Origin of the sequence: Rhizobium sp. NLR10b, from assembly GCF_019685435.1 — a bacterium.
Classification (GTDB): Bacteria; Pseudomonadota; Alphaproteobacteria; order Rhizobiales; family Rhizobiaceae; genus Rhizobium.
Genome location: NZ_JABDWV010000005.1, coordinates 228,526 through 340,182, shown reverse-complemented (window position 1 = coordinate 340,182; position 111,657 = coordinate 228,526). Strand labels below are relative to the sequence as shown.

The window sequence follows — 111,657 nt, the reverse complement described above, 5'->3', positions numbered from 1 at the left end:
GTTGGCAAGGATTTCCAGAATCTCCCGGGCGAACATAGGCCCGCGCCTCGCTATAAGAGCTTCAATCTGCTTGACCGCGATCGTTTGGCGCGCGCCCGTGCCAGTGTAGGCGTTCGGGCTTTTCATAACCCTAACATTGGCCCTGGCGCACACCAGTTCGAGTGTCTGCGCGTCTTCGTCCGCCGCCGCGAGTGCCGCTTGATGGAGTTGAAGCGTGGTAACTGCCAAACGATCCGTATTTTGCCCGATAAACGCCTTGGCTTGATCCGTGGTATCACTTGCCTCGACGATCATCACGGGGATCTGGTCGACATAGGGGTTTGAGGCCGCCGCGATGGCCGTGTGCTGGCCATCCAAGACCTTCAAGATGGTCATGCCTTCGCTTTCAGCATACGCGCAGATTGGCGGCTTAAAGCTGGCCCAGTCGAAGCGTTCGATGATGCGCCTGATCTGACGCATGCCCTTCTCGCTGATGTTCCGTTGATATGCAGGATCTACATAGAGGTCAGTTGGTGTAACCAGTTCAAAGATGGGCATCCCCGTTGGCGGAGCTTGGGGCTCCAAGCCAGAGATGCCGATGGGAGCTATTGGACGGATGTTTTCCTGCATTTCTGTTCCTCGCTTTGCCGCTGGGAGGGTTAAAGAGGAACACCGAGAAGAGAACAGGTTGCTGCGCCACATCGTTTCGCCGGAGCTAACATCCACAGTTGGGTGTACGACAATGGGCCAAACCGTGGAAAACTTCTCAGCAGTCAGCCTGATGCATCCCAAAGGTGCGTTAACGATATGTTAAAATGCAATTTGACGTGGAGCGGCTTTCTGCCATGTTAGCAGCGGGCAACTGAGGGGTTATCCGTGAAAATATATTTGCTAGCTCGACGCTTCGGCGCCGTGGCGATTTCGTTCGCGTTGGCGGCCTGCACAACAACGCCGGCTGAGTTCAACAAGAAGCCGTCTGCAGTCAGCAAAGCTGCGCTCTGCAAGACCGTGTTCGAAACGCAAGATCCGCAGTTCCAGCTCCAGCTCGTTGCGGAGTTGAACCGACGCGGGATGAGCATCCCGGAATGTCAGCAGATGGTCGTCCAGCAAAGGCAAGCGGCTGCGGTGATGGTAGGGCTCGCGCTGGTCGGGACGGCGGCAGCGATATGCGCAAATGGCAACTGCGGCGGCGGCTACTACACTCCACCGAGGCGTTATCCCGGCAACTGCCAGTATGATTGGCAATACGACGCGGCCGGAAACAGGTGCGGACACCGGAGCGCCTACTCGCGGCCTGGTGGCTGGTAGAAGGAAGTCGATGGAGCGCGCTGCGTTCAGGGGATATAAATGGATTGCCGCAGGCGCCGCGGCAATCTCATTTTTGCTGCTGCCATCTCACGCGTGGGCAAGCGACCTTGAAGATTTGGCGATGGAAGGATATGCCGTCGCGTTGAAAACCCAGGTTGATGGTGATTACGAAGGCTGCGACTACGGCAAGCAGATCGCCCTGATGAACGGATTGACTTTCGTTTGTTCGACCTACCACTACCATTACTCTTACATGCCGCGGGTGCTAATTCTGCAGCAGTTACGAACCGGCAGCATCAAGGTAATAATCGACGATGATGAGACCTCTGGAAACCTTTATCGTCGTTGAAACTGGAAGGTGGCCGCGATGACCACATCCGACACCGCCGCACAACTCGAAGAGGCCGCCGACCGCATCGCCGATATCTCACGAGCGGACCTACAAATCATGCTTCGCCGCGCCGCCCTGCTCTTGAGAAACTCCGGATCAATCGCTTTCGACGCCGATATTGAAGAAGCGCTCCGGGATCTGTCTGGCGAGTTCGGTAAGACGCGCAATGATACCGTCAGGTTCATCGTCCGGGAGTGGATGGAGAAGAACACCTATCTGCCGGTGCACGAGCTGGACGAGGATGGAGACGTCGACGGCACCGCATGACGCGCGTCAGGGAGGCAACAATGACGATCCGCATAGACCTTATCGATAAGGCCAACCTTCTGCGGGACCAACTCCGCCTGCTAGAAATGGCGGCGCATGCGGTGGATGACCGCGACCAAAGAAGCGCGCTTATAGGCGGCTGTGAGCAGGCCAGGGAATTTATGGAAGAATTGCTCGAGATAATGCGAAGCATGCCAAAGAGCGAGCCAGTCGTGGCAACGAGCGAATGATTGCCGGATTGATCCTGTGCGCATCGCTCACCGTCGTCGACGGCGACACCGTGAAATGCGACGGGCAGAATATGCGACTGCTGGGGGAAGGTGTTCCGTTCGTCAGCGGCATCGATACGCCGGAGATCGGGTCGCACGCGAAGTGCATGAAGGAACGGAAGCTGGCGCTGATCGCTAAAGGAAGGCTGAAAGAGCTATTGGCTGAAAATGGATTGCGGGTGATGTTCAGCGGCTCGGTGGACAAGACGCCGTCGCACCGGCCGCTCATCAACATCTATCGAAAGAACGGGGAAGAGATCGGGAGGAAGCTGCTCGAGGAAGGGTTCGCGCGGACTTGGAGCCCGAAGCAGCGAAATAATTGGTGCGACTGACGTCGGCTGCTGATTTGACGCCCGCCAAAAGGATGAGCCTCGGGAACCTTCATCGCGGCCCTACGTTAGACCTAAGCGTGCGCTAGGCGCCCTCAACTGCCTTGCCATGCACGCTCACTGGCCCCGCGAGCCGCGCGGGGCTCTTTTAAAGGCGGGGTTCATCAGTTGATCTTCAGCCAATGCCGCAGCCAGGCTACAGCCCCGTCGCTCATCCACAAAAGACAAATCCGGATCTGTATCGCCGTCAGTTAGATCATGGAACCGCCACCTCGCCGGAGCGTTTCTTGCTCACATCGGACCCTGCCAGATCCCGCTGGCACTCCCGAACTGGAGGTATTCATGAAAACGCTGATCGTCTCCATGGGCCTGTTGGCTGCAACCGTCTTTTCGGCCTTTGCAGCGGAACCGGCCAAAATGGTCGACACGAAGATGGGTAAGATCCTGGCAACCGCCAAGGGTATGACACTCTATACGTTCGACAAAGACGCCATGGGCAAATCAAACTGCGACGAGGCCTGCTTGAAGAAATGGCCGGCCTTCCATGCCGCCGCCAAGGCCAAGGCCGAAGGCGAATGGTCACTCGTCAAGGCGGCCGACGGCAAGGAGATGTGGGCTTACCAAGGAAAGCCGCTTTACACCTTCGCCGGAGACAAGAAGCCTGGCGATATGACCGGCGATGGCGTCGGCGGAGTTTGGCATGTCGCCAAGTAGTCCGGCGCACTGGAGCCTTTCAGGCCGCTCAGCCCAAGCAGGTCCAGATAAGCCTTTTGGATAGATATTCGCCGTGCTCTAGCGCGGCTACAATCCTCGCGCGAAATGACGGGGATGGGGCATGCGTCAGGGGTATCGCGTTCCGCAGAAGAAATCGGTGCTGCTCAGAGCGCCGGGTTTGGTCATCGGCGCGGTCGCGTTTGGTGCAGCTGGCGGCTGGACGGCGAGCGACATGCTGGCCTCCTGGAGCGCTTCTGGTGGCTCCGGACTGTCATGCAGGATCAAGGGCAACATCTCCATCGACACGGGCGAGCGCATCTTCCACGTGCCGGGGCAGAAATACTACGCACAGACTAGGATCAGCCCCCAATATGGCGAACGGTGGTTCTGCTCCGAATTTGAAGCTTGGGCCGCCGGCTGGCGGAAATCGAAATCGTAAGTCGGAGATGGCCTTACAGCTGCTCGGTAAGTCTAAATGATAACATTGTTGTGCAGCGCCTAAGTGCGCAATGCCTACAAAATAACCCCATGGTGCTCACCCCGCGAGAATGCGGGGATTTTTTGTCTGGCATCTACTCGAACCGCACTACAAACAACAGCGCCCGACAGCCCGACTTTAGTCCGTCTTTTTCTCGGTAATATTCAAGCTAGATTTTCTTCATCCTTGTTGAGAGGACGCCAGGGAGGTTTTAGCAATGTTGCTGTGTATCCAGTCAGAACCTCCCTGGCGAAGCAAATAACACTTGCCAAGCTGAGTTAAACTATCTCCAACGTCGCAGTGGAACCTAGTCAGTCCCTCTTTCGTTGAAGTAACAGGAAAGCACGGGTGTTCCTCCTGTGCGATCCAGTGTTGTCAACTGCCCCGCTTCGGCGGGGCCTTTTTGTCCAAAGAATCTCTCAACCAATCGGTAACCAGTTTGGCCCTCAGAAATAGTCTGTCAAGTTGAAATCAGGTACACATCTCTCTCGTAACTTGTATCAACGGAGCTTGCCAAAATGATGTTGATGGATTCAACCGCTCCGATCACAGTTCACAACTGGCTCCCCGGCTCTGCGAACAAAGAATTTATCTCTCTGCGAGCAGCCATCGAGTACGCGGGGGAGCACATCGACCACCTGATGGCTATCGAGATCCTTATTCGCACTGGCAGCCATCGTTATGTAATCATCGCGGGCAACCAACTTTTCGCCTTGGTTGTGCGGGTCTCATTGAGCGAGCGCCGCAAGGCCGCCAACTTCAACGGCCAGTCACCCACGCCATTGCCGCCGTGCCGAACTTTGTGAGGATGAAGGTAAGCGCCGACGCCCCTACTCCGACGATCCCCAGCGCGCCCAGTCCCATCAGCTTCCATCTGCGTACGTCGTCGGTCACCGGCCGCATTTCGGAAATGTCCTCCTGAACTGCGGCGACATTGCCTTCAACCTTGCCGACGCGATCGACGAGGAGGTCAAGCCGGGTATGCATCTGCGACCGGCTCGTGTCGGATTTAATTTCCGATTGCCGGAAGGCATCCCTGAGATTGCGGACCTCTGCGAGGAGTTCACCCATCTGCTGATGCAGGCGGGGGTCGAAGTCGGATGGGTTCATGGTTATGCCTTTGGATCTCAGGGATAGAATTTCAGCTTCTCGGATTGCGGGATCCGGCTCACGGTCCTGAGGACATGATAGAGCGCGGGGTGGATGAAGTCCGCCGCCGTGTAGGCGTGCCCCATCAGCAACGCATTATCCTGAACGTTAGTAGCAAGGACTTCGGCGACCCTGAAATCAGCCGTGCCGTCGCCGTAGTCGGTCTTTTTCTCGACCAGCGTCCGGCTTGTAAATAATCCGGGCTGATATTCAAACATGACGCGCGCGCCCTGCGGTATGCTTGAGGGAACCCGCATGGTATCCCAGGTCGTTACGCCGTCTTGGTTGCCTGGATGCCCTGTTATATTACCCAAAGGGAAGGTCTCAGCGGCGGGCGGTTTGGTCGGATCAACGTCCGACATAAACGCCGGGAACACGTCTATGGTCTTGTTGTAAGCCGCACTCGCCAGCACAAGCGCATTCGCCGCTGCCAACACAGTGCTCCACTGTGCTGTCACGGTATATGCCGCGACGGTTCTCCCGGAGTCACCCGAGCCAACGGTAGGCCACATGGTCACGCCGACGATATGCGTGCCGGCGCCATATCGTCCGCGCACGCGCGTTCCGGGAAGCGCTGTCTTGGCGGCCGCCCAGGTCGACGCTACCGTGGCGTTGGTGTCGTTCCGACCTGACCAATCAAGGACAAATGTCCAAATCGATTTGCCACCGTTGAACGTTGTGGCGATTGCGTCGATCATGTCCCAACGCTTGAGCGCATTGGTTGCCAGTTCTTGCGCCGACTTCGAGCCAGGCACGCCCATTACCAGCGGCATAATGCTACCCTGCGCGGGGTCGCGTTGATCTAGCCAGCGCCGGCCGATACCCAAATTGCGGCGAGCGTCCGCAGATGCGGCAATCTCCTGCCGCTCAATCAAACTGTCGGCCAGGACCAGAGGAACCGGCCGGCCGTCCCATCCCTTGGCGAGGACCATGCAGGGGCCGTAGGCCATCTGTTGAGAGTTGGTGGCATTGCCGACCGTATTGTAAAGCGCATCACTGTCCAGCGCCGCCGTAGAGGGGCCATTTGCCGCCGCCAAGGCGCGAATAGACGTCAGGTCGGCCGCACCCCAATATTTCTCTCCCCGGTGGCGCTGGCAGCGATAGGCGGCGGCAAAGGTATTCCCGACCGTGCCGTGATAGACGGTGCGAACGCCGAAGATCGACCAGGCCGGCAGAGCCGAGGGCAGCGTGACTTGACCATAAACAATGCCGGTCGCCGCAGTGACGGTCGCGGCAGTAACACCGCTGAACAAGACCGGGTATTCCGTGCCATCTGGATGGATAAAGAACACTTCATCAATCAGCATATCGGCGTTGGGCGACTGCGTTTCTTGCGGCGCGTTCCCACCTTCAGTCAGCGCAAAGCCGACAAATGGGATAAGAAAATCGTTCGTTGGATAGTCCGGCGAACCAAAGAACAGCTTTGAGCACTGGTAGTTGAGCCCCGTCTGATAGGTCCAAGGCGTCGTTGTGCTGCCAGTGGGCCAGCGTGTCCCGGTCGCCGCCGGCATGTAGCGATTAGGATCAGCGACCCATGTCGGATGTCCGGCTCCACTTGGAAGCGTGTTCATGCTCGACCAGTTGGCAGCACCAGCTGATGCGGCATATGCGGCCATAGCGCCGTTCAGCTCGGTGTAGCTTGTCCCCAGCGCATAGTTGATCCACGCGAGAAGGCGCCCATTGAAGCCGCCGACATTCGGGATTCCCACCATATCAAAGAGCGCCGACCAGTCGCCTTCGTAGCTGAGTGATGTGCCGGTGGAGCTGCGAACTGCAGCCTGCCGGTCGCCCTGTGCGCTCGTCATCGTGTCTTGCCTCTTATTTCTTGCTTACTTGCGGCAGGCTGCATCCTGACGGCATTGCATATTGTTTGCAGCGATGGCCGGCCCGGCGGTCGGATCTTGCGAGGCCAGGAAAGCCGCTTTGGGATTGGAGAAGCGCGTAAACTGGTAGCCGCTACCGTTGACCGCATTCGTCTGCTGGCAGCCCGCTATCGCGCATGAACACGCGGCAACGCTCGAAAGCAGGAAGATTCCTGAAATTCGCATTGTTCTTCTCCAGAGTATTGATGCGGTCGAGCGCTTCCTTGGCCGCCTTGATTTGCTGGGATTGCCGCTCCTCGCGTGCGCCGATCCATTTGACGGGGTAGAAAGCTGAGGCGATGCCGAGGACCAGCCCGAGCGTCAGGACGGCGGGGAGTTTGAGGCTGTCGGGGATAAGCCTGGTGATGAAGTCCATCAGTTCTTCACCCGATCCCAGACATACAGGCCGATACCGGCGATACAGGCGAGGACGAGGACGGCGGCAAGGGCATAGGCGAGCGGGCCATCATGTGGGACGAACTGCAGCGCTCCGGTGGACGAAACCGCGGTGATTGTGCTCACGACCTTGCCATTGATTAGGGGAGCGCGCTGCGGGAGCGCTGGCGTGCCGCTGGACTGGATATAGCCGCCCTTGGCCCAGAGGCCCGCCTCTGCTGCCCTGCGGTTCACCAGGCCGTTGCTGACAACCTTCTTGCCGTCGATCGTTGTCTTGTTCCACTTGGCCAGCTCGCCCGGTACCGCGGCGTAGTTGCCGGCGTTCAGTTTCTTCAGCAGCGTTGACGACTTGAAGGCGCCGATACCGGTATTGAAGGCAAACATGACGAGGGCGCCGAACTGGTTGTCGGTCAGATCGACCTTCACCGAGGATGCGACGGCGCGCTCGCACGGATCGAGGTCCTTCCGCAGCCACGCGAGCGCCTGGTCTTCGGTGATGTCGGGGGCACCCGGAAAAACGTCCGGTCCGGTATGGCCATAGCCTTGTGTCGCCGTGCCACGGATCTTCATCCCCGGCCGCAGCCGCGTCTTCTTTAAGCCGGGCTTCGGATCGGCATCGTCATAGACGAATGGAATGAAGAACTCCCACTGCTTGAGCGCAGTTTCGGTGGTGGCGTTAACTTGTCGCGCCATCTGGTAGTCTCCGAGTTGTGATATTGAATGGAGGCGTTGCCGAAACCCGAGGAAGGCCTACTTCCTCAGTTTTTCGGGGAGAGTGAAATTGCTACAGGAAGAAACACGCAAAGCGCTTCTGCTCGCCTTCGGTATTGGCGGCGCCTTTTTGATCATCATTCGCTACGGCATACACGCCGGCTATCTGATCCCCTGATAGCTCAGAGAGAGGCAGCAGCCGCAAAGAACTGATCGATCTGCTGCGCAGTGAAACCCATTGCCGCGAAGCCCGCCAACATCATCGGGCTGTCTTTGACGAAGGTGCCGCTGTACTCAAAGGCATCTTGCGTTTCGCCATCCTGCTGCGCCACCCATGCTTTGACCTGGTCGAGCAGGCCGGAGCGCCGCAGCATCAGCCGGAACTGGCGCGCAGATACCGAGGTCACTTTGGGCGACGCGTTCACATGGGCGACGAGTGCAGGATCGTCGGCGGACAGAAATTCCTCGGCCGTGCCCTCCTGCAGCTGCTCAAACACGCCATTGATGACGCCGTCGCTCGATCGAGAAACAAAAGGCATTATGCAGTCCTCCCGCATGGGAACGTGAACCCATCATTAAAAACCCACAGAGCGCCGGCGGCACCAGCAACATGACGAACCTGCCTTGATGTGTTCGTCCAGATATCTCCGTTACCAACCGAAAAGCCGCTTGCGACTTGCGGCGTGCCGGCAACACCACCTTGATCTCCGCCACCAGCGACCAGCGCCCCTTTGGCAGGATCATGGACAAGCACAGAGTTCGTGGTTGATGGAGAATTGAACATGAAGCGTAGTTTGGCTTTGGCCTTCACACCGTTGGGAACGGTCAACGCTAGAAGAGCGCCGGCAAGCCCTGTTGCAATATTCGCAGCTTCTATGATCGGCGTGACAAATTGGTATTCGTCATTGGGGAACATGAGGAACGCGCGAATATTGGAACTGGCGTTGGTGAGCACCACACCGATGCATTTGACGATGGTATAGCCAGTCAGCAGCGTCGTAGTGACGCCGGCAATCGTCGCCGAAGTCGAGAGAACCACATCGAACGACAGGTCGGAATCCTTTCGCAGCGCATAGGCGAAATAGGTAGCGTTCGCCGCCACGGCGCCGGCATCGAGGCCACCCGATCCCGTCCCTGCCGCGAATGTTCCGGTTACTCGTTTTGTGAATGAAGATGCGCTCGAAACGAAGCTCGATCCTGATCTTGCCGAGCCCGCAGCAAAATCAACGTGGGTATTCGGGTTGGCGCCGTTGTTCGACAGAGTGAGGCCCACGACGAAGTCACCCACAGCGGTACCGTCGGCTTTGCTCTGGATCCTGGCCATCAGCTTGTCGGTGAAGAATGCTACGCCGGAGCAGACGATCAATGCGCTGTAGCCGCTCTTGACCACCAGCGTCGCCGCGCCGTCGATCGTCTCCGCTCCATTCGGATCGACCGTAACGTCTCCGCCGTCGGCGATAACCAAATAGTGCCAGTTGGCGCCGAGCGTCGCCGCTGCTGTCAGGGTGAGCGTAGCGGCGGCCGTGAAGCGATGAACCGCGTTATCATCAGACGCGAGCGCTGTGTAATCGCCCGATTTGGCCGCATAGACCAGATCATTGTCGAACGCAACGTCGACGCCGTTCTGCGTGAAGCCGAGAAGCCCGCCCCCCTTCAGATAGATGCCGGTTTGCGGATTTGAGGCGAATCCCAGTCCAGGTCCCGTCGAGGTGCCGGCGGCGGCTTTCAACGGCGCGACCATAGGCGCCGAGCCGTCACGCGGCAGCGAGTTAGTGATCTCGTTGCCGAGGTCGGACGTCAACTGGTTCCACGGCGCCGGGTCGATGATCTGACCGACTGACGGCGTCGTGCCGGCCGGCTTGGAATAGACGCCGGTTGAGGGGTTTCTGGGCATTCACCATCTCCAAAAGAAACGGCCCCGCGAATTGCGAGGCCTCGACGGTTGTAGTATTGGTTGCGCCATGATCCGACTTCTGCAAATCGGCTGTATCATCGCGACGACTGCACTGATGTATGCAGTCGTGTCTGGTGTTTTCGCGCTTAGACATGTCATTGGTGACGACTTTGAGGGCGGCCTCATCGTCGGCGTCCTATTCATGATCGCCTTCTATTTGCTCGTTTGCTGGATCGATCCGTCATCGCGTCCTCGGGGCTCCGGCGTTCAGAAGCAGGGCTTTGACAACAGGATCGACTAGAGCCGGCGTCGTTCCCATCCCCTGCGCTCTCACCAGCCCTTCAACCAGCTTTTCACGCTGCTCACCGATAAGTGCTCGCGCGAGGCTCTCGCGGGTGACGTTACCGGTGTTGCTCGATATCAGCGCCCTCACGATGTCATCGGCTTTATCGATAGCGGCCGACCGAGCGGCACCAAGGAAGCCACCGGCCTTGAATGCTTCCTTCACACCGAAATTCCCGGCTCCCCCGCCCAACTCATTTTGAGCTGCAATTCGCGCCGCGGTCTCGCTATTGCGCGTGACGGTGTTGGCCGTGTCGGCATAGATGCGCTCGTTTTCGAGTACCTTAAACAACTGGTCGGCCTTCTCCGGTCCGAAGAGAGTAGAGAGACGCGCGCGGTTCCAATCGCCCTCGCCCTTGATCAGCTTGTTCATGGCGGCGATATCGTTGGAGTTGGTGCCTACTATGCGGTCGATCTCGGCGCGGGCTCCTTGTGACAGCCGCAGCGGGACCGCAGACGGTCCAATCTGCATCCCCTGCGGCTGAACTCCCTGCTCGACCTCTGCCGCCAACTCTGAGGGGCGCGGCGCTGTCCGTCCACTGTCGAGGACTTGCTGACCACGTGTCAGAGCTTCGTCCTGGCGGGCGAGTTCCGAAAAGCCTGCGTCGAGCTCCTTGATGCGAGGAACGGCACGGGTAAGCCCGTCGTCGAGCATCTGCCGCGCTTCTATCAGGGTGGCAATCGCCTTCGGATCAACTTCCGTCTTCAGAAGTCCGTCGATCGCCTGACGTGTCTGAAACATGACGCCCGGATCTGTGGAAAGAACGTTCGAATTCGCAACGTTCAGCATGTCGCGAACCTGCCGCAACCGAGCCTGAGCTGGGCCGCGAAGGCGGCTGATGTCAGCTTCCATTGCTTCGGCTATCGGAGCCATGTCGTAAGGGCCGACGCCCCTGAAGACTTCGCGATACCGGGGTCCGAAGGATTGCTGATTGGCTTCAATTCCGGCTCTGACCTCCGAGGGAACAACGTTCGGCCCCATCGTCTCATCGATGGTTTGACCGATGCGAGTGTTTGCGCCGGCCTGGCGATCGGTGAGCGCGTTCCGAATTGTCGCCTGTGCCTCGCCGGGAGTTGCCGCGAGCGCTCCCGCCTGCTTCTGAAGGTTCGGGCCCAGGTCCGCCGGAATAGCCTCGGGACCCATTTCCGTCAGCCTGCGCGGTAACGTCGAGGCGTCAAGACCGTCATCGGTGACCGCACGCCGGAAGTATCCGAACGCCTGCGGGTCCATGCCGGCTACTTTGGCAGCCGCTCGCGCGCGGAGTGCGTCGACCAGCGACCGTGCGCCGGCACCAACGACCTTGCCGGCTGCGGGACCAATTAATCCAAAGAAGCCGCCCGACAGTGCCCCATCCCTGATATCTTCGGGATCTCCGCCATGCCGAACAGCCGCGTCAGCGCCCCCAATGATGGTGCCGGTGCCCGCAGAGATCCCCGAACGCAGGGCCAAGCTACCACCGCCCGCGCCGAAAGCGACGGGGGCGGCCATGATTGCCGGTATAGTCCCGGCGACGGCTCCAGTTATCTGGGCACCCTTATCGATGTACGGGTTCGCTTCTTTTTCCGCCCGGTTCGCTTCACGGATGCGGTCCATGACCTGATCGTATGTCTCATCCGAGAACGCCGCGAGCGTCGCCGCTGCGGCCCGCTCGGTACCACCGCGGATCAACGGCCCAACTATTGGAGTACCTTCGATGAGACCGCCGACACCTGTCCTGGCGACTGAAAGAGCATCGTCGGCCGGCAGTCCATACCGATCAACCGCTGGCTGCCCTTGGGGCCGCTTGGCTTCGCGCTTGGCGGCAAGATCAGCATAGATGCGGGCTCGCAGCTCCTCGCCCGTTTGAGGAGGCGCAGCAGTAGCCGGCGCAGGATCTGCCATGATGAATCCCGGCGGAGGCAGTGGCACGTTAGAACCCGCGCCACCATCAATGACAAAGCCAGGAGGCAACGGTGGAACGCTGCCCTGCATGATAAGGTCTTTGAGCGTTTTATCGGCCATTTATTTCACCGGAACCCATTGCTTGCCGTCGAACTCGATAACCTCGCCCGTCTGCGGGTTTGTGGCGCGGGGTCGAGGCGTCCCTTGCTGCAGTGGTGACGGCGCCTGAACTGGGGCTTGAGCCGGTGGCAGCACGGGTGGCGCCGCTCCTGTAGCCGGTGGGGGCTGGACCAGATCCGGGACCGCCGCAATATCCCCCAGAGTCGGCAGGATATCCGCCTCGTTCATACCGCGCCGGCCGATGATGCCCCGATATTGCGAGATGTCGTTATCGAGCGCCCCGCGATAAGCCATCATGCGGCTGCGTGCTTCGCCCAGGATCGCCTTCCTCGTATCGGGCTCAAGTCGAGAGCCGCCAGTAACGCTGTCGTATGCACCCTTAAGCCAGTCCGGCCATGACGAGGTGTTCTGCACCATCGTCATTTCGCCTTCGCGAACGACAGAGTTCGGGTCCATGATCTTGCCGAGGCCATAGATCAGGTTCAGGTCGGATGCCTTCGAGTCCGTCTTCGCAGTGTCGATCATCGACGAGTAAGAAGGAAGCGCCTGCTGATAGCTCTTATAGGTCGGCAGGTTCTGGATTTCCTTCCGGAGGTTCGACACGTCTTCTGGCTTATATCCGGTACCCTGATGAAGGACTTCGCCCGTCTGCGGATTGATGACGGTCTCGCCTGGCTGGATTGCCATCCCCTTCGGCTTGCCCTGATAGATCACTTTCCCCGACCGCTGGTCGACGAGAGTTCCATCCACATCGGAAACATTCGGATTGCTGTAGTCTGCGATCTGCTGTCCGGTGACAGGGTCGACCAATCGGCCATTGACGTCCATCGGCTTATGGCTCTGATAGACGGGCTCTCCTGTGGTGTTATCGATCACGGTGCCATCGACGGTGCTCACCTGCCGGTTGCTATAGTCGGCGATGACCTTTCCAGAGACCGGGTCCACGAGCCGACCATTCACTTCAACCGGCTTCGGCGTGGCCTGATAGATCGGTGCGACCGTGCCGGTGCGCGGATCGGATCGCAGAACGGTCCCATCCGGCAACGTCTCGAACCCGTATTCCGGCGGTCTGGCGAGGATCTGCAGCTGCTGCGCCGCCAGAGCCTTCACCTGCGGCGACGCGTTCGGGTTCATGATCGCTTGCACCAGCGCCTGAGCGCGCGGGTTAGCCATCGGATTCGGCTGCTGCGGAGCGTTGTCGAGTGCCTGGGCGAGCCGAACTGGCGCGGGCTGCTGTGGTTGCGGCTGACCAGCGGGCACTCCAGCGGCGGGAGGAGTTGGGCCGACGTCCTTGCTGGGCAGCGGTGGCAACGCGGCCTGCGCCCCGGACTGTGGAGCGACCACTTGCGCAGGATCGGAGGCGCGCATCTGGCCTGCAGCCCCAGGCATGGGAATGCCGATCGCGGGATCAAGGCTTGCCACTTCGCCAGCAGCCGCGGGCAGCGGATTCATAGGCCCCGGCTGCATCGGTGATCTGGGAGGCACAGCCGCGGAAGGTGCGGCGCTCGCGGCCTGCTGCGGAGGCGTAGCGCCGATACCCATCATACCGGTGATGCCCTCGGCCTTAGCACCCATCCACGGCCCCCAGCCGTGTTTGCGCGCCCAATCGAGTGCGAAGTCCACCTGATGCTTCCACGTCGACGGGTCCCTGGCATGGAGACCGGTTGCCTTTGTGAACTCGTCGCCGAGGCCTGCGTTCGGCATCGATTTCGACATACCGGCATAGTGAAGCTGGAAGGGACCAAATGAAGAGCCCTCGTCCCCGCCGCGATCAGGCTGCGAAGGATCGAAGACGTTCAATCCCTCATGACCGGCGACCCGAAGAGAATAGTTCGGATCAATGCCCCTGGCGATCGATGCTTGGCGAATGTATTCCGCCACTTCAGGGTTGCCGCCAGCCTTGAAGGGTGCCGCGGGGATGTTACCCGCCGCGTCCACTTTCGGCATCGAGGAGCCAGTAGCACCTGGATTGGATGGCTTGTCACCACCACCAAACAGCGACGAAAGAAAGCTCTTGGGCTGCTCAGGAGGCGTGTACGGCTGACCGGTGATGGCTGCGATCACCTGGGCATCGGCCGCCTGCTGCTGGTTCGCCTGGTTGCGGACGGCGAGGCCACCCATAAGCGCCTGCGCCATGCGAGCTGCGCCTTCCCATGGCGATTGGATCGGACTCGTGTCCGTGCCCTGCTGCAGCATAGCCGCAGCCAGCCGCTTGCGAGCGTCTGCGACGTCCGCCTGCGTCTGGCCCGTATCGCCGCCGAAGATGAAGCCCATCACAGAACCCTCGCGTAGTTGACCATCTTGAAGCCGCCAGGGCCCACGGCGACGGCGCCGGGAGTGACTGCTTCGACCTCATCGGCCATGAAGCCCACCTGCCGGCCGCCGCCCCAGAGATATTCGTATTCGTAAACCGGCAGTCCGGACGCTGTTTGGCCGATCTGATGAATGTCGCGCTTCAGCCGGCGATCGGACATCGCCCAGCCGCCGAGCAGCGCCGAGCCGAGACCGAACAAACCGCCCATGGCAGCATTCGAGCGGGCGGCTTGCTGATTATAGGCACCCATCTGCTGATTATAGTTTTCGTTGATCAGTCCGGCTTGGTCGACGGTCGGAAGCTGTGTCGTCGGCGTATTGACGTAATTCGGCTGATTGACCTGCGAGCCGGACATCAATGCCGAAATCTCGTTCAGCGGCTGGTTGCGCTCGGTCAGGATGGAATTCTGCGCATTGGAATACATGTCGCCGAGGTACTGATCGGACGCCGCCTGCTTGCGGGTGGAGAAATCGCGCATAGCATTATCATAGGCGGCCGATCCCATCGTCACGCCCTTGTCGGCAAGGCTCTGTTCCAAGCTCGCCTGATCTCGATCCCACTGATTGTTGAAGCCGGATTGCCAATGGTCGTTGACGTATTTGTCGACGTTCCCAGAGCTGAGATCGACGTTCGTGTCGAGGATGCCGGAGATTTTGCCAGTCTGCGAGTTCGCGAGCTTCGCCAGGCCGAGCTGCGTCTGCTGCGTCTGGTCGTAGATTGCCTGGTTCTGCGGCGAATAGGTCTGGTAGGCCGAATAGGTCGGGAGCTGATAGGTCTTCCCGTTCTGGTCGGTCATCGTCGTATGGCCGGTGACCTTGTATTCCAGGGAGCCGTCGGGCGTGTACTGATTGGTGTGGCTGAGACCGGCGTTCGCAATCGCGGTGTCCACGTTCGTCGCCGTCTGCGCTGCCGCGGTCTGCGTGGGATCGGGCGCTTTCGGCGCCTTAGGCGTTGAGACCATAGGGGAAGTCCTCTTTCAAGATTCCATAGAGCAGCGCGTCGCAGTCACCGAAATATTCGCGCTGGCGCCCTTCCAGACGCGCCCCGAGCCTGTCGAGGGCCTTCTGAGCCTGCACGTTGTCGGCACGCGTCCTGAACGTCGCACGGCGGCAGCCGAGTTGATCGACGACATAGCGGAAGGCCGCGCGCATCAGCGTGACGGACAGCCGGTCGGCGGCAAGCGACACCTCGACGTCATGTTCCGTCCAGACATTGAAGACATACGCCGCGATGATCCGGCCGCGATCGACATGCGCCAATGCTGTATAGGGCGGTTCGAAGGACACCCCGATCTTGGTTCCGACCCAGCCGGCGATATCGGCCCGAGGCTCCGAGACAATCAAAGAGGCGCGCCTTTTTCATAAAGCACCTCGCCACCGACAACGGCCGCCTCGGAGATCGAGGCTGAGGAGCCGGAGATCAGAGCGCGCACGGTTGGCGCAAGTGCCGCACCAAACGCGCCGGCAGAGGCGAATTTCCGCGCAAGGATCGTGCCGGGGAACTTGGACACACCCCAGACCGCGGTTCCCCATCTTGCCGCAGCACTGTTCTCAACGGACGAGAGAAGCGCGGTCGGGATCTTCGTCTGATAGTCGACCGAAATCCCGGCATACATCAGCGTCGAAACCCCGATCTGAGCCGTCACGCCGATCAGCTTGGAAAACTTGGTTGCCAATCCATCCCCGAAGCGGTTCCAGGCTCCGACCATGAGGGCGTCGATCGCCGTGCCGTTGTCGCTGGCGCCGGCCTCGGCTTCATAGACGGTGCCATCGCTCGAACCGAAGAACAGTCGGTCCTGCCACGTCGCCCAACATGACGACGAGATACCGACGAAGCGGCACCAGGCGCCCGTCTCGGTGTTCATGACGTACTGATAAGGCCCAAAGGACGAAGGCAAGTTGACGATTGCCATCTGACGTTTCGGGAAGCTCGACAGTTGCCATTCATCCGATGTCGTGCCGACCGCGCCCACCGTCTCGCGCCACGTAGGCCCGATCTTCGCGGTGATGGCGCCGAGGCTCGTTGCGCCGCGGTCAAGCTGGACGGCCTTGGTAATCGGAACGATGCCATCCGTGGTCATGATCGCAAGATCGGCACCAACGGGCAGCATGCACCTGTCCGTGCCAAGCGGCCGGCCAAGTTTGAAGGTGCCAAGCAGCCCCCAGTTCGTTGAGCTGGATGGATCCGATCCCTGGTAGACGATCACCTCGCCCTCCGATGACATCAGGACAAGGCATTGCTGCAGACCGGTGGAAACTGGAATGGTCCAGACGTTGATTGCGACCAGCGTCCCGCCGTACTTCATGTTGCCACCGACCGGCAGAACTGTGGCCGTGCCGCTGACGGCGTCGGTGGCGAGATACCAGACGTTCGTCGAGTTTTTCTCGATGAACCACAGGCGAGACCGGTAAGTCGTCACCGCGATCAGCAATGACGGGTCCGATATGCCGGTTATCATCGTCGATGAAACATATGGGGTCGCGACGGAGCCGGTCTCAAGCTGGGCATTCGTGACGGTGCCCGCCACTGTGAGCGTCAGCGTGCCGGCCGCGGGCGTGAAAGTAAGCGTGACCCGATTGCCGATGCCGGTGCCGTTCAGGACGCCGGCATAAGCTCCAGAGAGCGTGATCGAGCCCGTGCCAAAGAAGCTCAGGGTATAGGGCACGTTCTTGACCGCTACGTTTTGCGTTACCGGCGCTGCGCTCCCGACGATGTAATTGTTCGTCCACGACGTGCCGTTGAAGAGCAGAGGCGTGTCGAGACCGTTCACCAGCCGCAGATATTCCTGGCCCGCCGGGTTCGTGTATTGCTGCGCCGACCAGTGCGCGCTGGACTGGCCAGACACGACAGCCGCACCGACTGCGCCGCCGGCCGTCACATCGAAGATTTTATCTCCTGCCGCGGCGAAGAGCCGATTGCTTACTCCGGTATAGGGGATGACGGTCTTGACATCGGCGCCCAGGCCCGTGGCAAAGGCGAGATATCCATAGCGGGCACGGACTCGGTTGGCCTCCGGAAAGAAGTTGTCGAGCAGGAACGCAGCATCCTTCGGCATGTCCGCCATTTCGACGTCAGTGCGCCATCCGCCGATCGGCGCAATCCAGTCCTTGCTGGGAGAGACGCGGGTTTTGCCGGCACTCGCTGGAACGGGCTGCCTTGTCATGGGTTCGGCACCGTGATGATGCCGGGCCAATAGTTCTCGGGCACCTGCCCTCTATTCGGCAGCGAGATATCCATCGGCGCAGCGGCGCGGTCGGAGCCGATCGCCGACTCCTTCGCCCTTTCGAAATTTGCCATCTCTTCCCCATAGTCGAGGCCCTTGGCGCGCTTCCATCGCCAGATGGTCGAAAGCTCGAGCAGTTCTTCAGGGAACCGCGCCGTGTCAGTGTCGTTGGCCCAGGTGGCGGCATAAGTCGTGCCGCCGTTGACGGCGACCCACGAGTTCGACACGTATTCATATCGGACGGTTTCGCCGACATCGTTGGGATAGATCGCCAGCTTGCCGCCCAGCATGCGCCAGATCTGCGGCACCGGATTGGAATTGATGATCGTGTTGCGTTCCCAGGTCTGCGGCTCGACCGGGCCATTCAGCTGCCAAAGGCGCGATGTGTTCCAGATCTTCGAATTATCGAGGAACCGATCCCAATCCGCGGGCGGTTCGGCCGGCTCCGGAATGACACCGGTAGCAGTGAAGTTCCTGACGACGACAAGCGCCGACCAATCATGGCCTCTCATCAGCTCGCGGCCGGCGCGAAACGACAGGATGCGAAGCTGTGCAATCTGAGGGTCCGCCGACGACATGACTGCGGTCGGCGGATCGATGCTGATTTCCGCACAGACGTTCTGGATTATGGTCAAGAGCGACATGCGCGGATCTCCAATCAGGCTGCTTCGCGGCCGCGGCCTTTGCCGCCGCCCTGGCGCTCGTTTTCGAGCGCTTCGAAGCGAGAAGCCATCTGCTTCATCTGGTCGTTGAGGCGCTCGACTTCGCCCTTCAGCCGTTCGTTCTCTGCGGCGAAAGCCGAAGCCGCACTGGAGTTTTCGGCGGTCGCCAGGTAGCCGCGGGCGGCAGCTACGAGCTCGTTTGCACCCATGCCAAGCTTCTGCTTCGCAGTATCCGACAGGGCGGCCATCTGCTCGACGGTGTAGATGTTGATCGCTTCAAGCTCTTTGATCTGGCTGGGTTTCAGGTATGGCCACTGCGAAAGCGGCGTGCCGACCAGCTGTTCGCGGGCAGCGGCGCCATCCTTGAAGCGCCTGTACGCGTCGGAGAAGCGGAGCTTATCGTTCTCGGTCACCTCGCGGTAAACCTCGGTGTGCTTGTCGCCGGCAATGAAAATTCGCACGAATTCCTTATCGGCGAAAATCGGTCGGCCTTCCTTTTCTGTCAGAAAGGTCTGCTCGACCGGTTCAAGGCTGAAGGAGGCATAAATTCCGGTGTTGGTATCGGCCATGGTGATGGTCTCGCGGTTGATGGCGGGGAAAGTAACGGGCGCCGAAGCGCCCGCCAGTGATCAGAGGTTAGTTCACCTTCGAGATGTACGGGCGCATCAGCGTTGACTCGAGCACGCCCGTCGCCGTGACGGTGATGGCGGTGCCGTTGGCTGTGGCGTTGGCGGACATGGTGATGCTCTGCACTACACCCGAGGGGGTGTAAGTGATCCCGGTGATGGTGGTGGAACCGGGTATGCCGGTACCGGAGATGGCGGCACCGATGAACGGGCCACCTTCCGGGCTGACGCTGCCCAGAGCCGAGAGGACCGGCGAACCGTTGACGGTCGTAGCGGTGAAGGTCTGGTTGGCCGCCTGGAAGTTGACGCCCTGGATCGCCTTGGACGACACTGTTGCCGATGCAGGTGCATTGGCAAGACCGGCCGTTGCCGTGGTTTCAGCGACGACGAGAGCCGCCGTTGCCGTCGACACCAAGGCCGGAGCCTCACCGTTGCGCTGCAGCCAGATGTAATAGGTGCCAGCTGCGAGGCTGATGGCCTGAGCAGGACCACCGGACTGTGTCGGAGCCCGGCTCGCACCGGCGAAAACACCGCAGCGATAGCCGACAACGGCGGCGGCCGTGGTCAACAGGGTTGCGGTATAGTCGCGGTCCCATTGGAACCACTGGCCAGGCTGGAGCGTCGTGGTCGATGCAAGGACGAGCTTGCAATAGACCCACTCCGCTTCCTTGGAACCCCATGCGATGGAGCCGAGGGCGAAGTTCGGCCCCGGAATCCCGGAGCCGGCAACGATGGGGCCTTCGACGACGAACGGATTCGCGCCAAGACGATCGGTCTGGGAAGTTGCGATGGTCATGGATGTTGATCCTTTCGTTCGATCAGGCGAACAGCACGCCCTGCAGGAAGGCGTTGTTCATGGTGAGGTTGCCGGCGAAGCCCATCAGCTGCACGAAGGCATCCTGGTTGGTGTTCATGCGCTCATCACCGATCGGCGCCATGTCGCGGTCGCGGTGCGGGCGGTAGAACAGGTATTTGGTGTTGAGGAAGAACATCTGATTCAGCGGCGCGCCGCCGCCGAAGCCACCGTCGAAGATCACGTCGGCGCCCATGTATTGCAGCGACTGGAAGCCGGCCATGCCCTTATCGGCCGAGGTGATGCGCTGGATCGCCTGCAGCGATTCCCAGTAGAGGCGGAAGAAGTTGTTGTCGGCGACGACGAGATCGGGCGCGTCGGAGCCGCGTACGCAGGACATATAGAGCCGGTTCATGTAGCTCTGGATGTTCGTGCTGGATGCTGCGGCGCCCCCATCGGCCGAGGCGGAGAATTTCTGGTTGCGCCAGAAGTCCCAGGTGGCGCGCGAGATGCCGCCAACAGTGCCGGAGGTGGGAGAAGTCGAGATCAGCAGCTGCAGGCCGCCGATCTGACGCCCGCCATCGGCTGTTCCGTCGGAATAGCAGTCGAGGGCGATGTTGTTCTTCAGCGTGATTTCCGCATTCTCGATGCGCTGCTCGAGCAGGTCGAGGATCGCGTCTTCACCGGAATTCTGCAGCTGTTCGAGGCCGGACATGGAGACAGCGACCGCCGCCTGCTTGAGGTCGTATTCGGCTGCGGTAATCACATCGGACGGCTGCACGTTCAGGATGTCGTATCCGGAATATCTGCGAAAGGTCGAATTTTCGGCATATTGCAGCTCCTGGACGATGGTGCGGCCGCCGGAGACGGGCTTCTTGCGGCCGCGGCTGTTAAGACGAGTGAGAAGACCGTTGTTCTTCGTAACGTCGTCGGCAACGGTACCGCTGCGGTTACGCAGGGTAGTCGTCACGATTTCAGAGAGGTTGGGCGACATAGGCATTGATCATGGTTCCTTTGATCAAACGCGACCGTTCGCAGCGTGCAACGCTGTGCGAAGGGATTCACGGATTGAGGTTGGCTGACCGGCGCCGGCGCCCGGGGTTGGCCCAGGTGCGGAAGAGCCGGAAATCGATCGTGAGGCGCGGCGGGCCTGATCTGCCGCTGCGGCCCTCTGGGTATTCTGATCTTGAACCGTGTTCGCCGGTGCAGTCTGGCTGATCAGCTGCTGACGAATATCGGGGCGCATCCAGCATGCGGCGTCGTAGGCGTCCTTGAGTGACGATGCGCGCCCCGCGCTGATAAGGGCGACCATGTCATCAAGCACGGCTTCGGCGTGCACATTTGCCGGATCGGAAAGGAACGCTTCGACTTGAGTTTGCGTGTCCCTTTTCCGGAGTACCTGTTCAACCGTTGCCTCTACGTTGACGGGCTGAGGCGTGGGCTGTTGCTGTTCCTGCTGCGGCCTGCGCTGCAGGATCTGATCGGACTGACCGTTGACGAGAGCGTGCAGATTGACGCCTGCCATTTTCGCCACGGCAACGACAGTGTTGACGGGATCGCGGATGAGCGCGTTCTCCCAGTCGATCGCTTTGCGCATGACATCGGCGTGTGTGGTGCCGGCCTGCCTGACGATCGGCGTGAATTCTTCGAGACCTTTGTAATCCTGAAGCACGCGGAAGCCACGATCGACCTCCTCTTCGCGCTTGCTGACGGCGGCCTGCACTTCGGGCGGCAGGCTCGCGAACTGCGCCTTTGCCTCCTGTGACCAGCCAGGCGGGACACGATGCGACGAAGCCGTCGGCGGCTGCTCAAGTGATACGGCTGACGTCTGCTGAGCGGCAGGAGCTGCGCTTGTTGCGTCCGCCTGCGCCGCTTTTGGCGCCGCCGCGGGCTGCGGCGACGGTTGGCCGGTCTTGTCCTGATCCTTCGGGGCAAAACGGCCGTGCTCGTCACGCTGGCGATCGGAGCCGTTGGCCGGCGTTGTTTCCGTGCTGTCGATCGCGGCCTTCAGGCTATCGCGGATGCTCAACGGCTTGTCGGTGGACGTGCCGAGGTCTTCGCTGCCGTTGCCGGCCTCGTTAATCAGGTCTTCCATATCGCATTGTTCCTATTTCGGGGATTGATGCCCGTTCAGGCGTTGTATTCGGCGTAAACCCGCCGCAGTTCGTTCCGGATCGCCTTCCGATCCGTCTTGGGCTTCTCAATCGGCTGAGGCTTCTCATTTCCGATCTCGATCACGCCGGCCGCGCGGTAAGCGGAACGCAGCTTTGCCTTCGATGTGTAGTGCTTGCCGTCATGCATCGACTGGATTTCGATGCTGTCGCTGACGAAATGCGGCGCAGGCAGATCCGACTGCGCGAGGTTCTTCACCGGCATGCAGTTATGCGGCCAAGCGTCGAGCTGGTGCCAGCCGCCGCAAACGCGGCAATAGCGTTCTCTCATCGTCAAACCTCTTACTGGTAGGCAGGCTGTTGCGGCGCTGCTGGCTGCTGAGCGGCCTGGAACTGCTGCATGGCCTGCATCGCCATATCGCCGCGTGCCTGCTCGACGGTGGTGCGGTGTTCGATCTCGGCCTGGGCGACACCGAGCTGGGCTTTCCGCTCCTCGGCGCCGGCCTTCACCTGTGCAGTTTTCAGATCGATCATCTGCTCCGGGGTTGGTTCCGGCGGCTGCTTTGGTGCTGTTGCTGCCTGCGAGAGTTGCGCGCCCACCTGCTCCAGCGTGTTTTCCAACTGGCGGCCGGCACGGAAGCCCCGAGCGGCGAACAACAGCGTTTCGACCATCACGGGGACAAGCATCGGCGTCTGTTGCGCAATGGCGCCGGCCTGCTGCATGAAGCTGCCAACCATCTGCACGAACTCCATGCGGCGCTGCTTCTCTGCATCCTCGTCCGGTTCAATTGTCGAGTCCGTCTCGATGTCGATACGAAAGCCGCGCACACTGTCATTGCGAAGAAGCTGAACAACCTCGTCGATCGACGGCTGCTGCATCATCTGCGCCATCTCAGGCGGGATCGGCGGTTGCGGTGGTTGCGCTGGCGACGGCTGACCCATCTGCTGCGCGCGCATCGCCGCCTGCTGGGCGGCCATCTGAGCCTGCTGCATCTGCATTTGGATCTGCTGCTTCTGCGCCGTCGTCAGCAACTGGATACCCGAGACGAGCATCAGAGTTTCGGGCTGGAACTGATCGCAAATGATCTCGCCGGCAATTGCCACAACGTCACGGGCGAAGCGGGCAAGCTCAGCCTGGCGGTCGCGAATGCGGATCGAGCCCCACTGGCTCTTGATGCGTTGCGCTGTCGCCGTCTCCGAGGCCTGGGTGTCGCCGCGCACGATGTCGCTGATACCCGTGATCTGATAGACGTCTTCGATTAGCTGCTTGCGCGCCTCGATGCAGGCAACGATGACTTTCTGCACATCGTCGATCGGAAGCGTGACGATGGCCTTTGAGCCGCCCTTGTCCGTAAACGCCGCCCATTCTGGGATCGGGACCATCACAGTGTCGTTCTCGGGCCGCATCGCCTTTTCGATTGCCGGCGATACTGAGCCATCGCCTGAGGGATAGAAAATCTTCAGGCGCAGCTGATCCGTCAGCTTGTTGATGCGCTTGGTGAGGATGTCGATCTCGTCGCACGGGCCTTGGTAGTAAACGTAATCGGGCACCGGAATGAGCGAGCCGGTAGAGAGCGTGCCGAACGCCGGACGAGGGCATGGCCAGAATCCCTTTAACCTCAGTGGTGGTTCGGATACCTCGAGCGCGGCGGGGCAGCCATCGGCGATCCAGACCGTGTAGTTCTCGCTCTTGCACCAGATCTCCCAAACATAAATCTTGCCCTCGTTCTGGGCCCGTTCCGTCTGGTTCGTGCCGTGGTTGGAGCCGGCGCCGTCCTTGGCAAGCGAACCTCGTCCATCGGGAAAGCGCTTGTCGAACTCCTCATCGGTCATCGAGACACGACGAGCCACCCATGTCACATCCTTCCAGCGCCGAGCTGGCGAATGCAGGAAGTCCGACCAGTGCACGTAGTCGATGCACACCCGCTCGTCGGTGATCTGCTCCATGGGAGAGACATCGTCCGGCATCCCAGGCGCATCAGACGGCTCTACACCCATGTCCAGCGGTTCGAAGTCCGCCTCATAGCGCAGCCAGACCGTGCCACGGGCGCACAGCAGGAAGTCATCCCGCACCGACCGCATGACCGAATCCAGATCGGCGTCGTCAGCCGTAAAGGCAAGGTTGCGCTCGACTAGTTCAGAGCCCATGCGCGCCACCGGCTGCGAGTCCTTGAAGCGACGTTCGACAACGGGCTGCGGCACCCTGGCATAGACGGCCGGCTGCAATACCGAGATGTTCGCCCAAAGCATCGGGAACCGGCGCTTGGCGCTCGTCTGCTCCGCCTGCTGCAGATAGATCTTCTCGATCTTGACGCAGCGGTCCACCCAGGATTTGAAATAGCGCTCGGCTCTCTCAATCTCCTGCTGCCAGTGGGCGCCGACCTTTGCCAGATCCCACTGTTCGCCGACCGGCATTGTCGTGACTTCGTCTTGCATCAAACGCTCTCGCTATAGGATGGGGTGGAGTTGACGAAGTCGTTGAACGTCATGGTCTGGAACGTCGGCAGCTGCTTCGGTTCAGGTTTGAGCGGTTCCGCTGCGAGGCCGGTGAAGATGATCGCCAGGCCGCCGAACGCGTCGGCGCCGTGCGATGCCCAGTTATGCAGCGGTTCATCGCGGAACACGCCAAGATCCTCGTCCCACTCTTTCCGGTAGTTTCGCAGGCACTTGACGCCCTGGGCGCATCCTGCCTGATCAAACTCGACCTTCGACAAGATGCGCCGCGTACCGTTGATGCGGTCATGGACATAGGCCCGCTCGACCTTCCGGACAGTGCCAAGGTTTCGAGCCTTGACCTCCTGCAGCATGATCTCGATGCGGGTCATGCCGCCGCGCGTCCATTCCCTCACGCGGATATCGTGCGGCATGTTGTGGACGCCGTAGACGTAACCGTTCTCTTTGGCGCGACGCTCCAGCTCGTCGAGCATTCCATCCATGCCCGTGCCGGTGTGCTCGAAATAGCCGATCATCCGAACTCGGCTCGGCAGCACCTGAAAGAGCCATACGCTGTTAGTATCATCCATGCCGATGTCGGAAATGGTGTGCACCGGATAACCAGGCACATGCGGGAACACGCCTAGACGCTCCTCAGCATCCACCATCGCCATCTGGTCGGCGTAGTAGGCGCCTTCGACACTGGCCTCGAATGCTTCGGCCGGCGTCGACGGGTATTCCCGTTTCATGTCCCCGAGCTGCGTCTCAGCCTTCTTGACGTACCAAGCTTTCTGACCGTCCGTCAGTTCGATGCCCTGATCAGCGAGGCCGCGGAAATACTTGGCGAAAGCGTCGGTGACGATGACGCCGGCAGACGCGATCGAATATTGCGGTTCCTTCCACCAAGGGAAAAAGTGGAACTTGAAATCCAGTGGAGTCAGCGCCGCAGCCTGCCGATGCTTGATCTGGGCGTCTTCGCAGAGATTGTAGAAATGCCCCTCTTGCCCCTCGGCAGTGCTTTCGATGAAGACCAGTTGCCCAGCCTGCACGGTGTTGAGTGCACCTGTCCTGACTTCCCTCGCCTTCTCCGGATACTTCGCGCAGAGCTTTCCGTATTCCGAGATATGCAGGTACTGCAGCGTGCCGGATCTCAGCGACGTGCCGACGCGGATGCTCGAGTTATTTGCCAGCAGCAGTTCCGTCTGGTTGTCCCGCTGGATCGGCACCGCGTCCCGAATGCCCTCCGGCAAATTGTCGTATGGATATTTCACCTTATCCCGGAAGATGGTCTGCGCATCGCCCAGCGTGTGAGCGATGGTGCCTGCGCGGATATCCTTGTTGAAGACACAGGCATCGAGCATGAAGATCTGGATGAACGTGGTCAGGCCGAGCTGGCGCGCCTTGAGCAGAACATTCAGGTAATGCATCTGCTCGAAGAACGTCATCTGAGCCCAGTTCATTTCGAACCGGACGCGCTTCCCGCCCTTATCCGTGATCCAGTAGAGGTTGTTCAGCCGCCAGCGCCAGTCCGAGAACTGATCAACTGCCGTTTGGAAGTCCGCGGGTCTTGCCATTGATCGCTTCCAGCAACTCAGCCACGCCACTCGTCACGCCGTGCTCCAGCTCGACCTTGGCGCCGTACTTCTTCGGCTTCAGCTTCTCGGCAATCCATTGACGCGTGCCGATGCGAAGCTGTGAGCGGCGGATTGCCTCGCCATTCTCCTGCCAGCCGATCGTTTCACCATCGGCGCTCTTCTTTTCCATCCAGTCGTTCGTGCCGTCGTCGGCAATCTCGACCATCTCATCGACGAAACCATCAGCCTGAATCTCGCGCGCCTGCGCATACTTGGTCCGAAAAGCAGACTTCTCGTCATCAGCCAGCCACGAAAGGACGGTTGATTTCGCCGGCATTGCTTCATCGCGGCAGATCGACCGCAGGCTTTCGCCGTCAGCTATACGCTCGCAGATGGTGTCAGCCAGGGACTGTGTGAACTTTGTGGGTCTTCCTATCATGGTCCTGCCTTCTGATCGGCGGGGAAGGGCTGCAATCAGTATCAACGAATGATTGCAGCAAAAGCACTGAAAACGGACGAAGAGCTGGGCGGTAGGCGATACGAATGCCTTCCGTCCCCTTGTCTTCGAAACGACTTTGGTGCGAATCACCCGGTCGAGTGCTGCCGCGCTGCATCAACAGCTGTCGCCGATAGTCATTCCGAAGCACAGTAACGAGCGGCCAGTCTCAATGACTAGCGAGAGCCAAAGCCACAAATGCACAAGATATAGTATGCCATTCCCAGAATGTTCTGAGAACGGCACGACATGTTGCGACGCAGAATGACTCGTCAAGAGAAATCTGATACATGCGCAAAATGAGGGAGCTGGCGGTGATGACGCCAGCCCCTCGACGTCCGCGACCCCTACGGTGAGCCGTCGCGAACGAGATCCTCCCAAGCAACTGGGTTTGCGGCTCGACCCATCATTATAGGCAAACCAATGGCAATTAATTTTGCAACTTCCGATCCTAAAGGCCTCTTGGCCGCCTTCAAGAAGGCCATCGATGAGGGGCATGTGGTCACCTGGTCATATGACAAGGACGGCGACTTCACTCATACCCCCGAACAATGGAAGAACCAGGCGTGGCTACGCCCTTCCATTTCCGACGGCTACCTGATCATGAACTTTATTGCAAATACCAAAGTCAAAACAACGAAAGCGCTCTACGGCGTCTATCATGGGCGATTCATCGAATCCATGTTGACGCACTGCGATCAGCTTTTCACCAGCGGTGCCGCGACTGCAATGCCGACCAACAGCGACATTATCCAGTCAGCGGCCTAGCGGTCGCCTTGGCAGGTTGGCGGGACGTGTTTCCGCCAGCTTGCCGTTTTCAAAAAAGTCAGCTCTCTCGCCAGGAGATAGCACATCCACGTTGACGCACTGTACCACTTCCCCGTCAACAACTTTTTCGAGCAAAGCTCTGTGCTTTTGGAAACTTCGCGGGCGACAGAACGGGACAATTTCTGCCATGATCGTTTCTCCTTCCGAAGCTTTGGGAAGTTAGCACCTTAAATCTGGCGGTTTAAAGATTTGTTACTTCATTGACCGATGACGGAAAACCGCCGAGTGGACTGCGCTCTGCGCGCTGCACATATTCCCGCCTTCTGATTGGCTGGTCGTCGCGTTGCTTACATTACGAGGAGCGCACTTGCCTTTCGGCTGATCCGCGCAAATTCATTTGAGGGGAGCCAAGCAACCACAGGAGGATGGAATGGCCGACAACAAGAAAGCACTGAAGCAAGACCGCAAAAGAGTCTCGGCGGAGCAACCGTATGAACTCAGCTATTTCCGGCGGAAGCATGGCCTAACGGTTGACCAGGCCAAGGACATCATCAAGAAGGCGGGGAACAACAGAGACAAGGCAAACGAACTCGCGCAGCAGCATAAGAAATAGCCGGGAGAGCCTGATGAATTCCAAGTACCCTTCGACACGCCCCTTAACTGACGAGGAAGAGGCCGAAGTCCAGAGGCTGATCGCTTCGGACTCGGATAATCCAGAGGCGACCGATGAACAGATCGCCAGCGCCAGGCCTTTCAGGGAAGTCTTCCCCGATCTCGCCGACAGCATCGACCGAGAGCTTGCGCGAACTCAAAAAGGAAGCTAGCTCCTCAAGGAACTTGAGGGACAGTTCATGACCTATCCGGGGTTCAACAAACTCAATCATTCCCACGTAGATCGCTATTTGAGCGGCAGAAAGATTATCGATCCTTCTGTAACCTTGAAATCGTACACGGGCAGTAAAGAGAGACGTGGTATCATCGTCTTTGGTTGCAACCTGGGCAGCAAGGCTAAGATGGAGCCCGTCAGCCTGACGGTCTCGTCGCTAGACTTTGACGATCTTGCAAAGAAGATGTTTGAAGCTGATCGAGAAGCAGCCTTGAGGGCTTTTGGCCAAGCGATCATATCCTCATAATTCGAAGGACTTTGCCGCAGGCGCACTTCTTCCATGGCGCGGATTGCTGCTTATCCGCGTGGACCGGCGGCCTGCGCACTGGACATCCACAAATCAGTGCGCAGAAGATAACCGATAGGTTATGCCTATTCAACCCCGCCGCCTAAATTTCCTAGCGTTTTCATCGTTTCAGTTATGAATACTCGTGACGAAGAGCTTTGCAGGCTTGAAGCGAGACCGCCAGGCAACTCTGTGAACTGAGCCCTTCTGATCCTTCGACTGGATGACTTGCCACGGAGCCCGGGCTGCTCCCGATCGAGTTCTTCTTCGCGCTGCCGGCAGGCGCGGCCTAACAGGAAGTTCTGCTCCTGCTCCCACTCGATGTAGCGGAGGCGGTCGATCGTCTCCTGAGGGAACGCGAATGGCATGGGCCGCTGTTCGAATGTCGTGGTGAAGCGCAGGATCTTGCTCACGCCGTTCACCTCTTCGACCTTGCGGAAATCGTCAGGTCCGATGTTGATGAAAACGTACCCGACGAAGGTCGGGAAGCGGCGCTCGATCCAGTGGCCCTGTCGATGATGGCGGACTTCAATCCGATAGCTTGGCATGAACGCTTCGAAGCCCTCGTTGCGAAGGTTCCGCTCGATGATGCTTTCGCCCTTCCGGTCGTGCCCTTCCCGCATTGACGGGCAACGTTGCGCGCCGGGCGCGGCCTTCACGGCAAACCAGGTCTCAACCGGCGTGTGTCGCCTAGCCTCGCCTTTCCGTGCCTCGAAGAACTCAATTTCCGAAACCGCTTCAGCGTTCGGGCGTCCTGAAACTCTCACGTTCATGCCAGCCTCTTCTTGATCAGGTTGCGACGCTCGGGGGTCATCCGCACATAAGACGGGCGCCAGTTAATCGGGTTGGGGGAGTAGACGCGTTTGGGCGGGTCGATCTGATACCAGTCCCCATCGGCGTCGAGGAAGAACTGCAACCCCTCTGCCGCGAAATGACCGACCATGTCGTCGAATAGCAGGTCGCAGATGAGTCCAGTTCCACGCGGCGCCGTTCCCATCGGGCGCCAAGGGTTCTCTCGGTCGTGCGCTTCGCGCTCCTGTCTTTCCTTGATGGTCATTTTTCAGTGCCTATCTTTTCCTTGATAGGCGTTGGACTTTGGTTGTTTCGGTCGCTGGTATTCAGCCTCGCCACGGGCTGACTTCCACAGCGGGGCGAAGCCGTTCAGAGACCGGTATCCTTCGATTTCCGGGAGATACTGCAGCGTCACATCGCCTTTGCGGCCCGACCAGGAGAAGCGAGCCTTCTTGATCCAGACGACGGTTTCGTTCATCGCCGGATCGGGAACGTCGATCACCACGCCATGGTCTGGCTTGTTGTACCAAGCCGCCGATCCCTCGATGTCGTACATGGTCGGGGTCCGGGCTTCGCCGCCTTTGCCGAGATCCTTGGTAGGATGCGCGACGACGATCGCCAGCACTCCGTACCGAAGCGCAAACTTCCTGATCTGCCGGAGCGCCCGGTTGATGTATTGCGTCTCGCTCTCGTTTCGCGGCCGGTAGTGCTCGACCTCGTTCCAAGGATCGATGACCAGGACCTTGATCGAATATCGCATGACCGCGTCCGCGGCACGATCGAGCAGCCATTCCAGCGTCATGTCGTCGTCTGTCTCGCCTGTCGGATCGGCATCGATGAAGACGAAATGCTTCTGAATGAAGACGTCCGCCTCGGCAACGAGATCGCGTGTCCATTGCTTCGTTTCCGTTCCGGTGACTGCAAGACGGAGCTTGAAGCGAAGAGCCGGCACCGTAGGAATTTCGAAAGATGCCACGCCTACCCGCCAACCGTGGGCCCGAGCGAGGTTGACGCAAAGGTTCATCGTCCAGGTCGATTTACCGTGGCCCGGGATGCCGGTGACTACCAGCAGCTCGCCGAGCCAAAGCTGGAGGTAGGGATCGAGGTCCGGCCAGCCTGTCGAATAGGTTTTCGGCTCGTCGAGCTCCGGATAGTCGGAGAGTAGATAGATGCCCTTCACGGGATATGGCTTCGCTTCGGTGATGACCCTGACCACCGCATCGGCGCCATAGCGCATCTTGACGTCGTTGAGATCCTTGCAGCCTCCCGGATAGGTGACAAATGCGCAACGGGCGGCACCAAGACGGCGAACCAGTTCCGCCGCCAGCCGCCGGCCCGGAGGATCGTTGTCGACAGCGAGGATGAACCGCTTGATCCGCTTGATGCGGTGACGGTTGTTGAAGACGAATTCGAACTTCCCATGACTGTCGTCGTCGGGAACGACATCGTCGAGCTGGTCGGGATCTTCGCCCTGAGGGACAGGCGGCGCGCCGTCAGGTACGCTGACTGTGGTGTGAAAACCGCAATCGATCGCCGTCAGCCCGTCGATTTCGCCCTCGGTGATGATCAGCGATTTTTGCCCTTCCTCAAGCGCCGGGTCATCCATGCAGTCCGCATTCCAGAATGTTTTCCGGCCGCCTTTGCGCTGCCAGAACTTTTTGCCGGGCGCTCGGTACTTCTCGCCTACAGCGCTGCCGCCGTCGATGAACGGGAAGACGACAATGTTGCCGGCAATATCAGGCTCTACCGCTGTGCCGCCGTCGGCCATGGTGACGACCCTACCCGTATAGGCGCCGGAAAGTTCGGCGACCGCCGGGTCGATCTGCCGGTTTTGAAAAGCCTGGACGCCCACCGGGCCTAGCTTGTTCGTCAAAATAGTCGCCTCCTTGGAAGCCGCAGTGATGGCAGTTGAACTGGACGCCTTGGCTGTCGATGCGAACCGAAAGACAGGGCTCTCGCTTGTTCCGCCTCGACGCTGAGCATTTCGGGCAAGTCGTTTTCTGGTTTCCGGCTACAATCCGCCGAAGGCGAATGCCGTGTTTGTCGAGGATGTCGGTCGCGGTTTTCATATTCGAGGATCAGACCGTGGTCGGCCTCCCCCTCGATCACGGATTGCGGCGGCCGCGGCTACGCGCTCGGAAGCTTCTCGTTCCTTTTTCGCCAACGCTCCGCTCACGGCCGTGAACCAGCGCTTGCCTTTGGTGCCTGCCCACTCGTCCAGGGCCCATAACTCCGCCTCGAGCGAGACATGCGGGAATGCCTTCCGCCACTGCTCCAGGTTCGCCTCTGTTAGTCGGATTGCCTGAGCCTCAAAGGCGAAAATCTGAGATTTGGAAGGGTCGGCGGTAACAACATCGTCAGATGTTGTATTATCTTTTATTCCCTTCTCTTCCCTTCCCTTCCCTTCGTGCTCTGTTACAGAGTCAGTGACATTCTCTGTCACAGTGTCTGTCACAGAAGCCTGACGTTGACGTTCTCGCGCCTCCCTGGCTGCTGCAGTGCGCGTCTTGTTCGTGCGAAGCTTGCCGACAGCCTCCGTGGCAAGCTCTACGACAGTGCTGTGCCACACTCGTCCGTCGCGTCGATCCCAACCCTTGAGGATGTCGTCCTTCAACTCTTCCCATTTCGCCGGCGAGCACATGGCGGCATCGGCCAAAACATCGTCGTCGTCCTCGATGCTGCCGGCCGGGATCTCGTGCCAGGCACGCATCCAAAGGTTCATCAGATAAAACGCGATCTCCGGATTCCGCTTACAACGAAGCCAAGCCTTCGACCTCCGCAGTCGCTCGATCTGAAGCGGCATGTACGGGAGGCATTGCACATCCAGCTCATCGCTCATGGGTTGATCTGCCTCCGGAACCGCGATGTCTATTTCCGGGGAGGATCGCCACTTTTGGGTGAGATAGCAGGTCGACCGATCCCGGCGCCGGCCGGCCCGTAAAGAGGGCGATGAACGCGCGCCAAGCCAACGCGGCGGCGCGCCCGTCCTGAAAGCTGAGAGACCTATCGGCGTTAGCCTTCGCTAGACGGTAGGATTCCCACGCAGCGGTTTGCTCTTCCAGCGTTGCGGTCATACTAGTTCCGCCCGCCGGTGGCCGGTCTCAGCCATCCATTTCATCAGGCCGAGAGGCATCTGCCTTCCGGCAGGCCAATTTTCTGCAAACCAAAGCATGACCTCATCATAGGTGCGCGCCGTGAATGTCTTGGAAGTGTCTTTGATACGTGAAAAAAACGCCGCGTCGTTTTTAACGCGACGGGAAACCGTTGATAAAGCGCATCCGCACGCTTTGGCAAAAGCGGACGCGGTGTCGAGCAAAGTAGAGCGAAGTTCGTTTTCCATCCATTAACGTTAACGGAAAAATCATTCGCCATCAAGCCGGCGGCTGATTTTTCGTTCTGGATTTTTCATTCGATCCGTTTGATATTCCAGTCATGGAAAAAGAACCAAACACGCTCGCAGACCGCATAAGGCACCGCCTTGAAGTCCTAAGGAAAAGTGCTGCGGCCGTCTCCTTGGAGGCCGGCCTCGGCAGATCTGCTGTTCAAGATATTCTTGCTGGAAATTCAACTAGCCCGAGGTTGGACACTATCCAGAAGCTGACAGGCCCTTTGCAATGCTCGCTTAGCTATCTTGTCGGCGGCACAGAAATCGCAACGACATCGAAAGATCCTAAACAGCCATTTCGCGACCTTAGTTTGTTGCCAGCGGTCCGAGATATCGAGAGCGGTGTCTTTCGCGCCCGTATTCCCCTGGAACACCGCTCATTTGAAAGAAACCTAGAGTGGGCATTGGACAAGACCCTTGAGGAGCAGCAGTACCCGGTTGCTACGGATCTTCGCCTGCCGAAGTTCAGTGTATTTCCTTATCGGCTGCTCGATCATTCCCTGGAAAACATCGGAATCTTCAAGGGCGACATCTTGATGGCCGCCAGCGGCTTCGGAGATCAGTACGACCTGCGGAATGGGCAGATTGTCATCGTCGAGCACTCCTTAGCATCTCAAAACCTGGATGAATGGATCGTTCGCGTGGTCGAAGAGAGCGATGAAGGCTTCCGATTAGTGCCAAAATCAAAAGACCCGGTCTACCGATCGTACAAAATTCCATCCACGACGTTTGGAATGGAAAATGCTTACAGTTCTGGCGAGGGAGAATCGGTTTCTATCCACGCCATTGTAACAAGCATCCATCGTGAGCTGAGCATCATATGACTGAAATTTCAGTCACAGACAATTGACGCCTGAAAAATCATTCATTAAGATACACCCATCTTAAACGATGGAGTGCACATGCAGCAGCTCACTTCCAGACCCGCGATGTCGAGCCGGGAGATCGGAGATCTGCTGGAAACCCGGCAAGTCAGTGTCAAGCGGACCATCGATCGGCTCGCCGAAACGGTCCTTGTCAGGTTTACGTCGTCGGTGGAAACTGCTCATGAAGGCGCCGCGCCGCCTGTTCTTGCTAAGGCGAGGTCGAGCGAGCGCGACAACGGTACGCACAACCTGCGTACCCCTTCCCGACAATCAGCTTTCGTCGTCCGAACCTGCCCGTTGCTTTCGAAAGAAATCGAGGAGAGCGAACCATGCGTCTTCTCTGATTCGCGACGGCGACACCTGGGGCGTGAAGACAGCAGCGTCGATCTTTTCAATTGGCTCCTCGAGGGCAGATGCAATGGCGTTCAGGTTGGTCATTACTTCGGGCCACGAAATTGGAACAGCCCCAGCATCCAGCGCTACGTACAGCACATTCTTCTTGGCAAGCATCTGAAGAAAATGGTTCACTGTAGACGACGATGCTTCGTAATTCTGACTGACCCTTTTGAACTCGGATCCAAAAAAATTGGGATCGAGCGAATTTTCAAGGCGATGGACAATCTCAGCATTCATGCTGCGGCCATTGGCGTCCGCCTCCTCTCGGATGGCATCGCGCATACCTGCCGGCAGGCGCAGCATGAACTTATCTTGCTCCGAAACTGGGTCTTTCGAAATCGTGCTCTTGGCCATAATCGGCCTCCAATCAACACTTCTATATTAATGATGTCATAGTGCTACATCGGCATTGACGGCAATGGTAGCACTATGACATATTAACCTTAACGAAGGAGAAGAGCGTGAATCGGGGATTGAAGAAAGTAATGCTGCGGCTTCCGCACGAGGCCAAATCCTTCGTCGAAGCCGAAGCCAAAAGAAACCATAGCTCGCAGAACAGTGAAATCATCCGCTGTATCGTTGAGCGCATGGAGAAGCTCCAAGCCGCCAAATTGCCGGTCTTGGCCCAAAAATGAAAACGGCGATCTAACGAGGTTGCAGCCTCGATGATCGCCGAATTCGAAAGACTACCGCCTGGCAGCGGAAATCAACGTCCACACCTTGGAGATTTGGACATGGGAAGTCATAGCACGAAAGATGCGACGTCTTCAATCGCCCACACCGCCCAGAAGATCCACCTGATGGTGGTCGTGGCGAACTGCGCAATTGAGCTCGACGCATACGAAGCCAACGTCAGCACGAAAAAGCAGGTGCTGCGCGAAGCCTACGCCGATTGGAAGGAGACCCGCGGCATCGCGCGCATCGAGCGCGACAGCGACGAGTGGAAGGCGATGATGGGCGACACTCACGGAGCCTATCAGAACCTCGTCTACGCCAAGAAGAACGAGGCCAATGCGCGCCGGCGCCTCAAGACGGCCGTACGCAACTTCCGGAACTGCAACTAACCAGCGACCGGCGCACGTTGCGCCGATCTCCCAAACATCACTGGAGATACGATCATGCCGAACATGAAAACGGCCGCTGGCGAAGCTATGCCGAAAGTACCGCCTACCGACGCCGAGATCATCAGCGCGTTCAGAGACCTCGAACACGAGATCTGCTGCCTCAACCACATGACCGACATTCTTGCCGACCTTCTCGACGACCAACTGGTCCCGATGGAAACGAGAGGCAACGACGCGCTGATGATCATGCTGACAAAATACCAGCTTGAGACCCTGAGCTTTGCCTGGAACGACGTCTCCTTCCGGGCGACACGGGTCCGAGATGCATTTTACGCCGCGGGTGAAGGGGAGATGATCCGATGAAGCCCAATGCAAACCTCAAACCTTCCGACCTCGTTTACGAGCTTGCCGACCTTGAGCGGCTGCTGGACACAATCCGTAATTTGCTGGTCGAGGAGGTCGACTACAGGCTTCCTGATGGGGGGCGGAATAACCCGCTCGATCGCGTCACCAGTCTCATCAACATCGCACACTTCCACGTGGCGCACGTGGCTGTGGGGATCGAACACTTCGACATTCCCGGCGCCTACGTATCCCGGCGGGAGATGGAGGGCAGCTCCAATGCTTAAGTCTCCTCATCCAGCCGTCGATCTTTCTTTCATGCGGCCCAGAACCCGCGCAGAGGGTGGCGGGATCGAATACTGGAACGTCCAGACCGCCGGCGATTATTCCGTCACGGGCAACTATACCTGTGATTCCGCGAAGGGCCGCAGTCTTGCCCTCGAGTATCTGGAATACGTCGGCGAACATCCGACTGTCGGCAATGCTACCCTTCTCGGCAACATCGTTCTGGATATGATCGCAAAGCAGGCGGCGAAGGGGCTTGTCCTGGGGTTCATGAGCGCGGTCAACGACTATTCCATGACTGTCGCTCGCATAGTCGCCGGTAAGATCACAACAAACAACGCACTAAGTCCTTCGCTCACGCGAGCTATCGAGGATTGGCGCGCGGCGGATACCCGGTTCAGCAATGAGATGAAACTCGACCCCGGCCATGACAACGATGAGCTCTGGCAAGCGAAGGAAGACGCTGAGACGGCAATGTTGAAAGAACCATGCCGATCGCTCGATGATGTCCGGGCGAAAGCTGAGATCGCGTTGCGCGACGAAAACGTCTTCGACAGCATCGCCAACTGCACGATCGGCAGCGAACATGCGCTGCGCATCTTCCTTCGGTCGCTGCTTGGTGACGAGCGGACCCCTGTGGATAACGGGGGGAACTAGGCCATGGAGGCCCCAAGCCCCCTCATCGAACTGGTTAAGGCGCTCGCCAGGAGGCGGGCGCGACTTGACGCCATTCCGCCCGAGCCCGCTAATGAAAACCTCTCAGAGGAAAAGCAGGCAACAAAACAATGAAACGCGCGGTACTCTACGCTCGCTACTCGACCGATTTGCAGAACGACAAATCGGTCGAGGATCAGTTCAGATTATGCCAGGACTTCGCCGGCCGGCTGGGCGCCAAGGTCATCAAGCAGTTTTCGGACAAGGCAAAATCGGGAGCTTCCATGTTCGGCCGCCCCGGCCTTGCTGATCTTATGACAGCCGCCGAACGCGGTGAGTTCGATATCCTGATCACCGAATCCACCGACCGAGTGTCGCGCGACATTGCCGACCTTGCCCACGTCCACAAGGTGCTGAAATTCCGTAACATCGAGATGCAATGCGTCAACGGCGGTCTGATGGATACCGTCCAGATCGGCATGTACGGCATTGTCGGACAGATGCAGCGTGAGGAAGGCGCCCGCAAGGTGAAACGCGGCATGACCGGCGTCGTCCGCTCCGGCCGCAATCCCGGAGGCAAGGCTTATGGATATCGGCCGATCGCCGGCCACAAGGGAGAGCTGGAGATCGTCGAGGAAGAAGCGACCGTCATCCGCAGGATCTTTGACATGTACGCGGCCGGCATCAGCGCCCGCACCATCGCAAAGGCATTGAATGACGACGGTGTGCCGGCGCCACGCGGGAAGCAGTGGAACGCCTCCACCATCAACGGCAATAGCAATCGCGGCAACGGTATTCTTCGGAACCCGATCTATTCCGGCCAGATCGTTTGGAATCGCGTTCACATGGTCAAAGATCCTTCGACCGGAAAGAGGGTGTCTCGGATCAATGAGGATTCGGCGGTGGAGACGATCGATGCCCCTCACCTTCGGATAGTTGACGACAAGCTTTTCCAATTGGTGAGGGACAGCAAGAAGGAGCGGACCGGAACGGCCGCACGGACTGCACCAAAGAACAAGCGGTTGTTATCCGGACTTCTGCGTTGCGAGTGCGGAGGATCGCTGTCAATCATCGGCGCCGATCGGAGCGGGCCGCGCGTACAGTGCACCGTAAACAAGGAATCGGGCAGTTGCTCCAATGATGCCCGCTATTACGTCGAGAAGATCGAACGCGATGTCATTGACCGGCTGCGGGTAATGTTCGCTGACACCTCAATCATCGACGCCTACGTCGAAGAATACAAAGCCGAGAGCAAGCGAATAGCTGCGGAGCGGCGCAACAGTCGCGGCAATACGGAAAGGGCGCTGGCGGATGTCCAGGAGCGAATTGGACGCCTCCTTGACCAGGTGGCGCGAGGGACGATTGAAGAAGAGGACGTTCTGTCGATGCTGCCACCGATGAAGGCAGAGCGCGAACGGCTGAAGGGAGAACTTGCCGCACAGGAACCGCCGTCGAATGTGATCGAGATCAAGCCGAAGGCTGTGACGAGATTTAGGGAGGATGTGGAGAGTCTTGCCGAAATCCTCAAGGAGCGAGGGGCAGAGCCAACGGTTGAAATGGCGAGAGCCTTCAGGGATGTCATCTCAGGCATCATCGTTTCCCGAAGGAAACCGGGAGAGGCCTACCACTATGAGATCAAAGGCTGGCTGGAGGGAATTACCGGACCGGACTTGTCGTCTGTTTTGTTGGTAGCGGAGGAGGGATTTGAACCCCCGACACAAGGATTATGATTCCTCTGCTCTGACCTACTGAGCTACTCCGCCACTGGTCAAACGATACCTGCTCGCGAAGCGCTGCGGGCTCGTGGGATGAGCGGCTTATAAGGTGCGCTTCGGCTTTGTGTCAAGCGCAGGATGGAGAAAAACGCTGAGCTTTGCCGCCCATCGTTTCTGATGGGTTTCAGGCAGCGACGGGGCCGGCCAGCAAGGCCTTGAGCGAAGCTTCGGCCGAAGGTTCGCGTTCGGAGCGTTCGATGAAACCGCCGCCGAAGACACGGGCGTCGTCGCCGGGCGCCGAATAAAGCGCGCAGGCCTGGCCGGGCGCGATACCCGCCTCGCCGACGGTCAGATCGACATAGGTGCCGGTGGCATCGACATGCAGTACGGCAGGCGCCGGTGCCCGCGTCGAACGGACCTTGGCGTAGCAGGCAAAACCGCGGCCGGAAGCGGCCTCCGCGAGCGGAACGTCGCCCAGCCAATTGACATCGCGCAGATAGACGCGGTGCGTTTCCAGCGCTTCCTTCGGCCCGACGATGACGCGGCGTGAGCGGGCATCGAGATAGACGACATAAAGCGGTTCGCCCGTGGCGATGCCGATGCCGCGGCGCTGGCCGATGGTGAAGTGCAGGATGCCTTCATGGCTTCCCAATACGCGGCCGTCGAGATGGACGATCTCGCCGGCGAGCGCCGCATTCGGCTTCAGCTTGGTGATGATGTCGGAATATTTGCCCTGCGGCACGAAGCAGATGTCCTGGCTGTCGGCCTTCTTCGCGACAACGAGCCCCATCTCTTCGGCGAGCCTGCGGGTTTCGGCCTTCGGCAGGCCGCCCAGCGGAAAGCGCAGATAATCGATCTGTTCCTGCGTCGTGGCGAAGAGAAAATAGCTCTGGTCACGGTCGGCGTCGGCCGGCCGGAAAAGCGCGCGGCGGCCGGGCTTCTCATCCGAAGGGTTCGGTCGCGAGCGGATATAATGACCCGTCGCCAGCGCATCGGCGCCGAGCTCCTTGGCGGTCGCCAAGAGATCGGCAAACTTGACGGTCTGGTTGCAGGAAACACAAGGGATCGGTGTTTCGCCCGCCACGTAGCTTTCGGCGAAAGGATTGATCACCGTCTCGCGAAAACGCTTTTCATAATCGAGTACGTAATGCGGAATGCCCAGCGTTTCGCAGACGCGGCGGGCGTCGTCGATGTCCTGGCCGGCGCAGCAGGAGCCGGCGCGGTGAACAGCGGCGCCATGATCGTAAAGCTGCAGGGTGATGCCGAGCACGTCGTAACCCTGCTGTTTGAGAAGGCCGGCCACGACGGAGGAATCGACGCCGCCCGACATGGCGACGACGACGCGGGTCTCTTCCGGCTTCTTGTCAAAATCCAGTGTGTTCAACGGCGGTGCCAAATTCTGCGCGTTCATAACCCGCCCTTGCGCTGCAATTGCGGCGGATTGCTGATCTCAGGCGGGATCGGCCGCCTTTTTCGGTAGGTGACCGATATAGAAAGGATTGTATCGCGACGCAAGGGGCGGCGGCGGACAGCTCGCAATCGCGTGAGAAAGCAAGCGCGGCTGAAGCCACGCCTTGGAAGCGGGGGGGTACTGCTCAGGCGCCGATCAGCTTGTTGCAGGCGAATGCGATGCCTGGATTGGCGATGACGACAGCCGCCAGCGCCAGTCCGATTATCGAGAATGAATAGTGTTTCATGTCATCCTCCTTCAGCCCATGCGAATTACGCAGCTCCCGGCCGCCATTATCAAAATAACGAATGCCTGACCGGCACAACTGCAAACAGTGAAAAAAATAATTTCGCCCTATGGAACTATTCTGCCGGATACGCGTTGCCGAAGATCAATGTCGCAATCGAATGCTGCGGAGGGTTTCATGGCCAGGTTCGGCACGACGACGGATTACACCAGGATCAGAGACTGGATCGAAGCGCGCGGCGGCCATCCCGCCCGCATAAAGGACGCGCGTGACAGCGAAACCGTCCGCGTCGATTTCTCCTCCGAGCCACTGGAAGAGATTTCCTGGGACGAGTTCTTCCAGGGTTTCGACGGCAGCAGGCTCGCCTTCCTCCACCGTACGAAGGCGCAGGACGAAGCCGCCCGTCTCGGCAGGATCGTCCGGCGGCGTCGGCACCGTTGAAACCTGTTCCTGACGCAGCAAAGCCCGGTGCCGTTTCCTGCGCCGGGCTCTTGTTTTCCTTGGAGGAAGGAAACTCAGTCGATATTGAAGGTCAGCAGCTTTGCCTGGCGGATCGCCTGGTGCGCCGTCAACTGCGTGAGCACGCCATCATCCACCTCGCCGTCGACATAGAGCAGCGCAATTGCGTCGCCACCCTGCTTGTCGCGGCCGAGCTGGAAGTTGGCGATATTGACACCGGCAGTGCCGAGCGTCGTGCCGATGAAGCCAATCATGCCGGGGACGTCGGTATTGGTGATGTAGATCATGTGCGAACCGACATCGGCATCAAGGTTGATGCCCTTGATCTGAATGAAGCGCGGCTTGCCATCCGAAAACACCGTGCCGGCGACGGAGCGCGTCATGCTTTCGGTCGTCACTGTCAGCTTGATATAGCCATCGAAGACGCCCGTCTTGTCGCGCTTGACCTCGGAAAGCACGATGCCCTTTTCCTTGATCATGATCGGCGCGGAAACCATGTTGACGTCGGCGACCTGCGGGCGGATCAGGCCCGCAAGAACCGCGCTCGTCAGCGCCCGCGTGTTCATATTGGCGGTCACACCATCATAGAGGATTTCGATTTCCTTGATCGGCTCCTCGGTGACCTGCCCGACGAAGGCGCCGAGAACGTCCGCAAGACGGATGAAGGGCTTCAGGATCGGCGCTTCCTCAGCCGTGATCGACGGCATGTTGATGGCGTTGGAGACCGCGCCGTTGACAAGGTAGTCCGACATTTGTTCGGCAACCTGCAGCGCGACATTTTCCTGCGCCTCGGTCGTCGAAGCGCCGAGATGCGGCGTGCAAACGACGTTCGGCAGACCGAACAGCGGGCTTTCCTTGGCGGGCTCGACTTCGAAGACGTCGAAGGCGGCACCGGCGACGTGGCCGGACTTGATGGCTTCGGCAAGTGCCGCTTCATCGACCAGGCCACCGCGGGCGCAATTGACGATGCGCACGCCGGGCTTCGTCTTTGCCAGCGCTTCCTTGTTGAGGATGCCGCGCGTCTTGTCGGTCATCGGCACGTGCAGTGTGATGAAATCGGCGCGGGCGAAAAGCTCGTCGAGTTCGACTTTGGTGACGCCCATCTCCTCCGCGCGCTCCTTGGAAAGGAACGGATCATAGGCGACGACATGCATCTTCAGACCGATAGCGCGGGAGCAGACGATCGAGCCGATATTGCCGGCGCCGATGACGCCGAGCGTCTTGCCGGTGATCTCGACGCCCATGAATTTCGACTTCTCCCATTTGCCAGCCTGCGTCGAGGCATCGGCGGCCGGAAGCTGGCGGGCGACGGCGAGCATCAGGGCGATGGCGTGTTCGGCGGTCGTGATCGAATTGCCGAAAGGCGTGTTCATGACGATGATGCCGCGGCGCGAGGCGGCCGGGATATCGACATTGTCGACGCCGATGCCGGCGCGGCCGACAACCTTGAGGTTCTTCGCCCCTTCGATGATCTTTTCCGTCACCTTGGTGGCTGAGCGGATGGCCAGACCATCATATTTGCCGATGACTTCGAGCAAACGGTCCTTGTCCTTGCCGAGCTGCGGTTCGAAATCGACTTCGACGCCGCGGTCGCGGAAGATCTGGACGGCGGTTTCCGACAATTCGTCGGATACGAGAACGCGAGGTGCCATTGTGGCCTCCTTCAAAAGTGTTCAGCGATGAATGAAAATGGAATGCTGGGCTCCGCCGGACGTGGCGAAGCCGGACGCGATCACGTCAGGCGGCGGCCTGAGCAAGCTGCGCCTTCTGCGTTTCGAAGGCCCAGGAAAGCCAGGGCATCAGCTTCTGCATGTCGGACGCCTCGATCGTGGCGCCGGCCCAGATGCGCAGGCCCGACGGCGCGTCGCGGTAATGACCGATGTCATAGGCGACACCTTCCTTTTCCAGGAGGCCGACGAGGCCTTTGGCGAAATTCGCCTGGCCGTCGTCATCGAGCGCCGTGATGTCCTTGTCGACGATCTTCAGGCAGACGGAGGTGTTGGAGGCCGTTTCCGCCTTGACGGCGAGATTGGCGATCCAGTCGTTTGCCGCGACGAAATCGTGGATGACCTTGGCATTGGCATCGGCACGAGCGATCAGGCTCTGAAGACCGCCGAGCTCCTTGGCCCAAAGCAACGCATCGATATAGTCCTCGACGCAGAGCATCGACGGCGTGTTGATCGTCTCGCCCTGGAAGATGCCTTCCGTCAGCTTGCCGCCCGAGGTCATGCGGAAGATCTTCGGCAGCGGCCAGACCGGCGTGTAGGTGGTGAGACGCTCGACGGCACGCGGCGAGAGAATGATGACACCGTGGGCCCCTTCGCCGCCCAGCACCTTCTGCCAGGAGAAGGTGACGACGTCGAGCTTGGCGAAATCGAGCTCCTGGGCAAAAGCGGCCGAGGTGGCGTCGCAGATCGTCAGACCCTTGCGGTCGGCAGGAATGAAATCGGCATTCGGGACGCGCACGCCCGAGGTCGTGCCGTTCCAGGTGAAGACGACGTCGCGGTCGAAATCGACGGCGGAAAGATCGGGAAGCTCGCCGTAACCCGCTTCGAGCTTGCGCACATCCTTGAGCTTCAGCTGCTTGACCACATCGGTTACCCAGCCGGCGCCGAAGCTTTCCCAGGCGAGCATGTCGACGCCGCGTTCGCCGAGCAGCGACCAGAGCGCCATTTCGACGGCGCCGGTGTCGGAGGCCGGAACGATGCCGATGCGGTAATCCGCCGGCACTTCGAGAATTTCACGGGTAAGGTCGATGGCCTGCTTGAGCTTGGCCTTGCCGACCTTCGCACGATGCGAACGGCCGAGGGCCGCGTCGGAAAGGGCTTCGAGCGACCAACCGGGGCGCTTCGAGCAGGGGCCAGAAGAAAAATGGGTATTGTGCGGACGGATGTCCGGCTTTGCGGTCTTCGCCATGATGCTATCCTCTCAGATAGAAAGCCCTTCGTTGGGGAAGGGTGTCCCGCCGCCGTGTGTATGGATCGGAAGCTTCATAGTCAAGATCGAAGTGTCGCAAGCTGTAGATATTTTGACGCAGGCAGGGTGGCGAAAAATGAAAAAGCCGCCCGGAGCGGGGGCGGCTTCTGATGCGATGGCTTGAGAGGCTTACTTGTAGACCGGCTGCTGCAGCGGGATTGCCGGCGGCTCGTAGGCGACCGGCTGAGCGCATCCGCCAAAGAGGTAGCGGCCACCGACGCGGACTTCATGGGCGCTGAGGCCCCTGTCGCGGCCCGGACCGCCATTTTCGGCATAGCCGAACATGTTGCCGCCATCGATATGCAGGTATCGGTAGCCGACATCGGCCTTGAAGTTGCAGGTGACGTCGACCGAGGCGCCGGCCATGAGGGCGTAGGTGAAGCGCCAGTTGCCCTTGCCGCCGTGGGTGACCTCGTCGTCGCAGAAGCTGCCGTCATCGGCGCAGGCGACATTGCGCAGGTTTTTCCACTTGACGTAGGAGCCGCCGATACCGGCGCCGACATACGGCGTCACATAGCCGTAGGTGCCGAGATCGACATAGGCGTTGGCCAGCAGCGTATAGGCGGTCAGCGAAGAGCGGTCGCGCGAGGTGCAATCCACCAGCGGGAAGCCGCACTGCCCGGATGTCGAGCCATTGAAATCCGCCTGGGTGAGATAGTCGAAGGTCAGATCGGTGCGCAGATAGCTGTTGATCTGATAACCGACACCGCCGCCAACCGTCCATGCGTCGTCGACATCGGCGTCGTCGAAATCGACCTCCGTGGCGTTGCTGCCTTGGAAATAGCGCGCGCCGCGCAGATCGGTGAAGGCATAACCGACGTCGCCGCGCAGATACCAGCCGGTCGCTTCGGCAACCGCCACCTCCGGCGGCTGTTCAGGGATGGGTTCGGCAGGGGCGAGATCCGCGGAATAGGCGTTTGTCGCTATCAACAATGCTGCGAGGATGCCGGACAAGCTTCTCTTCATGGATTTCACTCCAAAATCCCGTTGCGTCGGCAGGCTCAGTCGCTGCCAATCTGATACGCTTGGCATGGATAATGAATTGAAAACGTTAAAAGCTGCTTAACCACGCTTATTTACTTTGATTTCAAGCATCGAAGTCGCATGAAACAGAAGATCGACTGCGTCGGAAAATGGTTTGAGCAGAGATACATGCCGCCGACGTGCACAACAAAAAAGCCGGCGCTCACGCACCGGCCCTTTGATTATCTGTTCACACAGAGTGTCAGGCAGCGGTCCGGACATTCGAGATCATCCCGATCAGCTCGTTGACGATGCGCTCGATCTGAGTGCGGTCGTCGCCCTCGGCCATGACGCGGATCAACGGCTCGGTGCCCGAAGGCCGGATGACGAGGCGGCCGTTTCTGGCGAGCTCGGCTTCGGCATCGGCAATCGCCTTCTGTACCTGAATATCCTCCAGCGGCTTGCCGCCGCTGATGCGGACATTGCGCAGGAGCTGCGGCACCGGCTCGAAGCGCCGGCAGACTTCGCTGACGGTGCGGCCGGTGCGCTTGACCGCGGCAAGGATCTGCAGCGCTGCGACCAGACCGTCGCCTGTCGTACCGTAATCCGAAAGCACGATGTGTCCCGATTGCTCGCCGCCGACATTGTAATTGTGCTGGCGCATATGCTCGACAACGTAGCGGTCGCCGACCTTTGTGCGGGCAAGCGCCATGCCGCGTTCGTCGAGGAAACGCTCGAGGCCGAGATTGGACATGACAGTGGCGACGATACCGTTGCCGCGCAGCTGCTGGCTCTCGGCCCAGCTCTCGGCGATGACGGCCATCAGCTGGTCGCCGTCAACGATCGAACCGTTCTCGTCGATAATGATGACGCGGTCCGCGTCGCCGTCGAGCGCGATACCGATATCGGCGCGAACCTCATCGACTTTCTTCTGCAATGCGACGGGACTGGTGGAACCGCAATTGAGATTGATATTGGTGCCGTTCGGTTCGTTGCCGATGGTAACGACATCGGCGCCGAGCTCCCAGAGCACGGCGGGCGCCACCTTGTAGGCAGCACCATTGGCGCAATCGATCGCGACCCTCAGCCCTTGCAGCGTCACGTCGCGCGGCAGTGTGCGCTTGGCATGTTCGATATAACGATCATGCACGCCGTCGACGCGTTTGGCGCGGCCGATATCGTCGGACTTGGCAAGCTGCGCGTTCAGATCCTTTTCGAGCAGGTCCTCGATCTCGGCCTCGATGTCGTCCGAAAGCTTGTAGCCGTCGGGGCCGAACAGTTTGATGCCGTTATCTTCATAAGGATTGTGCGAAGCGGAGATCATCACGCCGATATCGCAGCGCAGCGAACGCGTCAGCATGGCGACGGCAGGCGTCGGAATCGGGCCGAGAATGAAGGCGTCGAGGCCCGCAGCCGTGAAGCCTGCCACCATGGCGTTCTCAAGCATATAGCCGGAAAGGCGCGTATCCTTGCCGATGACAACGCGATGACGGTGGTTGCCCCGGCGGAAGATCGTGCCGGCGGCGATGCCGACCCGCATGGCGAGATCCGGCGTCATCGGGAAGACGTTGGATTGACCGCGAATACCGTCCGTACCGAAATAGCGTCTTTTCATCTGCACTCCTGCGCTTTGGCGCGCCATTCCAGGCAGCGCATCGTTCCAAGCAAATCCGGCTTCAGTGGATTGTCGTCAGTCCAGGAGCGTGATTCATGCTTGCTTCTCTTCAGCGGAATGCCACAAATTGCGGCAATCGGCACGTAAATTAGCGAGAAAAATGATTATATCCCGTTACCAATAAAAAAGGCCGGATCTCCCATAGCGGAAATCCGGCCTGTTTTCGAGATGCTGTCACAGCTTCAATGCGGCTGCGGTTCGAGACCGGCTTCGGGCTCATCACCCTTGGTGGCAGGCCGCACGCCGGCCTTCGGAACCGCCGATCCACGGCTCGGCGGCGAATCGTCACCGAGATCGCGGGAGGGCTTCTCACCGCGGATCAGCGCCTTGATCTCATCACCGGTCAAGGTCTCGTATTCGAGCAGACCTTCGGCAAGGGCGACGAATTCGTCGTGCTTTTCCGTCAGGATCGTTCGGGCCTGCGAATAGGCTTCGTCGATCAGGCGGCGCACTTCGTTGTCGATCTTCTGCGCGGTCGCCTCTGAAACATTCTTCGACTGCGAAACCGAGTGACCGAGGAAGACTTCCTGCTGATTCTCGCCATAAGCGACCTGACCGAGCTGATCGGAGAAGCCCCACTGCGTGACCATGGCGCGGGCAAGCTTGGTGGCCTGCTCGATGTCTGAAGACGCGCCTGAAGTGATGTTCTCCTTGCCGAAGGTGAGTTCCTCGGCGACACGGCCGCCCATCATGATGCAGAGGCGCGAGACCATCCATTTGTAGCTCATCGAGTAGCGATCGCCCTCGGGAAGCTGCATGACCATGCCGAGCGCACGGCCGCGCGGAATGATCGTCGCCTTGTGCAGCGGATCGGCAACAGCGACGTTAAGCGCGGTGATGGCGTGGCCGGCCTCGTGGTAGGCGGTGAGCTTCTTCTCCGCTTCGGTCATTGCCGAGGAACGGCGCTCGGCGCCCATCATGATCTTGTCCTTGGCGTCCTCGAACTCCTGCATGGTGACGACACGCTTGTTGCGGCGGGCAGCCATGAGGGCGGCTTCATTGACGAGGTTCATCAGATCGGCACCGGAGAAACCGGGCGTGCCGCGGGCAAGAACCTTGAGATCGACATTCGGCGCCAGCGGAACGTTGCGGGCATGCACTTTGAGGATGCGCTCCCGGCCGACGATGTCGGGGTTCGGCACCACGACCTGGCGGTCGAAACGGCCGGGACGCAGCAGCGCCGGGTCGAGGACGTCGGGGCGGTTGGTGGCGGCAATCAGGATCACGCCTTCATTCGCCTCGAAACCATCCATCTCGACCAGCAACTGGTTCAGCGTCTGCTCGCGTTCGTCGTTGCCACCGCCGAGACCGGCGCCGCGATGGCGGCCGACGGCATCGATTTCGTCGATGAAGATGATGCAGGGCGCATTCTTCTTCGCCTGCTCGAACATGTCGCGCACGCGGCTTGCACCGACGCCGACGAACATTTCGACGAAGTCGGAACCCGAAATGGTGAAGAAGGGCACGTTGGCTTCGCCGGCGACAGAGCGGGCGAGCAGCGTCTTACCGGTGCCCGGAGGGCCGACCAGCAGCACACCGCGCGGGATCTTGCCACCGAGACGCTGGAACTTCTGCGGATCACGCAGGAATTCAACGATTTCCTCGAGATCCTGCTTGGCCTCGTCGACGCCGGCGACGTCTTCAAAGGTCACCCGGCCATGCGCTTCCGTCAGCAGCTTGGCCTTGGACTTGCCGAAACCCATCGCGCCGCGGGAGCCGCCCTGCATCTGTCGCATGAAAAACAGCCAGACGCCGAGAATGAGAAGCATCGGCAACAGCGTGCCGAGATAGCTCAAAAAACCCGAAGAACCATCCGTTTCTGGACGGGCGGAAACCAGCACATTCTTCTGCTGCAGGCGATCAAGCAGGCTGTCGTCGATGACAGGCGAATAGGTCTGGAAGGTGGAGCCATTTTCAACATAGCTTCCCGAGACACGGTTGCCCGTGACCACGACTTCCTTCACACGGCCCGCATCAACCTCACGCAGAAACTGCGAATAAGGGATATCGCGGGAACCCGTCTGCGCCGGCGCCGTCTGAAACATGCTGAAAAGGGCGATCAGCAGAAGCGCGATGATCGCCCACAATGCGAAATTACGTAAGTTAGGGTTCATTGAACTCCCCAGCACTGCAACAGCCGCCTCATGGCGACCGTCTTAATTAGGTTCTAACATAGGGTTGCGCCGCGCTATTGCCAAGGCAATCCCCCAAGTCAGATGGTTTTTCCGTCAATACTTCTTAAAGGCAGCCCCGCATAGGGCGCCATCGCGAAAACCGCCGAAAGCCTGTCGGCAAAGATGAAATCAAATCGTGTCAAAAAGCGGTCGAAGGGTGCGAAATAGGGCGTCAATTCAACCATTGAAGCGGATTCTGGAGATAAATAGGCTCCATCTGAGGATAAGGCGGGCGCCGACTCGATTGCGCGTTTCCATGCGGATTTGGGAAGCCCCCTGTCCCGCCCTCCCTCATTCCTGTGCCCGTCACAGGAATCCAGCGCGTCCAAGTCCTTGGGCGCAGAAGACTTGTTACGCATCGATGAGTCATTCGCCGCGCCGACCCGCGGCGGCTGGATTCCTGTGACGGGCACAGGAATGAGGGCGGAGCGCGTGGCCTGAGCTTCCACCCTCATGGTCGTTCGTAGCCGGTCTTCAACACGGAACCTCCCATCCCAAACCCCAGCCTCCCCCGGCCGCAACACCAGCGGCATTATCCCCCGGTTCTCCCGCGCCAGATAAAGCCCATCGCACCTGAGATCGAACACCACTCGGCCGGTGGTCATCCGTCCCGGCTCGCTGCCGGCGGCGAATGCGAGAACACGGTCCATCTGCACCCTGCCCGGCGCGAATGGCTGCCCGCCGAACACGGCTGTCAGGCGGCCGAGCGTATAGTCGAGGACCGCATGGTCCTGCCGCAACCCGTCGGGCATTACCTGCCCAAGCACGCCGCCGTGAAGCTGGAAATGACAATCCAGCCACTCGGCGGCTCGAGACGACAGGGCCAGCCTTTCTTCCCAGACTGCGCGAATATCCGTCTCCGCCGCAGGACCGGCAGACAGCTGCCGGCGCATCCGCACACGCTCGTACTTGGTATCCTCATTGCTCGGATCGTCGATCCACCGCACGCCCCGCGCCCGCAGGAAAGCGCGTATATCCGCCCGCGCGACAAAAAGAAGCGGCCGCAGGATCCAGAGGCGCCGGTCGAAGAGCACGGCGTCGGCGATACCGCTCGAAAGTTGCTCTGTTCGCATCCCGCGCATCCGCAGCGTTTCACGCTGGTCGTCCAGCGTATGGCCGGTGACGATAAGATTGGCGCCGAACGCTTCCGCTGCCTCGGCCAGAAGGCTGTAACGGGCTTCGCGGGCCGCAGCCATGATGCCGGTTTTCGGCTTTTCGCCTTGCCATGTCGAGATAATATGGGGAATGCCGAGGGATGCACAGAGGGCTGCGACCTCTCGCGCCTCGTCTGCGGAGCCGGCGCGTAGCGCGTGGTCGACCGTCGCGGCACAAAGGGAAATTTCAAGATGGGGCGCGGCCTTCACGGCTTCATCGAGGAGGAGAAGCAGGCCGCTGGAATCGCTGCCGCCCGAGATCGCGACGAGAATACGCGCAGGACTTCGAAGCGATGCGAGAAACTGAAGGATTGCCTCTCCAGGCGATGCGACTTCCGGAGACATTCCGGAAGACCTCAGCAGGCGAGGCGTTTCTGTTCGCTCGCAACCTTGCTTATGACGGCGCGTGACGCCTTGGGATAACGCTTCGAGACTTCGCGCAGGGTCGCGCAGGCCGTCTCTTTATTGTCGAGGGCCGCAAGCGACATGCCGAGCTTCAGCAGCATTTCCGGCGCTTTTTCCGAGCTACCGTATTTCTGATGCGCGTTGAGGAAAGTCTTGGCCGCCTCGTTGTATTTGCCCTGTGAATAAAGCGCCTCGCCGAGCCAGAAATTGGCGTCCGCCGCCCGCGCACTGCTCGGGTAACGGGCGATGTACTGGTTGAATTCCTGCTCGGCCGTGCCGTAATCGCCTGACAATACGTGGCCGTAGGCTGACTTGTACTGATCCGCCTCGTTACCGAGCGAGGCCGTCTGCTGCGGCGTCCCGCTATTGGCATTGGGAATCGGGGCGGAACCGATAGTGGCGTTTTCGTCGACGCTTCCGCCGATCGCGTTGCCGTTCTGATCGAAGTCGATCGAGCCGAGCTGCTTCGGAGGCTGGCCGAGGCCGGTATTACTGGGCACATCGGTGGAGGGAGCCGTTTCGGCCCCCTGCGGTGCTTGGATCACCCTGGCGACGTCGTCGCTCCCGGACGCTGCCGGAGCGACATCGGTCTCGCTCTTTTTGACCGGAGCCTTGGCGCCACCGCCGCCGCTACCGGTTTTTTCGAGCTGCTGGAAGCGGAATTCATTGTCTTCCTGCTGCTTGCGGATCGTCTCCTGCATCTGCAGGAGCTGAAAGCTCATCTCCTCGATTCGGCCGTTCAGCTGCCGCATTTGCTCTTCGAGCTGCTGCACACGGATTTCCGCGTCCCCGCTCTGCACCCTGACGACGGGAGGGGCCGGCTGCTGGTCCGCGGATCGGCCGCCAAGATGCAGCCCGAAGAACGAGGCCGAGTAAGCCGCTCGTTCGCTCCCGGTCATAGCCGCCAGGCACAGCATGCCTGCCACGACAAGTTTCTTCATATGTATCGTCCTGTCCCAGTGATTCTTCGCGCCGTGAGGCACGAACAGGAGATTTTTCCAATTGCTGTCAAAAAGCAACGGAGTCTGGCCAAAGTGTGGTCAAAAAGAAAAGGCGGCCCCGGATGGGACCGCCTCCGTAAAACCAATTATAACTGGAAATTACATGCCGGCGCCGCCGAGCACGGTGACCGCGCGGCGGTTCTGCGACCAGCAGGAAATATCGTCGCAGACGGCGACCGGCCGTTCCTTGCCGTAGGAGATCGTCTTCATGCGCTGCGCCGGAACGCCGCGCGAAGCGAGGTAGTCCTTGGTGGCAGCAGCGCGACGGGCGCCAAGGGCGAGGTTATATTCGCGGGTGCCGCGTTCGTCGGCATGGCCTTCAACGGTGATCTGGTAGTTCGGATAACGGCCGAGCCACTGTGCCTGACGGTCGAGCGTCTGAGCGGCATCGGCGCGAATCGACGTGGAGTCGGTATCGAAGAAGATGCGGTCACCGACATTGACCGTGAAGTCCTGGGTCGAGCCCGGCGTCGCGGCGCCTGCGCCGAGACCCATGTCGCCGGCGCTGTTCGGCATGCCGCCGTTCTTCTTGTTCGCGCAGCTTGCAAGCGCGAGACCGGCGACAAGCGCGATCATGACGGGGTTGCGGGCAAAATTCTGCATACGGCTCATTGCCGGGGTATGAATTCGGCTCATGGCCGGTCTCCTTGCGAGTTCATCAGGGTTTCCGGACAGTAACCGCACTCGGTTAACCGCCCCTCAAAGATTATGGTTAACAATTTACTGATTTGTCCCGTGTCGCCCGGTTTCCACGACTTTGAGGCGACATAAAGGCATTGATGCACTCGCTACTCCAGCAGCGGCGACCATGCCGGGTCGGAAGCATAGCTCGGCGTCTTCACCAGCTGCTCGTTATAGCCGGTCAGATCAATCGAATAGAGTTGCGGGCCACCCGCGCCTGCCGCCTGGCGGAAGAACATCAGCACACGGCCGTTCGGCGCCCAGGTCGGGCCTTCATTGTGGAAGCCGGACGTCAGGATGCGCTCGCCCGAGCCATCCGGCTTCATCACGCCGATCGAGAACTTGCCGCCGGACTGTTTGGTGAAGGCGATGAGATCCCCGCGCGGCGACCAGACCGGCGTCGAATAGGAGCCGTCCCCGAAGGAAATACGGGTTTGGCCCGAGCCATCGGCGTTCATCACATAGATCTGCGGCTTGCCGCCTCGGTCGCTTTCGAAGCTGATGCGTGCACCGTCAGGCGAATAGGAGGGCGAGGTATCGATCGCCGCCGTCGAGGTCAGCCGCGTCGTCGTGCGCGAGCGCAGGTCCATCGTATAGATGTTGGAATTGCCTTCCTGCTGCAGGCTCATGATCACCTTCTGGCCATCCGGCGAAAAGCGCGGCGAGAAGGTCATTCCGGGGAAGTTGCCGACAACTTCGCGCTGCCCGGTTTCGAGCTGCAGCAGATAGACGCGCGGCTGCTGGTTGGCGAAGGACATGTAGGTGACTTCTTGCCGGCTCGGCGAGAAGCGCGGCGTCAGCACGAGGTCGCTGCCGTCGGTCAGCGTCCGCACGTTGAAACCGTCCTGGTCCATGATCGCCAGCTGACGCTTGCGCTGCTGCTTGGTCCCCGATTCAGAGACGAAGACGACGCGGGTGTCGAAATAGCCTTCCTCGCCGGTGATCTGCTTGTAGATCGCGTCGGCGATGATGTGGGCCACACGGCGCCAATTCTCCGGCTGCGTATAGAACTGCTGCCCGGTCATCTGCTGCCCGGCGAAGGGATCCCAGAGACGGAATTCGGCCCGAAGACGTCCATCGGCCTCCTGCGTCACACGGCCGGTGACCAGCGCCTGGGCGTTGATGACCTTCCAATCTTCAAACCGCGGCGCGGCATCGGGGTTGGAAATCTTCTCAATGAAGGCGCTCTTGTTGATCGGTGCGAAAAGGCCGGAACGCTGCAGGTCGGCGGCGATCACCTGCGAGACCTGCGCACCCATATCGCCCTGCAGGAAGTCCGTCACCGCAATCGGCAGCGGCTGAACGTTGCCTTTTCGAATGTCGAGGGTGACGAGCGCATTGGCCGGCGTCGCAAAGACGGCAGTGGTCGCCAGACCGACTGCGACCAAAATGGCGCGGAAAAAGGAACACTTTGTCATACCAAACAGCCTTTCAGCATCTATGGAATCAGATCGCTGGATTCGAAGTGCAGGACGACTTCCCTCCAGGATTCGTATTTTTCTTTCGGGAGCATGGTGAATGGCGCGGAACGCGGAACAGCGCGGAGAGCCGCAGCCGACAGGCTTTTCCGAACCGCTTCGGTGCCGCCCGAGGCTGTGACCTTGGGTGAACCAACGATCGCGCCAGCCTTATCGAGCCACAGGTGGATTGTAATCACGACTCCGCCGTCCCTCGCCTGCCCGGGAGGAACATTGAACGAGGAAGCGATTGCGTGCTGCAAATCCCCGGCCGAGTTGTCGGAGATCGACGGATCGACCGGTTGCGCCAACGCTTCAGGTGCACAAGCCAGAACCGTTCCAAACCTGATGGCGGCCGCAATAGACTTGTTGCCATGGGACAGGTCCATCAGCATCTAGATTCCCATGCTGCTTGGATCGAAGTTAAGGTCGAACTCATTCCAAGCGTCATACTTGTCCTTCGGAAGCATCGAGAAGGGTGCGGATTTCATGACGGCTCTGTATGCGCCGCTTTCCAGCGCACGGCGTGTGGCATCGCTGCTGCTGCCGCCCGATGACTCGACTTCCGGCTGGCCGATAATGTTGCCATCCCTGTCGAGCTTCATATGCACCTTGATGACCATGCCAGAAAGGCCTTCCATTCCCGGCGTGACAAGCCAGTTCCCCTCGATCAAGCCGCGCACAGCATCTTCTTCGCTCTGGCTGAGTTTCGAGCCACCATTGCTCTTCTTCGCACCGAGCGATGCCTCCTGCGTCGAGCGCTTGGCGCCGCCAGCGGAAGGATCGGTCTTGTTCAACAAGGCCGAAATCTCGTCAGCATTGAAATCGCTCTTCATCGTCGAGGCCGATTTCGCCACTTCCTGCTTTTTGTCGGCCTTCTTCTTGTCCGTCGGTTTTTCCGCAGCCTTCGGCTCGTCCGCGGGCTTTTCCGGTGGCTTTTCGGCCGTCTTCTGCGGTTCCGGCGGCTTTACCTGCGGCTTGACGACCGGCGTCGGCACCTTGTCCGGCAAAGCTTCCGCATCCGGCTTCGGCGACTCTTCGGGCTTGGCCTGCTCTTCCGGCGGTTTTTCCTCCGGCTTCGGCGGCGTCACTTCAACGGGCTTCGGCGGCGGAATGGAGGCAACCTCCTTCGGCTGATCGACCTCAGTCTCTTCCTTGTTGACTTCCTTGACATCGTTCGGATTCGGATCGGTCGTCGGCAGTGGCTTCTCGCTCGAATTCGCTGCCGCAGCCTCCGTATTACTCGGCTTGGCGTTCGGCACCGGCGGCGTCTTCAAGTCGACATTGTTGTCGCCGGCGTTTTCGGCAGGCTGCGAGATCGGCGGCCGGCTCGTCGGCACGGGCGCGGACGTCTCCTTCTTCGGAGCCTTCTTGTCGCCTTGCTGCAACTGGGTGATGGATTCCACCGGCACGAGATCGACCGGCATCGCTTCGAAATCCTCGACCTTGAAGGATTCCGGGGCGCTCAAAGACACCATCGCCCAGGTGAGCACCAGGCAATGCAGAACAGCAGATGTGACGACGCTGGTCTTCATCTTGAACGCTATTGGTCCTTCTTCTGCTGCGTCACGAGACCGATATTCTTGAAGCCGGCCCCCTGGATGCGGGCCATCACGTCAGCGATGACGCCATAGGGCGCCGTCGCGTCGCCGCGCACGAAGATGCGTTCGTTATAGCCGGTGGTGGCGATTGCCTCGAGCTTGGCGGCAATCTCCGCTGCCGGGATCGGCGTTTCCTGCAGATAGACTTCGCCGGAGTTCTTGACCGAGATCGTGATCGGCTGCGTCTCGGAATTCAGCGCCTTGGCCTGCGTTTCCGGCAGGTCGATCGGCACGCCGACGGTCATCATCGGTGCGGCGACCATGAAGATGATCAAAAGCACGAGCATGACGTCGACGAGCGGCGTCACGTTGATTTCAGAAATGACGGCCTTATTCCGACCGCCGCGACGGCGGCGTCCGCCGCCCCCGCCGCCATTGCCTCCAACAGCCATACCCATCTGAGAATACTCCGTTGGTTACTGAGCGGCAGCGCGCGGCTGCAGCTTCTCGTCGATCTGGCGCGAAAGTATGGCGGAGAATTCGTCCGCGAAACCTTCCATGCGGGCCGAGAGCTTGCCGGCATCGGCAGAGAACTTGTTGTAGGCGATAACGGCCGGGATAGCGGCGACGAGACCGATTGCCGTGGCGAGCAGCGCCTCGGCGATACCGGGTGCGACGACCGCGAGGTTCGTCGATTTCGAGCCAGCGATCGCCTGAAAGGAGGTCATAATACCGACGACCGTACCGAAGAGGCCGATGAACGGGCCGGCCGAACCGATGGTGGCAAGCGATCCGAGACGGGCGCCGAGATATTCGGTTTCACGGGCGAGCGTTACGTCCATGGCGCGGTCGATACGCATCTGCAGGCCGATCGGCGAGCGGGCGCCGCGTTCGAAGGATTTTTTCCATTCGCGCATGGCCGCGACGAAGATCGACGCCAACCCGGTATTGTTGCGTTCCGACAGCGAGCGGTAGAGTTCTTCCAGCGACTGGCCAGACCAGAACACCTGCTCGAACTTGTCGAACTGGCGCCGTGCGCGGCCATAGGCTAGATACTTGTCGATGACGATCGCCCACGTCCAGACCGAGGCCGCGATCAGCCCGAGCATGACGAGCTTGACGACGATGCCGGCCTGCATGAAAAGCGACCAGAGGCTGACGTCCGTCGTGGCTGCTGCCAATCCTACTTGTTCCATTGATCCAAAATCCCCGAATCCAAACGCCCGGCGCTGGACCGGGCGGCACAAAATGATCTCGCAAGAAGTGTCCGGCGACCGCCGCCCAAAGCCCTGGTCAAGCTTCCAAGCTCTTCTTCCGCCTTCTTGCCGTCAAATTTGGTCAAAGGAAGGCGTGCACCGCACAAACTCCGACTTTCCCAGTAAGACACTATTATGGTTAATAGATCGTTAGTGCCGTACTATGACAGAAAGCCTGTATTCGGAAGATTTTGTTCCGTGGATTACTTGACCGGAGCATGGTCCGGCTGCCGAAAGAGCGCTCATCCTGCGGCGCGGTAATTCCTTCACATAAAATTCAAGTTTTGACAAGGCCTGGTTCGGTACTACAAAGGATGGCTGCCTTCCAGGAATTTTGCCGCCAGCGTTTCCGGCAGCCGGCGTGGCCGCCCCTTGGCATTGATGACGGCGATGATCACCCTGGCTGCAATCAGCAGGCTTTCGCCTGAACGGATCTGCTGGTTGAGCACCATCTTGGCGCCTCCGGCCTTTTCCGTATGCGTCAGGATCGTCAGCACGTCATCCATGCGCGCGGGGCTCTTGAAATCGATCTCCATGCGGTGAACGACGAAGACGAGGCCTTCCTCGTCGGCGCTGACGAGTTCGCGTTGCTCGACACCGAGGCAGCGCAGATAGTCGGTACGGCCGCGCTCGAGGAAGTGCAGGTAGCGGGCGTGATAGACCAGGCCGGAGAAATCCGTATCTTCATAATAGACCCGCTGGACGAGGCGGTGTCCAGCCTCCGTCAGCTCTCCCGATATGGAAAAAGGGCGTTCCGTCATAATTTTCTCCAAAGTGAGGTGCCCTCTTTGGCGCAACGCTTCGCGGCAGGCAAGCATTGAATGCCCGGCCGGCAGCCGTTGAATGCGCCGCCGGCAGGCATTGAATGATTGTCATAATTTCTAACTATTGCCGATAATAAGCGACCGATCAGGAGACGATGCGATGAAGATTGCGGTTATGGGCGGAGACGGTTTCATTGGTTGGCCCACCTCGCTCCACCTTTCCGATGCCGGTCACGATATCCATATTCTCGACAATCTCTCGCGCCGCTGGATCGACACCGAACTCGGCGTTCAGTCGCTCACTCCGATGGATTCGATCCAGGAGCGCACGCGCATCTGGCATGCCGAAACCGGACGCCGTATCCACTTCAATCTGATCGATCTCGCCAAGGATTACGAACTTCTGAAGAAATGGCTTTCGGAACACCGGCCGGATGCCATCATTCATTTCGCCGAACAGCGCGCCGCGCCCTATTCGATGAAGAGCGACCGCCACAAGAACTACACGGTCAACAACAATGTCAGCGCCACGCATAACCTGCTGAACGCGCTGACCGAGCTCAATCTCGACGCACACCTCATCCATCTCGGCACCATGGGCGTCTATGGCTACTCGACGGTCGGCGCGGCAATCCCTGAAGGCTACCTGCCGGTTGGCATCGAAACGCCGACGGGCGAGACGGTAAGCCAGGAAATTCTCTACCCTTCCAATCCGGGCTCGATCTACCACATGACCAAGTGCCTGGATCAGCTTCTGTTCCAGTTCTACGCCAGGAATGACGGCTTGCGAATCACCGACCTGCATCAGGGCATCGTCTGGGGAACGCATACCGAGCAGACGCGCCGCCACGCTCAGCTGATCAATCGTTTCGATTACGACGGCGATTACGGCACGGTGCTGAACCGTTTCCTCATTCAGGCAGCGATCGATTATCCGCTGACGGTGCATGGCACCGGCGGCCAGACCCGCGCCTTCATCCACATCCAGGATTCCGTGCGCTGCATCGAGCTGGCGCTGAAGAACCCGCCCGCCCGTGGCGCCCGCGTCGAGATCTTCAATCAAATGACGGAAACCCACCGGGTGCGCGACCTCGCCGAGATGATCGCCAGGATGAGCGGCGCCAAGATCGCCTGGCTGCCCAACCCGCGCAAGGAGGCCGCCGAAAACGAGCTGATCGTCCGGAACGAAAAGTTCCTCGACCTTGGCCTCGAACCGACCACGCTGGAAGCCGGGCTGCTGGGCGAAATCGTCGACGTGGCGAAGAAATTCGCCTATCGCGTCGACCGCTCCCGCGTGCCGGCCGTCTCCGCCTGGACCAGGGACATAGCCGCGACGATTGATCACGATCCGGAAGGCAAGCGGCTGAAGTCGGTATCGTGAGTGAGGGCTTACTATTGAAGCCCTGCCAGTCCCACGATCTCCCCCTCATTCCCTTCCTCGGGCTTAGCCCGAGGGACGTCACAGGAATCCAGCGCGCCCAGGTCATTGGGCGCAGGAGAGTCATTCACGGCGCGGACGCGCCGTGGCTGGATTCCTGTGACAGGCACAGGAACGAGGGCGTGGGTGGAAGCGGCCGACGCCGATGACTTCTACCTCGAAACTAGCCTACGTCACCCTCGTCACCAACGCCGACTATGCCATGGGCGCCACCGCCCTCGCCCGCTCCCTGCGCCGCACCGGCACCGGCGCCGATATCGTCGTCCTCCACACCGGCGGCGTTGACGCGGCCGCCCTCGCCCCGCTCAAGACCCTCGACTGTCGCCTGATCCAAGTCGAGCACCTGCCCCTCTCCGATACCTTCAACGAGCGCCACGCCCGTGGCCATCTCCATGCCGCGGCCCCCTTCACCAAAGGCCGCAAGCCGGACTTCCATTCGCCACTCGACAATTTCTGCAAGCTCAGGCTCTGGCAGCTGGTGGAATATGAGCGCTGCGTCTTCATCGACGCCGACGCCCTCGTGCTGAAGAACGTCGACAGGCTCTTCCTCTATCCGGAACTTTCTGCCGCTCCCAACGTCTATGAGAGCCTTGCCGATTTTCGCCGCATGAATTCCGGCGTCTTCGTCGCCACGCCCTCGCGTGAGACATTCCGGCACATGCTCGAACGCCTCGACAGGCCGGAGGCCTTCTGGCGACGCACCGATCAGACCTTTCTTGAGACGTTCTTCCCCGAATGGCACGGCCTGCCGGTTTATTTCAACATGCTGCAATATGTCTGGTTCACCATGCCGGAGCTTTGGGACTGGAAGAGCATTTCGATCCTGCACTACCAGTATGAGAAACCGTGGGAAAAGGATCATTCCAAGGCAAAACAGCTACAACCTTTAATCGATCTATGGCACCGTATACACGAGAGCGGCGATATGCCCGAGATCACGGCGCTGAGAAATCCGGAAGGGACGGCATGAAAGTATTGGTATCCGGGGGAACGGGTCTCGTCGGCCGGTACGTCGTCGAGGAGCTGCTGACCGCCGGCTATCACGTGATTGTCGGCGGGCGCCGGGCGCCGCTGCCGCGCTTCTTCTCCCGCCCGGTCGAATTCACAGCACTCCCCCTCGACCCCGAAAAGGATCAGATCGACGTCTTCGACGACGCTTATTTCTTCGTCCACGCCGCCTTCAGCCATGTTCCCGGCAAATATCGCGGCGGCGAGGGCGACGATCCCAAGAGCTTCCAGAGATTGAACCTCGACGGCACCGTCCGACTTTTCGAAGCGGCCAAACGCGCCGGCACGCGCCGTTGCGTCTTCCTGTCCAGCCGCGCTGCCTATGGCGACCACCCACCGGGAACCGAGCTTGTCGAAACGATGCTGCCAAAGCCGGAGACGCTCTACGGCCAGATCAAATTCGACGCCGAAGGTGCGCTTAGCCATCTCTCGACGCCGGGTTTTGCCGGCGTAAGCCTGAGGGCGACCGGTGTCTATGGCGATCTCACGCCGAACAAATGGGATGGTCTCATCGCCGATTATCTCGCCGGTCGGCCGGTTGCTGCGCGCGCCGGGACGGAGGTTCATGGCCGCGACATCGGCCGCGCGGTGCGACTGATGCTGGAGACGGAAAGCACCCGCATCTCGGGCGAGGTCTTTAACATATCGGACATATCGGTAGACACACGCGACATTCTTGCGCCTATCCGCCGTGAAACGGGCTGTCGTCACGCCTTGCCGCCGCCCGCCGACAAGGCTGCCCTTAATCCGATGAGCACTGCAAAAATCCGCGCTCTCGGCTGGATGCCAGGTGGAGCCCCCTTGTTCGAGGAAACGATGCGGCGGCTGGCGGCTGCCTTGCCGGTGTCGCCGTGACACGAATCTGCGCCGAGTCGATGGACATCCTCGTCTGACGATCGGCAACCGCAGACCGATACGACGTGAAACGGGCGCAGCCCTGTCGCAGCCGGCATTTGCATCGGGTCTCCGGCCGGTTATGCTCGGTCGAACCTCTCAATCCGGCAGATCGTATGACCGCAAAAGAACTGAAAGCGCAGCTGCGCAACGAACGCCTGGCCGCCCGCGATGCCGTCACTCCTGAAGAGCGCACCGCCAAAAGCCTCGCAATGGCCGATCACGCCGGCGAGGCGGTTGCTTTCGAGCCAGGCACCATCATCTCCGGCTTCCTGCCGATCCGATCGGAGGCCGATCTCAGGCCGCTGATGGCGCGCTTTGCAGCACGCGGTGCGCGGCTCTGCGTGCCGGCGATCCTCGACAAGCAGACCATCGTCTTTCGCGAACTGGCGGAAGACGCACCGCTTGTCGCGACCGGGTTCGGCACGGTCGGCCCCACCGAACACGCGGCCGTCCTCGATCCCGAGATCATGCTCGTGCCGCTTTCGGCCTTCGATGTCAGAGGCCATCGCATCGGCTACGGCGCCGGCTACTACGACCGCGCCATCAGCCGGCTAAGAGAGAAAGACCTGCATCCCAAGCTGATCGGCATTGCATTCGACTGCCAGGAAGTGGCACATGTGCCCGACGAGCCGCATGACATAAGCCTGGATGCCATCCTGACAGAAAGCGGCCTTCGCTTTTTTGCCTCTTGGATTGGATAGGGAATGCGGCTGCTTTTTTTGGGTGACATGGTCGGCAAGACGGGACGCACGGCGGTCTGGGACCGGCTACCCGGTCTGATCTCCGACCTCAGGCTCGATTTCGTCGTCGTCAACGGCGAGAATGCCGCCGGCGGTTTCGGCATCACCGAGGACATCTTTCTCGAAACGATCAATGCCGGCGCCGATGTGGTGACGACCGGCAATCACGTATGGGACCAGAAGGAGGCCGTCGCTTTTGCCGGGCGGCATGATCAGTTCCTGCGGCCGGCCAATTATCCGCAAGGCACACCCGGCCGCGGCTCCGGACTTTTCTATGCCAGGAACGGCGCGCGCGTGCTCGTTGCCAATGTCATGGGCCGGGTGTTCATGCATCCGGAGCTCGACGACCCCTTCAAATCGGCCGAAGTGATCCTCGACGCCTGCCCGCTGAAGGAGCAGGCCGATGCGATCATTTTCGATTTCCACGCGGAAGCGACCAGCGAGAAGCAATGTTTCGGACATTTCGTCGATGGCCGCGCCAGCTTCGTCGTCGGCACCCACACTCACGTGCCAACCGCCGACGCGCAGATCCTGAACGGCGGCACCGCCTATATGTCGGATGCCGGCATGTGCGGCGATTACGATTCCTCCCTCGGCATGGACAAGGAGGAGCCGCTCAACCGCTTCATCTCCAAGATGCCGAAGGGCCGCATGGAAGCGGCGAGCGGGCCGGCGACGATCTGCGGCGTCGGCGTGGAGATTTCCGATGCCACCGGACTGGCCGAAAAGATCGCGCCGCTGCGGCTCGGGCCGCGGCTGGCGGAGACGGTACCGGAGTTCTGGAGGTAATCCAGCCGCTCCAACACGCAATTGTGAGCATCGCTGCTCTGGACCGCTGCGACCTCATGACGCATCCTCCGCCGCTAAATGAAAGCGCCGGAGGGGTGGCATGAAGCCGCATTATCTTATCCTCGCTATCACATGCCTGGCGGCCTTCCCCGCATCAGATCCTGCCCAGGCACAGGAGCAGCGCCAGCGAGCCAGCCAGTGCCACGCGATCGCCGAGAAAATGCCCAATGTAACCTTCGCCAGTTTTTCTGGCGTCCCGGCGCTGGTGCCGGCCGTGTCCGAGGGCGAGGATGTTAGATTCACCTATCTCGGCCATTCCACCTTCGAAATCGAGACACCCGGCGGCATCATCATCGCGACGGATTATAATGGCTGGTACAGGCCGGCGACGACGCCCGATGTCGTCACGATGAACAAAGCTCATACGACCCACTTCACCCTAACGCCTGAGCCCGACATCAAGCATGTGCTCCACGGCTGGAGCGACGTGCCGGGCGAGAAGGCCAGCATCAATCTCGTCGTCGGCGATGCCTATATCCGCAATGTTACCACGGACATCCGCTTCAGCTACGGCCTCGGCGGCTCCCAGGCGGATGGAAACTCGATTTTCATCTTCGAAATTGCCGGTCTCTGCATCGGCCATCTCGGCCATCTGCACTACGAGCTGACGGATAGCCATTATACCGAAATCGGCCGCCTTGACGTCGTCATGGTGCCCGTCGACGGCGGCCTGACCATGGGCGCCGACAGCATGAGCCGCGTTATCAAGCGGCTGCGCTCGTCGCTGATCCTGCCGATGCACCGCCGTGGTCCGCCGGTCAATGCCTTCGTCTCCATGTTCGGAAAGGGCTTCGATATCACTTATGCGCCTGATGACAGCCTCACCGTCTCCATGCGCACGCTTCCCAAGAAGCCGCTGATCTATGTGATGAAAGGCGCGCAGTAAAAGCAAAAGCCCGGCGGGTCCCTCCAAACCTTGCTGATCAAGCAAATTGCAGGTGACGTTTGACGCCGACCTCGGGCATCTTGTCGTCATCGAGATTGGCCTTGGCGATCTCCCAACCGAATTTTAGCGTGCTGCCTGTCGAAACCCAGATCTCGGCATCATCGACATGCAGGGAAAGCATGGTGAGTTTCGGGTCCTTCTTGCCGCCGTCATACCATGCCGCCACCATCGAACTCCAATATTCCTCGATCTTGGAAGGGTCGGGGCGTACCTCGATGACGCCGGAAAGGCAGGCGTGATAGTCGTGATCCTTGCCGATGACGCAGAAATGCGCCCGACTGCCGGGTTTGATGGCGCGCACGATGTCGGCGTCGGTCTTGGTGTAGAACCAGATCGTGTTGGTGGTCGGATCGGCATGCGGCGCCATCGGCTGCATGTGCATATCAAGCCCGGAAATTCCGAGCATGCCGGCATGAACATCGTTGACCTGATCCCAAAGCTGACGAGCTGGTTGCTCCCGCGCCTCGCTGAGACTTGCCATGACCGTTCCTTTCCGTTGGGTGGAGTTCGGTTGAAACGTCATCCTCCTGCCTTTGTTCCGAACTGCTTTTTCCTTGAATGGGTGTCGTTTCGCTCTTATAAGGCGGCCCATTCCGAACAATGAGACGTGAACAGGGGTGCCATGGCTGGCCATTCACAGTTTAAAAACATCATGCACCGCAAGGGCCGTCAGGACGCCGTGCGGTCGAAAATGTTCTCCAAGCTTGCGCGCGAAATCACCGTGGCAGCCAAGGCCGGCCTGCCCGACCCGACGATGAACGCCCGTCTTCGCTTGGCGATCCAGAATGCCAAGGCCCAGTCCATGCCGAAGGACAATATCGACCGCGCCATCAAGAAGGCAGCCGGCGCCGACGGCGAAAACTATGATGAAGTCCGCTACGAAGGCTATGGTCCGGGCGGCACGGCGATCATCGTCGAGGCCCTGACCGACAACCGCAACCGCACTGCCTCCAACGTCCGCTCGATCTTTACCAAGGCCGGCGGCGCCCTCGGCGAAACCGGTTCCGTTTCCTTCTCGTTCGACCATGTCGGGGAAATCACCTATAAGCTTTCTGCTGGCGACGCCGACAAGGTGATGGAAGCCGCGATCGAAGCCGGCGCCGATGACGTCGAGACCGACGAGGAAGGCCATTACATTACCTGCGCTTTCGAAGCGCTTGGCGAAGTATCGAGAGCCCTGGAGGCTAGCCTCGGCGAAGCCGAAACCGTCAAGGCTGTCTGGCGCGCCCAGAACAACGTGCCGGTGGACGAGGAAAAAGCCCAGTCGCTGATGAAACTCATCGACTCGCTCGAAGACGACGATGACGTACAGAACGTCTATTCCAACTTCGAGGTCTCGGAAGAGGTTCTGGCGAAGCTTTCAGCCTGAACCTTGCAGCGATCGCCCATAAAAACCCGGCCGCGACGCCGGGTTTTTTGTCTCTCGGACGCCGCTTACAATCCTACGCAGCGACCCGCATGAAATTTCCAAGACCTGCGAACAGTTCCACCGACTTCAGCCGCGCCTCGACATCATGGATCGGCATCGAGATGATCACCTCGTCGGCCGCCGTTTCCTTGAGAAACTCCGCCAGTTTCGCCTCAGTCGTCGCCGGCGACCCTACCACGGCGTAGCGCAGTGTGTGTTCGACGTTCATCTTCTCCATCGGCGACCAGAAGCTCTCCATATCGGTGACAGGGCGCGGGAAAGGACCGCGCACATTGCGCCGCAGGTTGACGAATTGCTGCTGGGCGGACGTGAAATGGTAGCGCGCCTCCTCGTCCGTCGCTGCCACCGCGCCCATGACGCCGACCATGACATAGGGCTTGTCGAGAGTCGCCGAGGGCTGGAAGCGCTCGCGGTAGATCGCGATGGCGTCGAGCAGCATGTCGGGGGCAAAATGCGAGGCGAAGGCGTAGGGAAGCCCAAGCATCGCCGCAAGTTGGGCGCTGTAGAGGCTGGAGCCGAGCAGCCAGATCGGCACATGCGAGCCATTGCCTGGAACCGCAAGGATCGCCTGATTCTCGAGCGGGGTACCGAGAAGCTGCTGCAATTCCACCACATCATTCGGGAAGCTGTTCGCGCCGGCTTCGAGGTTACGCCGCAGCGCCTGTGCCGTGCGCATGTCCGTCCCCGGAGCCCGTCCCAGGCCGAGATCGATGCGGCCGGGAAAAAGCGCCTCCAGTGTGCCGAACTGCTCGGCGATGACAAGCGGCGAGTGATTGGGCAGCATGATGCCGCCGGAACCGATGCGGATGCGTTTTGTCGCAGCCCCGACATGCCCGATGACAACGGCGGTCGCCGCACTGGCAATGGCAGGCATGCCGTGATGCTCGGCGAGCCAGAAGCGCTTGTAGCCGAATTCTTCAGCCTTCTGAGCCATTCGCGCCGAGCTTTCGAGCGACTGGCGCACGGTGCTGCCTTCGGCAACGGGAGAAAGGTCGAGTATGGAGAAGGGAACCATGGAAACCTGCCGGGCTGTTGAACGATGCCGTCTATGTAGGTTGGCGCCTGACCCATTCCAAACCGTGCACGCAAACAAAAGGGCCGCGCGATGGCGGCCCTTGTCGAATAGCGAAAGCACATCTCAGCGGCGACGACGCAACACATGCACCTCGGCACTTGGCCTGTGTTGCCCCTGCGGCAGCGTGAAATTGCCGAGCTGGCGGTCCATTTCCAGAGCTTCCGTCGCCAGCCGGTGGATCGCCGCCGTCGTCTCCTCGACCATCGAGGCGTTCTGCTGCGTCATCGCGTCGAGTTCGGCCACGGCGCTGTTGATCTCACGCAACGTACTGGCTTCCTCACGGGTCGACTCCATGATCTCGTTGATCTGCCCGTTTATCGCCTCGACATGGGCGCCGATGCCGGTCAGGGCAACGCCGGCCCTTTCCACAAGTGCAACGCCGCTTTCGACCTCATGCGTCGATTTCTGCAGCAGGCTGGAGATTTCCTTGGCCGCGCTCGATGAGCGCTGGGCGAGCTCCCGGACTTCCATGGCGACGACGGCGAAGCCCTTGCCCGATTCACCGGCGCGTGCCGCCTCGACGCCGGCGTTGAGCGCCAGGAGATTGGTCTGAAAGGCGATGTCGTCAATGACCGATATGATCGTGTTGATCTGGCGCGAGGAGGTCTGGATCGCCTCCATCGCCGCGATCGTCTCGCGCATGATCTGGCTGGAGCCGGTCGTCTCCTTTTTGGCGTCGCGCGCGATGCGCTCGGCCTGTTCTGCCCGCTCGATCTGGCGGCGAACGGACTGGGTGATGGCGCTGATCGCATTCGCCGTCTCGGTGATCGAGCCGGCCTGACGCTCGGTGCGCCCGGCAAGCTCGTCGGCGCCGGTGCGCATCTCCTCGGAGCCGGCGCGTACCGCCATCGAGTTACCGCCAATCGCCGTCATGGTTTCGCTGAGCGTGGCGAGTGCCTCGTTGAAATTGATGCGCAGGCTTTCGAGTTCGTTCGGGAAGCGCGTATCGATCTGATAGGCGAGATCGCCGCTCGCCAGATGATGCAACCCCTCGTCAATCGCCTCGACCACCTGCTGCAGCGTCCTCGCTTCGGCCTCGCGATGGGCGAGGTTCTGCTGACGGTCGTGCTCGGCCTGCAGGCGCGTCTCTTCGCTGGCGGCTTCGAGTGCGCGGCTTTCGATCAGCGATTGGCGGAAGCGGGCAAGTGCGTTGGCCATCGTGCCGATCTCATCCTTGCGGTTCAGGCTGCCGATCTCGCTGTCGAGCTTGCCGTCGGCGACGTCGCGAGTCACACCGGCAAGCCGCGCCAGCGGCGAAAACAGGAAATTGGTGACGAGCCCGGTCGCGATGGCCATGACGACGAGCACGCCGATGCCGATCATCGTCAGCAAAGTGGCGATCTCGATCGAGCCGGCATTGAGCTCGCTGAGCAGGACGCTCTCGACCACGAGGAAGCGGTCGCCGCGATAGTCGATGCCACGGACATAGGCGCGGGCCGCGCCATCCGCCCGGTCGAAATCAGCCACGATCATCGCGGAGCTAGCAAGCGCGTCCTTGATGAAAGTGAAGGGGGTGGCATCGAGGGTCGCAAGCTTCCCCCCGGCATCGAGGGCGATAGCGGAGCCATCGCTGGAGACGATCGCAGCCCGCGCGGTGCTGCCCTGCACGATGCCCTTGGCAAGAATGCTCGAGATGATGTCGTCGCGCACCTTGAACAGGATGATGCCCTTGGCGGCCCCGAGCTTGACGATGGGCACGGCATAGAAGATCGCGGGTTTACCGCTTGCCGCATCGACACGAAGGCCGGAGAAGCCCGTCGGCGCGGCGTCATCCGTCGCCTTGGCGGTATTCTCGACCGCCTTGGCGAATGCGATGCCGGCGCCGGTTGTCTTCCAGGCGTCCGACTTCAGATTCTCCGCGAAGTCGTCGTCCTTTTTGTAGGAATAGAGCACGCTACCGTCGAGATCGGCGATCAGCAGATCGCTGAAAGCGGTGTTTTCGAGGTCGCGGGCAACTTCGCCCTGCGTCTGCTCATGGTTTGAATAATAGAACCCGCTCGGCCCTTCCGGCTTCATCAGCTTCTCGCGCTGGTCGGCCGGGTTGGGATTGCCCGTGATGAAAACCTTCTTCAGCTCGGCGCGAGCATCCCCCGAAGTCTTCTGGATTGTCTTCCAGCCGCTCTTCAAGCTGGTGATCGACATCTGCAGCGCCTCGATGCGCGCGATGGAATTGGCCTGGTTCTCAAGCTGCGCCAGTTGGTCCTGCAACATGTCGCCACGGAAGATCAGCACGCTTTCCTTGGCCTTCAGCGCCTGCTCGTCGGATATGCGGCTGCTGGCGAAATAGGCAAGCACGTCGATGACCGCGATCGACAGCACGGTCAGCAGGATGAAAGTGGCAATGACCTTGAAGGACAGGGACTGAAATCTCTGAGCCATATACAATGAACCCTTCTGAACGGCGCCTGCCAGCCTGGGCACGCGGTGCATCCCCGGCAGGCTGACCTGTCAACAGAACATCGGGGACTTATTCTTGTGGAACGAAGCCCCTCGCACATTCGATGAACTAGAATTCAGGCATCTCTTTTAATTCGCGGTAAATGCGCGCTCTAAAACCTCAGGTGTTTTCGGTTTGTTCACATATCGATGGCACTTATTTCGCAATCGCTATAGGTTGAACCATGCAAAATACGATTCGCATCATTGGCATTGATCCCGGCCTCCGCCGCACAGGCTGGGGAATCATCGACACTTTAGGCAATTCCCTGAAATTCGTGGCATCGGGAACGGTGACCTCCGATGGCGACATGGACCTCGCCTCCCGCCTCTGCCAGCTGCATGACGGGCTCGCCGATATCGTCCACGCTCACAGGCCCGATGAAGCCGCCGTCGAACAGACCTTCGTCAACAAGGACGCCGTGGCGACCCTGAAGCTCGGCCAGGCCCGCGGCATCGCCATGCTGGTACCTGCACGCGCGGGACTGCCGGTCTCTGAATATGCGCCCAACGCCGTGAAGAAGGCGGTCATCGGCGTCGGGCACGGAGAAAAGCAGCAGATTCACATGATGTTGAAGATTCTGATGCCGAAGGCCGAATTCAAGGGCGATGACGCCGCCGACGCCTTGGCGATCGCCATTTGCCATGCCCACAATCGCGGCGGCCACCGGATGCGCCAAGCGTTGGCAGGATAAGGCGTTCTTGACATGTTCCTGCGGTAAGGATAATTCTTACTTTGAAGGAGCCTCTGATGCGTGTCACATCCAAAGGTCAGGTCACTATTCCCCGCGATCTCAGGGAGCTTGCCGGCATCGAGACCAACAGCGAGGTCATTTTCTCGATTGAGGGCGGCAAGCTCGTTCTCTCGCCGAAGAACGGCAAGCAGGAAGTCGAGGATAGAGGTCGGCTGGACCGTTTCATCGAGACGATCCGTCGTCTGGAGGGAACCGGCGATCAGGAAATCGATGCCGAAGATCTCATGTCGATGACGCGTGATCGCTGATGGCGACGCTTGTCGACACGAACGTCCTCGTCGATCTGGCCATGATCAGCTCGGACTGGCACGATTGGTCGCGCCGGAAGATACTCGATATCTTCAGAGATGGACCGGTCCTTATAAATCCGATCATCTATTCCGAATTTTCCGTTCGGTATGACGATGTGGATGAAGTCGATCGCCTGCTTCCGCAGGATGAATTCCGCCGCGAGAACCTGCCGTGGCCGGCCGCATTTGCCGCGGCTCAAGCCTTCCGGCTTTACCGCCGCGCGGGCGGAGGACGCGAACGGATATTGTCGGATTTCCTCATCGGCGCGCATGCGGCGATAAGGGGCTACAGAATTTTGACCCGCGATGCCGGCGGTTATCGTTCCTATTTTCCTTCCGTTGAACTCATTACGCCCGAAACGCACCCTTGAAAGACCGCGACTCATGATCGGCAAGCTGAAAGGCACCATAGACGAGATCGGCGAAGATTATGTGCTCGTTGATGTGCACGGCGTCTGTTACGTCGCTTATTGCTCGGCCCGCACTTTGTCAAAGCTCGGATCGGCGGGCGAAGCCTGCGTGCTCTTCATCGAAACCTATGTGCGCGAGGATCAACTGAAACTCTTCGGCTTCATGACCGCATTGGAGCGGGAATGGTTCAACCTGCTGCAGAGCGTTCAGGGCGTCGGCGCCAAGGTGGCGCTCGCCGTGCTCTCGACGCTGACGCCGGGCGAGCTTGCCAATGCGATCGCCCTGCAGGACCGCGCCGCCGTCTCGCGCGCACCGGGCGTCGGCCCGAAAGTGGCGATGCGCCTCGTGACCGAACTCAAGAACCGCGCACCGGCCCATGCCGGCGAGGCAATCAACATCGGCCTCAAGCAAGAACTCGGCGAAGGCGTCGCCGCCGCACCGGTTGCCGATGCAGTGTCCGCGCTGACCAACCTCGGCTACAGCAGAGACCAGGCGGCAAATGCCGTTGCCGCGGCGATGAAGACGGCCGGCGACGGCGCCGATAGCGCCAAGCTGATAAGGCTCGGATTGAAAGAGCTGGCACGGTGAAAACCGGAAAACCAATGAATGGGTGTCGAGGCACCCGACGTTTGGTGTATTGCTGTAACAGGTTTCAAAACGGAATGAGAGCATGAGTGAGCCCGCCCGCCTGATATCGCCGGAAAAGCGGGGCGAAGATCTTGATGTGACGCTGCGCCCGCAATCGCTGGACGAATTCACCGGCCAGGCGGAGGCGCGCGCCAATCTCAAGATCTTCATCGAGGCGGCGAAGAACCGCGGCGAGGCGCTGGATCACGTGCTCTTCGTCGGGCCTCCCGGCCTCGGCAAGACGACGCTGGCGCAGATCATGGCGAAGGAGCTCGGCGTCAACTTCCGCTCAACCTCAGGCCCTGTCATCGCCAAGGCCGGCGATCTCGCCGCGCTCCTCACCAATCTCGAGGAGCGCGACGTGCTCTTCATCGATGAGATCCACCGCCTCAATCCGGCCGTCGAGGAAATCCTCTATCCCGCCATGGAGGATTACCAGCTCGACCTCATCATCGGGGAAGGCCCTGCCGCGCGCTCGGTGAAGATCGACCTCTCGAAATTCACGCTTGTCGCCGCCACCACCCGCCTCGGCCTGCTGACGACGCCGCTGCGCGATCGTTTCGGCATCCCGGTGCGGCTCAGCTTCTATACCGTCGAGGAACTGGAACTGATCGTGCGCCGCGGCGCACGGCTGATGAACCTGCCGATGACCGAAGAGGGCGCCCGCGAGATCGCCAGGCGCGCCCGCGGCACGCCGCGCATCGCCGGCCGGCTGCTGCGGCGCGTGCGTGATTTCGCCGAGGTGGCACGGGCCGAGGCCGTCACCCGCGAGATCGCCGACGAAGCGCTGACCCGCCTGCTGGTCGACAATGTCGGCTTCGATCAACTCGACAAACGCTACCTCAACATGATCGCCGTCAATTTCGGCGGCGGCCCGGTCGGCATCGAAACCATCGCCGCCGGCCTTTCCGAGCCGCGCGACGCGATCGAGGATATCATCGAGCCCTATATGATCCAGCAGGGTTTCATTCAGCGCACGCCGCGCGGCCGTGTTCTCACCGCAATCGCGTGGAAACATCTGGGAATGCAACCGCCCAAGGAAATGGAGGCTGCGCAGTTCCGGCTGTTCCAGGAGGACGACTGAGTGATCACCCGCCGCGGATTTTTCAAGGTTCTTGGCGGCGGTTTCGCAGGCGTCATGGCGCTCGGCGGTTATGCCTTTGCCTATGAACCGCTGGCGCGGTTCGGCATCGCCCGTTACCGGCTGACGCCGCCGGGATGGACACCGGGACTGAAGCTCCGCGTCGTCGCGCTCGCCGATATCCATGCTTGCGAACCCTGGATGTCGGCAAGCCGCATTGCTGCGATCTGCCGCCGGGCCAATGAACTCGAAGGCGACGTGACCGTCCTGCTCGGCGACTACGCCTCCGGCATGAACATGGTGACGCAATATGTGCATTCGAGCCAATGGTCGAAGGCGCTCGCCACCCTGCAGGCTCCGCTCGGTGTCCATGCGATCATGGGTAACCACGATTGGTGGGAAGACAGGACTGCCCAGAAGAACGGCGGGATGGAGACCTTCGGGCACCGGGCGCTCGCCGACGTCGGAATCCCGGTCTATGGCAACCGCGCCGTTCGGCTCGAAAAGGATGGCCGCGGCTTCTGGCTCGCAGGCCTCGAAGATCAGCTGGCGCTGCTGTCCGGCGGGAAGTGGGGCCGCACGCGCATGCTCGGCCTCGACGATCTCGACGGAACGATAGCACAGATTAGCGACGACGCGCCGGTTATCCTGCTCGCCCATGAGCCCGACATCTTTCCGCGCGTGCCCGAGCGCGTCTCGCTGACGCTCTCGGGTCACACCCATGGCGGACAGATCCGCTTCCTCGGCCGTTCGCCGATCGTCCCCTCGCGCTACGGCAATCGCTACGCCTATGGCCATATTGTCGAGGAGGGGCGTAACATCATCGTCTCCGGCGGCCTCGGCTGTTCAATTGCGCCGGTCCGCTTCGGCGTGCCGCCGGAAATCGTCGTGATCGATCTCGGATAAGCACGACATGAGCAAGCGCACTCCTATCCGCCTGACTCAGGGCGCTGCGCGTTTCAACTATCGCATTGCCGGCCTCGGCTTTCGCGATGGGCATGTGCTTGTTCATCGCGCCGTGCACGAGCCCTTCTGGGTCTTTCCTGGCGGTCGGGCGGAAATCGGCGGGACGTCGGAGGAAACGCTGATAGGAAATTCCGCCGGAATTTCCCCTTTCAGCCATATGAAATCATCCATCGCGTCGAAGATGGCGACAACCATCTCGAATTCAAATGGGTGCCGACAACGCGCGCGGCCCTGACCGCGCTCGACATCCCGCCCTATTTCATCGCTGATGAAATCGAGAACCTGCCCGGGCTACAATGTCATCTCGCCTGGCGCGACGGTAATCTCGATGACTGAAAACACTCCGGAATGCTGGAAGAGGAAAGCCGCCGATGTCGACCTTCGATCCCGCCAGGGCCTTTCGCAAGCTTGCCTATAACAACGCCCTTGCCAATCACCGGCTGCTTCACGCCTGCGCGGCATTGAAGCCCGGCGAATTCGAAGCGCCGCGCACGAGCTTCTTTCCGTCGATCAAGGAGACGCTGAATCATATCATCACGGTCGACTGGTTCTATGTCGACGGCATGGAAGGCGGCACGCTCGGCTTCCAGGCCTTCGAGGTGGACGAACCCTTCGATGACGTCGAGTCACTGATGCAAGCACAGGCAAAGGTCGATCAGCGCCTGATCGACCTTTGCGAAGCCCTGACGCCGGAAAGGCTGATCTCGATCGTAAATCTCCATCGCGGCAATCGTATTCAGCAGGAGCGGATGGACGACGTGCTCGCCCATCTTTTCCTGCATCAGACCCATCATCGCGGCCAGGTCCATGCGATGCTTGCCGGCACCAGCATTGCCCCGCCGCAGCTCGACGAATTCATCGTCGCCGACGACGCGCGGTTTCGCGGCAAGGAACTCGCCGAACTCGGCTGGCGCGAAGAAAAGCTGATGCATTAAACGCATAACCCGAAATCGAAATCGATTTTGGGGTTATGCGCCAATCGAACTGTCAAAGCATACCGCAAGGCAGCAGCGCTTAATCCTGCAGACGTCTTTTCAGCGCGTCGATGATCGTCTTGGTGAGAAGGTCGTAATTTTCGTCGAAGTGATGGTCGCCGGGCAGTTCAACGACTTCAGCACCACCATCCTTCAACGCCGGACAGGCGACATCGTCGTCATCGTCCTTGCCATAGACGCACTGCACGAGCTTCGGATCGACGTTCTTCAGATCGGCGACGGGATCGCCCCCCGCCCCTTTCGTCTTCTGACCGAGCCAACCAAGAACGGAGATGACGTAGTCCACTTGGTGCGAGAGCGACAGCAGCGACAACTGCACCACCGAGGACTTCTCGGCCGGTTTGAGCAACTGATAGGTTGCGGGTACGACATCCGCGCCGAAAGAGTAGCCGACGAGCAGAACATGCTTCACCTTCCACTGCTTACGATAGAAATCGATGATCTTTGAAAGATCGCTGGCCGTCTCCTCCGGCTTGCGCTCCGACCAGAAATAATGAAGTGAATCAACGCCGACGACGGGAATGCCTTCCTTCTGCAGCGTGCCGCCGACCTCCTTGTCGATGTCGCGCCAACCGCCGTCACCGGAATAGATCACCGCCATCGTATCGAAGGCAGGCGTTGCCTCGAGCACCGCCAGCGGCAGGCCAAGCGGATTGCCGAAGGCGCCGGAAGCGGTGACGAGGTCGTCGAGCGTATCGCCGAATACCGTCTGTGCATCGTCTGTGGAATCGCGGATCTCGATCTCGGAATGGGCTTTCTGCAGCGCCTCGGCATGCGCCCGGCCGTCCTTGTCAGCCTTAGGCGTGAAGACTGATATGATCGGATCCGGCAGGGCGCCGTCGCTGAGACCATACACCGTGCGTTGGCCGATCACCTTCTTGGAAGCCGGCGTGCAAAGCTCCTTGGTCAGCGGAATACCGGACAGCGGATCGACCGCAAGCGTCTGACCGATCGTCGCATCCGGCGTCTGAGCCGCGATCGCCAGCGCCAGGGCCCCGCCCTCGCCGATGCCGGCGACGATCGGCAAATGATAGGCATTGTTGCCGGTCGCGCGCTGCACCTGCTGGCTCAGCGATTCAATATCCGAGACGATGTAGATGCAGCCGTCGTTGAGGCTGACGTCGTAGCGGCTGAGCGCCTGGATATAAGAGGGAAAGTCGACGCCGATGACAACAGCGCCTTCGGCGACCAGCCTGTCCGCCTCGGCCTTCTCATAATCGCCCCAGCCGGCGGCATCCGAGATCAGCATCACGGTGCCCTTCACCTCCCCTTCCGGCAGGAAGATGTGCGGCGATGGGATGAGGCCGCTTTCGAATCTTTGCGTGGTTTCCTCGGCGGCATTAGCCGGTACGGCCGCGAGCATGCAGACGCATGCCGTGGCAAGAAGGATTGTCCTGATCATTTTCTCACTACCCCTTTCAATCCGCCCCCGATCAGAAATGTCGCGTCCATCAACGCGATCATCGGATTGCCTCCTCCGGAAACCGCAAGATAGCGCGGTTGCCAGTGCGGATGAAACTTGGATTTGAATGCCCGAAGGCCTTTGAAGTTATAGAAGCGTTCGCCGTGTTCGAAGACGGTGCTGCCGATACGGTCCCAGACGGGTGCCGCTTCGCGTTTCGACATGCCGGAGAGAGGCGCCATGCCGAGATTGAAGTGCGTGAAACCTTGGTTACGCAGATATTCCATGATCTGCACGAAGAGAAAGTCCATTGAGCCCTTCGGCGCGTCCGGCGAGAAGCGCATGAGATCGATCGTGCTCTCCTCGCGGGATTCGGTGACGAGGATATTGGCGAAGGCGACGATCTTGCCATCCTTCTTGAGGATGCCGACCGGTTGCGAGGAAACGTAATCGGGATCGAAGGAACCGAGGGAGAAGCCCTTTTCCTTGGCATTGTGATGTTCCAGCCAGGCCTTGGAAACGGCGGCGAGATCATCGATAATCCCGCTCACGTCCTCGGGTTCGACCACCGCGAATTCCAGCCCGTCGCGCTGGGCTCGGCTCGCCGTCTGGCGAAGGTTCGCCCATTTGCCGCCTTTCATTTCGAAGGTCCGGAGGTCGGCCACCGCCAGTTCGCCGAGCTTGAAGGCGCGGAGGCCGGCATCGGCGCAATGGGAAAGCAGCGCCGGCGAGATCTGGTAGAAGACGGCGCGGCAGCCGGCGGCCCGCGCCGCTTCGACGAAGCGCCAGACGAGTTCCTGCACGGCACGATGATCGCCAACCGGGTCGAACAGCGCGATCCATGAACGGCCCTGCCGGCCGTACATGATGAAGGCGTCACCTTTTTCCGAAAACATGATGCTCTTGTCGCCCATGCGCACCAGATTGGCATCGGCATTGCCCTGCTTCCTGACGATCTCGATGGCACGCGTCAGCGCCTCCTCCGTCGCCGGCTCCGGCTGGAAAGTCGCCGGTCGGAGCAGGCTGAAAATGGCGATCGCCGAGGAGATGATGGTGATGCCGAGCAGGGCGCGCAGTCCCCGCGGCGCCTCGGCGGTGAATTCGAACTGCCACCAGAGTTCGTTGCTGTATTCGACATCGCGATAGACGAAGAGCAGGATGACGATGGCGCCGACGACGATGACCGCGATCGCCATCAGCCAGGACGCCGTCATCGCCTGGTTGAGCAGCGACGCATGCCGGGTGAAGAGCCGCCGGCTGACGAAGAGCCCGAAGATGAGAAACGCGAGAAAGGCAGCTTCGACAAGGGCGATCGCCTTCAGAAGCGACAGGGTCAATGCGGCAACGGCCGAGAATACGGCCACCCACCACGCGCCGTCGAGCCTCTGACCGAGGCCGCGCGCCGCGACCACCAGCGCAAGCCCGAGCAGGCTGGAGAGGAAGTGCGCGCCTTCGACCAGCGGCAGCGGCAGATAGTTGGAGAGGAATTCCAGATTCTGGTCCGGCGTCGGCGTGACGCTCGAAAACACCAGCATCACGCCGAGCAGCAGCGCCAGGGTCGACAGCAGCTGCGGCATCAGCCGTCCGCCGATACGGCGGACACTGGAGGCGGCCGGGTGGTCGACAAAACGGCGCAACTCCGCCGCCGAGACCGCGAGCACGGCGATCAACAGCGGCAATACATGGTAGATCAGCCGGTAAAGCACCAGCGATCCCAGCACCGCGTCGATATTCACCGCGCTGCCGAGCGAAGCGATGATCACGGTCTCGAAGACGCCGAGCCCGGCCGGAACGTGGCTGAGCACCCCGAGACCGACGGCGATCGCATAGACGGCGAGGAAGACCGGCCAGCCGATAGCCGTCTGCGGCAAGAGCACGTAGAGCACCGACGCGGAGGCGGCAATATCAAAGGCGGTAACGAGGAATTGGCGCGACCAGGTGCGCGAGTCCGGCAGGCGGATCGCCACGGCGCCGAAATCGAGCACACGACCCTCGCGGCCGATAATCATTACAGCCCCGAGAATGGCGATGATCGAGCCGGCAACCAGCCGGAGCAGGAACGGACTGACACCGATCAGCGGACCGATCTCGCTGGCGATGATGATGAGGGCGATCGATGCGACGGCCGCGAGCCCGAGGCCGAAGGAGAGCGTGACGAAGGCGATGATCCGGCCAATGTCCTCGGGTGAGAGCCCCAGACGCGTATAGGCGCGGTAGCGGATTGCGCCGCCCGACAGCGCACCGAAGCCGGCGGTGTTGCCGACCGCGTAGGCGCTGAATGCCGTCAGCGCCACATGCGGAAAGGGAAGCTTCTTGCCGATATATTCGATCGCATTGAGATCGTAGAAGACCAGCGAGAGGAAACTCAGCGCCGTAAAGAACAGAGCAAGCAGGATCGCGCTCGGCCTGGTCGCCGCCAGCGCTGCGACGACATCGTCATAGCGCACCTCGTTCGTGAGCTGCATGATCGCATAACCGACGAGACAGAAGACGATGAGCGTCGCGGCTGCCGTAAGCGGCGTCCTGTAACGTCTGAAAAGCGTGCGAAAAGAAAAACCGTCCGTCGCTTCCATCTCTTCCAAATTGCCGTGATCCGACATCTCGTACCTGCGCAGCTTCCAATTCGGCGGGAATCATTTTTCGAAGACGTAACATGACGGGCATATAAGCTCTATGAAGCCATGCCGACGCTACCCAACCCCGCCGCCTGCGCCTCAATCATCCTCAATTGGGGCGAATTTGCGCAGGAATACGTGATGGCACATTGCATTTTCGTAAGCTTGCGAATGCCTTGCAGCGATAATGAGGTTCAGGTGGCGGCATTCATGCAGCCGGTTCGCCGTTGGCTCGCATATGGGAGGCATAACGCGCGACGGCAGCCCCCAAATCGGCCTCGCGATCGCCCGCCACCTGCACCGTCGGCACGGCGAACTCGATGCCGTTTTCCTTGAAGGCGTTGCGGATCATCGCCAGTGCATTGCGTCGGATAACAAACTGTTCGCCGGGCTTCGTCATCATTGACAGGCGGATCTCGATCGCGAATTCGCCGAACTGCTCGACACCCTTCATCTTCAGCGTCTCGATGATGTGCGGGCCGAATTCGGGGTTCTCGAGCAGTGTCTGGCCGATCTGCTTGATCACCTTCTTGGCCTTGACGAGATCAGTGTCGTATTTGACGTTGAGGCTGATCTTGTCGATCGTCCAGTCGCGATTCAAGTTCTTCACCGCGCCGAGTTCACCGAACGGCACTGTTGTCAGCGGTCCGCGATGATGCCTGAGCTTCACCGATCGCAGGCTGAAGGCTTCGACGACGCCCTTGTGGCTGCCGCTTTCGATATATTCGCCGACACGGAAAGCATCGTCCCAGAGGTAGAACATGCCGCTGATGACGTCCTTGACGATCGTCTGGGCGCCGAAACCGACGGCAACGCCGACAACGCCGGCTCCGGCAATCAGGGGCCCGATCTCGATGCCGAGCCCGGAGAGCACCATCAGAACCGCGATGACGGCGATGACCACGGCAAGGATATTGCGGAAGATCGGCAGCAGCGTCTGGATCCGCGCGTGTTTGGCCTTCTCCTCGTCCGTCGCGGTACCGTCCAGAGGTGAATCGAGCAGCTTGCCGTCAATATAGGCTTTGACGACGTGCCAGAGCAGATCCGCCGCAAGCAGGATGACAATGCCGCCGATGACCCCGCGCGCAATCTTGTCGACCATCTTGTCGCCGGCGGCCATTGTATCGGCCCCGACGCCAAGCAGTCGACCAAGCCAGATTGCCGCGATTGCGATGATCAGCGCCCGAACGCCGCGGTCGAGCAACACGGTGGCGATGCGGCGCGTGGCAAGGAAACTCGCCTCGGTCTGCCGCAGCGATTTCACCGCGATCGTCGCGACGGCGAGTACCCGCGGCAGCATCAACACATAGATGCCGAGCCAGAGCAGCCAGTTGAAGCCGGTGACCCAGAGGCCCCAGAGCAGAAGAAAATATACGGTGAGCGCCCAGGAAATTTCGTGACCACGCTTCTCGTCCTTATGAGGCCGCGACCAGACCGCCTCGATCGCGATCAGCAGCAGCCCAATGCCGAGCATGTAACCCACGAACAGGCGGGCACTCGGGGAAAGGCCGAGCGGCTCCATCGACTGAATGGCCGCCCAGCCGAAGATAAAGTAGATGATGAAGGTTGCAGAGCGGCGATACCAGAAGAGTGCGATGGCACGGCCCGGCATGGTCGGCGCGGGGATGCCCTGCCGCTCTTCCTCGGCCCGCGCCAGTGCGATGAGATCGACCAGCACACCGCCGAGGCAGATCGTGAAACGCTGGACGATCAGTGCGACGACGCAGACGATGGCGATGCTCTGGCTGATCGGCGGCCAGTAGAGGCTGAGCAGCGTCAGCACCGTCGCCGCCGCGAAGATCAGCGCCGGGATGACACGCGGCGCCAGATGCATGCCTGCCATCGCAGCCAGACGGCGACGGCGGCGACGGAAGGCATAGCGGGCAATGCTTTCGATGATCGCGCCCAGCAGAAAGATCGCCAGGAATTGGCCGGCCATACGCATTCGGCCGGTGGCCGCGATTTCGCCGAAAAGCAGCGAGAATGCATTGTTGATCTGCAAGGGCAGCGTCATCGCGGCATCGGAAACCATCGAGACATGACGACGGGCATGCTGCAGCAAACCCGACAGGATAGACATCTGGTTTTCCACCGCTGTATCGCCCGCAGACGTCGCCGCCATCTGGGCCGACATCCATTGCTTGACCTCGGGCGTCTGCATGAGCTGCATCATCTCACGCACTTGGGCCGGCGGAGCGGCCGCGGCCTGCACTTGTGCCGGCTGCGTCTGGGCAAAGCTGGGCGAAGCCGCGGAAAGAAGCACAATGAATATGCCCGATATGGCGGCCTTCAAGCCTCCTGCCCTGTCACGCTTCACGACCGCCCTCCAATCAAGTGTCGCGCTTGCACAAAACAAGGCTGACATCTTGCATTGGATACTCGCGACTGCTGCCGCCAGCAAGCGGTAGGAAAGCCATACCGATGGCCAGGAAAGACCGCTGGCGCCGCCTACCGAGGCCGCCGTCAAGCCCGCCATTTACGGGTGACGGTCGCCTTCTGCTCAGTGAAGGGAGTGACCTGGCCTTCAGGATTTCGGCGCCGGCTTTTCCACGTGGCCGCCGAAACCCGCGCGCATTGCCGACAGCACCTTGTTGGCGAACTCGTCATTGTCGCGCGAGGAGAAGCGGCCGTAGAGCGCCGCACTCAGCACCGGTGTCGGCACGCTTTCGTCGATTGCCGCCATGATCGTCCAGCGGCCCTCGCCGCTGTCCGAGACGCGGCCGGCATATTTCGAAAGTGCGGGGTCGACATGCAGGGCATCGGCGGTGAGATCGAGCAGCCAGGAGGTGATGACGCTGCCGCGGCGCCAGACTTCCGCGACATCCGGCAGATTGAAGTCGTATTGAAAATGTTCGGGATGGGCGAGCGGCGCGGTTTCCGCATCGGCATCGTGCGAGGCGGCGCCAATATTGGCGTGTTTCAGAATGTTGAGGCCCTCGGAATAGGCAGCCATCAGGCCGTATTCGATGCCATTATGCACCATCTTGACGAAATGTCCGGCGCCGTGCGGGCCGCAATGCAGATAACCCTGCTCCGCCGTGCTGGCCGCCGCCGCTTCGGCGGTGCGGTTTGGCGATGCTTCCGTCTTGCCGACGCCGGGGGCGAGCGTCGCAAAGATCGGAGACAGATGTTGGACGGTACCCTTCTCGCCACCGATCATCAGGCAATAGCCGCGCTCCAGGCCGAAGACGCCGCCGCTGGTGCCGACATCGACATAATGGATGCCTTTGGTGATGAGTTCGGCGCCACGGCGGATGTCATCGTGGTAATAGGAATTGCCGCCGTCGATGACGATATCGCCGTTCTGAAGCAGCGGCACCAGGCTGGCCAGCACCTTGTCGACGATCGCCGCCGGCAGCATCAGCCAGATCGCACGCGGATGCGTGAGCTTGGAGACGAATTCCTCCATCGAAGCGCTGCCGGTCGCGCCGAGACCTGCGAGCTCAGCAACGCTTTCCGGCCTGGTGTCGTAGACGACGCATTCGTGACCGCCCCGCATCAGGCGCTGGACCATATAATTGCCCATTCGGCCCAAACCGACCATACCAAGCTGCATAATGAATCTCCTGGAAACCGAGATGAAGTATCGACTCCGGAAACTAGCACCCGCAGTGTGACAGGCAAGCAAAGTCTGGCGATGGGCCGCCGATCTCCTTCGAGACAGGCCTCGTCAAACATCCGGGGCGCTGGCCGGCTCGCCTTTCATCTCGCTGAGATACATGCCCTCGCGCAGATTGATGCCGTATTCGACGAAGGCCTTCATGCTGCAAAGCATCTGTGTCCAGCCTTCGCAGTTGAGATAGGTGCCGCGCCGGCCGGCCTCGTCCTCGCGCCAGCCGTTCTCGGCAATCGTCACCAGCGTGCCGCCATCCTCCAGCGTCTTGAAATTCATTTCCACCAGCGTCTTATACCTTGTCTTGTCCTCGGCAGTGCCGCCGTCCCAGCGAAGCACGATGCGGCTTTCCGGCACAAGCTCGACAACCTCGACCGGCGCATCCTTCCACCAGGTTACTGTCGTGCCTTGAACGAGCGGGGCGCTCGCCCCGCCGATCGTGGTGAAATAGCTGCTGAGTTTCTTCGGGTTGACGACGGCATCGAACACTTCGGCAACAGGACGGCCGATCCGGCCGGAAACGCGGATTCCGAGAGACATTGCACTTCTCCTCTTCTCCATTGTGCCTGAGGCCATTATGTTATAAAAATATAACATGTCAAGCGAATCAACCGACGACCCTGTCTTCAAGGCACTGGCGCATCATCGCCGCCGCGAAATCCTCGACCTGCTCAAGGAGGCCCCCCGCACAACGGGCGCGCTCTGCGAGATGTTTTCCGGGATGGACCGCTGCACGGTGATGCAGCATCTGAAGGTGCTTGAGGAAGCGGGGCTGATCGTCGCCAGAAAGGAGGGCCGCGAACGCTGGAACCACCTGAACAGTCTGCCGATCAAACACATCTACGACCGTTGGATCAGCGCCTATGCAGGTCATGCCCTGTCGATCCTTGATCGGCTGAGAAGCGACCTCGAAGGCTAGCCGGAACAATGACCGGCGTGAGGATCGGCTTGCCCTCCGGCCCGCCGAACTCCTATCCTGGCAAAAGAAGCGTGGGAGCTCAGGACAAATGACGATATCAGGAGCCGGCATACGCCGCATGCGGTTGCTGCGCAGCATGAAGCAGCAACACCTCGCGGAACTCCTCGGCGTCAACCAGGCGACCGTTTCGCGCTGGGAGCGCGGCCAGCTTGATCCCTCGCCCAACCAAGCCGTCAAGCTGGAACGGATTTTCGCCACGCCGCAACATGCTGCGGCCGATGCGGCCTTAAAGCGGCTGGTCGAGGATTCCGTCCGGTCTGTGCATCTGATCTGCGATAGCACGCATCGGCTTCTGTCTGCTTCCCGACCGCGGCAGGCGGAATGGCGTGCACCGCTCGGCGCTTTTCTCGGCCGCTCTCTTTTTTCCTACGCCTCCGCCGAGATCGCCGCCGCCGAACTGTCTCTGGAGGAGCGCGGCTGGCATGAGGACAGGCTGCTATCGTTGACCTTCGATACCGGCGCCAACGGCAATGTGCGCCTGCCGATTACCCCGGGCCGCGTCACTTGGGAGCGGATCAGGCTTTCCGATGGCACCGCTGGCCGCCTCGTCACCACAATCCGCTGAGCCTGCAGCCTTCCTGCATGCCCATGCATAATTTATGCGTTGTCCCACGACACCGGTCTTTATAGCGTCCGCCGCCAACGCAGTCAGGAGACGACGCGATGACGATATTGGTGACGGGAAGCGCCGGCCACCTCGGCGAGGCGCTGATGCGCAGCTTGAGAGCTCAGAGCCGGTGGGCGCGCGGCATCGACATCAAGCCTTCGGGTTTTACCGATATGGTCGGCTCCATCGGTGACCGCGGCTTTATCAGGCGAGCGATGTCGGGCATCAGCCAAGTCATCCATGCCGCCACGCTCCACAAGCCGCATGTGGCGACCCACGGCAATCGCGATTTCCTCGACACCAATGTCGGCGGCACGCTGAACCTGCTCGAAGAGGCGACTGCCGCGGGCGTTGCAAGCTTCGTCTTCACCAGCACCACCAGCGCTTTCGGCGCGGCGTTGACGCCGGCGGCCGGCGAGCCCGCAGCGTGGGTCACCGAGGATGTGCTTCCTGTCGCGAAGAATATCTACGGCGTGACAAAGCTCGCTGCCGAAGGAATTTCGGAACTCTTCGCCCGCAAATCCCGCCTGCCTGTCGTCATCCTCAGGACGTCGCGCTTCTTTCCCGAAAGTGATGATGATCCCGAGATTCGCAACAGCTATTCGGCGGGAAATGCGCAGGCCAACGAGCTGCTTCATCGCCGCGTCGATATCAGCGACGTGGTCGACGCCCATTTTCTGGCGCTCGAAAAGGCGCCGGCAATCGGCTTCGGCCGCTATATCATCTCGGCCACGACGCCCTTTCTACCGGGCGATCGCGCAGAGCTCAGACGTGATGCGCCTGCTGTCGTCGAGCGGCTGTTTCCAGGTGCAAACACGCTTTACGCCGAACGCGGCTGGAAAATGTTCCCGACGCTCGATCGCGTCTACGTCAACGAACGCGCAAGGCGCGAACTTGGCTGGCGGCCGCGCTATGATTTCCGCTTCGTGCTCGATTGCCTGCGCGAGTGTCGCGAGTGGCGAAGCCCGTTGGCGATCGATGTCGGCTCCAAGGGCTACCACGAGGAAGTATTCGCCGAAGGACCCTATCCGGTCGATTAGGGCAATGAGCTGATTGCAGGCTCCGAGGGTGTCATCCAGTTATCACGATCCCATCCTAGACGTTTAGCCGGGATAGGGGCGAAATCCGGGTGTGTTCGGTTCTGAGGAATCGATCCCAAAGCCGAGGAATGTCATTCGAAACGGCGTCCAGCTTGCGGGCGGGAACCGTTGCAGGAACGCTTTTGACCGAGAGGCTATTTCATGAAGAACGTCAGATCATATGCATCGCGGCTGTTCGCCGCAGTTTTCGCAGCATCCGCCGCCATTCCCGCCTTGGCAAGGTCGGAGAATTCCGCCACTTTCGTCAATAAGGGCCTGGTCGGCGTCGGCCGCATTCCGGCCAACCAGCGCGACAAATTCGGTGAAACCTTCGGCTCCGGCTCCGGGATGGCGATCGACCCCGCCGCCTGGACTCGGGATGGCGCCAGCTATAGGGGCACGCTCTACCTGCTGCCCGACCGCGGTTACAATGCCGCCGGCACTGTCGACTACCGCCCGCGCCTGAACACCCTTTCGATCATTCTGACCCCGACAGCGCCAGGCGCGACCCCCGAGGCCGGCAATGAGCAATCGGGCGTCGAGGCGAAACTCGTCGATTCCATGCTCTTTGTTGACGACAAGGGCGCGGACACGACCGGTCTCGACCCGGAATCCGGCGTCCGCGCCGCTGCCGGCAACTTCCCGCCGCTGCCGCAGGCGGCGAACGGCAAGATCGCCCTCGACGATGAGGCGATCATCCGCATGGCCGACGGCACTATGTTCGTCAGCGACGAATACGGCCCCTAGATCTATCGCTTCTCCGCCGATGGCCACTTGCTTTCAGCCACCCAGCCGCCCAAGGCGCTTCTGCCGATGCGCAAGGGCGCGCTGAGCTTCGCTTCAAACAATCCCGGTCCCGGCGGGTCCGCTCCCGATCCGAAGGACCCCGAAACCGGCCGCCAGAACAACCAGGGCCTCGAAGGCATGGCAATGACGCCCGACGGCAAGTTTATCGTTGCCGTACTGCAGTCGGCGGCCCGCCAGGACGGCGGCGATTCCGGCTCGACCCGCCAGAATACCCGCGCCATGATCTATGACGCCGCCGATCCCGATCATCTGAAGCTGGTGCACGAATATGTCGTGCCGCTGCCGATCTTCAAGGACGCTAAGGGCAAGACGACGATCGCCGCCGAGAGCGAGATCGTCGCCCTTTCCGACAAGACCTTCCTGATGCTTGCCCGTGACAGCGGCAACGGCCAGGGCGTGAAGGGCGACACGTCTCTGTATCGCAAGATCGACATCGTCGACCTATCCGCCGCAACCGATATCGCCGGCAGCGATTTCGACGCCGGCAAGGCGGCTGCACCGAAAGGTGTCCTCGACCCGTCGCTCACACCGGCTACGCTGACACCGTTCATCGACCTCAACGACGAGGCCGAGCTTGGCCGCTTCGGCCTGCACAACGGTGCGCCGAACGACAGGAACGATCTATCGGAAAAATGGGAAGCGATGGGTCTGGCAAGTGTCCTCGACACGAAGCTGCCGGACGATTACTTCCTGTTCGTCGCCAACGACAACGACTTCTTGACGCAGGATGGCTTCCAGGTTGGCGCAGCCTATAAGGCTGACGGCGGCGCCGATGTCGACACCATGTTCCAGGTCTTCCAGGTGACGCTTCCCGGCTTGAAGAAGTAACTGCGCGCCACGAGGGGCGGACGCGCAAGCCGCGTTCGCCCTATACACCCGGCTTCGTCTTCAACGATGAAAGGAAAAGGTGCGATCCACGACGACCGATGGATGTTTACGATCCTGGGCGCCTACAAACGTAGGTGGGCACCGTGTGTCCAGGCCCACGAGCCCGGACAGGGACAGCTCCCTTTGGATCGAGTATGGCCCCAGGGATTGTGGTTCCTGTCGAGAGGCGCAGACCGCATCGCGATATATAAGGCCGTTTGCATCGACGCGCCAGTGGCGACGGCCAGCCGTTTTTATTTAATTGACATCAATTGAGTTCGGGTGCGGCCCGGCCATTCAGCTTGTCGGTGATGCCGCGAATACGGCTCGAAACCTCGCCGAGCGCTGCCGCCAACGTTTCCTCGGTGCGGGCGGTCGCGGCAAGCACGGTGTCGCGGTTGCCGCGCAGCGACTCGAGCTCGGTTTCCAGCCCGGCGATGCGGCGCGTCAGCTCGGCAATCTCGTCCATGATCATGATGCCGGCCATGACGGTGATCCTGAGATCGCCGATCTCTCCGAACTGGCCCTTGAGATGGCCGACATAGCGGTCGAAACGCGTGGCGAGATCGGTCAGATGATCCTCCTGCCCCTCCTCGCAGGCCATGCGATAGGCCTTGCCGTCGATCGTTACCGTCACCTGCGCCATATCAAATTCTCTCTCATCAGCGGTCCAGAACCGCGCGGATCGTCTCCATGGCCGTCACCAGCCGCCGCGATACCTCACGATTGACCTCTTCCAGCCGGTTGGCGCGAAATTCGGCCTGGTCGAGCTCCTGGGCCAGACGGGAGCGGTCGGCATGCACACGTCGCACCTCGCCCTCGATCTCCCCCTGCTCGCGCTGCCGCTCGACACGCATGTCGACGGCGTTTTCGAGGCTCGAAATCGCCTGTCTCAATTCCTCGAGCGCTGCTTCCATGGTTTTGCCTGTGGGCATCATGCCTTTCCGATTCCCGTGCAGGACCTGCGAATCGGCCACATCTGCCGATCTTGTGATTTCAAGAGGATATGCAGCTCGCCAACGGCCCGTCAATAAATCCCGTCACCCGGCAGCCTGCCTATCTGTGGATGAACGTTTTGGACAGGCCCGCCGCGCCAGTTTGGTCTTTTGTATAGTCGAGCGATCAAATGTCAAAAAATTGCCGCAGGCCGCTGGGATTTGCCCCGCCATTTATTGACTCGCCAGCCCCAACTGCTATGTGTCAGCCGCTTTCACTCGATGGTCTTGGAGGCTCGAGGCCATCCCCCGACACCCGGAGCTTGCAGAAAAGCTATGACCTCTCTCCAACAAAACGACCGGATGGCGAACGCGATCCGTTTCCTCGCCATGGACGCCGTTGAAAAGGCGAATTCCGGCCACCCTGGTATGCCGATGGGCATGGCTGACGTGGCGACGGTCCTGTTCACCAAATATCTGCGCTTCGACCCCAAGAAGCCGCATTGGCCGAACCGCGACCGCTTCGTGCTGTCGGCCGGCCATGGCTCGATGCTGCTCTATTCGCTGCTGTATCTGACCGGTTATCCCGATATGACGATCGAGGACCTGAAGCAGTTCCGTCAGGTCGGCTCCAAGACCGCCGGCCACCCTGAATACGGCCACGCAACCGGCATCGAGACCACCACCGGCCCGCTAGGTCAGGGTATCGCCAATGCGGTCGGCATGGCGATCGCCGAACGCAAGCTGCGCGAGGAATTCGGTGCGGACCTCCAGGACCACTACACCTATGTCATCAATGGCGACGGCTGCCTGATGGAAGGCATCAGCCATGAAGCCATCGCCCTTGCCGGCCACCTGAAGCTCAACAAGCTGATCCTTTTCTGGGATAACAACTCGATCACCATCGACGGCGCCGTTTCGCTGTCGGATTCGACGGATCAGATTGCCCGCTTCAAGGCCGTTCACTGGAACACGATTGAGATCGATGGCCACGATCAGGCCGCCATCGCCGATGCGATCGAAGCCGCCCACAAGTCTGATCGCCCGACCTTCATCGCCTGCAAGACGGTGATCGGCTTCGGCGCCCCGAACAAGGCCGGCAGCCACAAGGTTCACGGCAGCCCGCTCGGCGCCGACGAGATCGCCGCCACCCGTAAGGCGCTGAACTGGGATTACGAGCCCTTCGTCGTTCCCTCGGATATTCTCGATGCATGGCGCGCAGCCGGCACCCGCTCCGAAGATATCGTCAGAGCCTGGGAGGAAACCCTTGCCAAGTCTGCTGCCAAGGCCGAGTTCACTCGGCGTTTTTCAGGCGATCTGCCTGAAGGCTTCGACAAGGCGATCGATGATTACAAGAAGAAGCTCGCCGAGACCAAGCCGACAGTTGCGACACGCAAGGCATCCGAAGACGCACTCGAAATAATCAACGGTTTCGTGCCGGAAACGCTCGGCGGCTCTGCCGACCTGACCCCGTCGAACAATACCAAGACCAGCCAGATGATCTCCATCACCCCGACGGATTTCAAGGGCCGCTACATGCACTGGGGCATCCGAGAGCACGGCATGGCGTCTGCCATGAACGGCATCTCGCTGCACGGCGGCCTCATCCCCTATGGCGGCGGCTTCATGATCTTCTCGGATTATTGCCGCCCGCCGATCCGCCTCTCGGCTCTAATGGGCATTCGTGTCATCCACGTCCTGACGCATGATTCGATCGGCGTTGGCGAAGATGGCCCGACACATCAACCGGTCGAGCAGATCGCCGGCCTGCGCGCCGTCCCGAACCTGCAGGTCTTCCGCCCGGCCGACGCCGTCGAAACGGCGGAATGCTGGCAGATCGCCATGAAGAGTACAAATCGTCCGTCTGCCCTGGCTCTCACCCGCCAGAACCTGACCACCGTCCGCACCGAGTATAATGCGAAGAACCTCTGCGAACTCGGCGCCTATACGCTCTCCGGCAATGCCGATGCCAGGGTGACGATCTTCGCTTCGGGCTCCGAGGTCGAAATCGCCGTTGCCGCCCGCGCAACTCTGGAAGCCAGGGGCGTTTCGGTGCGTGTCGTATCGGTGCCCTGCACCGAACTGTTCTTCGAGCAGCCGGAGGCCTACCGCAGGGACGTGCTCGGCAACTCGCCGGTCAAGATCGCCGTCGAAGCCGCCGTCCGCGAAGGCTGGGACGCCTTTATCGGACCGGAAGGCAGCTTCATCGGCATGAAGGGCTTTGGCGCGTCCGGCCCGGTCAAGGACGTCTACAAGCATTTCGGCATCACCGCCGACGCCGTCGTTGCGGCTGCCGAAGCAAAGCTTTAAAGAGGGCGCCTTGAGGCGCTCTCCATCTCCTCAATTCCAGGCCCTCTCCATCGGGCCCTATTCTATCGGGAGTGAATGAACATGACAGTCAAGGTTGCCATCAATGGTTTCGGTCGCATCGGCCGTAACGTCCTCCGCGCTATCGTCGAATCCGGCCGCACCGATATCGAGGTCGTCGCCATCAACGACCTCGGCCCGGTCGAGACCAATGCCCATCTCCTGCGTTACGACTCGATCCACGGCAAGTTCCCGGCCGAAGTGAAGGTCGAAGGCGACACGATCATCGTTGGCGGCGGCAAGCCGATCAAGGTCACCGCGATCAAGGACCCGGCAACGCTGCCACACCGCGAGCTCGGCGTTGACATCGCCATGGAATGCACCGGCATCTTCACCGCCCGCGACAAGGCCGCTGCCCATCTGACGGCCGGCGCCAAGCGCGTTATCGTCTCGGCTCCCGCCGACGGCGCTGACCTGACGGTCGTGTTCGGCGTCAACCATGACCAGCTCACCAAGGAGCACATGGTCATCTCCAACGCCTCCTGCACCACCAACTGCTTGGTGCCGGTCGTCAAGGTTCTCGACGACGCCGTCGGCATCGACCACGGCTTTATGACGACGATCCACTCCTACACCGGCGACCAGCCGACGCTCGACACAATGCATAAGGATCTGTATCGCGCCCGCGCTGCCGCTCTCTCCATGATCCCGACCTCGACGGGCGCCGCCAAGGCCGTCGGCCTCGTGCTGCCCCACCTCAAGGGCAAGCTCGACGGCACCTCGATCCGCGTTCCCACGCCGAACGTCTCGGTCGTCGACTTCAAGTTCGTTTCCAAGAAGGGCACGACGGTCGGCGAGATCAACGAAGCCATCAAGGCTGCCTCCAACGGCAAGCTGAAGGGCATCCTCGGCTACACCGACGAGCCGCTCGTCTCCCGCGACTTCAACCACGACAGCCACTCCTCGATCTTCGCAACCGATCAGACCAAGGTCATGGAAGGCAATTTCGTGCGCGTCCTGTCCTGGTACGACAACGAGTGGGGCTTCTCCAGCCGCATGTCGGACACGGCCGTGGCCTTCGCCAAGCTCATCTGAGGGCTCGACCACCGAATATCGCAGGCGGCCCGGGAAACCGGGCCGTTTTGTTATAGGCGTCTGAAGCCGGTCGTGGCATTGTTGACAACCCGGAGCACCGTCGCACCGGGAAGATAAAGAGGGATGGATGGATTACTTTACCGTTGAAATCGCCGGCCGCGCCATCGCCAGCTTTCGCTCGAAGAACCATGAGGAAGCGACGCATTTCTTCGAGGCGGAAGATTTTCGCGACGACCTGACCATTCTCGAGTCCGAAGGCAAGCCGCTTTGGGACCGCAAGGCGACGCTCAGCCTGCGCAAGGCGACGGCTGAGGAAGCCAGCGAAGTCGAGCACGCCTATGAATTCGACGACGATCCCGAACGGACCATCGACGACGAGTTCGTGGTTTTCCTGGTCCCGGTCGAAGACCTGACTGACGAGGGCGAGGACACCGAAAACTGACAGTGAAAGCCATTTCGAATCGACGGGTTCGGTGCAGCCGCAAGGACGGAATCACGGTTGGCAATCCGCTGGCCAAGCGTGATAAACTGAGGAAATGCAATAAAGCTGCACAATGGCTGAGATGATCCAAGTGGAGGCGATAAATGGCAGAGGCGCAAAAACGCTTGTCCCAAACCACCCTCAAGCGGCGGCAGCGGTTTCATCCCAAGCGGGACGTCAAACCCGCCGTGTTGGCAAAGGCTAATCGTCTGGCCATTCGGGTTGCAGCGTTCATCGGTCTTTCGTTCCTCGCCGTCATCATACTTCAGGCAGTGTTCTGACGGGCCGCATGTAGGAATATGTCTATCCTGCTGCGGTTTGCGAATACCCGCAGAAAAATCGATTTTCCTGCCGTTCGCCCTGCTCTTGCCTGATTTTCTTATACATTCTTTGTAGAGAGTTTCTCCCGTAGCATTTCCGTGTCGGTGGCCGTCCGGCAGCCGTTCAGCAGCATGATGCAGCACGAGACGAGGTTAAGCCGCAAGGCCTACCCTTCTCTGTCGTTTTGCCGTTTACTGATGAATCGACGCGCGTGGTGGAGGGTTGGAATAGACGGATCGGCTAGGGGTGGCCGCATCCGCAAGGCAGTCGATGAAAAGGGGTGGGCATGGAAGCGTTCTATATCGTGGTGCTGGTCTCGACGGCGCTCGTGCTTCTTGCCGCTTTTTCAAGCCTGCTCGCCTTTCGCTTCGGCGCCCCCCTGCTGCTGCTTTTCCTGATGATCGGCCTCGCCGCCGGCGTCGACGGCCTCGGCATCGAGTTCAGCAACAATTACCTTGCCTATATTCTCGGCTCCATTGCCCTTGCCGTCATCCTGTTCGATTCCGGCTTCGGCACGCCGATGCAGGCCTTCCGGCTGGCAGCCGTTCCCTCCCTCACGCTCGCCTCGGTCGGCGTGCTGATCACCGCCTCGCTCTTTGCCGTCGCCGCCATGTGGCTGCTGGACTTCACCTGGCTCGAAGGCCTGCTGCTCGGCTCGATCGTCGCCTCGACGGATGCCGCCGCCGTCTTCTTCCTGCTGCGCATCGGCGGCATCAACATCCGCGATAAGGTGCGCTCGACGCTGGAAGTCGAATCCGGCACCAACGATCCGATGGCGATCTTCCTCACCATCGCCCTTGTAGAGGTCCTGGCGAGCGGCGAGCGTTATGCTGGCATCAATATCGGCATGCTCGCCATGTTCGTGCAGCAGATGGGGCTCGGCGTCATCCTCGGCCTGCTCGGCGGCATGATGATCGTGCTGATCGTCAGCAGGCTCGACACCGATCGCGGCCTGACGCCGATCTTCGTGCTGGCGCTTGCCCTTCTCGTCTTCTCCTTTGCCGGCACGGTCGGGGGCAGCGGCTTTCTCGCCGTCTATGTCGCCGGCATCTATGCCGGAAATCGCAAGATGCAGGCGATCGGCACCATCAAACGCTTCCAGGACGGCATGACCTGGCTGGCGCAGATCATCATGTTTCTGGTGCTCGGCCTGCTCGCGACACCGTCGCAATTCCCCGTCATCATCGTGCCAGCGATCCTGCTTGCCCTCTTCCTGATCTTCGTCGCCCGGCCGCTGGCGATCTGGCTGTCGCTGCTCCCATTCGATTACACCCAGCAGGAAATCGGCTTCGTCGCCTGGGTCGGTCTGCGCGGCGCCGTCTCCATCCTGCTTGCCATCATGCCGATCCTCGGCCGGCTGGAAAACGGCCAGATCTTTTTCAACACCGCCTTTATTATCGTGCTGGTCTCCCTGCTGGTGCAGGGCTGGACGATCAAACCCGTCGCCAAGAAGCTCGGCCTGATCATTCCGCCACGCATCGGCGCCGTCGATAAGGTCGAGGTCGACCTGCCGGGTGCCGCCAACCACGAACTGCTCTCCTATCGCGTGATCAAGGATAGTCCGGTGCTGCGCGGCGAGCGCATTCCGCGCTGGGCAACCCCTTCGCTCGTCATCCGCGACGGTAAATCGATGCGCTACCAGTATGCCGGGCGGCTGCGCGAAAACGATCTAGTCTATCTCTTCATCGTGCCGAGTTATTCCCGGCTGCTCGACCGGCTCTTCGCCAGCCGTGCGCCGGTGGACGAGGATGATGCCGAATTCTTCGGCGCCTTCGCGCTCTCACCCGCCCGTCCCGCGGCCGATCTCGATGCCGCCTATGGGCCCGGCCTGCTCAACGAATCCGAGAAAGGCCTGACCATCGCCGAACTGATGCGGCAGCGCCTCGGCGGCAAGGCCGATTATGCCGATCGCGTCCGTCTCGGCTCGATCATCCTCATCGTCCGTGATCTCGACGAGCACGACCACGTCACCTCCGTCGGCATGTCGCTCGAAGCGGTCGAACCGGCCACGACGCTGCCGATCTTCATCAATCTCAAGGACATTATCCAGCGCATCCGCGACAGGTTGAACGGACGTCGCAACCGCGAAGCGGCGGCCTCCGAAACCATGCCGAAAGCATCGGCCGGAGGCGACGAAGCCAGGCGCGAAAACGGCCGTTGAACGCCTTGCGTCTCGAATGATCCTTGCTATGGTCGGCGCGACTTCCGCCAACCAAGACTGGATCTTCCCCATGCCTTCTTTCAAGACCCTCGACGATCTCTCCGACATCAGCGGCAAGCGCGTGCTCATCCGCGTCGACCTCAACGTCCCGGTCAAGGACGGCAAGGTCACCGATACGACGCGCATCGAGCGTGTGACGCCGACGATCCTCGAACTATCGGGCAAGGGCGCCAAAGTGATCCTGCTTGCCCATTTCGGCCGGCCGAAGGACGGTCCGTCGCCGGATCTGTCGCTGTCGCTGATCGCCCCTTCCGTCGAGGAGGTGCTCGATCATGCGGTGCTGACGGCCTCCGACTGTATCGGCGAGGCCGCCGCCTCCGCCGTAGCCGGAATGAATAATGGCGATATTCTGCTGCTGGAAAACACCCGCTTTCACAAGGGCGAGGAAAAGAACGATCCCGACTTCACCAAGGCGCTCGCCGCCAACGGCGATATCTATGTCAACGACGCCTTCTCCGCCGCCCACCGCGCCCATGCTTCCACCGAAGGCCTTGCCCACCACCTGCCGGCCTATGCCGGCCGCACCATGCAGGCCGAGCTGGAAGCGCTGGAAAAAGGTCTCGGTAATCCTGCCCGTCCCGTCGTCGCCATCGTCGGCGGCGCCAAGGTCTCGACCAAGATCGACCTTTTGATGAATCTTGTGAAGAAGGTCGATGCACTCGTCATCGGCGGCGGCATGGCCAATACTTTCATCGCCGCGCGTGGCACCAGTGTCGGCAAGTCGCTCTGCGAGCATGATCTTGCTGAAACCGCCAAGCAGATCATGATCGAGGCCGCGACATCAGGCTGCGCCATCATCCTGCCGGAAGACGGCGTCGTCGCCCGCGAGTTCAAGGCGGGCGCCGCCAATGAGACGGTCGATATCAACGCCATTCCCGCCGATGCCATGGTGCTCGACGTCGGGCCGAAATCCATTCAGGCCATCAATGCCTGGATCGAGCGTGCCTCGACGCTCGTCTGGAACGGTCCGCTCGGCGCCTTCGAGATCGAGCCCTTCGATACCGCAACGGTAGCTGCCGCGAAATACGCCGCCGAGCGCACAGCGACCGGCAAGCTGACCTCCGTTGCCGGCGGCGGCGACACCGTCTCAGCACTGAACCATGCCGGCGTTGCCGACAACTTCACCTATGTCTCCACTGCCGGCGGCGCTTTTCTCGAATGGATGGAAGGCAAGGAGTTGCCCGGCGTCGCCGTCCTCAATGCCGGCAAATGACTGCTAAGCGGATTTGACAGGTTTTATATGGGGATAGACCGCGGCGGCGAGTAGCCTTGCGCGGTCTTTTGCTCAAGCGCCGGAAAAAATCCCAGTTTTTCAAACGATTGAAACGATTTCAATCGTTTCAACGATTTAGCCTTCCATTTTCCTCCCTATAAACTTCTGTTATCGCCGTCCTATATTCTTAAACCGCCGATGTTTCATGCTGTGGAGAGAACGAATGAGCGAACGACTGGAAGACATTGCAGTGCAGATGGTTGCAGGCGGCCGGGGACTGCTTGCGGCCGATGAATCGACCTCCACCATCAAGAAGCGTTTCGACACGATCAATCTCGAATCGACCGAAATCAGCCGTCGCGATTACCGCGAAATGCTCTTCCGCTCCGACGAGGCGATGAAGAAGTATATTTCCGGCGTCATCCTCTACGAAGAGACGCTTTTCCAGAAGGCCGCCGACGGCACGCCTTTCGTCGACATCATCCGCGCCGCTGGTTCAATTCCCGGCATCAAGGTCGATACCGGCGCCAAGCCGATGGCCAAATTTCCAGGCGAAACCATCACCGAAGGCCTCGATGGCCTCGGCGAACGTCTGGCTCGATATTATGAAGCCGGCGCCCGTTTCGCCAAGTGGCGCGGCGTCATCGCGATCTCCTCGACGCTGCCGACCCGCGGCTCGGTTCGCGCCAACGCTCAGGCGCTTGCCCGCTACGCGGCCCTCTGCCAGGAAGCCAAAATCGTTCCGATCGTCGAGCCGGAATGCCTAATGGACGGCAAGCCGGGCGACCATAATATCGACCGCTGCGCCGAAGTCACCGAATCCACCCTGCGCATCGTTTTTGAGGAGCTGGCCGATGCCCGCGTCAGCCTCGAAGGCATGATCCTGAAGCCGAACATGGTCATCGACGGCAAGAACGCCCGCAAGGCCTCGGTCGCCGAAGTCGCCGAACGCACCGTGCAGGTGCTGAAGCGCACGGTTCCCTCTGCGGTTCCCGGCATCGCCTTCCTCTCCGGCGGCCAGTCGACCGAAGAGGCGACCGCGCACCTTTCGGCGATCAATGCCACGGCCGGCCTGCCCTGGTTCGTCACCTTCTCCTACGGTCGCGCCCTGCAGGACAGCGCGCTCAAGGCCTGGAACGGCAAGCCGGAAAACGTCGCCGCCGGCCAGCGTGAATTCACCCACCGCGCCGAGATGAACAGCCTCGCCGCCAAGGGCAGCTGGAAGAAAGACCTGGAAAAGGCGGCCTGAGTTTTAGCATTTGGGATTCGGGCAAGGGCAGCACATCAACGTTGCTGCTCGTGCCTAATCCCCTCGCCTCCCTCATTCCTGTGCTTGTCACAGGAATCCAGTGCTCCCAAGTCTTTGGGCGCGGAAGACTCTTTCCCTTGAGATATTGATTCATTCACGGCGCAGACGCGCCGTGGCTGGATTCCTGTGACGAGCACAGGAATGAGGGAGTTCGGAGAGGCCTCGCACTCCCCATCCGACGAATCTGCGTAAAAATCAGCGCAACGCGATAGACAGCCCTCAGCATTGTCTCGGCGACAAGAAACCGCTTCGTCCCGCGAAAAATCGTGATTATTCATAACGGCCCGCTGCAAGAGGAGCCGCTATGGACACCATTTCCTACGTCACCGTCGATGTCTTCACGTCCACCCGTTTCGAGGGCAATCCGCTTGCCGTCATATCGGATGCCCGCGGTCTGAGCGATGCGGCGATGCAGAGGATCGCCACCGAGTTCAACTATTCCGAAGTGACCTTCGTCCTGCCACCTGAAGACCCCGAGAATTCCGCCCGCGTGTGCATCTTCACCCCGACGATGGAGATCCCCTTTGCCGGCCATCCGAATGTCGGCACTGCCTATGTGCTCGGCCAGCAGGCGGAGATCTTCGGTAAGCCGGTCGGCGAGAAGCTGCGCTTCGAGGAAGAAGCCGGCATCGTCGAGGTCGAGCTGAGACGCAGCGGCGGAAAGGTCGCGGCCGCCGCCATCCGCGCACCGCAGCCACTGACGGTCGGCGATACCATTGCCGAGGAAATCATCGCCCGCTGCATCGGGCTCGAACCCGGCGCCATCGTCAAAACCACCCACGCCCCGGTCTTTGCCTCGGTCGGCCTGAACTTCGCCGTCGCCGAATTGAGCGGGCTCGAGGCGCTCTCCGCCGCCCGCCCGAACCTTGCCGGCTTCCAGGCCGCCGCCGGCCGGCAGACGACGAGCGGCCACGACTTCTCGCTCTTCGTCTATACCAGGACACCCGAAAATCCGTGGGCTATCCGCGCCCGCATGTTCGCGCCGCTGGACAACGTGCCTGAGGACCCCGCGACGGGCAGCGCTTCGGCCGCTCTCGGCGCCTATCTCGTCACGCTGACGCCGGAGGCCAATATGAACGTCCACATCACCATCGAACAGGGCATTGAAACGGGGCGGCGCAGCGTCATCACCCTCGACGTGGCAAAATCCGGCGGTATCGTCACCGATGTCATCATCTCGGGAAGCTGTGTTTCCGTAATGCGCGGCGAAATCATCCTGCAGGACTGACGGCCACATCGAGGCTTGAATCCGAAGCTTACATCACGAAGTCGCGCGACAGCAGCGCCATTGCCCATATGCCGAAGGCGATCAGAGCGATTTTCCAGAAATCCATCCGCCGCCTGAGGCCGGGAAGCTCGAGCGGCTTGATCACCTGTATCGCCATGGCAAGGATGAGCAGCAAGGCTATCAACTTTGTCATGCTTTATTTTTTCCGTTTTTCGGAATGTCACAGGACGGACATTTTTCCGCGCGAACAAGAGGTTCACACACGCCGTAAAGGCATTCCGGGGCACAATCAATCATCTTGAGGCTGGGCAGGCGCAGGTCTTGCCTTATGTCCGTTCATAATCGCTTGAGACCGAGTCTGGGGAAATGAAGAGAAATCTGCTGTCCGTCGCCGCGCTGCTCTTTGGCACGCTCTTCCTTTTCATGGGCAATGGTCTGCAGGGTATCCTGCTTCCCGTGCGCGGCAATCTCGAAGGCTACGCCACGACGACGCTGGGCCTGCTTGGCACCTCGTGGGCTGGCGGCTTCGTCATCGGCTGCCTGGTGGCGCCAAAACTGGTGCGCCGCGTCGGCCATGTCAGAGCCTTCTCCGGCTTCATCTCGATCATCGCCATTATCGCGTTGGTCAGCGGCATAATCATCGATCCGTTCTGGTGGGTGATCCTGCGCGCGGTGACCGGCTTCTCCACCGCCGGCACCTCGATGATCATCGAAAGCTGGCTGAACGAGCGCGCCAGCAACGAGAGCCGCGGTGCGATCTTCTCGCTCTATATCGGCATCACCCTGCTCGGTGTCGTCGGCGGCCAGATGATGATCCCGCTCGAGGATGTACGCACGCCCGTGCTGTTCATGATCTGCGGCATCTTTTATTGCATCGCCATGCTGCCGACGACGCTTTCGACCGCGGCGTCACCGCAGCCGCTGAAAGCCGTGCGCCTCGACCTGCCGGCGCTCTATCGCAATTCACCCGTTTCCTGCCTCGGCATTCTGCTCGTCGGCATCGCCAACGGCGCTTACGGCACGCTTGGAGCTGTCTTCGGCGCCGGTGCCGGCCTTTCCGACACCAGCATCGCCGTCATGATGAGCGCCACCATCTTCGCCGGCGCCATGATGCAGCTCCCGGCCGGCCGGCTTTCTGATCGTATCGACCGGCGCTACGTGCTCGCCGCATTGTCGGCGATTGCCGCCATCGCCGGCTTGCTGATCTTTCTGCTTCACCCGACATCACCGGGCTTGCTGATCGGGCTCGTTGTCCTTTACGGCGCGGTTGCCAATACGCTCTACCCGATCGCTGTCGCTCACGCGAACGACTTCGCGGCGTCGGAGGATTTCGTCAAAGTCTCCGGCGGCCTGCTGCTGCTCTACGGCATCGGCACAGTCATCGGCCCGACGCTCGGCGGCCCCGTCATGTCGGCGATCACCCCGCACGCGCTTTTCCTGGTCACCGCCGTCGCCCATGTGTTGATCACCGTTTATGCGATTATCAGAAGCCGCATCCGCGCCGCCGTCCCGGCCAGCGACCGCGACGCCTATACGACGATCCCGACCGGCACGTCACCGATGCTGACACCCCAAAGCATGTCGCTGGCCGATCGTGGCACCGGCAAATCTCCCGAAAGCAGCGATCCTGCTGTAAAATTCGGTTAGGCCTTCCTGCAAACCGCACTGCGGTTTTCTCCGTGGTTCGCGAAAAACGAAAAATGGGGAGGCGAGACTGGATTTGGGCCGGATCGGCCTAAATTCCGATTCCGTATCGGCCGCATTTTTCGGCATTATGCTGCCGGCAGCAAAAGGAGGAGAACCGATGAGCTTTATCGATGACGACCGGCCGCAGAAGAAAACCGCCCACGAGATCGGCGCCGATCTCTCCATGCTTTCGGTGGATGAGCTGAAGGCGCGAGTGGAATTGCTGAAAACCGAGATCGCCCGGCTCGAAGCCGAAGCCGCCCGCAAGGCGTCCGGGCGACAGGCCGCCGAAAGCTTCTTCCGTTCGTGAACCGCTAAAAGCCTCCGAAAACAAGGCCATAGGCAGGAAAAATGAGCCAACCTCAAGTCTTCATTCGGCACAATGTTAATAAAATATTAAGCTTTATAACGTATTACTGTACTCATCCAGGCTTTCTCTGGATCTCAGACAGTTTTCCAAGCGGTGAATTGGTCTGATTTTTCTCCCTGTTTTACCTTGAGAGCCGCTTTTGCGGCTCTTCTTTTTGCTGCGGCCGGCGCATTTCCATGAAACTGTGGAGATTAACCCTTTCTTAAGAAACGGCTTGCGCATTTGCGCTAATGATACCATCTTAAAGTCATAAAGACCGGACGCGGAAACTTTTCCGTTAAGCCCGGCGTTACCTGACCATAAGTAGCTGCGTGCAACAGGGACTATTGCGATGTCGGAAGTTGGATTGAACACGATCAGTTTTGCGGGCCGCGCGGCTGCATCCTCACAGTTCAAGGCACTCTATGCCGAAGGCATGTCACTGGTCGAAGAGACCGCCGCCTATCTCGATGGCCAAGGCCGCGCAGCCTCCAAGGTTCTGCCGCGCATGGCATCCGTCCTCTACGCCGCGGAATCGATGCGGCTGACCACCCGCCTGATGCAGATGGCCTCGTGGCTGCTGCTGCAGCGCGCCGTCAACAATGGTGAGATGTCGCGTGACCAGGTGCTGGCCGAGAAGAACAAGGTCCGCCTCGACGGCTTCAACGTCGACCGCGCGGCACCCGGCTGGGGCGACCTGCCGGAATCCTTCCGCGACCTCGTCGAGCGCTCCTTGCGCCTGCAGAACCGCATCGCGCTGCTGGATCGCGAAATCTATCGTCCGGCTGAAGCCGTGATCGTTCATGACAATCAGAACAGCGTCCAGGCGCAGCTTTCCCTGCTGCAGACCGCCTTCGGCAACAACTGACCAAACCTGCTAAATTCATTTGGGCCGGCTGCGCAGTGCGCGGCCGGTTTTTTGTTGCCGCCGCGCACCGTTCTGCAAACGCAAAAAAGCCCGGCAGAACCGGGCTCCTTGCGAAACGTCGTCAAGCAGAAGCGATTAGAGACCGAGGCCGCCGAAACGCTTATTGAACTTGGAAACGCGGCCACCGCGGTCCATGAGCTGCTGGTTGCCGCCCGTCCAGGCCGGATGCGACTTGGAATCGATTTCGAGGTTCATGACAGCGCCTTCCGAACCCCAGGTCGAGCGGGTTTCGTATTCGGTGCCATCGGTCATGACTACCTTGATCGTGTGATAGTCGGGATGGATGCCTGCCTTCATAACAATCTTCCTGCGATACCGGAGTTCAATTTGCCGCATGCAGTTGCGGCCACCGAACCGATTGAATAAATGAAGCCGCAGTCGTGATGGCTACGGCTTCCCATTAGGATGCGGTGCCTATACATGAAGGACGCCGGGATAACAAGAGCCAACAGGCCGCATTGCGTGGTCCTGCGGGCGAATGGAGACGATTTGGCAGATCAGGCACAGGCTGAGGAAAACAAGAGACGGTCGCTGCGGCCGCTCGGCAGGCTGACGCCTTATGTCATGCGCTATCGCGGGCTGGTGGCTGGCGCGCTGATTTCGTTGGCGCTTGCCGCCATGACCTCGCTGGCCCTGCCGCTCGCCGTGCGCCGCATGATCGATCATGGCTTCAACCAGTCTGACGGCAGCTTCATCAACAGCTACTTCGCCATGCTGATGGTCATGGCCATCGTGCTCGCGGTCGCCAGCGCGCTGCGCTATTATTTCGTTATCACCATCGGCGAACGCATCGTCGCCGATCTTCGCCGCGACGTCTTTAGCCATGTGACGCGGCTGTCTCCCTCCTTCTTTGACGTCAACCAGTCCGGCGAGATCGTCTCGCGTCTGACCGCCGATACGACGCAGATCAAGTCCGCCGTCGGCGCCACCGCCTCGGTGGCGCTCAGGAACCTCATTCTCTGTCTCGGCGCCATGGGCATGATGGTCGTCACCTCGCCGAAACTTTCGAGCCTCGTCATCGGAGCGATCCCGCTGATCGTCTTCCCACTCGTCGCCTTTGGCCGCTCGGTGCGCAGGCGATCTCGCGCCGCTCAGGATACGCTTGCCGAAGCGTCCGCCTTCGCCAATGAGACGATCGCCGCGACCCGTACGGTACAGGCCTTCAACGGCGAGGATGCCGCGGCGACGCGATACGCCGGCGCCGTCGAATCCGCCTACGAAGCCGCCCGCGCCGCCATCCGCTCACGCGCACTCTTGACGGGCATCGCCATCACCCTAATCTTCGGCAGCGTCGTCGCCGTACTCTGGGTCGGCGCCCACAGCGTGCTGGCCGGCACGCTGTCTGCCGGCACGCTCGGCCAGTTCCTGCTCTACGCCGTGATCTCCGCGGGATCGCTCGGCGCGCTGTCGGAGGTCTGGGGCGAACTCTCGCAGGCGGCCGGCGCCGCCGACCGGTTGACCGAACTTCTTGACGAGGTGTCGCCGATATCAGCCCCCACCAACCCCGAGGCCCTCCCTTCGCCGAGCCGCGGCCGCGTCGAGTTTTCCGACGTGCATTTCGCCTATCCCTCGCGCCCCGGAAAATCGGCCCTACATGGCTTGAGCTTCGCCGTTGCTCCAGGCGAAACCGTCGCCATCGTCGGCCCCTCCGGCGCCGGCAAAAGCACAGTCTTTTCGTTGCTGCTGCGCTTCTACGATCCGCAGCAGGGCAGCGTGGCGATTGACGGTGTCGATGCCCGGCTGACGACGCCCGACGAGTTGCGCCAGCGCATCGCCATCGTGCCGCAGGACGTCACGATCTTCGCCGCATCGATCCATGACAACATCGCCTTCGGCCGCCCTGGTGCATCGCGTGAGGAAGTCCGCGCTGCAGCGCTTGCCTCCCAGGCCGACGAATTCATCGCCCGACTGGAGAACGGCTATGAGACGGAGGTCGGCGAACGTGGCGTCACCCTCTCCGGCGGACAGCGACAGCGCATCGCCATTGCCCGCGCCATTCTGAAGAACGCGCCCGTGCTGCTGCTCGACGAGGCGACCTCCGCGCTTGACGCCGAAAGCGAGACCCTGGTGCAGAAGGCGCTCGACGGCTTAATGGATGGCCGCACGACGCTCGTCATCGCCCATCGCCTGGCAACCGTGCTGAAGGCCGACCGCATCCTCGTCATGGATCAGGGGCGCGTCGTCGAAGAAGGCACGCATCAAACTCTGATCCGCCACGGGGGCATCTATGCCCGCCTCGCCCGGCTGCAATTCGACGCCGCCAAGGAGGATGTGCTCGCGGCCAAATAGCCGGCAGGCGCCCTTGGCCGCACGCTACTAAAGTCGGACTTCGCTGCGCCTTCCCGCGGTTGTCTTTCCCGCCCCCTGCCCTACCCTCTTCATGCCCTGGGTGGGGATTGCTGTTGAATTCATGGGAGGAGATAGGAATGGCGCTTTCCAACATCACGCGACGCACGGGCCTCGCGCTCGCTCTTGGCCTCACTGCGATGCTGGCGCTTGGCAGGCCTGCCGTTGCCACGGATTTTCCCGATCGCGCGATCACCATGGTCGTGCCTTTCGCCGCCGGCGGCTCAACCGATGTCGTCGCGCGCATCGTCGCGCAGAAGATGTCGGAGGATCTCGGCCAACAGGTGATCGTCCAGAACGTCGCAGGCGCCGGCGGTAACCTCGGCGCCGGCAACGTCGCCCGCGCTGAGCCCGACGGCTACACCATTCTGATGGGCACGGTCGCGACCCACGCCCTCAACCCGCTGATCCTCAAATCGACCCCCTACGATCCCGAGAAGGATTTCGCGCCGGTCTCGCTGCTCGTCGTCGTGCCGAACGTGCTGGTCGTCAATCCGGAATTGCCGGCAAAGACGGTGCAGGAGCTGATCGCGCTCTTGAAGGCCGAGCCCGATAAATACAGTTACGCCTCGTCGGGCAACGGCACGCCGCTGCATCTTTCCGGCGAACTTTTCAAGTCGATGGCCGGCGTTAGTATGCAGCACATCCCGTACAAGGGCGCGGGGCCTGCATTGAACGACGTCATCGGCAACCAGGTGCCGATCATGTTCGATAACCTGCCCTCATCGTCCAGCCATATCAAGGCAGGCACGCTGCGGGCGCTGGCGGTGACGACGGCCGAGCGCGCACCCTCCTTCCCCGACGTGCCGACGATCGCCGAGTCAGGCATTCCAGGCTATGAGACCTATACTTGGAACGCGCTCTTCGCTCCGGCAAAAACGCCGAGCGAGGCGGTCACGCGCCTCAACGCCTCGGCCAGAAAGGCGCTCACTGACCCCGCCGTTGCCGAACGGATGAAGGAGTTCAGCGCCACCATCGTCGGCTCGACACCGGAAGAACTCGCCGTCCATGTAAAATCCGAGCTCGCCAAATGGGGGCCGGTCGTCAAGGGCGCGAACATTCAGATGGAGTGATGCGAAGACGTTCGTCTGTCTCCCGTGCCTGCGTCCGATGGAAACGACCGCACTACGATTCTCATTAAGGTAGTGGAAAAGCTCGCCATTTTGATCTAGCCTCCTCGACGCTGATCGTGCAATTCAGCGTTTCGGGAGACATCCATGTACAAATTCGAAGTCTACAAGGATAAATCAGGCGAATTCCGTTTCCGCTTCAAGGCATCGAACGGGGAAACAATGTTCAGTTCCGAGGGCTACAAGGCGAAAGCGTCCGCCCTGAACGCCATCGAATCCATCAAGAAGAATACCTCCGGCGCCGAGATAGTCGACCAGACGAAGGCCGAAGCCTGAGCGGCATGGCAGGGCGGCATCGATGCCGCCCTGCTTTTTTGCGCCCTCGAGCGGCGCGGGTGTCTTTGAGACCGGCGCGCCTGCTGGTGATTTCCGGCGCTGTTTTTCAAATATTTCTTCAGAGCCATGTCGAAACGACCGGCGATCGCGCCTCATTGTCTTGGAACGGCTGAGCCGCTCCACCAGGCTAGACGGCTTTCGTCGGCGGCCTGGATCAAAGCCAACAACGAGATCAGGAGTTTTCCATGCAATATGCCCTCATCATTCGCGAAGCGCCGGAGGATTTCGCCCGCCGTAGCGATCCAGCCTATCGCGATGGCTGGGTCGCCTACACGCAGGCGCTTGTCCAGGCGGGGATCATGACCGGCGGCGCCGGGCTGACAGCGCCCGAGACCGGCACGGTCATACGCCGCAAAGGCGAGGATCACGATGTCCAGGACGGTCCCTATCCGGAAGGCAAGGAACAACTGGGCGGCTTCTATCTGATCGAGGTTCCCGATTTGGACGCCGCGCTCGAATGGGCGACGCGCATTCCGATTTCCGACAAGGGTTCCGTCGAAGTGCGCCCTCGCCTGCAGATGTGAGGAAGGATGTCACCCGATGCAGGACGCGCCGCTGAGCAGGTGGCGCGACAGTCCTATGGCAAGCTGATCGCCTTTCTTGCGGCCCGTTCGCGCGACGTGCCGGCGGCAGAGGACTCATTGTCGGAAGCACTGGCGTCAGCCCTGCGGGTCTGGCCGGAGCGCGGCGTTCCTGCCAATCCGGAAGCCTGGCTGCTGGTGGCCGCCCGCCGCAACCTGATGCAGGCGGCCCGCCACCGCGCCGTCGAGGCCAACGCACAAACGACGATATCGGTCGCCCTGGAGGAAGCCGAAGAACGGATGAACGAAGCCGGCAATTCCGTCTTTCCCGATGAACGGCTGAAGCTGCTCTTCGCCTGCGCCCATCCCGCCATCGACAGCTCGGTGCATACGGCGCTGATGCTGCAGACGGTTCTCGGCATCGAAGCGAGGACCATCGCGCGGGCCTTCGTCGTGTCACCGGAAGCTATGAGCCAGCGGCTGGTGCGGGCCAAGGTGAAGATCCGCGAGGCCGGCATTCCCTTCACCATACCGCCTCGGCCCGCGCTGCCTGGTCGGCTTGCCGCCGTGCTTTCGGCGATCTACGCCGCCTACGGCCTCGGATGGGACGGTCTCGATGGCGAGGAAGCGCACCATTCGCTTGCCGGCGAAGCGATCTGGCTCGGCCGGGCGCTTCTGACGGTGCTGCCGGATGAGCCGGAAGCGATCGGCCTCGTTTCGCTGATGCTTTACTGCGAAGCCCGCCGCAGCGCCCGTCGTGACCGCGCCGGTCGCTATGTGCCGCTGGACGAGCAGGACCCGGCCAGCTGGGACGCCACCATGATCGCGGAGGCAGACGCGCTGCTGCGCAACGCAGGAGGCCTCAACCGTTTCGGCCCCTATCAGTGTCAGGCGGCGATTCAATCGGTACATACGGCGCGCCGCCTCTCGGGGACGACCGACTGGCAGGCACTGACGACGCTCTATGCCGCGTTGCTGACGATGAAGCCGACGCTCGGCGCGCGCGTCGCCCAAGCGGCGGTGATTGGCCGGGCTTTAAGCCCCGCCGAGGGCCTGACCCTGCTCGACAAGGTTGATCCCCGCGCGATTGCAGCCTATCAGCCCTACTGGGCTGTACGTGCTTTTCTTCTGGCGCGAGCCGGCAACGATGCTGCCGCGGCCGACGCCTACATGACGGCGCTCGGCCTCAGCGACAGCCCCTCGGTCCGCGCCTTTCTTGCCGACCGGCTCGCCGAAGCGCGGCGGACAACATGAAGCTGATCATTTCTCGGTCAGCTTCAGCTCGATGCGGCGGTTGGTGGCGCGCGCATCCGGCGTATCGCCCGGCGCGATCGGTTGGAACTCACCGAAGCCGGCGGCGACGAGTCGGTCGGCAGGGACGCCCTGGCCAATCAGGAACTTGACGACCGAAATGGCGCGCTCTGAGGAGAGTTCCCAGTTGTCGCGATAGCGGCCGGTCCCGGCAAGCGGCACATTATCGGTATGGCCGTCGACACGCAGCACCCAGTTGATCTCCGGGGGAATTTCCTTGGCGAGATCAAGGAGAGCGGCGGCGAGCTTCGCCATTTCCGTCTGCCCGTCCGGATTGAGATCCGCGCCGCCCGAGGGAAACAGCACTTCCGACTGGAAGACGAACCGGTCGCCGACGATGCGGATATTCTCGCGATCCGATAGGATCTCGCGCAACCGGCCGAAGAAGTCGGAACGGTAACGGTTCAGTTCCTGCACGCGCGCCGCCAGCGCCACGTTGAGGCGACTGCCGAGATCGGCGATCTTGGTCTGCGAGACCCGGTCCTTCTCCTCGGATGCCTGCAGTGCCGCTTCGACCGCGGCGATTTGGCTGCGAAGTGCGGCAATCTGCTGATTCAAGAGTTCGACCTGGCTCAGCGCCCGTTCGCTCACCTGCTTCTGCTCGTCGAGCTCCTGCGTCATTGCGCCGATCCGCTTCTGAGCCGCATCCTGGCCGCCCGAGCCGGCGTTCAGCAACGCCTGAAGCCGCGACCGGTCGCTTTCAGCAGTCGCGAGCGAGGCTTGTAGGTTGGCGACTGAATCCTGGAGATCCTGATTGCTGCCCTTTTCGAGCGCCAGAAGCTGCGTCAACTCGTTGATCTGGCTATTGAGACGATTGAGCACCTCGTCGCGCCCAGTGATTTCGCGGCTGAGGATGAACTGCCCGACGACGAAGACCGTCAGCAGGAACATGATCGAAATGAGCAGCGTCGACAACGCATCGACGAAGCCCGGCCAGTAATCCACCGTGCGTTCGCGGCGGCGGTTGCGGGCAAGTGCCATGGCTTATTTGCCCTCGCTCTTTTCTGCATGGCTCGTGCGCTCGCGCAGGCGCTCGGCCCGCTCGCCGCCCCGCTCCTGCAGGCCGATGCGCTCGGCCAACCGATCGAGCGTGCGGCGCATGGCTTTCGCCTCGTCCTGCTGTGCCTCGATCCAGTCACGCAGCATCTGCTGCTCGTTGCGCATATTCTTGACCAGACCCTGAATGCCTTCGGCAAGGCTTGCCATGGCGGCGACAGAGCGCTGGCTTCCGACACCGCCTTCTTCGGAGACCTTGCGCAGATACTCGGAGAGTGCGCGCATGTCGTCCGAGGAAGACCCGGCAACGGCATCGAGCGCCGGCGCAAGATCGGAGCCGACATCGGTGACCGAGGAGAGCCAGTTTTCCAGTTCCGTGTAGAAGCGATTCTGCGCGCGACCGGCCTGTAGGTCGAGGAAGCCGAGAATGAGCGAACCGGAAAGGCCGAGCAGCGACGACGAGAAGGCCTGCCCCATGCCTGAAAGCGGCGTCGACAGCCCCTCCTTCAGTGCAGAGAGCACGTCCGCCGTGCCGTTCGAACCGGCATCGAGTGACTGGATAACGGTGCTGATCGAGCCGATCGTGCCAATGAGACCCCAGAACGTGCCGAGCAGGCCAAGGAAGACCAGGAGGCCGATCAGGTAGCGCGAAACGTCACGCGATTCGTCGAGGCGGGTGGCGATCGAATCGAGAATCGAACGCAGCGCGGTCGTCGACAGCGCCACCGACGCCTTGCGGCTGCCGATCAGCGCCCGCATCGGCGCAAGCAGCCGTGGGTTACGGTTGACCTTATCCGCGCTGCCGGCAGCGCGGAAGGAATTGAACCAGCGCACTTCGGGGCGAAGCGCCAGCACGTGATTGAAAACAAGGACGATTCCGACTGCGAGAACGCCGAGGATCAGGCCGTTGAGGCCCGGATTGTGCATGAAGGCAGTCTGCGTCTGCCGAAAGAGGATCGCGGCAATGAACCCGACAATGACGAGAAAAAGCAGCATCGTCCAGAGGAAGGGCATGGGGCTCGAGAGCCTGTAGGTATAACCGCCGGCCGTCTTTTCGGTGGAGCCGATCTCCGCCACATTCACATTTTCCATAGGTTCAGCAGCCTCCGAACTCATTGCTGGCGGAGACTAGAGCAACATTGTGCCGAATTGAAGTATGCCGGGGCGAAAACCGTGACTTTACAACAGCCGGTTTTTCATGCGCTCACTTGGCGGGAATCGGCCGCTTGATGACCTCGATCAACGCCTTATGGATGTGTTCGTTGCCGGCGACGATCGCACCGCCCTCCAGAATGGCCGCTCCGCCATCCCAATCGGTGGCGAAGCCGCCGGCTTCACGGATGAGCAGGATACCGGCCGCCATGTCCCAGGGTGCAAGCTCCGCCTCCCAGAAGCCGTCGAAACGTCCGGCGGCGACATGGGCGAGATCGAGGGTCGGCGCGCCCAGGCGGCGGATGCCGGCCACTTCGCCCATCACGTGGCGCAGTTCGACCAGGAACTTGCCGTGATTGCGCTTGCCGAGCGCGGGCACACCGCAGCCGATGACGCAATCCGACAGCACGCGGCGCGCAGCGACGCGCAGGCGCCGGTCGTTGAGGAAGGCGCCGCCGCCGCGCTCGGCGGTATAGAGCTCGTCGGTCGCAGGATTGAAGACGACGGCGGCCACGATCTCGCCGTTGCGTTCGAGTGCGATCGAGACGGCGAAGGCCGGGATGCCGTGGAGGAAGTTCGTCGTGCCGTCGAGCGGATCGACGATCCAGCGATGTGCTCCGTCGGTGCCCTTGATCTCTTCGGTTTCCTCGCCGAGAAAGCCATAGGTCGGCCGCGCCTTTAGCAGCTCTTCCCTGACGATCTTCTCGGCCTTGCGGTCGGCAGCGGAAACGAAATCGCCCGGTCCCTTCACCGAAACCTGCAGGTTCTGCACTTCGCCGAAATCACGCCCCAGCGATTTTCCTGCCTTGAGGGCAGCCTGAACCATGACATTGAGAAGAGCTGAACGGGCCATCGGCGCATTTCCTTGGGACTGATACGGGACGCGCGCTGCCAGGGGCGGGAAATGTCCCTGAACATGCATGACAGGCAGCGCTGCAAAGATTGGCGGCCTCAAGACCACAAAATCGCGGAAATTTCAAGGGGAGGCACACATGGCTGCCCGCAGGCCTGAAAAGCGCCGCCTTATTTTCCATCGGAACCCGGAACCGGCCTTAGAACTTCTGCTGCGTTATCAGGACTTCGCGGGCGATCTGATCGAGCGGCAGAATGCGGTCGACCCCGCCTTTGGCAATCGCCTCCTTCGGCATGCCGAAGACAACGGAGCTCGCCTCGTCCTGCGCCACCGTGTAGGCGCCGGCTTCATGCATCTCCAACATGCCGCGCGCACCGTCGTCGCCCATGCCCGTCATAATGATCCCCATGGCGTTCGAGCCGGCCGAACGCGCCGCCGAACGGAAGAGCACGTCGACGGAAGGCCGGTGGCGGGAAACCAACGGCCCGCTCTTCACACTGACATGATAGCGCGCACCCTGGCGTTCGAGCAGCATGTGCCTGTCACCAGGCGCGATCAGCACATGGCCGCGCAGCACCGGATCGCCGTCGGCGGCCTCCTTGACCTCGACCTCGCAGAGCCCGTTCAGACGTTTGGCGAAGGCGGCAGTGAATTTCTCCGGCATATGCTGGACGATCACCATGCCGGGCGCATTGGCCGGCAGTTCCTCCAGGAATTCGCGCAGCGCCTCGGTGCCGCCGGTGGAGGCACCCACGCAGACAACCATCTCCGTCGTCTTCGCCATCGCCCGCCCCGTCGGCGGCGGCAGCATGGCATCCGCCGTCAGCTTCTTGGCCGGCCCCTCGGCGGAAGCGGAACGAATGGTTCCCGCGGCGCGGCGCACGGTCGAAAGCCGCGCCTGCGAAGCGCTCTTGACAACTTCGCGAATCCGCATGGCGTCATCGGCAAGGCTGTCGGCGGCGCCGATCTTCGATTTCAGGATGACGTCGACGGCGCCCGCCTCCAAAGCCTGAATCAACGTTTCCGAACCCGCCTCCGTCAGCGACGAGCACATCACGACCGGGATCGGCCGCTGTGCCATCAGCTTGCGCAGGAAGGTGATGCCGTCCATGCGCGGCATCTCCACGTCGAGCGTGATGACATCGGGGATCTCGTCCAGCAGCCTGCGCGCCGCGACGAAGGGATCAGACGCCACCGCCATGATCTCGATGTCGGGATCCTGCTCAAGCACATGGGCCAGCGTCTGTCGGACGCTGGCGGAATCGTCGATAATGAGAACGCGGATTTTCTTGCGCATAACCGCCTCTAGATACGCTGAAACACCGTGTTCGAAACCTGTTTCAGCGGCAGGTCGAAACCGGTGATCGACTCGGAGTGGCCGATGAACATGTAGCCGCCCTTCGCCAGGCAATTGCAGAGGCGGTTGAGCACGCCCGCCTGCGTCTGCTTGTCGAAGTAGATCAGCACGTTGCGGCAGAAGATGATGTTCATCAAGTCGCCGACCGGATATTTGTCGTCCATCAGGTTCATCCGTGCAAACCCCACCCTGCTGCGCAGTTTAGGGCTTATGCGCACCTCCTTGCGGCCCGGCTGCTTGGCGACCAGCACATATTTGCGCTGCAGGTCGCGCGGCACGGGTGCGATCAGGTCTTCCGGATAGATGCCCCGGCGCGCCGTCTGCAGCACGTCGGTGGAAAGATCGGTGGCAAGCACGCTATAGGAAACGTCATTGCGGCCTTCCGCGAATTCAGCCAGCACCATCGCCATCGTATAGGGTTCGGCCCCCGTCGAACAGGCCGAGCTCCAGGTACGAATGGTGCGCACGCCGCTATTGGCGATCGCCGGCAGCGCCACGGTCTGCAGGTAATCGAAATGCTTGGCTTCCCGGAAGAAGTCGGTCTTGTTGGTCGTCACCACGTCGATCAGGTAGACGGTTTCCTGGGCAAGCCCATCATGATTGAACAGGAAGTCGCAATAATCGTCGAAGGTCGAATGATTGGTCGCACGAAGGCGGCGTCTCAGCCGCCCTTCGAGCATCGTCAGCTTGGTCGGCGGCATCTTGATGCCGCTATAGTCGTAGATGAACCGGGCAAGCTTTTCGAAATTCCGCTTGCTGATCCGGTCCCCCGGCAATTGGGTTTCCACCGCTGCTGCCATACTCATGGAACGCATTACTCCGGGTTGACGCGCGATCATGCCGCCGATTGCAGTGCAGAAGCATCCTCGCGCGACAAGAGACGTGCGAGATCGATGATGACGACAAAGCCGTTTTCACGGCGAACGACGCCGGCGATATAGTCCGAGCGCCAGCGCACACCGATGTCAGGCGCCGCCTCGATCTGGTCACGCCGGAACGGTGTAACTTCGAAGACGCGGTCGGCGACGAGGCCGAGCGTTAGCAGCCGGCTTTCCATCGGCACGTCGAGCACGAGCACCCGCGTATGTGGCGTCGGCACCGTCTTCGTCATGCCGAGCTTCAATCGAAGATCGATGGTCGGCACGCCCTGCCCACGCACGTCGCGCAGGCCGAGCAGATAGTCGGGACCATTCGGAATCTTGAACGCTTCCGCATAGTCGAGGATTTCCCGCACGACCTCGACCGGCACGGCAAAAATTTCCTCACCGAGGCTGAAGGTCACGAATTGCGCTTCCAGAGATGTCGTTGCCATGATCATGCACTTTCCTTGAATTCGGCGTCGCCATCATCGGGACCGCCCATGGAGAGATCGAGTGCGAAACCTTTCACCCGCGCCTGCTGGCCGGCGACACTGCCGGCCGCCGGTTTCTTGATCGCCGGCTTGCGGGCGGCGCTGGGAGCCGGGCTGCGGGCCGTCATCTTGACGGCCGGCGCGCGTGACAGGCGGTTGCCTGCCGTATCGACCCTGAAGAAGGCAATCGAGGTCTGCAGTTCTTCCGCCTGGGAGGCAAGTTCTTCCGAGGTCGCCGACATCTGTTCGGAGGCGCCGGCATTCTGCTGAGTCACCTTGTCGAGCTGTTGGATCGCCTCGTTGATCTGGGCCGCACCGACATCCTGCTCGCGGCAGGCCGCGCTGATTTCGGCAACGAGTTCCGCCGTCTTGCGGATGTCGGGCACCAGGCGGCCGAGCATGTCGCCGGCTTCTTGGGCGGCCTTGACCGTATCGCCCGACATGGCGCTGATTTCGGCCGCGGCCGACTGGCTGCGTTCGGCAAGCTTGCGCACTTCCGACGCGACCACTGCAAAGCCCTTGCCGTGTTCGCCGGCACGCGCCGCCTCCACAGCGGCATTGAGAGCGAGAAGATCCGTCTGACGAGCGATTTCCTGAACGATGCTGATCTTCTCGGCAATAGTCCGCATCGCCTGCACGGCACGCGTCACCGCATCACCGCTCGCTTCCGCGTCCTTGGCCGACTGCCGCGCGATCTTCTCCGTTTGGGCGGCATTGTCGGCGTTCTGCTTGATATTGGCGGCCATCTCCTCCATCGAGGCCGACGCCTCTTCGGCCGAAGCCGCCTGTTCGCTCGCGCCCTGCGACACCTGTTCGGAACTTGCCGAAAGCTGCTGGCTGCCGGACGAGACGTTCTCGGCTGCCGAGATCGCGTCGGCGACGACGCCGCGCAGCCGCTCGACCATCTGTTCGAGCGCAATGCCGAGCGTATCCTTCTCTGAAAGGGGCTTCGGGGATACCATGAGGTCGCCGTTCGAAATCTGGTTGGCGATCGTCGCGGTGTTGCGCAGATTTGCCGTCATCCTGCTCATCGAATCGACGAGATCGCGGATTTCGTCATTGCTCTTATGCTCTATCTTCTGTTCGAGATCCCCGATGCTGACCGCGTCGGCGAGGTTGACGGCGCGCTTGAGGCCGCGGGAGATGTTAAGCAGGATCCAGATCGCGGCCGCCGACGAGACAAAGATCAAACCCACCGTCATCATGACAAGCAGATTACGGGATTGGGCATACTGCTCGTTGGTGGCCGCATCCGTTTCCGCGAGATTGGCTGTCACGGTGTCGTTCAGCTTGGTGAGAATACCGAGCAGCTGGGCCGTCGCCTGCTGCCCTTCGCCCATTGAGGTGACGCCGGCTTGAGCATTTGATTCCGTCGTATTCTCGGTGGCGAGACCGGCGATGCGATCCTGCAACGTGGTCCATTTACTATAGAGATCACCGAACTTGGCCATCTCCTTCTTGATCTCCGCATCGTTCGAGGCGGCAAGACGGCCCTGCAGTGTCTTGATGACTTCGTGCTGTTGCGCAATCTCCTCGACATAGCCTGTAATCTTGACCGGATCCGTATTGATGATCGCGTCCTTTTCGGCGCGGATAGAGCGCATGACGGCATCGGAAAGATCGCCCGAATCGCGCAGGTTGGCGACCGGACCGGCGACCATGATCGATATCTCACTGTTCAACGCCGAAAGAGTATAGATCGCAAGACCCGCCATGCCGCACGTGAGTAGAACGATGAAACCGAATACCAAGCTTAGTTTGAGTTTGATTGTGAAGCGCATTTCAAGCCCTCGTTAGTACCGCAGCGGGTATTCCGCGAAATCGCACATAGTGCCGTCGTGAAAACGCTTCATGCGTTGCCGGCACGGCCGGCATGACCAAGTGCGTCCATGCACCGGTTCGATGCTGGGGGCCGCTGTCGCCGCGCCCCCACCTGTGTCCGAAGAGCGCTACGCGCTCTCGCGGAATTCTTCGTCCGCAATATCTGGTCCGCCCATCGACATGTCGAGAGCAAACCCCTTCGCACGAGCCTGTTGGGCGGCCACGCTGCCGGCAGCCGGTTTCTTGGCCGCAGGCTTGCGCGCTGCGGTGGGAGCTGCACCCCGAACCGTCATCTTGACGGCCGGCGTGCGGGACTGGCGGTTGCCTGCCGTATCGACCTTGAAGAAGGCGATCGACGTCTGCAGTTCTTCCGCCTGCGCGGCGAGCTCCTCTGAAGTTGCAGACATCTGTTCGGAGGCGCCGGCGTTCTGCTGCGTGACCTTGTCGAGCTGCTGGATCGCCTCGTTGATCTGGGCCGCACCGATATCCTGTTCACGGCAGGCAGCACTGATCTCGGAAACGAGTTCCGCCGT

115 protein-coding genes, 1 tRNA gene, 1 other RNA gene and 3 pseudogenes (2 of these 120 cut by a window edge) are annotated in these 111,657 nt (G+C 60.7%); 55 read left to right on the top strand and 65 right to left on the bottom strand.

All coding sequences use genetic code 11. From position 1 onward, the window contains the following. Positions 1-609, bottom strand: the 5' portion of a protein-coding gene (locus HJB91_RS10615) for a hypothetical protein (RefSeq protein WP_221154661.1). Its footprint begins 246 nt before the window's first position; the window shows 609 of its 855 coding nt (coding positions 1-609); its start codon is at positions 607-609; the stop codon falls past the left edge of the window. Between the two features lie 246 nt (positions 610-855). Between HJB91_RS10615 and HJB91_RS10610 the strand changes: the two genes are divergently transcribed. From HJB91_RS10610 to HJB91_RS10575, 8 genes are all read left to right on the top strand, one after another. Further along, entirely contained in the window at positions 856-1,287 is a 432-nt protein-coding gene (locus HJB91_RS10610; protein WP_221154659.1) for a hypothetical protein, read from the top strand. A 10-nt stretch (positions 1,288-1,297) separates the two neighbouring features. Next, on the top strand, positions 1,298-1,636 hold the full coding sequence (locus tag HJB91_RS10605; protein ID WP_221154657.1) for a hypothetical protein: 339 nt from the start codon (positions 1,298-1,300) through the stop codon (positions 1,634-1,636). Positions 1,637-1,654: 18 nt separating this feature from the next. Beyond that, complete coding sequence (locus HJB91_RS10600) at positions 1,655-1,945, top strand: CopG family transcriptional regulator (protein WP_221154700.1); 291 nt, start codon at positions 1,655-1,657, stop codon at positions 1,943-1,945. A gap of 20 nt (positions 1,946-1,965) precedes the next feature. Beyond that, positions 1,966-2,175, top strand: a complete 210-nt coding sequence (locus HJB91_RS10595; RefSeq protein WP_221134830.1) for a hypothetical protein — start codon at positions 1,966-1,968, stop codon at positions 2,173-2,175. Continuing rightward, positions 2,172-2,546, top strand: coding sequence for a thermonuclease family protein (locus HJB91_RS10590; RefSeq protein ID WP_221153090.1), 375 nt, complete (start codon positions 2,172-2,174; stop codon positions 2,544-2,546). The genes HJB91_RS10595 and HJB91_RS10590 overlap by 4 nt, the downstream gene beginning before the upstream one ends. A 339-nt stretch (positions 2,547-2,885) precedes the next feature. Then, positions 2,886-3,257 (top strand): hypothetical protein, encoded by a 372-nt coding sequence (locus HJB91_RS10585; RefSeq protein ID WP_221154655.1) that lies wholly within the window; start codon positions 2,886-2,888, stop codon positions 3,255-3,257. A gap of 121 nt (positions 3,258-3,378) precedes the next feature. Then, entirely contained in the window at positions 3,379-3,696 is a 318-nt protein-coding gene (locus HJB91_RS10580) for a succinoglycan biosynthesis protein exoi (protein WP_221153123.1), read from the top strand. A 557-nt stretch (positions 3,697-4,253) separates the two neighbouring features. Then, positions 4,254-4,541 (top strand): hypothetical protein, encoded by a 288-nt coding sequence (locus HJB91_RS10575; RefSeq protein ID WP_221153122.1) that lies wholly within the window; start codon positions 4,254-4,256, stop codon positions 4,539-4,541. Here HJB91_RS10575 and HJB91_RS10570 read toward each other — a convergent pair. The 20 genes from HJB91_RS10570 to HJB91_RS10475 all read right to left on the bottom strand — a co-directional run bounded on the left by HJB91_RS10570 (position 4,495) and on the right by HJB91_RS10475 (position 26,263). Beyond that, positions 4,495-4,845 (bottom strand): DUF1515 family protein, encoded by a 351-nt coding sequence (locus HJB91_RS10570; RefSeq protein WP_221153121.1) that lies wholly within the window; start codon positions 4,843-4,845, stop codon positions 4,495-4,497. The two genes, HJB91_RS10575 and HJB91_RS10570, sit on opposite strands and share 47 nt — an antisense overlap. Positions 4,846-4,862: 17 nt before the next feature. Beyond that, entirely contained in the window at positions 4,863-6,455 is a 1,593-nt protein-coding gene (locus HJB91_RS10565; protein WP_221153126.1) for a hypothetical protein, read from the bottom strand. A gap of 385 nt (positions 6,456-6,840) precedes the next feature. Next, positions 6,841-7,122 (bottom strand): hypothetical protein, encoded by a 282-nt coding sequence (locus HJB91_RS10560; protein WP_221153120.1) that lies wholly within the window; start codon positions 7,120-7,122, stop codon positions 6,841-6,843. Next, on the bottom strand, positions 7,122-7,835 hold the full coding sequence (locus HJB91_RS10555; protein WP_259669060.1) for a lysozyme: 714 nt from the start codon (positions 7,833-7,835) through the stop codon (positions 7,122-7,124). The genes HJB91_RS10560 and HJB91_RS10555 overlap by 1 nt, the downstream gene beginning before the upstream one ends. 200 nt (positions 7,836-8,035) lie before the next feature. Next, on the bottom strand, positions 8,036-8,392 hold the full coding sequence (locus HJB91_RS10550; protein ID WP_221153124.1) for a hypothetical protein: 357 nt from the start codon (positions 8,390-8,392) through the stop codon (positions 8,036-8,038). Beyond that, on the bottom strand, positions 8,392-9,747 hold the full coding sequence (locus HJB91_RS10545) for a hypothetical protein (protein WP_221153119.1): 1,356 nt from the start codon (positions 9,745-9,747) through the stop codon (positions 8,392-8,394). Before HJB91_RS10545 ends, HJB91_RS10550 begins: the two co-directional genes overlap by 1 nt. 241 nt (positions 9,748-9,988) lie before the next feature. Then, on the bottom strand, positions 9,989-12,091 hold the full coding sequence (locus HJB91_RS10540) for a hypothetical protein (protein WP_221153118.1): 2,103 nt from the start codon (positions 12,089-12,091) through the stop codon (positions 9,989-9,991). Further along, positions 12,092-14,365, bottom strand: coding sequence for a hypothetical protein (locus HJB91_RS30625; protein ID WP_259669059.1), 2,274 nt, complete (start codon positions 14,363-14,365; stop codon positions 12,092-12,094). After that, positions 14,365-15,366, bottom strand: coding sequence for a tail fiber domain-containing protein (locus HJB91_RS10530; protein ID WP_221154653.1), 1,002 nt, complete (start codon positions 15,364-15,366; stop codon positions 14,365-14,367). The genes HJB91_RS30625 and HJB91_RS10530 overlap by 1 nt, the downstream gene beginning before the upstream one ends. Next, positions 15,350-15,748 carry a GNAT family N-acetyltransferase gene (locus tag HJB91_RS10525; protein WP_221153116.1) on the bottom strand — a complete coding sequence of 133 codons (399 nt, stop codon included), beginning with the start codon at positions 15,746-15,748 and terminating at the stop codon, positions 15,350-15,352. Before HJB91_RS10525 ends, HJB91_RS10530 begins: the two co-directional genes overlap by 17 nt. Further along, a complete protein-coding gene (locus tag HJB91_RS10520) occupies positions 15,745-17,568 on the bottom strand; it encodes a hypothetical protein (protein WP_221153115.1) in 1,824 nt (607 codons plus the stop codon). Before HJB91_RS10520 ends, HJB91_RS10525 begins: the two co-directional genes overlap by 4 nt. Next, positions 17,565-18,272 carry a hypothetical protein gene (locus HJB91_RS10515; RefSeq protein ID WP_221153114.1) on the bottom strand — a complete coding sequence of 236 codons (708 nt, stop codon included), beginning with the start codon at positions 18,270-18,272 and terminating at the stop codon, positions 17,565-17,567. Before HJB91_RS10515 ends, HJB91_RS10520 begins: the two co-directional genes overlap by 4 nt. Positions 18,273-18,286: 14 nt before the next feature. Continuing rightward, the gene (locus tag HJB91_RS10510) at positions 18,287-18,859 is read right to left on the bottom strand and encodes a hypothetical protein (protein WP_221153113.1); all 573 of its coding nucleotides are present in this window, start codon (positions 18,857-18,859) and stop codon (positions 18,287-18,289) included. A gap of 67 nt (positions 18,860-18,926) precedes the next feature. Then, complete coding sequence (locus HJB91_RS10505) at positions 18,927-19,712, bottom strand: hypothetical protein (protein ID WP_221153112.1); 786 nt, start codon at positions 19,710-19,712, stop codon at positions 18,927-18,929. Between the two features lie 22 nt (positions 19,713-19,734). Continuing rightward, on the bottom strand, positions 19,735-20,709 hold the full coding sequence (locus HJB91_RS10500) for a phage major capsid protein (protein ID WP_221154652.1): 975 nt from the start codon (positions 20,707-20,709) through the stop codon (positions 19,735-19,737). 18 nt (positions 20,710-20,727) lie between these two features. Next, positions 20,728-21,804 (bottom strand): hypothetical protein, encoded by a 1,077-nt coding sequence (locus tag HJB91_RS10495; protein ID WP_221154650.1) that lies wholly within the window; start codon positions 21,802-21,804, stop codon positions 20,728-20,730. Positions 21,805-21,839: 35 nt separating this feature from the next. Next, the gene (locus HJB91_RS10490) at positions 21,840-22,151 is read right to left on the bottom strand and encodes a hypothetical protein (protein ID WP_221153109.1); all 312 of its coding nucleotides are present in this window, start codon (positions 22,149-22,151) and stop codon (positions 21,840-21,842) included. Between the two features lie 11 nt (positions 22,152-22,162). Next, a complete protein-coding gene (locus HJB91_RS10485) occupies positions 22,163-24,256 on the bottom strand; it encodes a hypothetical protein (RefSeq protein WP_221154648.1) in 2,094 nt (697 codons plus the stop codon). Beyond that, positions 24,256-25,827, bottom strand: a complete 1,572-nt coding sequence (locus HJB91_RS10480) for a terminase (protein WP_221154646.1) — start codon at positions 25,825-25,827, stop codon at positions 24,256-24,258. Before HJB91_RS10480 ends, HJB91_RS10485 begins: the two co-directional genes overlap by 1 nt. Then, a complete protein-coding gene (locus tag HJB91_RS10475; RefSeq protein ID WP_221154698.1) occupies positions 25,793-26,263 on the bottom strand; it encodes a terminase small subunit protein in 471 nt (156 codons plus the stop codon). The genes HJB91_RS10480 and HJB91_RS10475 overlap by 35 nt, the downstream gene beginning before the upstream one ends. A gap of 483 nt (positions 26,264-26,746) precedes the next feature. On the opposite strand from HJB91_RS10475, the gene HJB91_RS10470 reads away from it, so the two are divergent. Further along, positions 26,747-27,091 carry a hypothetical protein gene (locus HJB91_RS10470; RefSeq protein WP_221154645.1) on the top strand — a complete coding sequence of 115 codons (345 nt, stop codon included), beginning with the start codon at positions 26,747-26,749 and terminating at the stop codon, positions 27,089-27,091. On the opposite strand, the gene HJB91_RS10465 is transcribed toward HJB91_RS10470, so the two are convergent. Further along, positions 27,080-27,280, bottom strand: a complete 201-nt coding sequence (locus HJB91_RS10465) for a hypothetical protein (RefSeq protein ID WP_221154643.1) — start codon at positions 27,278-27,280, stop codon at positions 27,080-27,082. The genes HJB91_RS10470 and HJB91_RS10465 overlap by 12 nt on opposite strands. A 241-nt stretch (positions 27,281-27,521) precedes the next feature. On the opposite strand from HJB91_RS10465, the gene HJB91_RS10460 reads away from it, so the two are divergent. From HJB91_RS10460 to HJB91_RS10450, 3 genes are read left to right on the top strand one after another with little or no spacing between them, the layout of a single operon-like run. Beyond that, positions 27,522-27,704 (top strand): DUF3606 domain-containing protein, encoded by a 183-nt coding sequence (locus HJB91_RS10460; protein ID WP_221154641.1) that lies wholly within the window; start codon positions 27,522-27,524, stop codon positions 27,702-27,704. A gap of 13 nt (positions 27,705-27,717) precedes the next feature. Next, positions 27,718-27,915, top strand: coding sequence for a hypothetical protein (locus tag HJB91_RS10455; RefSeq protein WP_221154640.1), 198 nt, complete (start codon positions 27,718-27,720; stop codon positions 27,913-27,915). A gap of 27 nt (positions 27,916-27,942) precedes the next feature. Further along, positions 27,943-28,224, top strand: coding sequence for a hypothetical protein (locus tag HJB91_RS10450; RefSeq protein ID WP_221154638.1), 282 nt, complete (start codon positions 27,943-27,945; stop codon positions 28,222-28,224). Positions 28,225-28,349: 125 nt separating this feature from the next. On the opposite strand, the gene HJB91_RS10445 is transcribed toward HJB91_RS10450, so the two are convergent. From HJB91_RS10445 to HJB91_RS10425, 5 genes are all read right to left on the bottom strand, one after another. Next, positions 28,350-29,036: a transcription termination/antitermination NusG family protein gene (locus HJB91_RS10445; RefSeq protein WP_221154637.1), complete on the bottom strand. Its 687-nt coding sequence runs from the start codon at positions 29,034-29,036 to the stop codon at positions 28,350-28,352. After that, on the bottom strand, positions 29,033-29,320 hold the full coding sequence (locus HJB91_RS10440; protein ID WP_221154632.1) for a hypothetical protein: 288 nt from the start codon (positions 29,318-29,320) through the stop codon (positions 29,033-29,035). The genes HJB91_RS10445 and HJB91_RS10440 overlap by 4 nt, the downstream gene beginning before the upstream one ends. A 3-nt stretch (positions 29,321-29,323) precedes the next feature. After that, positions 29,324-30,928, bottom strand: a complete 1,605-nt coding sequence (locus tag HJB91_RS10435) for a bifunctional DNA primase/helicase (RefSeq protein ID WP_259669865.1) — start codon at positions 30,926-30,928, stop codon at positions 29,324-29,326. A 192-nt stretch (positions 30,929-31,120) separates the two neighbouring features. Beyond that, positions 31,121-31,894: a DUF1376 domain-containing protein gene (locus HJB91_RS10430; protein ID WP_221154631.1), complete on the bottom strand. Its 774-nt coding sequence runs from the start codon at positions 31,892-31,894 to the stop codon at positions 31,121-31,123. 231 nt (positions 31,895-32,125) lie between these two features. Further along, positions 32,126-32,395 carry a hypothetical protein gene (locus tag HJB91_RS10425; RefSeq protein ID WP_221134802.1) on the bottom strand — a complete coding sequence of 90 codons (270 nt, stop codon included), beginning with the start codon at positions 32,393-32,395 and terminating at the stop codon, positions 32,126-32,128. Between the two features lie 92 nt (positions 32,396-32,487). Here HJB91_RS10425 and HJB91_RS10420 point away from each other — a divergent pair, with 92 nt between their 5' ends. Next, positions 32,488-33,264, top strand: coding sequence for a helix-turn-helix domain-containing protein (locus tag HJB91_RS10420; protein WP_221134801.1), 777 nt, complete (start codon positions 32,488-32,490; stop codon positions 33,262-33,264). Between the two features lie 312 nt (positions 33,265-33,576). Here the strand turns inward: HJB91_RS10420 and HJB91_RS31125 are convergent, their stop codons facing one another. Next, positions 33,577-34,056, bottom strand: a complete 480-nt coding sequence (locus tag HJB91_RS31125) for an Arc family DNA-binding protein (RefSeq protein WP_221134800.1) — start codon at positions 34,054-34,056, stop codon at positions 33,577-33,579. 107 nt (positions 34,057-34,163) lie between these two features. On the opposite strand from HJB91_RS31125, the gene HJB91_RS10410 reads away from it, so the two are divergent. The 6 genes from HJB91_RS10410 to HJB91_RS10385 all read left to right on the top strand — a co-directional run bounded on the left by HJB91_RS10410 (position 34,164) and on the right by HJB91_RS10385 (position 37,777). Continuing rightward, entirely contained in the window at positions 34,164-34,337 is a 174-nt protein-coding gene (locus HJB91_RS10410) for an Arc family DNA-binding protein (RefSeq protein WP_221154630.1), read from the top strand. A 99-nt stretch (positions 34,338-34,436) separates the two neighbouring features. Next, on the top strand, positions 34,437-34,766 hold the full coding sequence (locus HJB91_RS10405) for a hypothetical protein (protein WP_221134798.1): 330 nt from the start codon (positions 34,437-34,439) through the stop codon (positions 34,764-34,766). A gap of 54 nt (positions 34,767-34,820) precedes the next feature. Further along, complete coding sequence (locus tag HJB91_RS10400) at positions 34,821-35,129, top strand: hypothetical protein (protein WP_221134797.1); 309 nt, start codon at positions 34,821-34,823, stop codon at positions 35,127-35,129. Next, positions 35,126-35,395 (top strand): hypothetical protein, encoded by a 270-nt coding sequence (locus HJB91_RS10395; RefSeq protein ID WP_221134796.1) that lies wholly within the window; start codon positions 35,126-35,128, stop codon positions 35,393-35,395. The genes HJB91_RS10400 and HJB91_RS10395 overlap by 4 nt, the downstream gene beginning before the upstream one ends. Beyond that, the gene (locus HJB91_RS10390; protein WP_221154629.1) at positions 35,388-36,050 is read left to right on the top strand and encodes a hypothetical protein; all 663 of its coding nucleotides are present in this window, start codon (positions 35,388-35,390) and stop codon (positions 36,048-36,050) included. The genes HJB91_RS10395 and HJB91_RS10390 overlap by 8 nt, the downstream gene beginning before the upstream one ends. A 128-nt stretch (positions 36,051-36,178) precedes the next feature. Continuing rightward, positions 36,179-37,777 carry a recombinase family protein gene (locus HJB91_RS10385; protein WP_221154695.1) on the top strand — a complete coding sequence of 533 codons (1,599 nt, stop codon included), beginning with the start codon at positions 36,179-36,181 and terminating at the stop codon, positions 37,775-37,777. Here the strand turns inward: HJB91_RS10385 and HJB91_RS10380 are convergent. Together HJB91_RS10380 and mnmA are read right to left on the bottom strand one after the other, a co-directional pair. After that, positions 37,734-37,810: transfer RNA gene (locus tag HJB91_RS10380), tRNA-Met, on the bottom strand. The two genes, HJB91_RS10385 and HJB91_RS10380, sit on opposite strands and share 44 nt — an antisense overlap. Before the next feature lie 136 nt (positions 37,811-37,946). After that, positions 37,947-39,146 (bottom strand): tRNA 2-thiouridine(34) synthase MnmA, encoded by a 1,200-nt coding sequence (gene mnmA / locus HJB91_RS10375; RefSeq protein WP_221146502.1) that lies wholly within the window; start codon positions 39,144-39,146, stop codon positions 37,947-37,949. A 490-nt stretch (positions 39,147-39,636) separates the two neighbouring features. Between mnmA and HJB91_RS10370 the strand changes: the two genes are divergently transcribed. Beyond that, positions 39,637-39,900 carry a hypothetical protein gene (locus HJB91_RS10370; protein WP_210629949.1) on the top strand — a complete coding sequence of 88 codons (264 nt, stop codon included), beginning with the start codon at positions 39,637-39,639 and terminating at the stop codon, positions 39,898-39,900. 74 nt (positions 39,901-39,974) lie between these two features. Here HJB91_RS10370 and serA read toward each other — a convergent pair whose 3' ends face one another. The 14 genes from serA to ybgC form a co-directional block, all read right to left on the bottom strand. Then, complete coding sequence (gene serA / locus HJB91_RS10365) at positions 39,975-41,570, bottom strand: phosphoglycerate dehydrogenase (RefSeq protein WP_221154620.1); 1,596 nt, start codon at positions 41,568-41,570, stop codon at positions 39,975-39,977. An 85-nt stretch (positions 41,571-41,655) separates the two neighbouring features. Continuing rightward, on the bottom strand, positions 41,656-42,834 hold the full coding sequence (locus HJB91_RS10360) for a phosphoserine transaminase (RefSeq protein ID WP_210629947.1): 1,179 nt from the start codon (positions 42,832-42,834) through the stop codon (positions 41,656-41,658). Positions 42,835-43,023: 189 nt separating this feature from the next. After that, a complete protein-coding gene (locus HJB91_RS10355; RefSeq protein WP_210629946.1) occupies positions 43,024-43,860 on the bottom strand; it encodes an outer membrane protein in 837 nt (278 codons plus the stop codon). A 259-nt stretch (positions 43,861-44,119) separates the two neighbouring features. Next, positions 44,120-45,472 (bottom strand): phosphoglucosamine mutase, encoded by a 1,353-nt coding sequence (gene glmM / locus HJB91_RS10350; protein ID WP_210629945.1) that lies wholly within the window; start codon positions 45,470-45,472, stop codon positions 44,120-44,122. 242 nt (positions 45,473-45,714) lie between these two features. Then, positions 45,715-47,646, bottom strand: a complete 1,932-nt coding sequence (gene ftsH / locus HJB91_RS10345) for an ATP-dependent zinc metalloprotease FtsH (RefSeq protein ID WP_210629944.1) — start codon at positions 47,644-47,646, stop codon at positions 45,715-45,717. Positions 47,647-47,744: 98 nt separating this feature from the next. Then, positions 47,745-49,205, bottom strand: coding sequence for a tRNA lysidine(34) synthetase TilS (gene tilS / locus HJB91_RS10340; RefSeq protein WP_221154618.1), 1,461 nt, complete (start codon positions 49,203-49,205; stop codon positions 47,745-47,747). An 11-nt stretch (positions 49,206-49,216) separates the two neighbouring features. Next, positions 49,217-50,206, bottom strand: coding sequence for a tol-pal system protein YbgF (ybgF, locus tag HJB91_RS10335; RefSeq protein WP_221154613.1), 990 nt, complete (start codon positions 50,204-50,206; stop codon positions 49,217-49,219). Between the two features lie 159 nt (positions 50,207-50,365). Next, a complete protein-coding gene (gene pal / locus HJB91_RS10330) occupies positions 50,366-50,902 on the bottom strand; it encodes a peptidoglycan-associated lipoprotein Pal (RefSeq protein WP_210629941.1) in 537 nt (178 codons plus the stop codon). A gap of 152 nt (positions 50,903-51,054) precedes the next feature. Continuing rightward, positions 51,055-52,365 carry a Tol-Pal system beta propeller repeat protein TolB gene (tolB, locus tag HJB91_RS10325; RefSeq protein WP_221146461.1) on the bottom strand — a complete coding sequence of 437 codons (1,311 nt, stop codon included), beginning with the start codon at positions 52,363-52,365 and terminating at the stop codon, positions 51,055-51,057. A gap of 20 nt (positions 52,366-52,385) precedes the next feature. Continuing rightward, the gene (locus tag HJB91_RS10320; protein WP_221154612.1) at positions 52,386-52,799 is read right to left on the bottom strand and encodes a hypothetical protein; all 414 of its coding nucleotides are present in this window, start codon (positions 52,797-52,799) and stop codon (positions 52,386-52,388) included. Beyond that, positions 52,800-53,939 carry a cell envelope integrity protein TolA gene (locus HJB91_RS10315; RefSeq protein WP_221154611.1) on the bottom strand — a complete coding sequence of 380 codons (1,140 nt, stop codon included), beginning with the start codon at positions 53,937-53,939 and terminating at the stop codon, positions 52,800-52,802. An 8-nt stretch (positions 53,940-53,947) separates the two neighbouring features. Beyond that, the gene (gene tolR, locus HJB91_RS10310; RefSeq protein ID WP_008536277.1) at positions 53,948-54,403 is read right to left on the bottom strand and encodes a protein TolR; all 456 of its coding nucleotides are present in this window, start codon (positions 54,401-54,403) and stop codon (positions 53,948-53,950) included. 18 nt (positions 54,404-54,421) lie between these two features. After that, positions 54,422-55,141 (bottom strand): protein TolQ, encoded by a 720-nt coding sequence (tolQ, locus tag HJB91_RS10305; protein WP_004671617.1) that lies wholly within the window; start codon positions 55,139-55,141, stop codon positions 54,422-54,424. A 365-nt stretch (positions 55,142-55,506) separates the two neighbouring features. Further along, positions 55,507-55,962 (bottom strand): tol-pal system-associated acyl-CoA thioesterase, encoded by a 456-nt coding sequence (gene ybgC, locus HJB91_RS10300; protein WP_210629937.1) that lies wholly within the window; start codon positions 55,960-55,962, stop codon positions 55,507-55,509. A gap of 163 nt (positions 55,963-56,125) precedes the next feature. On the opposite strand from ybgC, the gene HJB91_RS10295 reads away from it, so the two are divergent. From HJB91_RS10295 to HJB91_RS10270, 6 genes are all read left to right on the top strand, one after another. Then, positions 56,126-57,346: an NAD-dependent epimerase/dehydratase family protein gene (locus HJB91_RS10295; RefSeq protein ID WP_210629936.1), complete on the top strand. Its 1,221-nt coding sequence runs from the start codon at positions 56,126-56,128 to the stop codon at positions 57,344-57,346. Between the two features lie 202 nt (positions 57,347-57,548). Next, entirely contained in the window at positions 57,549-58,373 is an 825-nt protein-coding gene (locus tag HJB91_RS10290) for a glycosyltransferase (RefSeq protein WP_210629935.1), read from the top strand. Then, entirely contained in the window at positions 58,370-59,266 is an 897-nt protein-coding gene (locus HJB91_RS10285; RefSeq protein WP_210629934.1) for an NAD(P)-dependent oxidoreductase, read from the top strand. The genes HJB91_RS10290 and HJB91_RS10285 overlap by 4 nt, the downstream gene beginning before the upstream one ends. A gap of 155 nt (positions 59,267-59,421) precedes the next feature. Next, the gene (locus HJB91_RS10280) at positions 59,422-60,009 is read left to right on the top strand and encodes a 5-formyltetrahydrofolate cyclo-ligase (protein WP_210629933.1); all 588 of its coding nucleotides are present in this window, start codon (positions 59,422-59,424) and stop codon (positions 60,007-60,009) included. Positions 60,010-60,012: 3 nt separating this feature from the next. Then, the gene (locus tag HJB91_RS10275) at positions 60,013-60,837 is read left to right on the top strand and encodes a TIGR00282 family metallophosphoesterase (RefSeq protein WP_088677967.1); all 825 of its coding nucleotides are present in this window, start codon (positions 60,013-60,015) and stop codon (positions 60,835-60,837) included. Positions 60,838-60,937: 100 nt separating this feature from the next. Beyond that, entirely contained in the window at positions 60,938-61,783 is an 846-nt protein-coding gene (locus tag HJB91_RS10270) for an MBL fold metallo-hydrolase (RefSeq protein WP_210629932.1), read from the top strand. A 37-nt stretch (positions 61,784-61,820) separates the two neighbouring features. On the opposite strand, the gene HJB91_RS10265 is transcribed toward HJB91_RS10270, so the two are convergent. Beyond that, entirely contained in the window at positions 61,821-62,324 is a 504-nt protein-coding gene (locus tag HJB91_RS10265; RefSeq protein WP_210629931.1) for a pyridoxamine 5'-phosphate oxidase family protein, read from the bottom strand. A gap of 141 nt (positions 62,325-62,465) precedes the next feature. Between HJB91_RS10265 and HJB91_RS10260 the strand changes: the two genes are divergently transcribed. Next, on the top strand, positions 62,466-63,212 hold the full coding sequence (locus HJB91_RS10260; RefSeq protein WP_210629930.1) for a YebC/PmpR family DNA-binding transcriptional regulator: 747 nt from the start codon (positions 62,466-62,468) through the stop codon (positions 63,210-63,212). 73 nt (positions 63,213-63,285) lie between these two features. Here HJB91_RS10260 and HJB91_RS10255 read toward each other — a convergent pair whose 3' ends face one another. Together HJB91_RS10255 and HJB91_RS10250 are read right to left on the bottom strand one after the other, a co-directional pair. Next, complete coding sequence (locus tag HJB91_RS10255) at positions 63,286-64,287, bottom strand: LLM class flavin-dependent oxidoreductase (protein WP_210629929.1); 1,002 nt, start codon at positions 64,285-64,287, stop codon at positions 63,286-63,288. A gap of 123 nt (positions 64,288-64,410) precedes the next feature. Beyond that, positions 64,411-66,726: a methyl-accepting chemotaxis protein gene (locus HJB91_RS10250; RefSeq protein WP_221154610.1), complete on the bottom strand. Its 2,316-nt coding sequence runs from the start codon at positions 66,724-66,726 to the stop codon at positions 64,411-64,413. A gap of 242 nt (positions 66,727-66,968) precedes the next feature. On the opposite strand from HJB91_RS10250, the gene ruvC reads away from it, so the two are divergent. From ruvC to HJB91_RS10210, 8 genes and pseudogenes are all read left to right on the top strand, one after another. Next, positions 66,969-67,478, top strand: a complete 510-nt coding sequence (gene ruvC / locus HJB91_RS10245) for a crossover junction endodeoxyribonuclease RuvC (protein ID WP_221146455.1) — start codon at positions 66,969-66,971, stop codon at positions 67,476-67,478. A 56-nt stretch (positions 67,479-67,534) separates the two neighbouring features. Then, entirely contained in the window at positions 67,535-67,786 is a 252-nt protein-coding gene (locus HJB91_RS10240) for an AbrB/MazE/SpoVT family DNA-binding domain-containing protein (RefSeq protein ID WP_184455063.1), read from the top strand. After that, positions 67,786-68,199, top strand: a complete 414-nt coding sequence (locus tag HJB91_RS10235; protein ID WP_210629926.1) for a type II toxin-antitoxin system VapC family toxin — start codon at positions 67,786-67,788, stop codon at positions 68,197-68,199. Before HJB91_RS10240 ends, HJB91_RS10235 begins: the two co-directional genes overlap by 1 nt. 13 nt (positions 68,200-68,212) lie before the next feature. After that, positions 68,213-68,827 carry a Holliday junction branch migration protein RuvA gene (gene ruvA / locus HJB91_RS10230; RefSeq protein ID WP_210629925.1) on the top strand — a complete coding sequence of 205 codons (615 nt, stop codon included), beginning with the start codon at positions 68,213-68,215 and terminating at the stop codon, positions 68,825-68,827. An 82-nt stretch (positions 68,828-68,909) separates the two neighbouring features. Beyond that, the gene (gene ruvB / locus HJB91_RS10225; RefSeq protein WP_184455061.1) at positions 68,910-69,950 is read left to right on the top strand and encodes a Holliday junction branch migration DNA helicase RuvB; all 1,041 of its coding nucleotides are present in this window, start codon (positions 68,910-68,912) and stop codon (positions 69,948-69,950) included. Further along, the gene (locus tag HJB91_RS10220) at positions 69,951-70,853 is read left to right on the top strand and encodes a metallophosphoesterase (protein WP_221154609.1); all 903 of its coding nucleotides are present in this window, start codon (positions 69,951-69,953) and stop codon (positions 70,851-70,853) included. It abuts the gene before it with no gap. Between the two features lie 7 nt (positions 70,854-70,860). Beyond that, positions 70,861-71,249, top strand: a pseudogene (locus HJB91_RS10215) (DNA mismatch repair protein MutT). Positions 71,250-71,284: 35 nt separating this feature from the next. Continuing rightward, positions 71,285-71,848, top strand: a complete 564-nt coding sequence (locus HJB91_RS10210) for a DinB family protein (RefSeq protein ID WP_221154607.1) — start codon at positions 71,285-71,287, stop codon at positions 71,846-71,848. A 79-nt stretch (positions 71,849-71,927) separates the two neighbouring features. Here HJB91_RS10210 and HJB91_RS10205 read toward each other — a convergent pair whose 3' ends face one another. The 5 genes from HJB91_RS10205 to HJB91_RS10185 all read right to left on the bottom strand — a co-directional run bounded on the left by HJB91_RS10205 (position 71,928) and on the right by HJB91_RS10185 (position 80,078). Then, positions 71,928-73,310: a virulence factor family protein gene (locus HJB91_RS10205; protein ID WP_221154603.1), complete on the bottom strand. Its 1,383-nt coding sequence runs from the start codon at positions 73,308-73,310 to the stop codon at positions 71,928-71,930. Beyond that, positions 73,307-75,910, bottom strand: coding sequence for a bifunctional lysylphosphatidylglycerol flippase/synthetase MprF (gene mprF / locus HJB91_RS10200; RefSeq protein ID WP_210629921.1), 2,604 nt, complete (start codon positions 75,908-75,910; stop codon positions 73,307-73,309). Before mprF ends, HJB91_RS10205 begins: the two co-directional genes overlap by 4 nt. 223 nt (positions 75,911-76,133) lie before the next feature. Then, positions 76,134-78,242, bottom strand: coding sequence for a mechanosensitive ion channel family protein (locus HJB91_RS10195; RefSeq protein ID WP_221154596.1), 2,109 nt, complete (start codon positions 78,240-78,242; stop codon positions 76,134-76,136). Between the two features lie 207 nt (positions 78,243-78,449). After that, positions 78,450-79,481, bottom strand: a complete 1,032-nt coding sequence (gene gnd, locus HJB91_RS10190; RefSeq protein ID WP_210629920.1) for a phosphogluconate dehydrogenase (NAD(+)-dependent, decarboxylating) — start codon at positions 79,479-79,481, stop codon at positions 78,450-78,452. Between the two features lie 114 nt (positions 79,482-79,595). Then, positions 79,596-80,078, bottom strand: coding sequence for an SRPBCC domain-containing protein (locus HJB91_RS10185; RefSeq protein ID WP_210629919.1), 483 nt, complete (start codon positions 80,076-80,078; stop codon positions 79,596-79,598). Positions 80,079-80,133: 55 nt separating this feature from the next. Between HJB91_RS10185 and HJB91_RS10180 the strand changes: the two genes are divergently transcribed. The 4 genes and pseudogenes from HJB91_RS10180 to HJB91_RS10165 all read left to right on the top strand — a co-directional run bounded on the left by HJB91_RS10180 (position 80,134) and on the right by HJB91_RS10165 (position 83,838). Then, complete coding sequence (locus tag HJB91_RS10180; RefSeq protein ID WP_210629918.1) at positions 80,134-80,457, top strand: helix-turn-helix transcriptional regulator; 324 nt, start codon at positions 80,134-80,136, stop codon at positions 80,455-80,457. 88 nt (positions 80,458-80,545) lie between these two features. Further along, complete coding sequence (locus tag HJB91_RS10175) at positions 80,546-81,082, top strand: helix-turn-helix transcriptional regulator (protein WP_210629917.1); 537 nt, start codon at positions 80,546-80,548, stop codon at positions 81,080-81,082. 98 nt (positions 81,083-81,180) lie between these two features. Further along, on the top strand, positions 81,181-82,164 hold the full coding sequence (locus HJB91_RS10170) for an NAD(P)-dependent oxidoreductase (RefSeq protein ID WP_221154594.1): 984 nt from the start codon (positions 81,181-81,183) through the stop codon (positions 82,162-82,164). A gap of 201 nt (positions 82,165-82,365) precedes the next feature. After that, positions 82,366-83,838, top strand: a pseudogene (locus tag HJB91_RS10165) (esterase-like activity of phytase family protein). Positions 83,839-83,917: 79 nt separating this feature from the next. Here HJB91_RS10165 and ssrS read toward each other — a convergent pair. From ssrS to HJB91_RS10150, 3 genes are all read right to left on the bottom strand, one after another. Continuing rightward, positions 83,918-84,076, bottom strand: a non-coding RNA gene (ssrS, locus tag HJB91_RS10160) — 6S RNA. Between the two features lie 69 nt (positions 84,077-84,145). Then, entirely contained in the window at positions 84,146-84,523 is a 378-nt protein-coding gene (locus HJB91_RS10155; RefSeq protein ID WP_064811285.1) for a cell division protein ZapA, read from the bottom strand. Between the two features lie 16 nt (positions 84,524-84,539). Beyond that, positions 84,540-84,815, bottom strand: coding sequence for a DUF4164 domain-containing protein (locus HJB91_RS10150; RefSeq protein ID WP_221146451.1), 276 nt, complete (start codon positions 84,813-84,815; stop codon positions 84,540-84,542). A 333-nt stretch (positions 84,816-85,148) separates the two neighbouring features. Between HJB91_RS10150 and tkt the strand changes: the two genes are divergently transcribed. The 8 genes from tkt (at position 85,149) to HJB91_RS10110 (ending at position 94,987) form a co-directional block, all read left to right on the top strand. After that, entirely contained in the window at positions 85,149-87,122 is a 1,974-nt protein-coding gene (tkt, locus tag HJB91_RS10145; protein ID WP_210629914.1) for a transketolase, read from the top strand. An 81-nt stretch (positions 87,123-87,203) separates the two neighbouring features. Continuing rightward, positions 87,204-88,214: a type I glyceraldehyde-3-phosphate dehydrogenase gene (gene gap, locus HJB91_RS10140; RefSeq protein ID WP_210629913.1), complete on the top strand. Its 1,011-nt coding sequence runs from the start codon at positions 87,204-87,206 to the stop codon at positions 88,212-88,214. Between the two features lie 127 nt (positions 88,215-88,341). Beyond that, complete coding sequence (locus HJB91_RS10135; protein WP_210629912.1) at positions 88,342-88,656, top strand: hypothetical protein; 315 nt, start codon at positions 88,342-88,344, stop codon at positions 88,654-88,656. 143 nt (positions 88,657-88,799) lie between these two features. Then, positions 88,800-88,976 carry a hypothetical protein gene (locus HJB91_RS10130; protein WP_176439455.1) on the top strand — a complete coding sequence of 59 codons (177 nt, stop codon included), beginning with the start codon at positions 88,800-88,802 and terminating at the stop codon, positions 88,974-88,976. Positions 88,977-89,302: 326 nt separating this feature from the next. Further along, positions 89,303-91,177, top strand: a complete 1,875-nt coding sequence (locus HJB91_RS10125) for a potassium/proton antiporter (protein WP_221154592.1) — start codon at positions 89,303-89,305, stop codon at positions 91,175-91,177. A 70-nt stretch (positions 91,178-91,247) separates the two neighbouring features. Beyond that, positions 91,248-92,450 carry a phosphoglycerate kinase gene (locus HJB91_RS10120; protein WP_221146448.1) on the top strand — a complete coding sequence of 401 codons (1,203 nt, stop codon included), beginning with the start codon at positions 91,248-91,250 and terminating at the stop codon, positions 92,448-92,450. A 223-nt stretch (positions 92,451-92,673) separates the two neighbouring features. Next, on the top strand, positions 92,674-93,699 hold the full coding sequence (locus HJB91_RS10115) for a class I fructose-bisphosphate aldolase (protein WP_210629909.1): 1,026 nt from the start codon (positions 92,674-92,676) through the stop codon (positions 93,697-93,699). A gap of 364 nt (positions 93,700-94,063) precedes the next feature. Further along, the gene (locus tag HJB91_RS10110; protein ID WP_221154591.1) at positions 94,064-94,987 is read left to right on the top strand and encodes a PhzF family phenazine biosynthesis protein; all 924 of its coding nucleotides are present in this window, start codon (positions 94,064-94,066) and stop codon (positions 94,985-94,987) included. Between the two features lie 28 nt (positions 94,988-95,015). Here the strand turns inward: HJB91_RS10110 and HJB91_RS10105 are convergent, their stop codons facing one another. Next, the gene (locus HJB91_RS10105) at positions 95,016-95,180 is read right to left on the bottom strand and encodes a hypothetical protein (RefSeq protein ID WP_221146446.1); all 165 of its coding nucleotides are present in this window, start codon (positions 95,178-95,180) and stop codon (positions 95,016-95,018) included. A gap of 173 nt (positions 95,181-95,353) precedes the next feature. Between HJB91_RS10105 and HJB91_RS10100 the strand changes: the two genes are divergently transcribed. The 3 genes from HJB91_RS10100 (at position 95,354) to HJB91_RS10090 (ending at position 97,890) form a co-directional block, all read left to right on the top strand. Next, entirely contained in the window at positions 95,354-96,634 is a 1,281-nt protein-coding gene (locus HJB91_RS10100) for an MFS transporter (protein WP_210629906.1), read from the top strand. A gap of 157 nt (positions 96,635-96,791) precedes the next feature. Next, positions 96,792-96,983: a DUF1192 domain-containing protein gene (locus tag HJB91_RS10095; RefSeq protein WP_003582172.1), complete on the top strand. Its 192-nt coding sequence runs from the start codon at positions 96,792-96,794 to the stop codon at positions 96,981-96,983. Positions 96,984-97,374: 391 nt separating this feature from the next. After that, positions 97,375-97,890, top strand: coding sequence for a DUF1465 family protein (locus HJB91_RS10090; RefSeq protein ID WP_004679442.1), 516 nt, complete (start codon positions 97,375-97,377; stop codon positions 97,888-97,890). Between the two features lie 135 nt (positions 97,891-98,025). Here HJB91_RS10090 and rpmE read toward each other — a convergent pair whose 3' ends face one another. Beyond that, positions 98,026-98,247 (bottom strand): 50S ribosomal protein L31, encoded by a 222-nt coding sequence (rpmE, locus tag HJB91_RS10085; RefSeq protein ID WP_009990270.1) that lies wholly within the window; start codon positions 98,245-98,247, stop codon positions 98,026-98,028. 192 nt (positions 98,248-98,439) lie between these two features. Here rpmE and HJB91_RS10080 point away from each other — a divergent pair, with 192 nt between their 5' ends. The 5 genes from HJB91_RS10080 to HJB91_RS10060 all read left to right on the top strand — a co-directional run bounded on the left by HJB91_RS10080 (position 98,440) and on the right by HJB91_RS10060 (position 103,537). Continuing rightward, the gene (locus HJB91_RS10080; RefSeq protein WP_221122994.1) at positions 98,440-100,239 is read left to right on the top strand and encodes an ABC transporter transmembrane domain-containing protein; all 1,800 of its coding nucleotides are present in this window, start codon (positions 98,440-98,442) and stop codon (positions 100,237-100,239) included. Between the two features lie 137 nt (positions 100,240-100,376). After that, the gene (locus HJB91_RS10075; protein ID WP_210629904.1) at positions 100,377-101,369 is read left to right on the top strand and encodes a tripartite tricarboxylate transporter substrate binding protein; all 993 of its coding nucleotides are present in this window, start codon (positions 100,377-100,379) and stop codon (positions 101,367-101,369) included. 144 nt (positions 101,370-101,513) lie between these two features. After that, positions 101,514-101,702 (top strand): YegP family protein, encoded by a 189-nt coding sequence (locus tag HJB91_RS10070; RefSeq protein ID WP_064694384.1) that lies wholly within the window; start codon positions 101,514-101,516, stop codon positions 101,700-101,702. A 245-nt stretch (positions 101,703-101,947) separates the two neighbouring features. Beyond that, on the top strand, positions 101,948-102,286 hold the full coding sequence (locus HJB91_RS10065) for a YciI family protein (RefSeq protein ID WP_221122993.1): 339 nt from the start codon (positions 101,948-101,950) through the stop codon (positions 102,284-102,286). 6 nt (positions 102,287-102,292) lie between these two features. Continuing rightward, the gene (locus HJB91_RS10060) at positions 102,293-103,537 is read left to right on the top strand and encodes an RNA polymerase sigma factor (protein ID WP_221146443.1); all 1,245 of its coding nucleotides are present in this window, start codon (positions 102,293-102,295) and stop codon (positions 103,535-103,537) included. Between the two features lie 6 nt (positions 103,538-103,543). On the opposite strand, the gene HJB91_RS10055 is transcribed toward HJB91_RS10060, so the two are convergent. The 8 genes and pseudogenes from HJB91_RS10055 to HJB91_RS10020 all read right to left on the bottom strand — a co-directional run. Then, a complete protein-coding gene (locus HJB91_RS10055; protein ID WP_210629902.1) occupies positions 103,544-104,575 on the bottom strand; it encodes a peptidoglycan -binding protein in 1,032 nt (343 codons plus the stop codon). A 3-nt stretch (positions 104,576-104,578) separates the two neighbouring features. Continuing rightward, positions 104,579-105,682 (bottom strand): MotA/TolQ/ExbB proton channel family protein, encoded by a 1,104-nt coding sequence (locus HJB91_RS10050; RefSeq protein ID WP_221154589.1) that lies wholly within the window; start codon positions 105,680-105,682, stop codon positions 104,579-104,581. A 112-nt stretch (positions 105,683-105,794) separates the two neighbouring features. Next, complete coding sequence (locus HJB91_RS10045; RefSeq protein WP_210629900.1) at positions 105,795-106,595, bottom strand: inositol monophosphatase family protein; 801 nt, start codon at positions 106,593-106,595, stop codon at positions 105,795-105,797. Positions 106,596-106,794: 199 nt separating this feature from the next. Beyond that, the gene (locus tag HJB91_RS10040) at positions 106,795-107,892 is read right to left on the bottom strand and encodes a chemotaxis response regulator protein-glutamate methylesterase (protein WP_210629899.1); all 1,098 of its coding nucleotides are present in this window, start codon (positions 107,890-107,892) and stop codon (positions 106,795-106,797) included. Between the two features lie 8 nt (positions 107,893-107,900). Then, positions 107,901-108,758 (bottom strand): protein-glutamate O-methyltransferase CheR, encoded by an 858-nt coding sequence (locus HJB91_RS10035; protein ID WP_210629898.1) that lies wholly within the window; start codon positions 108,756-108,758, stop codon positions 107,901-107,903. Between the two features lie 29 nt (positions 108,759-108,787). Further along, on the bottom strand, positions 108,788-109,270 hold the full coding sequence (locus tag HJB91_RS10030; RefSeq protein ID WP_171049239.1) for a chemotaxis protein CheW: 483 nt from the start codon (positions 109,268-109,270) through the stop codon (positions 108,788-108,790). Next, a complete protein-coding gene (locus HJB91_RS10025) occupies positions 109,267-111,084 on the bottom strand; it encodes a methyl-accepting chemotaxis protein (protein ID WP_221154588.1) in 1,818 nt (605 codons plus the stop codon). Before HJB91_RS10025 ends, HJB91_RS10030 begins: the two co-directional genes overlap by 4 nt. Before the next feature lie 168 nt (positions 111,085-111,252). After that, positions 111,253-111,657, bottom strand: a pseudogene (locus HJB91_RS10020) (methyl-accepting chemotaxis protein); its annotated part runs 915 nt beyond the window's last position; the annotation flags it as partial.

Excerpts from the sequence above, each read along its gene's own strand:
- HJB91_RS10605 (WP_221154657.1), top strand. The coding sequence starts at position 1,298 with ATGGAGCGCGCTGCGTTCAGGGGATATAAATGGATTGCCGCAGGCGCC.
- HJB91_RS10600 (WP_221154700.1), top strand. The coding sequence starts at position 1,655 with ATGACCACATCCGACACCGCCGCACAACTCGAAGAGGCCGCCGACCGC.
- HJB91_RS10595 (WP_221134830.1), top strand. The coding sequence starts at position 1,966 with ATGACGATCCGCATAGACCTTATCGATAAGGCCAACCTTCTGCGGGAC.
- HJB91_RS10590 (WP_221153090.1), top strand. The coding sequence starts at position 2,172 with ATGATTGCCGGATTGATCCTGTGCGCATCGCTCACCGTCGTCGACGGC.
- HJB91_RS10585 (WP_221154655.1), top strand. The coding sequence starts at position 2,886 with ATGAAAACGCTGATCGTCTCCATGGGCCTGTTGGCTGCAACCGTCTTT.
- HJB91_RS10580 (WP_221153123.1), top strand. The coding sequence starts at position 3,379 with ATGCGTCAGGGGTATCGCGTTCCGCAGAAGAAATCGGTGCTGCTCAGA.
- HJB91_RS10575 (WP_221153122.1), top strand. The coding sequence starts at position 4,254 with ATGATGTTGATGGATTCAACCGCTCCGATCACAGTTCACAACTGGCTC.
- HJB91_RS10570 (WP_221153121.1), bottom strand. The coding sequence starts at position 4,845 with ATGAACCCATCCGACTTCGACCCCCGCCTGCATCAGCAGATGGGTGAA.
- HJB91_RS10565 (WP_221153126.1), bottom strand. The coding sequence starts at position 6,455 with ATGAACACGCTTCCAAGTGGAGCCGGACATCCGACATGGGTCGCTGAT.
- HJB91_RS10560 (WP_221153120.1), bottom strand. The coding sequence starts at position 7,122 with ATGGACTTCATCACCAGGCTTATCCCCGACAGCCTCAAACTCCCCGCC.
- HJB91_RS10555 (WP_259669060.1), bottom strand. The coding sequence starts at position 7,835 with ATGGCGCGACAAGTTAACGCCACCACCGAAACTGCGCTCAAGCAGTGG.
- HJB91_RS10550 (WP_221153124.1), bottom strand. The coding sequence starts at position 8,392 with ATGCCTTTTGTTTCTCGATCGAGCGACGGCGTCATCAATGGCGTGTTT.
- HJB91_RS10545 (WP_221153119.1), bottom strand. The coding sequence starts at position 9,747 with ATGCCCAGAAACCCCTCAACCGGCGTCTATTCCAAGCCGGCCGGCACG.
- HJB91_RS10540 (WP_221153118.1), bottom strand. The coding sequence starts at position 12,091 with ATGGCCGATAAAACGCTCAAAGACCTTATCATGCAGGGCAGCGTTCCA.
- HJB91_RS30625 (WP_259669059.1), bottom strand. The coding sequence starts at position 14,365 with ATGGGCTTCATCTTCGGCGGCGATACGGGCCAGACGCAGGCGGACGTC.
- HJB91_RS10530 (WP_221154653.1), bottom strand. The coding sequence starts at position 15,366 with ATGGTCTCAACGCCTAAGGCGCCGAAAGCGCCCGATCCCACGCAGACC.
- HJB91_RS10520 (WP_221153115.1), bottom strand. The coding sequence starts at position 17,568 with ATGACAAGGCAGCCCGTTCCAGCGAGTGCCGGCAAAACCCGCGTCTCT.
- HJB91_RS10515 (WP_221153114.1), bottom strand. The coding sequence starts at position 18,272 with ATGTCGCTCTTGACCATAATCCAGAACGTCTGTGCGGAAATCAGCATC.
- HJB91_RS10510 (WP_221153113.1), bottom strand. The coding sequence starts at position 18,859 with ATGGCCGATACCAACACCGGAATTTATGCCTCCTTCAGCCTTGAACCG.
- HJB91_RS10505 (WP_221153112.1), bottom strand. The coding sequence starts at position 19,712 with ATGACCATCGCAACTTCCCAGACCGATCGTCTTGGCGCGAATCCGTTC.
- HJB91_RS10500 (WP_221154652.1), bottom strand. The coding sequence starts at position 20,709 with ATGCCTATGTCGCCCAACCTCTCTGAAATCGTGACGACTACCCTGCGT.
- HJB91_RS10495 (WP_221154650.1), bottom strand. The coding sequence starts at position 21,804 with ATGGAAGACCTGATTAACGAGGCCGGCAACGGCAGCGAAGACCTCGGC.
- HJB91_RS10490 (WP_221153109.1), bottom strand. The coding sequence starts at position 22,151 with ATGAGAGAACGCTATTGCCGCGTTTGCGGCGGCTGGCACCAGCTCGAC.
- HJB91_RS10485 (WP_221154648.1), bottom strand. The coding sequence starts at position 24,256 with ATGCAAGACGAAGTCACGACAATGCCGGTCGGCGAACAGTGGGATCTG.
- HJB91_RS10480 (WP_221154646.1), bottom strand. The coding sequence starts at position 25,827 with ATGGCAAGACCCGCGGACTTCCAAACGGCAGTTGATCAGTTCTCGGAC.
- HJB91_RS10470 (WP_221154645.1), top strand. The coding sequence starts at position 26,747 with ATGGCAATTAATTTTGCAACTTCCGATCCTAAAGGCCTCTTGGCCGCC.
- HJB91_RS10465 (WP_221154643.1), bottom strand. The coding sequence starts at position 27,280 with ATGGCAGAAATTGTCCCGTTCTGTCGCCCGCGAAGTTTCCAAAAGCAC.
- HJB91_RS10460 (WP_221154641.1), top strand. The coding sequence starts at position 27,522 with ATGGCCGACAACAAGAAAGCACTGAAGCAAGACCGCAAAAGAGTCTCG.
- HJB91_RS10455 (WP_221154640.1), top strand. The coding sequence starts at position 27,718 with ATGAATTCCAAGTACCCTTCGACACGCCCCTTAACTGACGAGGAAGAG.
- HJB91_RS10450 (WP_221154638.1), top strand. The coding sequence starts at position 27,943 with ATGACCTATCCGGGGTTCAACAAACTCAATCATTCCCACGTAGATCGC.
- HJB91_RS10445 (WP_221154637.1), bottom strand. The coding sequence starts at position 29,036 with ATGAACGTGAGAGTTTCAGGACGCCCGAACGCTGAAGCGGTTTCGGAA.
- HJB91_RS10440 (WP_221154632.1), bottom strand. The coding sequence starts at position 29,320 with ATGACCATCAAGGAAAGACAGGAGCGCGAAGCGCACGACCGAGAGAAC.
- HJB91_RS10430 (WP_221154631.1), bottom strand. The coding sequence starts at position 31,894 with ATGAGCGATGAGCTGGATGTGCAATGCCTCCCGTACATGCCGCTTCAG.
- HJB91_RS10425 (WP_221134802.1), bottom strand. The coding sequence starts at position 32,395 with ATGGAAAACGAACTTCGCTCTACTTTGCTCGACACCGCGTCCGCTTTT.
- HJB91_RS10420 (WP_221134801.1), top strand. The coding sequence starts at position 32,488 with ATGGAAAAAGAACCAAACACGCTCGCAGACCGCATAAGGCACCGCCTT.
- HJB91_RS31125 (WP_221134800.1), bottom strand. The coding sequence starts at position 34,056 with ATGGCCAAGAGCACGATTTCGAAAGACCCAGTTTCGGAGCAAGATAAG.
- HJB91_RS10405 (WP_221134798.1), top strand. The coding sequence starts at position 34,437 with ATGGGAAGTCATAGCACGAAAGATGCGACGTCTTCAATCGCCCACACC.
- HJB91_RS10400 (WP_221134797.1), top strand. The coding sequence starts at position 34,821 with ATGCCGAACATGAAAACGGCCGCTGGCGAAGCTATGCCGAAAGTACCG.
- HJB91_RS10395 (WP_221134796.1), top strand. The coding sequence starts at position 35,126 with ATGAAGCCCAATGCAAACCTCAAACCTTCCGACCTCGTTTACGAGCTT.
- HJB91_RS10390 (WP_221154629.1), top strand. The coding sequence starts at position 35,388 with ATGCTTAAGTCTCCTCATCCAGCCGTCGATCTTTCTTTCATGCGGCCC.
- HJB91_RS10385 (WP_221154695.1), top strand. The coding sequence starts at position 36,179 with ATGAAACGCGCGGTACTCTACGCTCGCTACTCGACCGATTTGCAGAAC.
- HJB91_RS10370 (WP_210629949.1), top strand. The coding sequence starts at position 39,637 with ATGGCCAGGTTCGGCACGACGACGGATTACACCAGGATCAGAGACTGG.
- serA (WP_221154620.1), bottom strand. The coding sequence starts at position 41,570 with ATGGCACCTCGCGTTCTCGTATCCGACGAATTGTCGGAAACCGCCGTC.
- HJB91_RS10360 (WP_210629947.1), bottom strand. The coding sequence starts at position 42,834 with ATGGCGAAGACCGCAAAGCCGGACATCCGTCCGCACAATACCCATTTT.
- HJB91_RS10355 (WP_210629946.1), bottom strand. The coding sequence starts at position 43,860 with ATGAAGAGAAGCTTGTCCGGCATCCTCGCAGCATTGTTGATAGCGACA.
- glmM (WP_210629945.1), bottom strand. The coding sequence starts at position 45,472 with ATGAAAAGACGCTATTTCGGTACGGACGGTATTCGCGGTCAATCCAAC.
- ftsH (WP_210629944.1), bottom strand. The coding sequence starts at position 47,646 with ATGAACCCTAACTTACGTAATTTCGCATTGTGGGCGATCATCGCGCTT.
- tilS (WP_221154618.1), bottom strand. The coding sequence starts at position 49,205 with ATGTCTCCGGAAGTCGCATCGCCTGGAGAGGCAATCCTTCAGTTTCTC.
- ybgF (WP_221154613.1), bottom strand. The coding sequence starts at position 50,206 with ATGAAGAAACTTGTCGTGGCAGGCATGCTGTGCCTGGCGGCTATGACC.
- pal (WP_210629941.1), bottom strand. The coding sequence starts at position 50,902 with ATGAGCCGAATTCATACCCCGGCAATGAGCCGTATGCAGAATTTTGCC.
- tolB (WP_221146461.1), bottom strand. The coding sequence starts at position 52,365 with ATGACAAAGTGTTCCTTTTTCCGCGCCATTTTGGTCGCAGTCGGTCTG.
- HJB91_RS10320 (WP_221154612.1), bottom strand. The coding sequence starts at position 52,799 with ATGCTGATGGACCTGTCCCATGGCAACAAGTCTATTGCGGCCGCCATC.
- HJB91_RS10315 (WP_221154611.1), bottom strand. The coding sequence starts at position 53,939 with ATGAAGACCAGCGTCGTCACATCTGCTGTTCTGCATTGCCTGGTGCTC.
- tolR (WP_008536277.1), bottom strand. The coding sequence starts at position 54,403 with ATGGGTATGGCTGTTGGAGGCAATGGCGGCGGGGGCGGCGGACGCCGC.
- tolQ (WP_004671617.1), bottom strand. The coding sequence starts at position 55,141 with ATGGAACAAGTAGGATTGGCAGCAGCCACGACGGACGTCAGCCTCTGG.
- ybgC (WP_210629937.1), bottom strand. The coding sequence starts at position 55,962 with ATGACGGAACGCCCTTTTTCCATATCGGGAGAGCTGACGGAGGCTGGA.
- HJB91_RS10295 (WP_210629936.1), top strand. The coding sequence starts at position 56,126 with ATGAAGATTGCGGTTATGGGCGGAGACGGTTTCATTGGTTGGCCCACC.
- HJB91_RS10290 (WP_210629935.1), top strand. The coding sequence starts at position 57,549 with ATGACTTCTACCTCGAAACTAGCCTACGTCACCCTCGTCACCAACGCC.
- HJB91_RS10285 (WP_210629934.1), top strand. The coding sequence starts at position 58,370 with ATGAAAGTATTGGTATCCGGGGGAACGGGTCTCGTCGGCCGGTACGTC.
- HJB91_RS10280 (WP_210629933.1), top strand. The coding sequence starts at position 59,422 with ATGACCGCAAAAGAACTGAAAGCGCAGCTGCGCAACGAACGCCTGGCC.
- HJB91_RS10275 (WP_088677967.1), top strand. The coding sequence starts at position 60,013 with ATGCGGCTGCTTTTTTTGGGTGACATGGTCGGCAAGACGGGACGCACG.
- HJB91_RS10270 (WP_210629932.1), top strand. The coding sequence starts at position 60,938 with ATGAAGCCGCATTATCTTATCCTCGCTATCACATGCCTGGCGGCCTTC.
- HJB91_RS10265 (WP_210629931.1), bottom strand. The coding sequence starts at position 62,324 with ATGGCAAGTCTCAGCGAGGCGCGGGAGCAACCAGCTCGTCAGCTTTGG.
- HJB91_RS10260 (WP_210629930.1), top strand. The coding sequence starts at position 62,466 with ATGGCTGGCCATTCACAGTTTAAAAACATCATGCACCGCAAGGGCCGT.
- HJB91_RS10255 (WP_210629929.1), bottom strand. The coding sequence starts at position 64,287 with ATGGTTCCCTTCTCCATACTCGACCTTTCTCCCGTTGCCGAAGGCAGC.
- HJB91_RS10250 (WP_221154610.1), bottom strand. The coding sequence starts at position 66,726 with ATGGCTCAGAGATTTCAGTCCCTGTCCTTCAAGGTCATTGCCACTTTC.
- ruvC (WP_221146455.1), top strand. The coding sequence starts at position 66,969 with ATGCAAAATACGATTCGCATCATTGGCATTGATCCCGGCCTCCGCCGC.
- HJB91_RS10240 (WP_184455063.1), top strand. The coding sequence starts at position 67,535 with ATGCGTGTCACATCCAAAGGTCAGGTCACTATTCCCCGCGATCTCAGG.
- HJB91_RS10235 (WP_210629926.1), top strand. The coding sequence starts at position 67,786 with ATGGCGACGCTTGTCGACACGAACGTCCTCGTCGATCTGGCCATGATC.
- ruvA (WP_210629925.1), top strand. The coding sequence starts at position 68,213 with ATGATCGGCAAGCTGAAAGGCACCATAGACGAGATCGGCGAAGATTAT.
- ruvB (WP_184455061.1), top strand. The coding sequence starts at position 68,910 with ATGAGTGAGCCCGCCCGCCTGATATCGCCGGAAAAGCGGGGCGAAGAT.
- HJB91_RS10210 (WP_221154607.1), top strand. The coding sequence starts at position 71,285 with ATGTCGACCTTCGATCCCGCCAGGGCCTTTCGCAAGCTTGCCTATAAC.
- HJB91_RS10205 (WP_221154603.1), bottom strand. The coding sequence starts at position 73,310 with ATGATCAGGACAATCCTTCTTGCCACGGCATGCGTCTGCATGCTCGCG.
- mprF (WP_210629921.1), bottom strand. The coding sequence starts at position 75,910 with ATGTCGGATCACGGCAATTTGGAAGAGATGGAAGCGACGGACGGTTTT.
- gnd (WP_210629920.1), bottom strand. The coding sequence starts at position 79,481 with ATGCAGCTTGGTATGGTCGGTTTGGGCCGAATGGGCAATTATATGGTC.
- HJB91_RS10185 (WP_210629919.1), bottom strand. The coding sequence starts at position 80,078 with ATGTCTCTCGGAATCCGCGTTTCCGGCCGGATCGGCCGTCCTGTTGCC.
- HJB91_RS10180 (WP_210629918.1), top strand. The coding sequence starts at position 80,134 with ATGTCAAGCGAATCAACCGACGACCCTGTCTTCAAGGCACTGGCGCAT.
- HJB91_RS10175 (WP_210629917.1), top strand. The coding sequence starts at position 80,546 with ATGACGATATCAGGAGCCGGCATACGCCGCATGCGGTTGCTGCGCAGC.
- HJB91_RS10170 (WP_221154594.1), top strand. The coding sequence starts at position 81,181 with ATGACGATATTGGTGACGGGAAGCGCCGGCCACCTCGGCGAGGCGCTG.
- HJB91_RS10155 (WP_064811285.1), bottom strand. The coding sequence starts at position 84,523 with ATGGCGCAGGTGACGGTAACGATCGACGGCAAGGCCTATCGCATGGCC.
- HJB91_RS10150 (WP_221146451.1), bottom strand. The coding sequence starts at position 84,815 with ATGATGCCCACAGGCAAAACCATGGAAGCAGCGCTCGAGGAATTGAGA.
- tkt (WP_210629914.1), top strand. The coding sequence starts at position 85,149 with ATGACCTCTCTCCAACAAAACGACCGGATGGCGAACGCGATCCGTTTC.
- gap (WP_210629913.1), top strand. The coding sequence starts at position 87,204 with ATGACAGTCAAGGTTGCCATCAATGGTTTCGGTCGCATCGGCCGTAAC.
- HJB91_RS10135 (WP_210629912.1), top strand. The coding sequence starts at position 88,342 with ATGGATTACTTTACCGTTGAAATCGCCGGCCGCGCCATCGCCAGCTTT.
- HJB91_RS10130 (WP_176439455.1), top strand. The coding sequence starts at position 88,800 with ATGGCAGAGGCGCAAAAACGCTTGTCCCAAACCACCCTCAAGCGGCGG.
- HJB91_RS10125 (WP_221154592.1), top strand. The coding sequence starts at position 89,303 with ATGGAAGCGTTCTATATCGTGGTGCTGGTCTCGACGGCGCTCGTGCTT.
- HJB91_RS10120 (WP_221146448.1), top strand. The coding sequence starts at position 91,248 with ATGCCTTCTTTCAAGACCCTCGACGATCTCTCCGACATCAGCGGCAAG.
- HJB91_RS10115 (WP_210629909.1), top strand. The coding sequence starts at position 92,674 with ATGAGCGAACGACTGGAAGACATTGCAGTGCAGATGGTTGCAGGCGGC.
- HJB91_RS10110 (WP_221154591.1), top strand. The coding sequence starts at position 94,064 with ATGGACACCATTTCCTACGTCACCGTCGATGTCTTCACGTCCACCCGT.
- HJB91_RS10105 (WP_221146446.1), bottom strand. The coding sequence starts at position 95,180 with ATGACAAAGTTGATAGCCTTGCTGCTCATCCTTGCCATGGCGATACAG.
- HJB91_RS10100 (WP_210629906.1), top strand. The coding sequence starts at position 95,354 with ATGAAGAGAAATCTGCTGTCCGTCGCCGCGCTGCTCTTTGGCACGCTC.
- HJB91_RS10095 (WP_003582172.1), top strand. The coding sequence starts at position 96,792 with ATGAGCTTTATCGATGACGACCGGCCGCAGAAGAAAACCGCCCACGAG.
- HJB91_RS10090 (WP_004679442.1), top strand. The coding sequence starts at position 97,375 with ATGTCGGAAGTTGGATTGAACACGATCAGTTTTGCGGGCCGCGCGGCT.
- rpmE (WP_009990270.1), bottom strand. The coding sequence starts at position 98,247 with ATGAAGGCAGGCATCCATCCCGACTATCACACGATCAAGGTAGTCATG.
- HJB91_RS10075 (WP_210629904.1), top strand. The coding sequence starts at position 100,377 with ATGGCGCTTTCCAACATCACGCGACGCACGGGCCTCGCGCTCGCTCTT.
- HJB91_RS10070 (WP_064694384.1), top strand. The coding sequence starts at position 101,514 with ATGTACAAATTCGAAGTCTACAAGGATAAATCAGGCGAATTCCGTTTC.
- HJB91_RS10065 (WP_221122993.1), top strand. The coding sequence starts at position 101,948 with ATGCAATATGCCCTCATCATTCGCGAAGCGCCGGAGGATTTCGCCCGC.
- HJB91_RS10060 (WP_221146443.1), top strand. The coding sequence starts at position 102,293 with ATGTCACCCGATGCAGGACGCGCCGCTGAGCAGGTGGCGCGACAGTCC.
- HJB91_RS10055 (WP_210629902.1), bottom strand. The coding sequence starts at position 104,575 with ATGGCACTTGCCCGCAACCGCCGCCGCGAACGCACGGTGGATTACTGG.
- HJB91_RS10050 (WP_221154589.1), bottom strand. The coding sequence starts at position 105,682 with ATGGAAAATGTGAATGTGGCGGAGATCGGCTCCACCGAAAAGACGGCC.
- HJB91_RS10045 (WP_210629900.1), bottom strand. The coding sequence starts at position 106,595 with ATGGCCCGTTCAGCTCTTCTCAATGTCATGGTTCAGGCTGCCCTCAAG.
- HJB91_RS10040 (WP_210629899.1), bottom strand. The coding sequence starts at position 107,892 with ATGCGCAAGAAAATCCGCGTTCTCATTATCGACGATTCCGCCAGCGTC.
- HJB91_RS10035 (WP_210629898.1), bottom strand. The coding sequence starts at position 108,758 with ATGAGTATGGCAGCAGCGGTGGAAACCCAATTGCCGGGGGACCGGATC.
- HJB91_RS10030 (WP_171049239.1), bottom strand. The coding sequence starts at position 109,270 with ATGATCATGGCAACGACATCTCTGGAAGCGCAATTCGTGACCTTCAGC.
- HJB91_RS10025 (WP_221154588.1), bottom strand. The coding sequence starts at position 111,084 with ATGCGCTTCACAATCAAACTCAAACTAAGCTTGGTATTCGGTTTCATC.